109 protein-coding genes, 4 pseudogenes and 1 riboswitch (1 of these 114 running past the window's edge) are annotated in these 115,343 nt (G+C 41.3%); of the genes and pseudogenes, 73 read left to right on the forward strand and 40 right to left on the reverse strand.

All coding sequences use genetic code 11. The features are described from left to right. Nucleotides 1-56 precede the first annotated feature (56 nt). Nucleotides 57-1,739 carry a ribonuclease J1 gene (rnjA, locus tag O3605_RS04650; RefSeq protein WP_070586717.1) on the reverse strand — a complete coding sequence of 561 codons (1,683 nt, stop codon included), beginning with the start codon at nt 1,737-1,739 and terminating at the stop codon, nt 57-59. 3 nt (nt 1,740-1,742) lie between these two features. Next, on the reverse strand, nt 1,743-1,973 hold the full coding sequence (gene rpoY / locus O3605_RS04655; RefSeq protein WP_003008866.1) for a DNA-directed RNA polymerase subunit epsilon: 231 nt from the start codon (nt 1,971-1,973) through the stop codon (nt 1,743-1,745). A 292-nt stretch (nt 1,974-2,265) separates the two neighbouring features. Here rpoY and tsaB point away from each other — a divergent pair, with 292 nt between their 5' ends. The 9 genes from tsaB to O3605_RS04700 all read left to right on the forward strand — a co-directional run bounded on the left by tsaB (nt 2,266) and on the right by O3605_RS04700 (nt 8,508). Further along, entirely contained in the window at nt 2,266-2,949 is a 684-nt protein-coding gene (tsaB, locus tag O3605_RS04660) for a tRNA (adenosine(37)-N6)-threonylcarbamoyltransferase complex dimerization subunit type 1 TsaB (RefSeq protein WP_195529301.1), read from the forward strand. After that, on the forward strand, nt 2,946-3,383 hold the full coding sequence (rimI, locus tag O3605_RS04665; RefSeq protein WP_195529305.1) for a ribosomal protein S18-alanine N-acetyltransferase: 438 nt from the start codon (nt 2,946-2,948) through the stop codon (nt 3,381-3,383). Before tsaB ends, rimI begins: the two co-directional genes overlap by 4 nt. Continuing rightward, nucleotides 3,373-4,383 carry a tRNA (adenosine(37)-N6)-threonylcarbamoyltransferase complex transferase subunit TsaD gene (gene tsaD / locus O3605_RS04670; protein WP_045759937.1) on the forward strand — a complete coding sequence of 337 codons (1,011 nt, stop codon included), beginning with the start codon at nt 3,373-3,375 and terminating at the stop codon, nt 4,381-4,383. Before rimI ends, tsaD begins: the two co-directional genes overlap by 11 nt. A 138-nt stretch (nt 4,384-4,521) precedes the next feature. Beyond that, the gene (locus O3605_RS04675) at nt 4,522-5,487 is read left to right on the forward strand and encodes a hypothetical protein (RefSeq protein WP_371585333.1); all 966 of its coding nucleotides are present in this window, start codon (nt 4,522-4,524) and stop codon (nt 5,485-5,487) included. A 13-nt stretch (nt 5,488-5,500) separates the two neighbouring features. Next, entirely contained in the window at nt 5,501-6,067 is a 567-nt protein-coding gene (locus O3605_RS04680; RefSeq protein ID WP_371585334.1) for a hypothetical protein, read from the forward strand. Nucleotides 6,068-6,093: 26 nt separating this feature from the next. Further along, nucleotides 6,094-6,624 carry a DUF3592 domain-containing protein gene (locus O3605_RS04685; protein WP_371585335.1) on the forward strand — a complete coding sequence of 177 codons (531 nt, stop codon included), beginning with the start codon at nt 6,094-6,096 and terminating at the stop codon, nt 6,622-6,624. A 110-nt stretch (nt 6,625-6,734) separates the two neighbouring features. Beyond that, nucleotides 6,735-7,430 carry an AzlC family ABC transporter permease gene (locus O3605_RS04690; protein WP_003003018.1) on the forward strand — a complete coding sequence of 232 codons (696 nt, stop codon included), beginning with the start codon at nt 6,735-6,737 and terminating at the stop codon, nt 7,428-7,430. Then, complete coding sequence (locus O3605_RS04695) at nt 7,417-7,743, forward strand: branched-chain amino acid transport AzlD family protein (RefSeq protein WP_303470920.1); 327 nt, start codon at nt 7,417-7,419, stop codon at nt 7,741-7,743. The genes O3605_RS04690 and O3605_RS04695 overlap by 14 nt, the downstream gene beginning before the upstream one ends. 102 nt (nt 7,744-7,845) lie before the next feature. Continuing rightward, complete coding sequence (locus O3605_RS04700; RefSeq protein ID WP_303470917.1) at nt 7,846-8,508, forward strand: hypothetical protein; 663 nt, start codon at nt 7,846-7,848, stop codon at nt 8,506-8,508. Nucleotides 8,509-8,542: 34 nt separating this feature from the next. Here O3605_RS04700 and aao read toward each other — a convergent pair whose 3' ends face one another. The 5 genes from aao to larA all read right to left on the reverse strand — a co-directional run bounded on the left by aao (nt 8,543) and on the right by larA (nt 13,981). Then, nucleotides 8,543-9,715, reverse strand: a complete 1,173-nt coding sequence (aao, locus tag O3605_RS04705) for an aminoacetone oxidase (protein WP_371585336.1) — start codon at nt 9,713-9,715, stop codon at nt 8,543-8,545. A 138-nt stretch (nt 9,716-9,853) separates the two neighbouring features. Continuing rightward, nucleotides 9,854-10,567, reverse strand: coding sequence for a D/L-lactic acid transporter LarD (gene larD, locus O3605_RS04710; protein ID WP_049489294.1), 714 nt, complete (start codon nt 10,565-10,567; stop codon nt 9,854-9,856). A gap of 20 nt (nt 10,568-10,587) precedes the next feature. Continuing rightward, the gene (gene larC, locus O3605_RS04715) at nt 10,588-11,931 is read right to left on the reverse strand and encodes a nickel pincer cofactor biosynthesis protein LarC (protein ID WP_371585337.1); all 1,344 of its coding nucleotides are present in this window, start codon (nt 11,929-11,931) and stop codon (nt 10,588-10,590) included. After that, on the reverse strand, nt 11,931-12,698 hold the full coding sequence (gene larB, locus O3605_RS04720; protein ID WP_371585338.1) for a nickel pincer cofactor biosynthesis protein LarB: 768 nt from the start codon (nt 12,696-12,698) through the stop codon (nt 11,931-11,933). The genes larC and larB overlap by 1 nt, the downstream gene beginning before the upstream one ends. Nucleotides 12,699-12,706: 8 nt before the next feature. Further along, entirely contained in the window at nt 12,707-13,981 is a 1,275-nt protein-coding gene (gene larA / locus O3605_RS04725; protein ID WP_371585339.1) for a nickel-dependent lactate racemase, read from the reverse strand. Between the two features lie 160 nt (nt 13,982-14,141). On the opposite strand from larA, the gene O3605_RS04730 reads away from it, so the two are divergent. The 3 genes from O3605_RS04730 to O3605_RS04740 are packed head-to-tail and all read left to right on the forward strand — an operon-like array spanning nt 14,142 to nt 16,185. Then, nucleotides 14,142-14,807, forward strand: a complete 666-nt coding sequence (locus tag O3605_RS04730; protein ID WP_021153951.1) for a Crp/Fnr family transcriptional regulator — start codon at nt 14,142-14,144, stop codon at nt 14,805-14,807. A gap of 1 nt (nt 14,808) precedes the next feature. After that, nucleotides 14,809-15,657: an ATP-dependent sacrificial sulfur transferase LarE gene (gene larE / locus O3605_RS04735; RefSeq protein WP_023919180.1), complete on the forward strand. Its 849-nt coding sequence runs from the start codon at nt 14,809-14,811 to the stop codon at nt 15,655-15,657. 3 nt (nt 15,658-15,660) lie between these two features. Continuing rightward, entirely contained in the window at nt 15,661-16,185 is a 525-nt protein-coding gene (locus tag O3605_RS04740; protein ID WP_070507038.1) for a DUF924 family protein, read from the forward strand. 366 nt (nt 16,186-16,551) lie between these two features. Here the strand turns inward: O3605_RS04740 and O3605_RS04745 are convergent, their stop codons facing one another. Together O3605_RS04745 and O3605_RS04750 are read right to left on the reverse strand one after the other, a co-directional pair. Further along, complete coding sequence (locus O3605_RS04745; protein ID WP_371585340.1) at nt 16,552-18,312, reverse strand: DUF4365 domain-containing protein; 1,761 nt, start codon at nt 18,310-18,312, stop codon at nt 16,552-16,554. Nucleotides 18,313-18,650: 338 nt separating this feature from the next. Continuing rightward, nucleotides 18,651-19,514, reverse strand: a complete 864-nt coding sequence (locus O3605_RS04750; protein WP_254743080.1) for a helix-turn-helix domain-containing protein — start codon at nt 19,512-19,514, stop codon at nt 18,651-18,653. A gap of 186 nt (nt 19,515-19,700) precedes the next feature. On the opposite strand from O3605_RS04750, the gene O3605_RS04755 reads away from it, so the two are divergent. From O3605_RS04755 to O3605_RS04805, 10 genes and pseudogenes are all read left to right on the forward strand, one after another. Further along, a complete protein-coding gene (locus tag O3605_RS04755) occupies nt 19,701-19,871 on the forward strand; it encodes a PhrA family quorum-sensing system peptide (RefSeq protein ID WP_001227861.1) in 171 nt (56 codons plus the stop codon). Nucleotides 19,872-20,784: 913 nt separating this feature from the next. Next, nucleotides 20,785-21,327: a hypothetical protein gene (locus tag O3605_RS04760; protein WP_371585341.1), complete on the forward strand. Its 543-nt coding sequence runs from the start codon at nt 20,785-20,787 to the stop codon at nt 21,325-21,327. 24 nt (nt 21,328-21,351) lie between these two features. Then, on the forward strand, nt 21,352-21,582 hold the full coding sequence (locus tag O3605_RS04765; RefSeq protein ID WP_070594655.1) for a hypothetical protein: 231 nt from the start codon (nt 21,352-21,354) through the stop codon (nt 21,580-21,582). A 314-nt stretch (nt 21,583-21,896) separates the two neighbouring features. Next, complete coding sequence (locus O3605_RS04775; protein ID WP_037615877.1) at nt 21,897-22,256, forward strand: hypothetical protein; 360 nt, start codon at nt 21,897-21,899, stop codon at nt 22,254-22,256. Between the two features lie 91 nt (nt 22,257-22,347). Beyond that, the gene (locus O3605_RS04780) at nt 22,348-23,346 is read left to right on the forward strand and encodes an NAD-dependent epimerase/dehydratase family protein (protein WP_003005029.1); all 999 of its coding nucleotides are present in this window, start codon (nt 22,348-22,350) and stop codon (nt 23,344-23,346) included. 11 nt (nt 23,347-23,357) lie between these two features. Further along, on the forward strand, nt 23,358-24,548 hold the full coding sequence (locus O3605_RS04785; protein ID WP_371585342.1) for a DegT/DnrJ/EryC1/StrS family aminotransferase: 1,191 nt from the start codon (nt 23,358-23,360) through the stop codon (nt 24,546-24,548). Continuing rightward, nucleotides 24,541-25,005 (forward strand): NUDIX hydrolase, encoded by a 465-nt coding sequence (locus O3605_RS04790; protein ID WP_049514452.1) that lies wholly within the window; start codon nt 24,541-24,543, stop codon nt 25,003-25,005. The genes O3605_RS04785 and O3605_RS04790 overlap by 8 nt, the downstream gene beginning before the upstream one ends. After that, complete coding sequence (locus O3605_RS04795) at nt 25,002-25,643, forward strand: HAD family hydrolase (protein ID WP_003005641.1); 642 nt, start codon at nt 25,002-25,004, stop codon at nt 25,641-25,643. Before O3605_RS04790 ends, O3605_RS04795 begins: the two co-directional genes overlap by 4 nt. Before the next feature lie 76 nt (nt 25,644-25,719). Continuing rightward, a pseudogene (locus O3605_RS04800) lies at nt 25,720-26,576 on the forward strand (IS982 family transposase). A 47-nt stretch (nt 26,577-26,623) separates the two neighbouring features. Further along, nucleotides 26,624-27,289, forward strand: coding sequence for an HAD family hydrolase (locus O3605_RS04805; protein ID WP_003005418.1), 666 nt, complete (start codon nt 26,624-26,626; stop codon nt 27,287-27,289). 170 nt (nt 27,290-27,459) lie between these two features. On the opposite strand, the pseudogene O3605_RS04810 reads toward O3605_RS04805, so the two are convergent. From O3605_RS04810 to O3605_RS04845, 8 genes and pseudogenes are all read right to left on the reverse strand, one after another. Further along, nucleotides 27,460-28,003, reverse strand: a pseudogene (locus O3605_RS04810) (integrase core domain-containing protein); the annotation flags it as partial. A 249-nt stretch (nt 28,004-28,252) separates the two neighbouring features. Next, nucleotides 28,253-28,414, reverse strand: a pseudogene (locus O3605_RS04815) (helix-turn-helix transcriptional regulator); the annotation flags it as partial. A gap of 8 nt (nt 28,415-28,422) precedes the next feature. Beyond that, nucleotides 28,423-28,668 (reverse strand): annotated as a pseudogene (locus O3605_RS04820) (ImmA/IrrE family metallo-endopeptidase); the annotation flags it as partial. A 299-nt stretch (nt 28,669-28,967) separates the two neighbouring features. Further along, on the reverse strand, nt 28,968-29,507 hold the full coding sequence (locus O3605_RS04825; protein WP_371585343.1) for a hypothetical protein: 540 nt from the start codon (nt 29,505-29,507) through the stop codon (nt 28,968-28,970). A 316-nt stretch (nt 29,508-29,823) separates the two neighbouring features. Next, entirely contained in the window at nt 29,824-30,498 is a 675-nt protein-coding gene (locus O3605_RS04830) for a LexA family transcriptional regulator (RefSeq protein WP_371585345.1), read from the reverse strand. 1 nt (nt 30,499) lies between these two features. Next, nucleotides 30,500-31,366 carry an ImmA/IrrE family metallo-endopeptidase gene (locus tag O3605_RS04835; RefSeq protein WP_371585347.1) on the reverse strand — a complete coding sequence of 289 codons (867 nt, stop codon included), beginning with the start codon at nt 31,364-31,366 and terminating at the stop codon, nt 30,500-30,502. 85 nt (nt 31,367-31,451) lie between these two features. Beyond that, nucleotides 31,452-32,330, reverse strand: a complete 879-nt coding sequence (locus tag O3605_RS04840; RefSeq protein WP_061454871.1) for a hypothetical protein — start codon at nt 32,328-32,330, stop codon at nt 31,452-31,454. Continuing rightward, nucleotides 32,330-32,671, reverse strand: a complete 342-nt coding sequence (locus O3605_RS04845; RefSeq protein WP_061454872.1) for a helix-turn-helix domain-containing protein — start codon at nt 32,669-32,671, stop codon at nt 32,330-32,332. Before O3605_RS04845 ends, O3605_RS04840 begins: the two co-directional genes overlap by 1 nt. Nucleotides 32,672-33,550: 879 nt before the next feature. On the opposite strand from O3605_RS04845, the gene O3605_RS04850 reads away from it, so the two are divergent. From O3605_RS04850 to O3605_RS04925, 16 genes are all read left to right on the forward strand, one after another. After that, nucleotides 33,551-33,847, forward strand: coding sequence for a cytoplasmic protein (locus O3605_RS04850; protein ID WP_201088150.1), 297 nt, complete (start codon nt 33,551-33,553; stop codon nt 33,845-33,847). Nucleotides 33,848-33,868: 21 nt separating this feature from the next. After that, complete coding sequence (locus O3605_RS04855; RefSeq protein WP_014713934.1) at nt 33,869-34,330, forward strand: hypothetical protein; 462 nt, start codon at nt 33,869-33,871, stop codon at nt 34,328-34,330. A gap of 13 nt (nt 34,331-34,343) precedes the next feature. After that, complete coding sequence (locus tag O3605_RS04860) at nt 34,344-36,032, forward strand: FtsK/SpoIIIE domain-containing protein (RefSeq protein WP_371585350.1); 1,689 nt, start codon at nt 34,344-34,346, stop codon at nt 36,030-36,032. A 207-nt stretch (nt 36,033-36,239) separates the two neighbouring features. Further along, nucleotides 36,240-37,472, forward strand: a complete 1,233-nt coding sequence (locus O3605_RS04865; protein WP_247926140.1) for a replication initiation factor domain-containing protein — start codon at nt 36,240-36,242, stop codon at nt 37,470-37,472. A gap of 14 nt (nt 37,473-37,486) precedes the next feature. Next, nucleotides 37,487-37,720: a hypothetical protein gene (locus tag O3605_RS04870; RefSeq protein ID WP_045759896.1), complete on the forward strand. Its 234-nt coding sequence runs from the start codon at nt 37,487-37,489 to the stop codon at nt 37,718-37,720. Nucleotide 37,721: 1 nt separating this feature from the next. Beyond that, nucleotides 37,722-38,279, forward strand: coding sequence for a conjugal transfer protein (locus O3605_RS04875; RefSeq protein ID WP_223356732.1), 558 nt, complete (start codon nt 37,722-37,724; stop codon nt 38,277-38,279). A gap of 11 nt (nt 38,280-38,290) precedes the next feature. Further along, nucleotides 38,291-39,286, forward strand: coding sequence for a conjugal transfer protein (locus O3605_RS04880; protein WP_371585352.1), 996 nt, complete (start codon nt 38,291-38,293; stop codon nt 39,284-39,286). A 9-nt stretch (nt 39,287-39,295) separates the two neighbouring features. Continuing rightward, on the forward strand, nt 39,296-39,520 hold the full coding sequence (locus O3605_RS04885; protein ID WP_135782867.1) for a TcpD family membrane protein: 225 nt from the start codon (nt 39,296-39,298) through the stop codon (nt 39,518-39,520). 2 nt (nt 39,521-39,522) lie between these two features. Continuing rightward, on the forward strand, nt 39,523-39,933 hold the full coding sequence (locus tag O3605_RS04890; RefSeq protein WP_135782866.1) for a conjugal transfer protein: 411 nt from the start codon (nt 39,523-39,525) through the stop codon (nt 39,931-39,933). A gap of 13 nt (nt 39,934-39,946) precedes the next feature. Next, nucleotides 39,947-42,451, forward strand: coding sequence for an ATP-binding protein (locus O3605_RS04895; protein ID WP_371585355.1), 2,505 nt, complete (start codon nt 39,947-39,949; stop codon nt 42,449-42,451). Nucleotides 42,452-42,462: 11 nt separating this feature from the next. Then, the gene (locus tag O3605_RS04900; RefSeq protein ID WP_371585356.1) at nt 42,463-44,346 is read left to right on the forward strand and encodes a phage tail family protein; all 1,884 of its coding nucleotides are present in this window, start codon (nt 42,463-42,465) and stop codon (nt 44,344-44,346) included. Between the two features lies 1 nt (nt 44,347). Continuing rightward, a complete protein-coding gene (locus O3605_RS04905) occupies nt 44,348-44,572 on the forward strand; it encodes a hypothetical protein (protein WP_006595216.1) in 225 nt (74 codons plus the stop codon). A 16-nt stretch (nt 44,573-44,588) separates the two neighbouring features. Next, nucleotides 44,589-45,701 carry a CHAP domain-containing protein gene (locus O3605_RS04910; RefSeq protein WP_371585359.1) on the forward strand — a complete coding sequence of 371 codons (1,113 nt, stop codon included), beginning with the start codon at nt 44,589-44,591 and terminating at the stop codon, nt 45,699-45,701. Nucleotides 45,702-45,717: 16 nt separating this feature from the next. Beyond that, nucleotides 45,718-45,966, forward strand: coding sequence for a DUF3173 family protein (locus O3605_RS04915; protein WP_003005186.1), 249 nt, complete (start codon nt 45,718-45,720; stop codon nt 45,964-45,966). Nucleotide 45,967: 1 nt separating this feature from the next. Further along, entirely contained in the window at nt 45,968-47,119 is a 1,152-nt protein-coding gene (locus O3605_RS04920; RefSeq protein WP_371585361.1) for a site-specific integrase, read from the forward strand. A 78-nt stretch (nt 47,120-47,197) separates the two neighbouring features. Next, entirely contained in the window at nt 47,198-47,497 is a 300-nt protein-coding gene (locus tag O3605_RS04925) for a YbaB/EbfC family nucleoid-associated protein (protein WP_003005613.1), read from the forward strand. 267 nt (nt 47,498-47,764) lie between these two features. Here the strand turns inward: O3605_RS04925 and O3605_RS04930 are convergent, their stop codons facing one another. From O3605_RS04930 to O3605_RS04945, 4 genes are all read right to left on the reverse strand, one after another. Then, nucleotides 47,765-49,339: an ATP-binding cassette domain-containing protein gene (locus O3605_RS04930; protein WP_371585363.1), complete on the reverse strand. Its 1,575-nt coding sequence runs from the start codon at nt 49,337-49,339 to the stop codon at nt 47,765-47,767. Nucleotides 49,340-49,662: 323 nt separating this feature from the next. Next, complete coding sequence (locus tag O3605_RS04935) at nt 49,663-50,256, reverse strand: 3'-5' exonuclease (RefSeq protein ID WP_371585365.1); 594 nt, start codon at nt 50,254-50,256, stop codon at nt 49,663-49,665. 53 nt (nt 50,257-50,309) lie between these two features. Then, nucleotides 50,310-50,804: a DUF536 domain-containing protein gene (locus tag O3605_RS04940; RefSeq protein WP_003008835.1), complete on the reverse strand. Its 495-nt coding sequence runs from the start codon at nt 50,802-50,804 to the stop codon at nt 50,310-50,312. 104 nt (nt 50,805-50,908) lie between these two features. Continuing rightward, nucleotides 50,909-53,197, reverse strand: coding sequence for a Xaa-Pro dipeptidyl-peptidase (locus tag O3605_RS04945; RefSeq protein WP_371585366.1), 2,289 nt, complete (start codon nt 53,195-53,197; stop codon nt 50,909-50,911). A 211-nt stretch (nt 53,198-53,408) separates the two neighbouring features. Here O3605_RS04945 and O3605_RS04950 point away from each other — a divergent pair, with 211 nt between their 5' ends. From O3605_RS04950 to O3605_RS04985, 8 genes are all read left to right on the forward strand, one after another. Then, nucleotides 53,409-54,176: a CppA N-terminal domain-containing protein gene (locus tag O3605_RS04950; RefSeq protein ID WP_371585367.1), complete on the forward strand. Its 768-nt coding sequence runs from the start codon at nt 53,409-53,411 to the stop codon at nt 54,174-54,176. A gap of 10 nt (nt 54,177-54,186) precedes the next feature. Then, the gene (locus O3605_RS04955; RefSeq protein WP_371585369.1) at nt 54,187-55,128 is read left to right on the forward strand and encodes a serine hydrolase domain-containing protein; all 942 of its coding nucleotides are present in this window, start codon (nt 54,187-54,189) and stop codon (nt 55,126-55,128) included. A 148-nt stretch (nt 55,129-55,276) separates the two neighbouring features. After that, the gene (gene mvk, locus O3605_RS04960; protein WP_371585371.1) at nt 55,277-56,155 is read left to right on the forward strand and encodes a mevalonate kinase; all 879 of its coding nucleotides are present in this window, start codon (nt 55,277-55,279) and stop codon (nt 56,153-56,155) included. After that, nucleotides 56,137-57,087, forward strand: coding sequence for a diphosphomevalonate decarboxylase (mvaD, locus tag O3605_RS04965; protein WP_371585373.1), 951 nt, complete (start codon nt 56,137-56,139; stop codon nt 57,085-57,087). The genes mvk and mvaD overlap by 19 nt, the downstream gene beginning before the upstream one ends. Then, nucleotides 57,077-58,084: a phosphomevalonate kinase gene (locus tag O3605_RS04970; protein WP_371585375.1), complete on the forward strand. Its 1,008-nt coding sequence runs from the start codon at nt 57,077-57,079 to the stop codon at nt 58,082-58,084. Before mvaD ends, O3605_RS04970 begins: the two co-directional genes overlap by 11 nt. Then, the gene (gene fni / locus O3605_RS04975) at nt 58,081-59,085 is read left to right on the forward strand and encodes a type 2 isopentenyl-diphosphate Delta-isomerase (protein ID WP_371585377.1); all 1,005 of its coding nucleotides are present in this window, start codon (nt 58,081-58,083) and stop codon (nt 59,083-59,085) included. The genes O3605_RS04970 and fni overlap by 4 nt, the downstream gene beginning before the upstream one ends. 412 nt (nt 59,086-59,497) lie before the next feature. Continuing rightward, complete coding sequence (locus tag O3605_RS04980) at nt 59,498-61,159, forward strand: C69 family dipeptidase (RefSeq protein ID WP_014713914.1); 1,662 nt, start codon at nt 59,498-59,500, stop codon at nt 61,157-61,159. Then, nucleotides 61,152-61,979, forward strand: a complete 828-nt coding sequence (locus tag O3605_RS04985; RefSeq protein WP_371585378.1) for a PrsW family glutamic-type intramembrane protease — start codon at nt 61,152-61,154, stop codon at nt 61,977-61,979. Before O3605_RS04980 ends, O3605_RS04985 begins: the two co-directional genes overlap by 8 nt. Nucleotides 61,980-62,026: 47 nt before the next feature. Here O3605_RS04985 and O3605_RS04990 read toward each other — a convergent pair whose 3' ends face one another. From O3605_RS04990 to O3605_RS05005, 4 genes are all read right to left on the reverse strand, one after another. After that, nucleotides 62,027-63,289, reverse strand: a complete 1,263-nt coding sequence (locus tag O3605_RS04990; protein WP_070586835.1) for a hydroxymethylglutaryl-CoA reductase, degradative — start codon at nt 63,287-63,289, stop codon at nt 62,027-62,029. Next, nucleotides 63,289-64,461 (reverse strand): hydroxymethylglutaryl-CoA synthase, encoded by a 1,173-nt coding sequence (locus O3605_RS04995; RefSeq protein ID WP_070586837.1) that lies wholly within the window; start codon nt 64,459-64,461, stop codon nt 63,289-63,291. The genes O3605_RS04990 and O3605_RS04995 overlap by 1 nt, the downstream gene beginning before the upstream one ends. Before the next feature lie 186 nt (nt 64,462-64,647). Next, entirely contained in the window at nt 64,648-64,878 is a 231-nt protein-coding gene (locus O3605_RS05000) for a hypothetical protein (protein ID WP_037608420.1), read from the reverse strand. A gap of 236 nt (nt 64,879-65,114) precedes the next feature. Continuing rightward, nucleotides 65,115-65,735: a tetratricopeptide repeat protein gene (locus O3605_RS05005; RefSeq protein ID WP_021153887.1), complete on the reverse strand. Its 621-nt coding sequence runs from the start codon at nt 65,733-65,735 to the stop codon at nt 65,115-65,117. A gap of 710 nt (nt 65,736-66,445) precedes the next feature. Between O3605_RS05005 and O3605_RS05010 the strand changes: the two genes are divergently transcribed. After that, complete coding sequence (locus tag O3605_RS05010; RefSeq protein WP_371585381.1) at nt 66,446-67,702, forward strand: MFS transporter; 1,257 nt, start codon at nt 66,446-66,448, stop codon at nt 67,700-67,702. 82 nt (nt 67,703-67,784) lie between these two features. On the opposite strand, the gene O3605_RS05015 is transcribed toward O3605_RS05010, so the two are convergent. Next, on the reverse strand, nt 67,785-67,958 hold the full coding sequence (locus O3605_RS05015; protein WP_024053490.1) for a hypothetical protein: 174 nt from the start codon (nt 67,956-67,958) through the stop codon (nt 67,785-67,787). Between the two features lie 80 nt (nt 67,959-68,038). Between O3605_RS05015 and O3605_RS05020 the strand changes: the two genes are divergently transcribed. Continuing rightward, on the forward strand, nt 68,039-68,245 hold the full coding sequence (locus O3605_RS05020; protein WP_037608378.1) for a hypothetical protein: 207 nt from the start codon (nt 68,039-68,041) through the stop codon (nt 68,243-68,245). A 1,116-nt stretch (nt 68,246-69,361) separates the two neighbouring features. Here O3605_RS05020 and O3605_RS05025 read toward each other — a convergent pair. From O3605_RS05025 to pflB, 3 genes are all read right to left on the reverse strand, one after another. Continuing rightward, complete coding sequence (locus tag O3605_RS05025) at nt 69,362-69,829, reverse strand: threonine/serine exporter family protein (protein ID WP_003005049.1); 468 nt, start codon at nt 69,827-69,829, stop codon at nt 69,362-69,364. A 4-nt stretch (nt 69,830-69,833) separates the two neighbouring features. Next, nucleotides 69,834-70,592 carry a threonine/serine exporter family protein gene (locus tag O3605_RS05030; protein WP_023919150.1) on the reverse strand — a complete coding sequence of 253 codons (759 nt, stop codon included), beginning with the start codon at nt 70,590-70,592 and terminating at the stop codon, nt 69,834-69,836. Nucleotides 70,593-71,010: 418 nt separating this feature from the next. Then, a complete protein-coding gene (pflB, locus tag O3605_RS05035) occupies nt 71,011-73,326 on the reverse strand; it encodes a formate C-acetyltransferase (protein WP_003005386.1) in 2,316 nt (771 codons plus the stop codon). Nucleotides 73,327-73,586: 260 nt separating this feature from the next. Between pflB and dinB the strand changes: the two genes are divergently transcribed. Beyond that, nucleotides 73,587-74,693: a DNA polymerase IV gene (gene dinB, locus O3605_RS05040; RefSeq protein WP_049497160.1), complete on the forward strand. Its 1,107-nt coding sequence runs from the start codon at nt 73,587-73,589 to the stop codon at nt 74,691-74,693. Nucleotides 74,694-74,924: 231 nt separating this feature from the next. Here dinB and recD2 read toward each other — a convergent pair whose 3' ends face one another. From recD2 to rnhC, 3 genes are all read right to left on the reverse strand, one after another. Next, nucleotides 74,925-77,357: an SF1B family DNA helicase RecD2 gene (gene recD2 / locus O3605_RS05045; RefSeq protein ID WP_021153880.1), complete on the reverse strand. Its 2,433-nt coding sequence runs from the start codon at nt 77,355-77,357 to the stop codon at nt 74,925-74,927. Between the two features lie 67 nt (nt 77,358-77,424). Further along, complete coding sequence (gene lepB, locus O3605_RS05050; RefSeq protein ID WP_021153879.1) at nt 77,425-78,075, reverse strand: signal peptidase I; 651 nt, start codon at nt 78,073-78,075, stop codon at nt 77,425-77,427. 3 nt (nt 78,076-78,078) lie between these two features. Beyond that, nucleotides 78,079-78,978: a ribonuclease HIII gene (rnhC, locus tag O3605_RS05055; protein WP_021153878.1), complete on the reverse strand. Its 900-nt coding sequence runs from the start codon at nt 78,976-78,978 to the stop codon at nt 78,079-78,081. Between the two features lie 136 nt (nt 78,979-79,114). On the opposite strand from rnhC, the gene O3605_RS05060 reads away from it, so the two are divergent. The 5 genes from O3605_RS05060 (at nt 79,115) to O3605_RS05080 (ending at nt 85,619) form a co-directional block, all read left to right on the forward strand. Further along, nucleotides 79,115-79,405 carry a hypothetical protein gene (locus O3605_RS05060; RefSeq protein ID WP_003005477.1) on the forward strand — a complete coding sequence of 97 codons (291 nt, stop codon included), beginning with the start codon at nt 79,115-79,117 and terminating at the stop codon, nt 79,403-79,405. Nucleotides 79,406-79,415: 10 nt separating this feature from the next. Then, nucleotides 79,416-79,970: a CvpA family protein gene (locus O3605_RS05065; RefSeq protein WP_021153876.1), complete on the forward strand. Its 555-nt coding sequence runs from the start codon at nt 79,416-79,418 to the stop codon at nt 79,968-79,970. 73 nt (nt 79,971-80,043) lie between these two features. After that, nucleotides 80,044-82,383 carry an endonuclease MutS2 gene (locus O3605_RS05070; protein WP_049497164.1) on the forward strand — a complete coding sequence of 780 codons (2,340 nt, stop codon included), beginning with the start codon at nt 80,044-80,046 and terminating at the stop codon, nt 82,381-82,383. Nucleotides 82,384-82,542: 159 nt separating this feature from the next. After that, nucleotides 82,543-83,961 (forward strand): C69 family dipeptidase, encoded by a 1,419-nt coding sequence (locus O3605_RS05075; RefSeq protein WP_049497166.1) that lies wholly within the window; start codon nt 82,543-82,545, stop codon nt 83,959-83,961. A gap of 129 nt (nt 83,962-84,090) precedes the next feature. Beyond that, a riboswitch (glycine riboswitch) is annotated at nt 84,091-84,185 on the forward strand. Nucleotides 84,186-84,287: 102 nt separating this feature from the next. After that, a complete protein-coding gene (locus O3605_RS05080) occupies nt 84,288-85,619 on the forward strand; it encodes an alanine/glycine:cation symporter family protein (protein WP_049497167.1) in 1,332 nt (443 codons plus the stop codon). Between the two features lie 277 nt (nt 85,620-85,896). Here the strand turns inward: O3605_RS05080 and sstT are convergent, their stop codons facing one another. Next, nucleotides 85,897-87,114, reverse strand: coding sequence for a serine/threonine transporter SstT (gene sstT, locus O3605_RS05085; RefSeq protein ID WP_049497985.1), 1,218 nt, complete (start codon nt 87,112-87,114; stop codon nt 85,897-85,899). A 137-nt stretch (nt 87,115-87,251) separates the two neighbouring features. Between sstT and O3605_RS05090 the strand changes: the two genes are divergently transcribed. Then, nucleotides 87,252-88,100, forward strand: coding sequence for a mechanosensitive ion channel family protein (locus O3605_RS05090; protein ID WP_049497984.1), 849 nt, complete (start codon nt 87,252-87,254; stop codon nt 88,098-88,100). 438 nt (nt 88,101-88,538) lie between these two features. Here the strand turns inward: O3605_RS05090 and O3605_RS05095 are convergent, their stop codons facing one another. Further along, nucleotides 88,539-88,856 (reverse strand): hypothetical protein, encoded by a 318-nt coding sequence (locus tag O3605_RS05095; protein ID WP_371585386.1) that lies wholly within the window; start codon nt 88,854-88,856, stop codon nt 88,539-88,541. 281 nt (nt 88,857-89,137) lie between these two features. After that, nucleotides 89,138-90,484 (reverse strand): NADP-specific glutamate dehydrogenase, encoded by a 1,347-nt coding sequence (gene gdhA, locus O3605_RS05100; RefSeq protein WP_371585388.1) that lies wholly within the window; start codon nt 90,482-90,484, stop codon nt 89,138-89,140. 299 nt (nt 90,485-90,783) lie between these two features. On the opposite strand from gdhA, the gene O3605_RS05105 reads away from it, so the two are divergent. The 15 genes from O3605_RS05105 to O3605_RS05175 all read left to right on the forward strand — a co-directional run bounded on the left by O3605_RS05105 (nt 90,784) and on the right by O3605_RS05175 (nt 107,908). Continuing rightward, the gene (locus O3605_RS05105) at nt 90,784-91,719 is read left to right on the forward strand and encodes a dihydroorotate oxidase (RefSeq protein WP_247923638.1); all 936 of its coding nucleotides are present in this window, start codon (nt 90,784-90,786) and stop codon (nt 91,717-91,719) included. Between the two features lie 124 nt (nt 91,720-91,843). Continuing rightward, nucleotides 91,844-92,200, forward strand: a complete 357-nt coding sequence (locus O3605_RS05110; RefSeq protein WP_070506067.1) for a helicase BlpT — start codon at nt 91,844-91,846, stop codon at nt 92,198-92,200. A gap of 273 nt (nt 92,201-92,473) precedes the next feature. After that, nucleotides 92,474-93,409: a peptide-methionine (R)-S-oxide reductase MsrB gene (msrB, locus tag O3605_RS05115; protein ID WP_070506065.1), complete on the forward strand. Its 936-nt coding sequence runs from the start codon at nt 92,474-92,476 to the stop codon at nt 93,407-93,409. Nucleotides 93,410-93,916: 507 nt separating this feature from the next. Beyond that, nucleotides 93,917-95,260 (forward strand): CapA family protein, encoded by a 1,344-nt coding sequence (locus O3605_RS05120; RefSeq protein WP_371585391.1) that lies wholly within the window; start codon nt 93,917-93,919, stop codon nt 95,258-95,260. Nucleotides 95,261-95,263: 3 nt separating this feature from the next. Then, complete coding sequence (locus tag O3605_RS05125; protein ID WP_371585393.1) at nt 95,264-96,928, forward strand: MutS-related protein; 1,665 nt, start codon at nt 95,264-95,266, stop codon at nt 96,926-96,928. Between the two features lie 23 nt (nt 96,929-96,951). After that, nucleotides 96,952-97,668, forward strand: coding sequence for a DUF554 domain-containing protein (locus O3605_RS05130; RefSeq protein WP_371585395.1), 717 nt, complete (start codon nt 96,952-96,954; stop codon nt 97,666-97,668). A gap of 622 nt (nt 97,669-98,290) precedes the next feature. Continuing rightward, nucleotides 98,291-98,869, forward strand: coding sequence for an HD domain-containing protein (locus O3605_RS05135; RefSeq protein ID WP_371585436.1), 579 nt, complete (start codon nt 98,291-98,293; stop codon nt 98,867-98,869). Nucleotides 98,870-99,005: 136 nt separating this feature from the next. Next, the gene (locus O3605_RS05140; protein WP_371585397.1) at nt 99,006-99,854 is read left to right on the forward strand and encodes an HAD family hydrolase; all 849 of its coding nucleotides are present in this window, start codon (nt 99,006-99,008) and stop codon (nt 99,852-99,854) included. After that, on the forward strand, nt 99,855-100,487 hold the full coding sequence (locus O3605_RS05145) for an SGNH/GDSL hydrolase family protein (protein ID WP_371585399.1): 633 nt from the start codon (nt 99,855-99,857) through the stop codon (nt 100,485-100,487). A gap of 148 nt (nt 100,488-100,635) precedes the next feature. After that, nucleotides 100,636-101,031 (forward strand): CopY/TcrY family copper transport repressor, encoded by a 396-nt coding sequence (locus tag O3605_RS05150; protein ID WP_371585400.1) that lies wholly within the window; start codon nt 100,636-100,638, stop codon nt 101,029-101,031. Nucleotides 101,032-101,049: 18 nt separating this feature from the next. After that, a complete protein-coding gene (locus O3605_RS05155) occupies nt 101,050-101,421 on the forward strand; it encodes a cupredoxin domain-containing protein (RefSeq protein ID WP_371585402.1) in 372 nt (123 codons plus the stop codon). Between the two features lie 10 nt (nt 101,422-101,431). Beyond that, on the forward strand, nt 101,432-103,654 hold the full coding sequence (locus O3605_RS05160; protein ID WP_254734804.1) for a heavy metal translocating P-type ATPase: 2,223 nt from the start codon (nt 101,432-101,434) through the stop codon (nt 103,652-103,654). Between the two features lie 348 nt (nt 103,655-104,002). Then, nucleotides 104,003-105,778, forward strand: coding sequence for a pyruvate oxidase (gene spxB, locus O3605_RS05165; protein ID WP_371585404.1), 1,776 nt, complete (start codon nt 104,003-104,005; stop codon nt 105,776-105,778). Between the two features lie 154 nt (nt 105,779-105,932). Further along, nucleotides 105,933-106,280 (forward strand): VOC family protein, encoded by a 348-nt coding sequence (locus tag O3605_RS05170; RefSeq protein WP_371585406.1) that lies wholly within the window; start codon nt 105,933-105,935, stop codon nt 106,278-106,280. 188 nt (nt 106,281-106,468) lie between these two features. After that, nucleotides 106,469-107,908: a 6-phospho-beta-glucosidase gene (locus tag O3605_RS05175; protein ID WP_371585408.1), complete on the forward strand. Its 1,440-nt coding sequence runs from the start codon at nt 106,469-106,471 to the stop codon at nt 107,906-107,908. 114 nt (nt 107,909-108,022) lie between these two features. Here O3605_RS05175 and O3605_RS05180 read toward each other — a convergent pair whose 3' ends face one another. Then, nucleotides 108,023-108,556, reverse strand: a complete 534-nt coding sequence (locus O3605_RS05180; RefSeq protein WP_371585410.1) for a hypothetical protein — start codon at nt 108,554-108,556, stop codon at nt 108,023-108,025. Nucleotides 108,557-108,759: 203 nt separating this feature from the next. Here O3605_RS05180 and O3605_RS05185 point away from each other — a divergent pair, with 203 nt between their 5' ends. Both O3605_RS05185 and O3605_RS05190 read left to right on the forward strand, forming a co-directional pair. Further along, nucleotides 108,760-109,449, forward strand: a complete 690-nt coding sequence (locus tag O3605_RS05185) for a response regulator transcription factor (protein WP_371585412.1) — start codon at nt 108,760-108,762, stop codon at nt 109,447-109,449. Next, nucleotides 109,449-110,336, forward strand: a complete 888-nt coding sequence (locus O3605_RS05190) for a sensor histidine kinase (RefSeq protein WP_371585414.1) — start codon at nt 109,449-109,451, stop codon at nt 110,334-110,336. The genes O3605_RS05185 and O3605_RS05190 overlap by 1 nt, the downstream gene beginning before the upstream one ends. 20 nt (nt 110,337-110,356) lie before the next feature. Here the strand turns inward: O3605_RS05190 and O3605_RS05195 are convergent, their stop codons facing one another. The 4 genes from O3605_RS05195 to pabB form a co-directional block, all read right to left on the reverse strand. Further along, nucleotides 110,357-111,109 (reverse strand): ABC transporter permease, encoded by a 753-nt coding sequence (locus O3605_RS05195; RefSeq protein ID WP_021153840.1) that lies wholly within the window; start codon nt 111,107-111,109, stop codon nt 110,357-110,359. Nucleotides 111,110-111,163: 54 nt separating this feature from the next. After that, a complete protein-coding gene (locus O3605_RS05200; RefSeq protein WP_021153839.1) occupies nt 111,164-112,072 on the reverse strand; it encodes an ABC transporter ATP-binding protein in 909 nt (302 codons plus the stop codon). Nucleotides 112,073-112,357: 285 nt separating this feature from the next. Then, entirely contained in the window at nt 112,358-112,972 is a 615-nt protein-coding gene (locus O3605_RS05205) for an alpha/beta fold hydrolase (RefSeq protein WP_049495661.1), read from the reverse strand. Then, a complete protein-coding gene (gene pabB, locus O3605_RS05210) occupies nt 112,972-114,699 on the reverse strand; it encodes an aminodeoxychorismate synthase component I (protein ID WP_155198760.1) in 1,728 nt (575 codons plus the stop codon). Before pabB ends, O3605_RS05205 begins: the two co-directional genes overlap by 1 nt. Nucleotides 114,700-114,817: 118 nt before the next feature. On the opposite strand from pabB, the gene O3605_RS05215 reads away from it, so the two are divergent. Further along, nucleotides 114,818-115,343, forward strand: partial view of an acyltransferase family protein gene (locus O3605_RS05215; protein ID WP_239681859.1) — the 5' portion only. Its footprint extends 95 nt past the window's final position; the window shows 526 of its 621 coding nt (coding positions 1-526); the start codon lies at nt 114,818-114,820; its stop codon lies off the right edge, out of view.

Genomic DNA, 115,343 nt, shown 5'->3' on the forward strand with positions numbered 1-115,343 from the left:
ATCCTCAAAAGGTCACTATAAAACCAGTTGAAACAGTGGTTTCAACTGGTTGTTTTTTAATTTTCGTCATCTGGTGTGAGAATCATTGGGATAATGATAGGTTCACGTTCCGTGCTCTCGTATAAGAATGGGCGAAGGGCATTGACAATCGCACCATTGACGGTTTGGATATTGGCATCTTTGTTCTTCAAGGCGATACGAATAGCATTGAAGAGAATGCGTTGGCTTTCACGAATCAGATCTCCTGATTCACGCATGTAGATGAAACCACGGCTCAAGATGTCTGGTCCAGCCAGGATCATCTTCGATTTGAAGTCAACAGTCGCAACAGCAAGTACGACACCATCTTCGGAAAGGTCTCTCCGGTCACGAAGAACGGCAGCTCCGATTTCACCGATACGATTTCCATCGACATAGATATCTTGAGCATTGAAGCTTCCTGCGATCCGAGCAGAGTTGGCTGTAAGAGCGAGGACATCACCATTACTCATGATGAAGATATTGTCTTTTTCCACTCCACAATCACGCGCAAGTCCTGCGTGGATCTTCTGCATCCGGTATTCACCATGGACAGGCATGAAGTATTTTGGTTTGATCAAGCGGAGCATAAGTTTTTGTTCTTGTTGCCCCCCGTGTCCAGAAGTATGGATGTTGTTGATCTTCCCGTGAATGACCTCTACACCCGCTTCAGAAATCGTATTGATCAATTTATTCACACTGGTTGTATTTCCAGGAATCGGACTAGAAGAGAAGATCACGGTATCTCCTGGTTGGAGTTGCACTTGGCGGTGCGTTCCGTTGGCAATCCGAGAGAGGGCTGCCATTGGCTCTCCTTGGCTTCCTGTACACATGATCAGGATTTCATTGGCCGCATAGTCTTTGATCTCATTTGGCTCGATAATGGTTCCAGCAGGGACCTTGATATAGCCAAGCTCGATTCCATTGACGATGGCTTTTTCCATCGAGCGTCCAAAGACGACGATCTTACGACCTGTCTTGACAGCTGCCTCAGCTGCTTGTTGGAGACGGAAGATATTCGAAGCAAAGGAAGCAAAGATGATGCGCCCGTGGATCCCTTCGATGATCTTCATGATGGATTGGCCAACTACTTTTTCAGAGTTGGTAAAGGTTGGGACTTCTGCGTTGGTTGAGTCTGAAAGCAGGCAGAGAACGCCTTCTTCCCCAAGGGCCGCCATACGATGGAGGTCAGCTGGTTCCCCAACAGGTGTGAAGTCAAATTTGAAGTCTCCGGTACAGACAATCTTTCCTTGAGGGGTGTGAATCACAATCCCTAAAGGTTCTGGAATCGAGTGAGTCGTACGGAAGAAGGTTGCTTTAAGATTTTTAAATTGAAGCTCAGTGTTTTGGTTGATTTCGTAGAGTTTGGCATCGCGAAGAAGGCCATGCTCTTCTAATTTTCCACGGATCAAGGCAAGCGCCAAAGGCCCAGCATAGATAGGGACATTGGCTTGTTTCAAAAGGAAAGGAATCCCACCTATGTGGTCTTCGTGTCCGTGGGTAATGAGAACCGCTTTGACGCGATCGATATTGTCAACGATATAAGAGTAATCTGGGATGACATAGTCGATCCCAAGGAGGTCATCTTCTGGAAATTTGATCCCGGCATCGACAATGATGATTTCATCTTGGTATTCGATCCCGTAGGTATTTTTCCCGATCTCTCCAAGTCCACCAATGGCAAATACACCAACTTCTTCAGGTTTTAAGGTATAAGCCATGGATTAGTACTCCGTTAGTTCAAAAGCACCTGACTCTTTCTCATAAGCAAGGTGTTGCTCAGAAAGTGGTGTGATAAATTCAATGTTGAAATCTGTGTTTGCTTCAACCAATTGACGTGCTTGGATGCGTCCTTCGCGTTCATTTGGTGCATCAATATCGAGATAAAGTGCATGCGTGGTTTCACGACGAGGGTTGCGGTCTTTTGTTTCCTGATAAAAAACTTTGTAAATCATGAAGTAATTTTCCTTTCATTATTTCGGTCTATTTGTTAGCTACGGAGGAGTGCAATCACTAGAGTTTCCTACTCGCAACTAGTGGACCTGATTCGATGCAATTAATTATTATTATATCATAAATTCGCCTGTAAGTAAAAGATAGACTGGAAAAGTCAGAGAGGCAAAGACCTATAATAGAGAAGCTTTTAAGCGATTTTGGATATGAAAATCCTGCGCTCTGGAGGAGAGTTTCGCTGGGATTTGAAGGGAATTTGTAGTATAATATAATCCAGTTCAAGAGGAGTAGGAAATGAAATTATTAGCATTTGATACCTCGAGTAAGGCTCTTTCTGTAGCGATTTTAGAAGATGAGACTCTACTTGCAGAAACAACATTAACCATTAAAAAAAATCATAGTATCACCTTGATGCCGGTCATCGATTTTTTAATGCAACAAATCGATTTGACACCCAAGGACTTGGATCGCATCGTGGTGGCAGATGGTCCTGGGAGCTACACTGGACTGCGCATTGCGGTCGCAACGGCAAAGACCTTGGCTCATACCTTAGGAATTGAATTGGTCGGGGTTTCGAGCCTCTTAGCCCTAGTGCCAGATGATCTAGAAGGTTTGGTAGTGCCCGTCATGGATGCCCGTCGGAACAACGTTTATGCAGGTTTTTACCAAGATGATCAGCTGGTCGCACCAGAAGGGCATTTTCCATTTGAGGAAGTCCTAGAGCGTGCAGCGACAAGTGAGCAGGTCACCTTTGTCGGAGAAGTCACTGCCTTTAAGGAGCAGATTGCCTCTAGCCTACCAAGGGCTACTTACTATGAAACCTTGCCAGATGCAGTGAAAATCGGACGTCTCGGTTTCAAACAAGCGCCTGTTAGCCTCCATGATTTTGTCCCTCATTATCTCAAACGGGTCGAAGCGGAGGAAAATTGGCTCAAAAACCACACGGAAACAACGACCTCTTACATCAAGCGCCTATGATGAAAGGAACAATCAGGAAAGGGAGTAGCCAAGATGCGGCTGCTATTCTCGCTGTGCTGGAAGATGTCTATGAAGCTAGCCCCTGGAAGTTGGAGCAGATTGAAGCTGATTTAGAGCAGGAATCGATCTTCTATTTCCTAGCTGTGGATGAGGGGCAAGTCCTTGGTTTTGTCGCCATTCAAGTGACTCTCTATGAAGCAGAGGTCTTACAGATCGCGGTCAAGCGCGCCTTTCAAGGCCAAGGCCTAGCTCAGCAGTTACTCGCGCAGTTGCCGGACCAAAAAGAAATTTTCTTAGAAGTGCGCGTGTCCAATCAACCGGCCCAAGGCCTATACAAAAAAATGCATTTTGAAGAAATTGCACGGAGGAAAAACTACTATCACGATCCCATAGAGGATGCTGTGATCATGAAGAGGAACCCAAATGAAAGATAGATATATTTTGGCTTTTGAGACATCTTGTGATGAGACCAGTGTGGCTGTCTTGAAAAATGACGACCAACTCTTGTCCAATGTCATTGCCAGTCAAATCGAAAGTCACAAGCGTTTTGGTGGGGTGGTGCCTGAGGTAGCCTCTCGTCACCATGTGGAAGTCATCACCGCTTGTATTGAAGAAGCCCTGGAAGAAGCCGGTATCACAGAAGCAGATGTCACAGCTGTGGCTGTCACCTACGGTCCAGGCCTAGTTGGAGCTCTTTTAGTCGGCCTAGCTGCAGCCAAGGCCTTTGCCTGGGCGCATGGACTTCCTTTGATTCCTGTCAATCATATGGCAGGGCATTTGATGGCCGCTCAAAGCGTCGAGCCCTTAGAGTTTCCGCTTTTGGCCTTGCTGGTGAGTGGAGGACATACAGAACTAGTCTACGTCAGTGAAGCGGGTGATTATAAGATCGTCGGAGAGACCCGTGATGATGCTGTCGGAGAGGCTTATGACAAGGTTGGGCGCGTCATGGGCTTGACCTATCCAGCAGGACGTGAGATTGATCAGCTGGCCCACCAAGGGGCTGATATCTACGATTTCCCACGGGCCATGATCAAGGAAGACAATCTGGAATTCTCCTTTTCAGGGCTCAAATCGGCCTTTATCAATCTGCACCATAATGCGCAGCAAAAAGGAGAAAGTCTCTCCAATGCAGACTTGTCTGCAAGTTTTCAGGCAGCCGTACTTGACATTCTCATGGCCAAGACCAAGAAGGCTTTGGAGAAATATCCGGTCAAAACTCTAGTCGTCGCTGGTGGCGTCGCAGCCAACCAAGGCCTTCGTGAACGCTTGGCTTCTGAGATCACCGATGTCAAGGTCATCATTCCTCCTCTGCGCCTCTGTGGGGACAATGCAGGGATGATCGCCTATGCCAGCGTCAGTGAGTGGAACAAAGAAAACTTCGCAGGCTGGGATCTTAATGCCAAACCAAGCCTAGCCTTTGAAGGAATTGAATAAGAAAAAGGAGCCAATTGGATATGCGATTCCAATGGCTTTTTTGCTGAAATCTCACCAACTAGTAGCGGATTTGCGGTTGACAAGAAAATTCGGTATGATAGAGGGAATGAAACTGAGGTGGAAGAGAGGAACGAGCGCATGTTAAAGTTACCAAATCGAGTCAAAAAACTAATCTTTGGCATGATTGGCCTAGGCTTTGTGTTGAGTTTGTCTTATATGACTTATATCTCTATTTATATAAAACCATATACGTTTATTGATCTGAAAGAAAAAATTGTCGATTATGATTTTATTGAAAATGGGAAGGTTATCGTTACAAAATGGGATTATTCAAATAAACTTGATTATTATATGACAAAGAATAATGGGGGCGTTTTACGATCGTATCCAATTGTTGGGAAAACGAAAATTGTTAAAGAATACCACAAACTAAAGGATATTAATGATATGAAACATAATATTCCGGATGGGAAAGAGTATTGGGGTATTACTATATACAATATAAAAAATAAGAAATTAACTCCTAAGGATTATGATCTTTTTAAAATGACTCGTGAATACAACAAATCATATGTACCAGATAGAATTGACAATGTTATCTATATTAGTAATGGCAAAGAATTGTTGGATATATACTTAAAAATTCCTAAGGATCATTATAAGAAGGACATTATTAAATCTATTGATTTACAATCAGGAAAGGTAATTGATCAAGGTGATACAACTGAAAAAGAAGTTGTGAATGATTCAACCAACTATATTTCATTTTTACCTATTCATGAGCAGCTAACAATGGCTGATCGTAGAATCTCATTAGATAAAACCAAAAAATTTCCTGAACCCGATGCTGTAATGTTTGATAAGTACCCAAATACTAAAGATTTATTTTCCGAAAATCATTCTATGATAGGGATTTTGGTAGATAGACCTAGTGTGGATACGAACATTCCTATACTTCAACTTTTAGTGAATCAAAAAACGAATTTATTTAAAAATGTTACAATACCAGCAGAATATTCTATAGATGGCCAAGAACATGAGATTCATTCCTATGATGAGTTTAAACAATTCTACAATAAAATAGAAAACATACAAGGAAAGTGAAAAAGAGGTCATTATGCCAACAATGATTAATTTAGGAATATGGGAAAACAAGAATTACCATTTTGATTGGGAGGGAAAAGTCATACTAGAAGAGACATCTTCTCCTAACTACTGGTCTTATGTACTGCTCCCTATTACATTATTTATTATTAACAAAATTTCGGATGGATTAGCGGAGGCTGGAATATTTGACAATCAGTTGGTCCGACTTGGAACGATTCCGATTTTAGGTGTTATCTCCTACTTCCTTGCTGCTTGGATCATTCGATATTACCATGCAAGCCTGAAATTACAAACATCTAAGTTGGATGAGGATCAGTGCAAGAAGTTCATCAAGGCATTAAAGAGACGGAAGATGTACTTTACATTTCTGGTCAATCTTTTTAGGTTCCTAACTGTAGCCACGATTCTTTTGTTTGTCATCGGAAATGAAACCATTGCAGCACTCTTTTTGATGATTAGTTTTATAGTGATATTTGTGTTCAAATTTGATTACCAACTTCATAAATGGAATGATATGATAGAGACTATCTCCCAAGAAGTGGAAAATGGTGAGCAAGAAAGATTTGATAGCTTTTAATATTCTTAAAAATAGGAGGTAGAAAAATGCCATTATATATTATATTTCTTTTTGCAATAGGGGGTGGCTCTATCTATTTCCTAATTTCTAAGCGTTTTGCAAGAAGGAAAAATCTATCAACAGAACGGGTTGATGGTATTGTTGTTGGGTATGCATATGCAAAACAGGTGATTCCACCAATTGTAGAATATATTGTTGATGGAGTAGCATATAAGAGACAATTAGAATACCGTTGGACCGTGGTGAAGTCTGCCCCTTGGATGAGCCGTAAGGCGGTAGCTGATACACCGGATCTTTTGGGTGAAAATTTAGTGATTTCTAGAAATTCAATTGTCTCCAATACAAACGTTTTAGAAGAAGCCTTTCCCAAAGGATCCATCATGACTGTCTGGTATAATCCTCAAAATCCAAGAGAGTCCTATGTTGAACGTTTTTGTAATAAAGATAAACTGTATAAAAAGTTAGCTCTTCTCTTTCTCGTTCTCTACATCATTTTTATGATCGTTTTTGTGACACTTACTATTTTATCTATAATATACAATTGGAAGGCTAATTAAGATTTTAAAATATAAGTGCAGTAGGAATCGTTTGAGTCTTTCATTGGTCCTTTTTCAACCTTTTTTCTCGTGTTATAATAGAGGTCAATGATTCAGAAAGGAGTGAGAGAGTGGAAAAAGATTTTTGGCAGGGGGTGAGGGACGCGCTACCGACGGCTTTGGGCTATATCAGTATTGGCCTGGCTTGTGGTGTGGTGGCGTCTCCCTATCTTTCTCCTTTGGAGATGGCCTTGATGAGTGTATTGGTCTATGCTGGGGCGGCCCAGTTTGCGATGATCTCTCTGATTGCGGCTCATTCTTCGATATTGAATATGGCCTTGACGGTGTGTTTGATCAATCTCCGTAATATGTTGATGAGTCTGCATACGTCGTCTGACTTTAAGGATGCTAGTCTCGCTCATACTATCGGGATTGGAAGTCTCCTGACTGATGAGAGTTATGGGGTCTACTTGAGTGAGAAGTTAAAGACGGATACCATTACAGTTCCTTGGATGCATGGGAACAATCTAGTAGGCTATGTGGCCTGGATCAGTGCGACGGTTATCGGAACAGCTCTAGGATCTCTCCTACCTGATCCAAAGGCTTTTGGGCTTGATTTTGCTTTAGTGGCTATGTTTATTGGGATTTTTGCAGCCCAGTTTCAAGGAATGCAACTAACAGAAAAGACCAAGACCATGCTCATGGTGCTGTTAGCAGTAGCAGTGAGTTTCTTTCTCTTACTCTTTTTTGTTTCGCAACCTCTAGCAGTGTTAGCTGCGACCTTGATCGGCTGTTTTGTGGGGGTGGTCTGTGATGCGCGTGAATAGTTATATCTTCATGGCCATTCTGGCCTCAGCCCTCGTTACCTGGATTCCTCGGATCTTGCCCTTCCTCTTAGTCAAATATAAGGGACTGCCGGCTCCTGTGACCCGCTTTCTCAAATACCTGCCCATTTCCATTATCTTTGCCTTGGTTTTATCAAGTTTAGTAGATGGGAAAATTGGGAATCTCCCGCAGCTCCACTGGTTGGACTTAGTAGTGACCATTCCCAGTCTCTTTGTAGCCTTTCGTTACAAAAACCTTATGGGAACTGTTTTGTTTGGAATTGTCTTGATTGCCCTATTGCGATTGGTATTTTAAATGTAAAAATATGTTACAAAAAAGTTACAATTATTACAAAAAAACTTGATTTTTGTAATAATTGGAGTATAATGGGAGTCAGAAAGATAAAGAGGTGATCGTATGAAAAAATCAATCTTCCGTTGGAGTGCCGCTGTTCTGGTGGCTGCTTCACTTGGTCTAGCTCTCGGTGGTTGTGGTGCAAAGGATAAAAAAACAGCTTCCTCATCCGAAAAAGCATCTACCAGCAAGGTAGAGAAAAAAGCCAAAAGTAATAGCAAAAAGAGTGCGGCATCTTCCTCTCAGGCAAACGATACAGCTAGCTCTTCGACTCAAGCAAGTAGCGCGACAGCTGCAAAAGACTCTGGTAAGACAGAGAATGCGTCTACTACGACGCAAGCTCCTGTCCCTGCAGAATTGGTGGGAACTTGGGTAGGATCTAGTCCACAAGCGGATGCGATTAAAATGACAGTGGATGCCAATGGAGATGTGACAACAGTGGTTAGCTTCAAAAATGATAGCGAACCAACTCGGACAGCTACCTATACAGCAAGAGCAGTAAAAGCAACAGGCAATATCTACTATTGGGAGTCAGAAGGATTGGATGGAGCTGATGCCTTGCTTCCTGGGATCACAGGGCTAGGTGTAGCCAACTTCCGACTGGAGCCAGGTTTTGTCTTAGAAGAAGGACACTATACCCCGATTGTTTTCACAGCGCCTGTCAATACAGAATTTGACTACACCAAATACAATGATTTCCGTTTTTCATTAACCAAAGAACAATAAAAAGACGAACTCGATGGAAAATCGAGTTCGTTTTTTAGTAATGAGGGCTCCCTGCTACCCAACCGGTGCAGAGGGCGGATGTGATATTAAAACCGCCTGTATGGGCATTGATATCGAGGACTTCTCCTGCAAAGTGGAGCCCAGGAACGAGCTTACTTTCTAGGGTTTTAGGATTGATTTCTTTAAGGCTGACACCACCCTTGGTCACAAAGGACTTAGCTAGTGACATCTTCCCAGTGAAGGGGATAGGTAGCTCTTTGATCTTTTGAATGAGCTCTTCTGTTTGAAGAGGAGTGAGTTGCTTGGCTTTTTCAGGGAATCCTTGCGCCAAGAAATCAGCTAATCGTTCAGGAAGAAGGGCTTTGAGGCTATTTTTAATGGCCTTTTCTCGATGCTCTTCTAGAAAGTCTTTTAACTCTTGAGAAGAGCTTGTCGGAAGGAGGTCCAGAGATAAGATTTCCCCGCCTTTAACAAAGCTAGACATCCGAAGGGCTGCAGGACCAGAGAGACCGAAATGTGTAAAGAGAAGGTCGTGTGTGATGATGTGTTTACCGTAGCTGAGGGTCACATCTGTCAGAGAGATCCCTTGGAGGGCCTTGTGTGGAAAATCTGTCAAAAGAGGACTTTCTGCCGCTTCGAGATCTGTGATGGTGTGTTTAAAGTGGCGGGCAATTTCGTGTCCGTAGCCAGTAGAGCCGGTAGAAGGGTAGGATTTGCCTCCAGTTGTGACGATCAGCTTATCAGCTGTCCAAGTGTTTTCAGATGATTTGACGATGAAGACGTCTTCTGGCTTGGTGACAGAGACCACTTCACAGTTGGTGGCAATGCTAGCACCAAGCTCGAGGATCTTATTTTCTAAGGCTTGAATAATGGTGCGAGATTGATCACTAACAGGAAAGACCCGACCATGGTCTTCGACTTTTAGTTTGACGCCATTATCGGTGAAAAATTGGATGATATCATGATTATCAAATTGGGAAAACACACTGTAAAGAAAACGGCCATTTCCAGGGATACCGGCCATCAAATCGTCTAAGGTACCGTTGTTCGTGACATTACAGCGACCTCCTCCGGTACCTGCAAGTTTCTTACCTAGCTTTTTATTTTTTTCGATCAGTAGCGTAGGTTGGCCATAAGAGGCGCTGGCAATGGTCGCCATCATACCTGCTGGGCCACCACCGATGACAATGGTGTGAAAGTGAGTCATGTCGTTCTTCCTTCTCTTGTTTTTTTCATGATTTGCTCTGTCCATTATATCATTTTATGGATGGCTTCGGAAAATGAAGGAATCAAAAAAACAAGCACCTTTCGATGCTTGCTTTTGAATGATTCTTCGATCAACTCATTACATGATTCCAAGGAAGTAACGGATGAAGAAGAAGGCAAGGACAGCACCAACAAATGGAGCAGTACCTGGTACAAGAAGACCATATTGCCAGTCGTTGTTTACTTTATCTTTGATTGGCAAGATTTGGTAAGCGAAACGAGGTCCAAGGTCACGCGCTTGGTTCATCGCGAAACCTGTAGTACCACCAAGACCCATACCGATAGCCCAAACGATCAAACCAACAGTGAATGGAAGCATTGCTTCGTTGGCGTGTTCAGCAGCCATGATAGATGTCAAGAAGATAAATGTTGCGAACGCTTCGACGAAGTAGTTACGTGGAAGGTTACGGCAGTTAGGGTTAGTTGAGAAGATGTTACGGATAGCAACACCATCAATTTGACCTTCAGAAATCTTGAAGTGGTCTGCATACATAAAGTAAGCAATGACTGCACCAAGGAAGGCACCGATCATTTCAGCGATTGCAATTGGGAAGAATTGAGCGATTGTCAATTTACCAAGAAGGACTTTCAACAAAGCCATAGCAGGGTTCATTGAAACGCCGCCAAAGACAAACAAGCAGACAGTGATACCGAATGCCCATGTAGTGATCGCGAATAAGTGTCCAGTTCCAGCATATTTTGTTTTCTTCAAAACGTCGTCACAGTGTACGCCAACCCCGAAGATAATCATCAAAGCTGTACTCATAACTTCTGCAAGTAATTGATGTGTCATGTTAATTAATGTCTCCTAAATTAATAAATGTATTTTTGTAATTGGTGATAAACTTCTTGAATCGGCAACTGCATCTCCGTAGCAATACGCTGACAGTCTTCGTATTCAAGTGTTTTTTTAGTGGTAGATCCGTACTGGTTAATTTTTACCGTAACGGGTCCAAATTCCGTATCGATTTGTTCAAATCGACGTTGCATGACCTTTCGGTCGACTTGTTGGTATCGAAAACCAATGGTACTGGTTTCTTTGAACAAGAGGGCTGAAAAATCTTCTAACTGACTTCCTTGAATCAAGAGAATCAACTCAAAGCCAGGGCGATTCTTTTTCATAACGACGCTACGATAGTAGACATCTAAAGCTCCAGCGTCCAGGAAACGGTGGATAATATAACCGAGTTGCTCTGGTGTTTGATCATCGATCGTAGTGGTGATCTCAATAATTTGATCTTCCGTGCGATGAACAACAGTGGTGCTGTGAGCGGTGTCTTCTTTCAATAGCGAACCGCGTAAAGCATTGAATTTTCCAGTCTCTCTTTTACCAAATCCATAGCCCACACTTTCGATGGAAAGGTGAGAGGGGATTGGTTCAAAGATTGGGGACAATGCTTTAAGGAGGGCTAACCCTGTCGGAGTAATCAACTCCGTTTTAACTGTGAAGTCTTGAGTAATCGGAATAGTCGTTCCTTTTCTCAACTGCATCACAGCGGGAACCGGAACAGGCATTTCTCCATGGGCAACTGAAATAGTCCCACTTCCCTCAGTGAGAGGAGTAGAGTAAACCGTATCGATACCGAGCGATTCCACTAGGATGAAAAAGCTAACGATATCGACGATGGAGTCAATTGCACCAATTTCATGGAAATGAATCTGTTCGACAGGCATGTTATGCACAGCTGCTTCGGCCTTTGCGATATCAAGAAAGACTTCAAGACTTTTTTGTTTCACAAAAGGACTCAACTGTGAAGCGGCAATCAGATCGTGGATATCCGCATAACTGCGAGCATCCGCGTGGGAATGGTGATGATGGTGTTCATGATCGTGATGGTGTTCGTGATCATGATGGTGTTCATGATCGTGATGATGCTCGTGATCATGATGATGTTCATGATCGTGATGATGAGCATGATCGTGATCAAAATCACCTTCAATCCCCGTATCTTTCTCCCCGTGGTGAAGGTGAACATCGAAATCAGTTCCCCAAATTGCGCTTTTTGCGACGCGATGAACGTGGAGGTGGAAACCGTCCACTCCCAGTTTCTCGAGTTCTGTGTGAAGAAGCTCGACATCTGCCCCAAGGTCCACAAGAAGACCATTGAGCATATCGCCACTTATTCCAGAAAAAGGTTCTAAAAATAGACTGGTCATCAGTTTTCCTTTCGATTGTGGTTGAGTCGATTGATCATACATGCTGAATAAGCTGCACCAAATCCGTTATCAATGTTGACGACCGTTACGCCAGAAGCGCAAGAGGTCAACATACTCATCAAGGTTGTTAGCCCTTGAAGGTTGCTTCCGTATCCAATGCTGGTCGGAACGGCAATAACGGGGACATCCACAAGGCCTCCTACGACACTGACAAGAGCTCCTTCCATACCGGCAATCACGATGATCACACTGGCTTTTTGGATCTCTTCTAAGCGATTGAAGAGGCGATGGATGCCGGCGACTCCCACATCATAGATTCGGCGAACCGAATGGCCAAAGGTTTCTGCAGTGACTGCAGCTTCTTCTGCAACAGGAACATCACTTGTCCCTGCTGTGACGACCGCAATGTAGTGTTCAGGATCGGCTTCTTCCTTTTTAGAGTTGAGAACGAAGCAGCGAGCTTCTGGATAATAGTGGCCAGTCGGAAAGCGTTGAGAAAGAGCCTCTCCCTTTTGGAGAGAGACTCTTGTTGTGAGGATCGGCAATTCTTTCTGTGAAAGAAATTGCAGGATTCCTTCAATTTGCTCAACTGTCTTTCCTTCGCCGTATACGACCTCAGGGAAGCCGTTGCGACGTTGCCGGTCAGTATCAATTGCTGCATACCCTAGTTCTTTAACCCCGTTGATTTGCTCCAGCGCATCCTCTACAGAGAGATGGCCAGCTTGCAAGTCACGGAGTGTTTGTTCTAGATTTGGTTGAAAATCCATGGTAGATTCTATTCAACAACGACAGAAAGTCCGTCGCGGATAACTGTTACTTTCGCATCTTTTCCTTCACGAGCAAAGGCTTTTTCAAGCGCTTCGTCAAATGAAGTTGCAAGTTCCATGTGCATACCTGTGATCAAAGCAGGATCGACAAGGTCAGATACAAAGATAACATGGTGGTGTACCAAAATACGAGCCAAGATTTGAGAAGTCCATTGGTCTGGAACAGTTTCCAAACGAGGTGTATTGATAGCTTGTTCCAAGAAATCTTTTGGATCTTTGACGTCAGCAAGGTTACGATAGAATCCTTCTCCACCGTGACCATCCGCACATCCAGCAACCATGATGATGGTTCCGCCTTCTTTGTTTGAAGCTTCAGCAGCTGTCATCCCTTTAACGGCTTGGTAGATGTTTTGGTCAAGTGGGAAACCACCGTTTGTTGAAATAGTAATGTCGCTTTCGATCTTAGATACGTGTGCCAAGTCTGCAACAAATTCACAACCAACTTTGTGGGCTTCAACCATGTCCCCAGCGAAAGATCCGATGATGTGTTTTTCGCCGTCCAATACAACATTGACGATGAAGGCCAATTTTGCAGTACGAGCAGCGTAAAGCATATCTTCATGGATTGGATTGTGGTCAAGGTTACCAGTACGTGCTTTATCAGAGTTGATGAAGTCACCTGAGTGGTTCGCCATGATAGTCTTGTATGAAGCAATACCTGGAAGGACTGATTTACGTCCACCTGAGAATCCAGCAAAGAAGTGAGATTCGATGAATCCTTCTGCTAGCAACAAGTCAGCTTCAGCAGCAATCTTGTTGATGATACAATCCCCACCTGAAGGAAGTTGACCGATTTTAACCATGTCATCGTCGTTTGTTGAAATGTGCATAACGATTTCTTCATTGTCAACGATTTCTTGGCCGTATTTATTGATCAATTCTTCACGAGTTGAAGGACGGTGGAAACCAGTAGCAACCAAGATACGCACGCGTGCATCAGGGTTAACCGAGCGAATACGACGCAAAATGATTGGAGTGATGATGTGAGAAGGAACGGGACGAGTGTGGTCAGAACTGATCAACACGATGTCTTTTTTGCCTTTAGCAAGTTCTTCCAAAGTAGGGCTGCCGATAGGGTTGTCCATTGAACGTTCAACAGTTTCTTCTTCAGACAGTGGGTTATGGAAGTTTTCCGCCTTAGACTCTAACAATCCTGCAAAGTTTTCATCTGGAATCTTTGCAACAATCGATTTTTTGTCGTACGGTAATTTAATTTCTACCATTATTTGCGATCTCCTTTATTAATACTGATACTTATAGTATAATTCTTTTTAAAAAGAGGTGTGCACCAATTGATGTCAACAAATGTTAACTATACTAATTAAGAACAGGTGTATCATTAGTGTGACTTCAAGAAAGAGCAGATGGGGAGGAAAAACCGTCGTGAATTCAGAATTTTTAGTGAAATTTTTGGAAGAGAGGCGAACGCCGATCGTCAAGAAAAAATACCATAGTTACCTCTCCTATCGTGGGATCAAAGAGGATTACATCTACATCTTGAAAGAAGGTGTGGTCAAGACAAGTGTCATCATGCGTGATGGGCGTGAGTTTAACTTTTCCTATCTAAAAGCCATTGACATTGTCTCTTTGATTCGTGATGAGGTGTCCAACTATACAGACTCACCTTTCAATGTGCGAGTGGAGACAGAAGAAGCAAGTTTTTATCGTATTCCTCGGGTCAAGTTTTGGAATTTTGTCAAAGAGCATAAAGAGCTGCAGGACTATGTGAGGGACTATTATCGTAATAAACTGTCTGAAAGTATGGAGTCTCAGCAGTATATGATGATGAATGGTAAAAAAGGGGCGGTTTGTTTTCATTTGCAAAAACTAAGCAGTTTGTTTGGTGTGGAGCAAGAAGACGGCTTCTTGATTGATTTCAACATTACCAATGAAGATATTGCCGGTTTTTGTGGGATTTCGACGCGAAACAGTGTCAATCGCATTCTCAATGAATTAAAACGAGAAGGTGTTTTGGATATTCGACAGCAAAAGATCGTGATTTTGGATAATGAACGGATTGAAGAATTTATCGGAAGGGAGCTATTCTAAGATGGCAACAGAAGCACAAATCAGAAAAGAAAAAGAAGAAAAATTACAAGATATTTTACGAAAAATCGGAAAGGTAGCCGTTACCTATTCAGGTGGGATTGACAGCTCTTATCTCTTGAAGGTGGCCTTGGATACCTTGGGACCTGACAATGTTATTGCGGCCGTCGTGAACTCTGAGATGTTTTCAAATGAAGAATTCGATCTAGCGCTCGACTTGGCCGATCAGCTAGGAGCACCTGTGCTTGGACTGGAAATGAGAGAATTGAGTGATCCACGGATTGCTGCCAATACGCCCAATATTTGGTATTACACCAAACAATTGATGTACCAAACTATTAAGGATTCAGTTACAGAACTGGGCTTTAAGCAATTGGTAGACGGCAATATTATGGATGATATCGACGATTTTCGCCCTGGTATCAAGGCTCGGGACGAAGCGGGTGTCCGCAGTGTCTTGCAAGAAGCCGGCCTCTATAAGACAGAAATTCGTCAATTGGCCAAGGAAAGAGGGGTCTCCAATTGGAATAAGGTGCCATCTTGTAGCGTTGCCTCACGCTTCCCATACGGAGTGAAAATCACTTCAGAAAATGTACAACGGGTTTTTGAAGGGGAAGAGTTCCTTGTAGGACTTGGCTTTGAGCAAGTCCGTGTGCGTGTGCATGGAGACTTGGCGCGCATCGAAGTGGAAGAAGACCATCTGCTTAAAGCCATCCAACTGCATGACAAGATCAATGACTACATGAAAAAAATCGGATTTACCTATGTAGCCTTGGATTTGGCTGGATATAAGTACGGCCGGATGAATGATGCATTGGATGAAAAAACAAAAGAAAAAATTATGGCAGGTTAAGCAATGAAGGAAGTGATAAGGTTCTGGTTCGAAGAGTTGAAGCCAGAGGATTGGTTCAAAAAATCAGAAGCACTGGATCAAGAAATGCGGGAGCGCTTTGAGGAACTTTATTGGAAGGCCAGTCGTGGGGAATTGTTTCACTGGCGGGCTACGGCAGAAGGGCGTTTAGCAGAGATTTTGCTCTTGGACCAAATTCCTCGCAATATTTTTCGAGGGACTGCCCAAGCTTTTGCGACAGATTCCCTGGCCTTGGTCTTGGCCCAAGAAGGCTTAGAGCAAGCCTTGGATCTACCAGTTGTACAAAGAGGATTTTTCTACATGCCTTTTATGCATTCTGAGTCCTTAGTCATTCATGAAGAAGCCCTGCGCCTATTTGATCAACCGGGCTTAGAAAAGCGTTTGAAGTATGAGAAGATGCACATGGACATTCTTCAACAATTTGGGCGTTATCCACATCGGAATGCCATCTTAGGACGGCCTTCGACCAAGGAAGAAGAGGAGTATTTGAAAGGACATTCTGGCTTTTAAAGGAAGAAGAGGCCCACAGATTTCAAAACTCTTTTCTTTCTTCATGAAATTGCCTGAAACAGCAGGCATGATGTCAGAGTTCCCTCACCAAAGCTTTTCCAAGCGTTTAAAAAATGGTATAATGAACTGTAAATTTCAGAAGTTGGAAGGAATGTAATTGCTATGATGAATATGCAAGACTTGATTTAAGATTCTTTAAGTCTTGTTATACATAGAAATATTGATTTTAAAGTATTTAGTCTTCGATATAATTAACAATTTTTAGATGTATTACACTATATTGGACAGTAAATGGACAGTGACAGAGTGTTTGAAGGAGAGAAAAAGAGGCCTAAGTGCCTCTTTTTAAATAAGATGATTGTGTTATTACGAAAAGTTTAGAAGGCGATAAATCGGATATTCAATAAAGCGTTCCCTCTGATTTTTGGAAAACTCATTTTCAAATAAATAATTTGCTTGTTCTTTATATCCTAATATACAAGCTGTAGCGTATCGAATTTCAACTGAATTGTGATTCATTAAAGACAAAAGATAGCTATTATCTTCAGTTGTTAATGTGTTTAAACGTTTTTTAATTTGTAGTAAATTGAGTTTATTAAATTCAGAATTGTCCATATCTACAAGTTTTTTTGCAAATTCAAAACAAGATTGTAAAACATTTTGATCACATTTATTATCACTATAGTTTATCAGTTTTAATAATCCAAGATCTATATTTTCAATTGGAATTTTATTTGATGAATATGATGAAAGGTAATCAGAAATATCAAAATTGTCTATAAGCAATAGCTGTTTTAAATCAACAGCCTCATATTTTGAAAATTGGTGATTATTTTCGTCAACTAAAATCATATCATAATTACTGAAATTATATAATCGATAATCTGGTGTATCTGAATTTTCTGGTATTAATAATAATAATACATGTATATTTGCAAATGTAATGACTTGGATTGTATGATAATCATTACGATCTAATGTAATTAACTCTTCATTTATAATGCCCTTATACAATAAATCAACTATTCTAGAATCTTGTTGTGACCAATTCGTGAAATCGACGTCCTTAGAAATTTTAAGCTTATCCAGTATCTTTTCTAAACGGATATGTGCATCTAAATTATTCTTTAAAAAATTAAAATCAATTTTAGACAGATTCTTATCGCTAATTGCTAGTTTGTGATTATTTAAGATAATTCCTTTATTTTTTTGAATTTCTAAAATAAATTCCAACCCATCAATTCTTTTTGAAAGAATATTTGAAATGGAATAATTTAGAGTTAGGGATACATTTTCAGGTTTCTCTTGTACTTTAATTGAACAACCATTCCCAAAATCAATAGTATAATCATTCTTAGTCTTGTATTTAAAAATTGTTTGATATACTTTTTCGTTTCCCTGGATTTGAACGTGCATCTCATTTTCTTTAAATAATTGTAGATCAAATATGTCATCTAGTAGAGGCTCAGCTATTGTTGCTCCTTTGGGTTTGTAATAAAGATCTAGTTCACCAGATTTTGCATACTCAAGAATATCTAGATATTCTTTACCGATGAATTTGATTTGGAACTCTCCATCCAAATACTCAGAACTATTAAATAGGGATTCTTGGCTTCGTAATTCAACGTGGGCAAAACCTTTTTGATATTTCCGCTTTTGAATAAAATTTTGAAAGACTAGATTTAATTCTACTTCATTATCAGGTAGAGGTTTCATAGTAACGGAAATATTGATTGTATTTGTCTTTTTGTTATTTTTGCCATGTAGAATTTTCTTAATTACCTTTGGTGTTAATGAGGCATAAGTGACAGTTGGTGTTTCATCTTTTAAGTAAACCACAAAATAAAGTACGCCTCCTTCATTTAGATAGTGTTCTAAATTATTTCTTTTTATAGAGTATCCTTTATTTTTATTATAGTGATCGTCTTTACCTTTTACTTGAACTGGTATTCTCTCTACTAAGTCAATATTTTTTTTCACTGTATTTTTGTAAAAATAAATATGACCATCCCATATAGGCTCTCTATCACCTTCAGAAATTTCTCTATGAATATGTTTAGATTTTTTTAGTGCCAGTTTTAAATAGTCAATAGCGTCTTCTTCGATTTGTTTAGATGATTTAGACATAATTAACCTCTTAATAAGTTGTTCTATACTAAGTATTATATCAATTTATGTGATAATTTTTCTAAATTATCCTTGCTATCCTAATATCATTCCTAAGAAAATCAAAGATTTATGACTAAATGGATAGATGATTACGAATATAAGGTTAGGAGATTAGAGAATTTTATCAATATACTTGATAATACAAGAAATCAAAATGTTACCAAATTAGAACGGGAAACAAAATCAGTATAGTTATTTGAGATACCATGAAAAAATTATAAGGCTGATAGTATTAATATCACTATCAGCCTTACAGGTTATTTAACGTTTCAGAAAAACTATAATGTCAAGATTAACTATACAGTATCTAATTCCTTCAAATAATTTTCTATCTTCATCAACATTAAAGGATTGTTATAAATCTTACATAACTCTCTTGCTTCTATATAATAATTTTTGACTTGTTCTTTGTCTAGAAATTTGGCTCCAGCATTTCCTACAAGAATAAGTAGGGGAGCCAGTTGGTAGCTTGTCTGTCTTTGTTTACAGAGTTCAATCGTCTCAAGAGCTTCTTGGATAGCTTCGTTATATTTTTCCTTTGACACTAGGTAGTGAGCGTAGTTATAACGAACTCTGATGTAGCCAAATAAAAACTCTTGATGCTCAAAATTTTTTGTCTGATATAACTCCATTAAATGAGAGTAGTTTGCCTCATATTCTTGTTCACGACCCACTAAGGAATAGAAGTTAGATAGAGTATTCAATACCTTTAAATAAATCAGAGTATTTGAGGAGACTTTTAATAATATATTTTCCAATGAAGAAATAGCCTCACACTTACTGTCATATTGATAGAAGTCAATAATAGCTTTAATCCATTCAAGGTAAGTTCGGTCTTCTAGTGTTAGAAAAGTACTTCGTTCGATCTCTATTCTATAAATATATTCCAAATCTTCATAATTTCTGTCATCTAATAGTCGAGCAGATAATTGCTTGAAATTAGAGAGGTTAGATTTAATTTCAATTTGTTCATTAAAAAAATAATCTAATGGTACTTCAAGTCGTTGTGAGAGTTTGAACAAAAGGTCTGCGGAGGGAATGAAATGCCCTCTCTCAATTTTACTAATCTGGCTTTGTTCACAAATTCCTTCTGCAAGAGTTTGTTGGGAGAGTCCTAGCTCTTTTCTTTTTAATCTGAATTTCTCTGCGAGTGTATTCATTAAAGATAATAAACCTTCCTATTTGCTTAATTTCATTATAAAATTTTTAGTTCAAAATAGCAAGTTAAAGGAATAAATAATTCTTTATGGTAATAAAAAAAAAGTTCAAAGCGCAATAAAAATAATTGCATAAATAATATATATGTGTTAGAATAAAAATAAGGAAAAAGAAAGGGGTTTCATTGCATGAGAAAAAAACGTGGAATTAAAAAATTAGTTACATTTGCATTACTAGGTGTTTTTATGTTTAGTAATACAATTCCTTACCAACAGTTTATTCAGAAGAATAAACAATTGGAGATTCGAGTGCAATCACAAAAGGAGTCCAATGGTCTTGATGTTGGGAAGGCTGATTAGTTGATTAAATGATGAAAATACTAATTAACTATATGGTATTTCTGTTTTATCTAATTTTTAATTAGAAAGAAGTGATTCTAATGTACAAGGGTGTAATTTGTTAGAATTTCAAAAATTTAGAGCATTTTTGGCTTAGTAATATGTGTTGAAGGCTCAAAATCTATGGTAAAAAAGTAGCTTTGAAAACGTATTACCTCCAAAGATTTAGTTAAATAATGAATTAACATAAAAAGAAATTATTGAAGTTCTGGAAAGATGTTGTTTCAGTATTGAAATCATTGAGAAAAAGTGGGAAAAATTTGCGATTTTCACAGAGAAAGGAAGAAAAAGTATAGAAATAAGTCTTGAAAAACTGGATTTGAAGAATTATTTTGATTATATTGTTTCGGATGACAATTGCTATTGAAGATTCGTACTCAGGGATACAGGTATCAACTAGTGCTGGTATTGATACTATTGGATATTACGATTACCCATTGCCTTTATTTAATGCTAAGGCAAATTGGAAGGCTGGAAGTATGCAAGAAGTATTGAACGTAATTCAATCACAACATGAGTTTTAAAACGTCTAGACGTACTTAGAAAAATTAGAAATATACTTTTCGGGAATCTGTCCATAGATGAACAAAAGAAGCTTCAAAAAAATGTTTCTAATATTTATTTTAGGTCTATTCTTAATCCCATTACTTAGACCACATATAGTTGGTTGGCTAAAAACTATATGTGGTTAATAGTAATGATAACCTTATTTAACAAAAAGTTTTCCCTTTTATTTTTTAATAGCATTGTTTTGACAAATTGACTTCCACGTTTATTGGCGGTAGAAGTTAGTTTAAGAATATAGCACTTCGAGAAATTGCCTATTTTTATAGAAGCATATTATTAAGTAAAAAAACAAAAAGAAGGTGATATTATGAAATATCATAAAATAATTATTAAAGGTAGTTGTACCTTATTGTTAATTTTTTCTTCGTTCTCTCCCTTAAGTACTGTACTGTCTGAAGAACAGTCAGCTCCTCCGATTGAGATTTTGCAACAAGAAATCTCCAAATTAAGATTAGAAGAAGGTAAGCAATATACATTACAAGAATTATTAGACAGAACGTCTCTGTCAAACTATGAAAAAGAAACAATATCTAAGGAAATCATTACACAAGTACAAAAAGAAATTAATGAAGAACAGTCAAGATCTATGTTTCGAGCTCTCGTAACTAATGTTTATAGACATTTAAGTCCTTCGGAAGTTAAAGAATGTGCACGACAATTTCGAACAATTGGTAGTTTAGTAAAATTAATTCCAAGATATGGCTCTTTAATTGAAAAACTCTATATCGTAAACGCTGAATCATATGAATATGCTGCTGCAAGAGGTTGGGGAATTGATCTTTTGATAACCTTAGATCCTTATAATCCTACAAGTACAGGTATGACTTTTAGTTTTAGATATTCTCATTAGTTTAATTAAAGGGGGGACTGTGTTATGGTAACTAAGTATTACAAGTATATTCCTTGGTTGGTTTTAGGAGCTATTGGATCTTATGAGTCCGCAACTTATTTTGGACATAGTACATTTGATATACTGTATTTATCTATTGTTTTTATGATTGTTTACGTAGCTTTGTTCATTCTACACGAAAAATATCTGAAATATAAATATAAAGAAATATTTACAAAGATTATGAGCAATCCTGAAAAAGATCATCATCCCTAGTAAGATATAGCATAATAAAGCCCTAGCAACCAGATTGTACTGACCCCAAAAAGTTAGACAATTAATTTAAGCAAAGGATTTAGTTCTGTATTGCACAGGGCTGAGTCCTTTTCTATTATTTGTATAGAAGTGTATACATTTTTAATCTATAGTCGTAGAGATTTAGTAAAACTATAGCCAAATATAGATCTTTTTCTAAAATTTACTAATGTCTGTTATAATGGACATTATTTGAAATTTCCATTATAACAGACATTGATACAGTTTTGTAACATTATTTTGGTATAGTAATATTATAAAAGGAGGCGAGAAACATGAGAAAATTTGTTAGCATATTATTGTTGTCATTATCAATAATTACGCTAATTGCTTGCACTAAAAATAAGCAACAATCTCTGGATGGCGAATACTATTGGATATCAAGTGAAAGAAATGAATTGGCATTTACTATAAAAGGGAATAGAGGTTCAATAAAACACGGAGAAGCTGATAGTTTTACAATTGATCAAGAAAGTAACACCTTCCTTTTATCAGGAGAAGGTAGAAGTGATTCAACAGTAAAATATAAAGTTAAGGATGGCACCATTACAGTCGATATATCTGGAATAGAACATGAATATTACCAAAAAGGCAGTAAAGCATATAATAAAGCACTTCAACAATATAATAAGTAGAAATAGAGCGATGAAGTTTTGGTTTCTTATGATGTTGCTTTCGGAATGATTGTTATATTAACAAGACAATATGGAAAAAGGAGAATGATTCATGAGTAATATTTTGGTGACAGGCGGTTGTGGCTATATTGGTTCAAGATTAGTTGAAGAATTGCTAAATAATCAAGAAAATAAGGTTGTTGTTTTAGACAGCGGTATATTTGGTTTTGATTCACTATCTGAGTTTTTATATTCAGAACGTTTTAAATTAGTTAAGGGGGACATTCGAATCAAAGAGGACATTTTGAAATCCCTAAATCAAATTGATACAATTATTCATTTGGCAAGTCTAGTTGGAGAGCCTTCATGTGTTGTTGACAAAGATATCGCTTACGATATTAACGTTCGTGGAACAAGAAATCTAGTAGAATGTGCAGTCAAAAAGGGGGTGAAAAATTTTATTTTTGCCTCAAGCTGTAGTGTCTATGGTTTTGGTAAAGATAAGTTTGATGAACATAGTATTCCCAATCCTGTTGATTATTATGCAGAGCTAAAGCTACTTTCAGAGAAAGATTTATTAAATTATAAGGATAAGTTGAATATTATCATATTGCGATTTTGTACCGTTTTTGGTTTATCGAGGAGGATGCGATTTGACTTAGCTGTAAATGTAATGACTGCCTCTGCATTAAATAACGGAGTTATAAATGTTTACGGCGGTCAGCAAGAGAGACCATTTATTCATTGTGGAGATGTGGCCAGAGCTATCAATTTGCTTTTTGAAGAAAGATGTAAAAATAAATATACAGATAACGGTATAGAAGTATTTAATGTTGGTAATAATTCTGAAAATTATAATCTTACTGAAGTAGCTAGCATAATTTCAAAAGCTACTGGAAATACTAAAGTTAACTTAGATGGTTTAAAGGAAGATAATCGAAGCTATAGTGTTTCTTTTGATAAAATAGAGCAGTTGGGTTTTTCATCACAGAAGTCTATTGAAGTTGGAGTAGAAGAAATTGCAAATAGCATGAAATCAGGGTTAATTAATAATCCATTCTGCGATATATATAGCAACGTAAAAGTTGCTACTAAGGAATATTTGAATTAAGGAGTTAGAATATGAAACAATTAGCAATATTAGGTGGGAAACCAGCGTTTTCAAGTCAATTAAAATTTATAAAACCTATGTTTCCTACTTATTCAGAATCAAAATATGAGTCATACTTTAACGAAGTTTTTAAAACTGGGATGCTCTCAAAAGGGAGATTTTTAGAAAAGTATGAGTCTGAGGTGAGCAGTTATTTAGGAGCTCCCTATGTAACTGCTGTCTCTTCTGGGACTATAGGATTAATTTTAGCATTAGAAGCATTGGGAATAAAAAGTGGTGATGAAGTCCTTGTCCCTAGTTTTACATTTTGTGCAACTGTTCATGCAATTAAAAAGGTTGGAGCTATTCCTGTTTTTGTAGATTGCAACTCTGAAACATTTACAATCGAAACAAATAACATTGAAAAATATATCACTCCTAAAACAAAAGCAATTATTGCTGTGCACATATTCGGAGTTGGAGCAGAAGTATATGAATTAGAAAGGGTATCTAAAACCCATAATCTTAAACTTATCTATGATGCTGCTCACGCATTTGGTAGTACCATTGACAAAACACATTTGGGAAACTTTGGTGATATCTCAGTATATAGTACCTCTCCTACAAAAACTCTAGTTACAGGTGAAGGGGGAATTGTCGTAAGTAAAAATAAAGAAATTGATAGCAAAATTAGACTTTTAAGAGAATATGGAAATCCGGGAGATTATAATTGTACTGAGATTGGTGTTAATGCTAGACTTAGTGAGTTGGCAGCTATAACTGGTCTAATGTCATTGAGTATAATTGACAAAAATCTATCGGAGCGTAAAAAGATTGGCAATTATTATAGACAGTTATTATCTGAAATTGAAGGAGTATCGTTGCAAAAAATACCGGATAACCAAATTAGTACATATAAAGATTTATGCATAGTAGTGCATGCAAGGTCATTTGGGTTAGATAGAGATACAGTTGTTCAGAGTTTGAATAGAGAGGGTATTCCAACAAGAAATTATTTTTCTCCTCCTATACATAAAATGGATTGTTATTCTGAATACAATGATCTTGTTTTAGAAAATACTGAAAATATTTCCAAAAATATAATTTGTTTACCTATGCATCCATTTCTAACGTATGCAGATATCGAAATGATAGTTAATATTTTAAGAAACATTCATATCAATGCTGAAGAGATAAAGAAACGGGTGATACAAGATGCTTAACACACCAACAGAAAATTACGTGTCAACAATTCGAAAAAAGATAGGTAATGACTTACTTATTCTAGTAGGTTCAAATGTTATTATTGAAAATGAACTAGATCAAGTGTTGCTTCAAAAACGGTCTTCAGGAACATGGGGATTGCCAGGTGGATTATTGGAAGTAGGAGAGACACTTGAACAAACGGCAATTAGGGAAGTATTTGAGGAGACCGGATTAACAATTGAAGAATTGAAGTTAATTCATACTTTTTCAGGGCAGGATTATCATTTTGTTCTGCAAAACAAAGATGAAATCTATGTAGTTACCTCTCTATACAAAGCGATTAATTATACGGGAGAATTGAATGTAAGTTCAGAAGAAACGCTGGAGTTAAGTTATTTCAATTATAACTCCCTTCCTTATAACATTGAACAAGAATATCTTGATTATATAAACTATTATAGAGGACTAAGATGATTGACAAAAAAGAAATATTTATTTTTGATTTTGATAATACTATTATTGAATCACTCCCTCTTTGTTTTAGTTGCTTCAGGATAGTGTTTGAAAAATATAAAAATATCAAAATGAGTGATTCGGATATTGAATCATTATTTGGAGGTAGTGAGGAAGATATTATAAGGAGCCATGTAGAAGAAAAATATGCTGATGAAGCAGTCGAATTATTTTACATTCTTTATGAAAATTTACACGATCATTTTATTGTTCAAAATAAAGTATTTGAAAATATTACTTTGCTATTAAAAAAATTAAATTACAAAGGAAAAAGACTTGCTGTTTTTACTGGTAAGGGGCGAAAAAGTATACAAATAAGTATGAAGAAATTAGAATTAGAAAAATATTTTAATTACATTGTATCTGATGATGATGTTGCTAATTCTAAACCTGATAGTGAAGGAATTTTGAAGATACTTGACCATTATAATGCAACTCCCTCAGATGCGATATTCTTTGGTGATTCAGATGCAGATATTATCTCAGCCAAAAAAGCAAATGTACTAGCTGTTGGTGTCAATTGGTATAAAACAAGAAAATTTACTATTTCTCCTGATATAATATCTAAGAATCCATTAGATATTATATACTCCTGCTGATAGTTGATTTGACTTAACAAAAAAGCCCATTTGGTGTACACTGCAAGTGAAGAAAAATAGCAGGGAGGTAAACCAAATGGACATTTTCCATTATACACCGAATCGCCATCACCTTCAACTCAGTATGCCGCAGCTTCGTAAAGTCTGCCGTGACTTATATCAAAAAGTCGCTCCTGATGAGTTGATCCACCGCAAGAATGTAGAGCAATGCAAGGTTTCGAATGTTTCTGTTTTAACCTTGATGCAATTTCAGGCAGAAATTGGGATGAAGTCACAGCGAAAGTTTTATCAATTTATCCGAAATTTCTTCGGATTCAGGGATTGGAGAGAAGCCGCTTCTATCGCCGTGTTCATTATCTGATGCCCCTGCTTCAGCTGATTTGCCTCTATTTCAATCAGCTGGATTTTGATGAATTAGTCATTATCGACAGCTTTCCAGTCCTCTTGTGTCAGCCGGTTAGAAATCATCAGGCCAAGGTCTTGAATGAGGTGGCCAACATCGGCTACTGCGCTTCCAAAAACATGTGGTTCTATGGTTTTAAAATTCATCTGGCGGTGACAGAGTCGGGCTATATTTTGGATTACTTGGTTACGCCTGTCTCGGTCCATGATATTCAGGTGGCAGAAGAGTTGCTGGATGCCATCCCCTATACTCCTGTTTTAGCGGATTTGGACTACTTGGGTAAGGAACTGAAAAAACGATTGGAAGCCAAGGGAATAGACTTTTTGACGCCGATTTGTAAAAATATGAAAGGAGCAGCTGAGCACAACAATCCTGCTATCCTGACAATCCGAAGGACCATCGAAACTCGGATCTCTGTCCTAAATGCATTGTTTAACATTGAACATCCGCTTGCTCGCTCTTTAGCAGGTTTGCAATTAGAGATCGAACGGGCTATTTTGGTCTATAATTTAGGATTTTTTATCAACTAGCAACACGGGTATTATATATGATAGATTTTGATTGTAAAGGAGGATTTATGAATTTGAAAGGTATAATCTTCGATATGGATGGAGTTATAGTTGATACAGAGTACCAAGATTTTCTAATACAGAAAGATTTTATCAAACACCTTAATCCAAAATCTAGTTACGAAGATTCTGAGCTATTGGTATTAGTTGGTAAATCATATTTTAATCTTTATAGGCTTTTACAGCAATTTATTGGGAAACAATATGATATAAAAACTATAGAAAAAGAATATGCTTCTTTTAGTGATGAGAGATATGAAAAAATTGATTATTCTTTACTTTTTAGAAAAGAAATTCTAAAAATTATTGACTATGCATTGAAAAACGGAATCAAATTAGCTGTAGCATCATCATCAAAATATGAGCATATTAATGAAGTTTTAGAAAGGTGTGACATAAAAAAATATTTTGATGTCATCGTTAGCGGAGAGAATTTTGTAGAAAGTAAGCCAAATCCGTCTATCTATTTAACAACGCTACATAAGTTAGAATTGCAAGCAGAACAATGTATTGCAATTGAAGATTCATACTCTGGAATTGAATCTTCAACTAGCGCAGGAATTGCAACTATTGGTTATTATGATAGCCGATTACCATTTTTTAATGACAAAGCGCAATGGAAAGTTGAAAATATGAAAGAAGTTTTACAAATAATAGAATCACAGAGTCTTTGAGTTGAAAGGCGATGAGGTTCTTGAGGACGTTAGAAAGAAATAAACTTGTTTCATAACGAAATTTAAGGTAGAACTTATCAGGACTCTGCCTTTTTAGGCTCTTTTCTACCATTTGTCAAGTCTGTCAAGGCTTTAAGTAAAAAAATGAGATATGAAAAGGCAACACTTTTCTATACAAAATTTATAAAGTGTTTTTTTAAAGCGCTGATTCGCTTAGCGATTGGGGTTTGGTAGTTCAGACTGCTGTGAATGCGGTGATGATTCCACCAGTAAACGTAGTCCTTTGTTTTAAAGGTTAGTTCTTTCAGCGAATGGAAGGTTTCTTGGTTGACAAACTCGAGTTTGAAGGCACGGTAAGTACTTTCAGACACGGCGTTGTCATAGGGACAAGCTGCTTGACTTAGAGACCGAGCGATGCCGCATCTCATCAATCAGCTGGTTATCAAACTCCTTACCACGGTCAGAATGGAACAGCTTGACATTGGTAAGCGCGTAAGGAATGCTTTGATTGGCTTGTTTGACGAGCTCTGCAGTCTTGTGCCACCCAACTGACAGTCCAATAATTTCGCGGTTAAAGAGATCAATGATCAAACAAACATAAGCCCAACGATTTCCAACACGGACGTAGGTCAAATCTGTTACAATTGCTTCAAGTGGCTTTTCTTGGTCAAATTCTCGAGCCAATAGGTTTGGAATAGGTGCTTCATTTTTTTGAGCTAGTTCTTTATCAAAATAAACAGTATTATAATCCTGATCATTATAAACCGTTGAACCGATACCAGCAGACATTTTTTCGTAAACATGATATTCGTATAGTTTTGCTGATATTGAAACAACGTTCTTATAAGCTTCTTTTTGAACTAGGTTTCTGACATAATTAAGTGCATTATTCTTACCTTCATCTGATAAAGTATTATATAGTCGGACGATTTCGATCTCTGTAAAAAAACCTTTTGGTACATTTAGAATCTGCTCTAGTTGTTGCACTTTTTCTCTAGATGGTTGTTTTACTCCACGTTCCCATGCGGAATAGGCTTGATAGCTGACTCCCAACTGATCAGCAATATCTTTTTGAGTCTTTTTTAGCTCTTTTCTACGAGCTTTTAGTTTTTCTGGTTGATACATCGTTTTCCTCACATTAATAGTAACTTCAATTCAGCTTTTTGTTTTGCCTCTTTGTCTGTTAGCTTATTTTTATCCCAAACATAAGCTATAGATTTTCCTTTATCATAGATGAGCCATACTTTTAGATTGTCACAGCAAGTCTTAATTGTTTTCCAATTCTCTTGGTTTAAAAGTTCAGGATACTCTTGACTAGTCACAAAACTTTTTTTGATCACAGATCGCTCTATCTTATAGATTAGAGAAGCCTGATAGTTTTACAATTGATCAAGAAAGTAACACCTTCCTTTTATCAGGAGAAGGTAGAACTGATTCAACAGTAAAATATAAAGTTAAGGATGGCACCATTACAGTCGATATATCTGGAATAGAACATGAATATTACCAAAAAGGCAGTAAAGCATATAATAAAGCACTTCAACAATATAATAAGTAGAAATAGAGCGATGAAGTTTTGATTTCTTTCCCAATTTGGCTATAAGAAAACACCCTGAAAGATAGATAGGAAAATCTAACTTTTGGGGTGTTATCAATTTTAAGGGCGTTGAATATGTCTTTATTTTGTGAGTGAGACACGGAAATCATTGTATTTGCTGTAATCAAACTCTTCATTGAGACCTGTTACAAATACAATTGGTGTATAATGGCCCTCTTCTAAAATAAAACCGGCTTTTACCTTGGCATTGGCTCCCCCAAGTCCCGCAATACCAGGAAGGAGTGCCTCAAAAGCCCCTGGTTCATCCGTATCCCAGTAATAGATATTACCAGAAGCTTGAACAGCTTTTGCTCTAGTCGTTGCTGTACGAATTGGGTTCACATCTGCTTGATAAAAGTTTGCTGTCGTAGTGACCGTTCCGTCCGCAGCCACTGTCATTTGGACATCTTTCGCAATTTCAGTTGTACCTGTCCAAGTCCCTACCAGCTCTGCAGGAACCATTTGAGATGAATCTGTAGCTTTGTCACCACTTGTTGTATTAGACGCTGTGGTTGTTTGACTTGTTTGACTTGATTGTGTTGTTTCTTCTGAACTAGATTCAGTTTCTTTTGTATTTTTCTTTTTAGAAGACTGATTTGTTTTATTCTGACCAGATTTCATAGAAGTCTGTGTTTCTTTTATAGAAGAACTGTTCTCCTCTTTTTTAGAACCACAAGCTACTAGTAGAGTTGCAGAAGTTAAGCCTAAAAGTGCTAAACTTGTCTATTTTTTCATGATTATGATACCTCACCTAAATTTATATTAGCTATTATATTACAATGTTATAGAAAGTCAAGTGTTTTTGAAACATTTTTGTAACATTTGTAATTTATCTAAATGTTCAAGGAGTTGGTGCATAGGGTTACAAAGTAAAAGATTTCTATATTCTTTGTTACATAATCATCCGAAATAGAAAATCAACGTAAATAAAATGTTGTTAGAGTTTCATTGGTACAAAATTACCAACAATAATCCCCACAATTCTAGGGTCTTCATCATACGATAAAAAAATATCTTCGTATTTAGGATTGAGAGAAACTAACCTTAAACCATGCTCTTCACGGAAAACTCGTTTAATGTAGGTCTGGCTATTGCAGACTACGGCATAAACTGCTCCATCATAATCAAATCCTGTCTCACGAATGAGAGCCACAGAGCCATTTTGATATTTGGGCTCCATTGAGTCACCAGAAATCCATGAGGCGAAATCGTGGGCTAGTTCTTCATTAAAATAGACAGTATCATAGTTTTGATCGTTATAAACTGATGAACCGATACCAGCCGACAGGCTTTCATAGACACGATAAGGGACGGTAGGCATAGCAATAATATTAGATTGCTTATCTACTAAATCTTTAACATAGTTCATAGCCTTGGTCTGATTAGTAGGATTCAGTTGCTTATAAAGTGTAGCAATTTCTTCCTCATAGAAGAACTCTTCTATCACACCTAAAATCTCAGAAATCTTTTTCAAGTTGGCTTTGTTGGGGACTGCTCTGCCATTTTCCCAAGAGAAATAAGAAGAGCGGTTAATATCAAGAAGCCGTGCAATCTCGCTTTGTTTCATCCCCAACTCTTCACGTTTTTGTTTTAATTTTGTACCATTGAACATCTCATGCCCTTTCTAATAATAACTGTGTTTTGGCGTTACTAACAGCTTGTCTCTCTGTTAACCTATCCTTTTTCCAGGCAAAGTAAATAACTTTACCATAATCAAAAAGTTGACCACAAGAAATATCTGATTTTTCAGCTTCCAAAGTCTGTCTAAACTCTTTATCCTTCAATTCATAGATTTGTCGGTCTGACAGATAGCTGTCTCTGGTCAGCAAATGATAGATCTTAGCCAGCATATCTATCATGACTTGCTGGTACTCTGCGATAATAGAGGACTTCAACAAGCTAAACATATCCATAATTCTATCTAGTTGACCATTTTTATAGTCTTGAATTGCATGATTAACCTCATCTAACGAATGAGTAGTTTCGTGACTGAATAAGTCTCTCAAGCGATAGACCAAGGCTTCAGCTGAAACCTTCAAATCCTTCATCACTCGTGAGAAACTATCATGCCTATAAAATATCTTTGAGAGCAAAACAATGCTTGGCATAAGCACAAATGCAGAAAAAAGATTTGCTTCACTTTCAAAGATAGAGCAAGAATCATCTTTTAGCTCTGTAAAGAAAGAGCCAGTATGCTTTAGCAGAAAATGCCCTAACTCATGGCACTTTGTAAAGTTCTGTTTTACTTGTGGATTTTCCTTTTCATAGGAGAAAGAAACACCACTCTCATCAATTAAAGTCAACCCCTCAATCTTTCTACTGGAAAAATGATGCTCCATTACCTTGATATTGTGACTCTCAACAATATGGTTGAAAAATCCTTCAAAGTCATACCCCAAAAGAGAAGAGTCATTCTCCTTGATATACTTGTAAATATAACGATTTGCAACTTCCTTAATTTGGCTGTATCGTGTATCCATAATACCTCCTCGAAGTTTTGTTGTTTTATAAACTAACAATAATTATATAGAAAAAGTGGACGATTGTCCACTGAAAATTAAGTAACTATAAATTATACTGATTTTTAAGAGGGTAATAGATAATCAAGGATAAAATTTGTACATACAAAGCAATTATTGAAATTGTGATGTAGGAGTTCTGCTGTTTAAGTAGGACAGTAGAGTCCTCAGATAATTCGACTTCTTGTTCACTATTTAATTTAGCAACTGAGTTATCATTTGTATAAAAATCACTTTCTGATAACTTGTCATTACTTATCAACTTTAAGGAAGTTTCATTATTATAATATAGATCTGTCCCCTGTAACAGCTTTATAGTGGTGCCCTTTGTAATTTTATATTCTGAGTTATTCACTTGAAAATCAAATATTTGAAATAACTCATTTGTATCATCAGACTTATTTTCTTTAGGATAATCCGTGGTAAATAATGTATCTTTGGGAATAATAACCTTGTAGTTTGTATCTTTGTTTTTGGAATAAATTACAGCCATAGTATCTTTATTGATATAGTTTTGGCCAGTCAACTGGAATTTAGCAAAACAGTATATAAGTGACAAGATTACGATATTAAAACATAACATTACAAGCCACAATTTTTGGCCCCAATTTTTTTTAGTCAACCATTTTTTTACCAGTGTAGAAATGGACGCATTTAAATAAAAATAAAGAATAGAAACGCAGAATACTACTAAAAGCATTATTCCATCTTCTTTTGTAAAATTGAATTTTCTTGTTTTGGTAGCGAAATAATAAAGAATAATATAAAGAGAGACAAACGCAAGACTAGCAATACTATATTTTTTCATTCTTTTTTTGAATATTTCACTACTGTCAGCTGTATCTGTTAATGTTTTCACTGCACTTTCAATTAAAAATGTAAATAGAGCAATGAATACATATAAGATTCCATTATTAAAATCCATTATTTCTCCTCATCAAAAAGTTTCTTCCGCTCCTTCATAAACTGAAGCAGCTCTTGTTTAAAGACTTCTTTTTCTTCATTACTCATACCGTCTGATGTGGTTCTGAAGAGCAATTCTACTTCTGACAAATCAATATCATCATTGGTTTCATTTGATATCAATGTATTGACAGATACATTAAAGAGTTTGGCAATCTTCACGAGATTGTCATAACTTGGCCGTTTTTTTCCTTGTTCCCAATAAGCGTATCCTTGTTGCGAAATTTCGATAGCTTTTGCGACTTGGGCTTGGGTCATTTTAGCCTGTTTCCTCAAGGTCTTAAGGTGTTCCGCAAGATCCATTATCGTTCCCCTTAAAAAATATTTTTAAATTTTTTCAAAAAACCGTTGACATTTACAACTATCGGTTGTATAATATAACTAACAACTGATAGTTGTATGGCAATTGAAAATAATAACCTTATCTTCAAGGCTAAATCACGATCTTTGACAATTAAATAAAAAGTGCGTCTGACAACCAGAGGACTGACTATCAAACTACACTAAACTTCGTACCTTTATTGTAATTTATTTGATACCAAAAGTCAAGTCCGTTTTATGGTTGAAGTGAAGATAAAAACAGGATTCAATCCTGTGGGCTTCCACGCATTTCGGACTTTCGCACTTTTCCGAATAGTAAAGTGAACTGGCTTCGCCAAAGGGCGTAAGAGAATCCCTTGGGTATGATCATGACTACCTAAAGAGATTGGCTGGGAAAGCGATGGTAATTAACGCAAAGCACCTTGCTAAACGTTGCCACCGTGGAAAGAGGGATCTTTCCAACCAAATAACTTTTCTTTACTGCTGTCTATCTACTAAGATAGACCTACTCTCAAGCTACTAAGTTCTTTCCTTTTTTCACTTAGTAGCTTTTTTACTTATTACAATAAAGGAGAATGATATGACAAACTTTTTTCGCACTACAATGTAAACGACTCTATGATAATTACGAATTTACCTATGGCATGTTTAGTGAATCTGATAAACTTCAGGCTAAACTTTATGCTCAAGCTCAAATTGATTTAGACCATCTCGCAGATGATGCTCGTAGAAATGGCTATGCTCATGGGGATATTCAATTCTATAGTCGTATGTTTAAACGCAAACTTTTTACACACTATTACTCAAGAGTGAAGCAACTAGCTTAACTCTTTTTATTTTACACTCAGAAAGGAAAATCTTATGATCTCAGAAACACTTAAAATGAAACCAGAATTTATTGGCCCTGCTTACTATGAACGTTTAGGAAATGCTCCTAAATTTATTTTTGGAAAAGAAGGTAAATATCAACGCCACATTCTAAACAGCGCAGAGCACGGAGCCTTTCATGTCATTACACCAGCCTCTACAACAGTCTTTCCAGAAGATGCTCTAGTAGAAACTGTTAACCCAATCTTTTTCCCAGACACTGCTCTAAACGGCAATAATGTTGCACCTTATCTCAATGTCTTTGCGGAAAAATTGGTAATCAAAAAATAAGAAATAAAAGGAGAAAATCACATGGCTAAAATTGGATTAAACTACGGAGAAAAACTACAAATTGCTGACAAAACTTATCGTGTCATTACAGATGGGTTAGATGTACCAGCTGTCCTTGGAAAACTGACTTTCCGTGGCATTGAAGGCCCTGATATCATCTTTGAAGTGGATCGCTCGCAACGAAATCCTGATGGATCATTTGTTCAGGTCAATACTGGAGAAATTCGTGGAATTGTCGTAGGGATTCATTCTTCTGTCCAGCACGAAACACTCTTTTTCACCATCGCAGATATGTCTGAGTCTGAAATTGAAGATCTAGGTATTAAATACCGAGAAGAAGTTGAACTAGAAGATATTGTTATCACGCATACCCATGTCAATCGCAATGATATCTATAAGCTCTTTGCTTCTAAAATCAAGAAAAAAACTGGAGGCGCACCAACCAAAGAAAACAAACCAGTAGAAAATAAGAAGGAAAACTAGGAGGTGATGCACTATGAAACTCTTTACCTATCGAGGGAAAAGAGTTCACGCTTTTCATCGTAAACTAAAGGGAATCACATGGTTTATCTGGTGGTTTCCTTTTTTGTTGGCTATTAGTTACTATAGCTACTTACATCTAGAAGAATTAAAAGCTCATCCCTTACCTCAAGGATATTTTCTAGGAGCTGGACTTCTCTTTTCTTTAATCTTCTCTTGGTTTATTAATCGGATTTGTTACAGGAAGATGCTCTTTTTTCAAAAGCTAAACAGTCTTCGAATTCTTTCTCGCTTTTTGTTAGAGAATAACCTCTATCTCGTTAAAAAGGTTAGATGTGAAAATAAGATCATTGAAAAAATCACCTTACCTCAAGTGTATATCAAACAGTCTCGCTATAAGATTGAACTGAGTTTCATTCTAGAAGGTAATAAATTTCAAGATCGCTTTTTGAACCTTGGAGCTACTCTTGAAGTCATGTTTAATGGTGACTTTCGTAATAAAACCTTTGATAATCGCTTTATCAAGTATGAAATTGCTATTAATCGGATTGATAGTCGAATCACCATCGATGAAGTAAAAGTCAAGGGATCAAAACTCCAGCTCATGAAAGATGTATCTTGGGATTATATTGAAGAACCTCATCTTCTCATCGGTGGTGGAACTGGTGGAGGAAAAACCGTTGTTCTCATGACCATAATCTATGCACTAGCTAAAGTCGGCTTTGTCGATATCTGTGATCCAAAGAATTCTGACCTGGCTGGATTAAAGAAAATTCCAGTCTTTCATGGTCGGGTATATACTAGTAAGGAAGATATCATTAACTGTTTTAAAGAGAGTGTAGAGTTCATGGAAAAACGCTATGAACGGATGTCTACTTCGCCAAAATTCCAAGCTGGAAAGAACTTTACTCATTATGACATGAAACCAAAATTCATTCTAGTAGACGAGTGGGCAGCGCTTATGGCAAAGATCGATCGTGACTATAGCCAACAGTCAGAACTAATGGAATACCTCTCCCAGTTAGTTCTAGAAGGTCGTCAAGCTGGAGTCTTTATCATCTTTGCTATGCAACGGCCCGACGGTGAATTTATTAAAACTGCTCTTCGGGATAACTTTATGAAGCGTCTCTCCGTCGGTCATTTAGAATCAACAGGATATGACATGATGTTTGGAGATGCTAATAAAACCAAAGAGTTCAAAAAGCTAGATGAAATCAATGGAGTAAAGGTCAAAGGACGGGGCTATATCGCAAATAATGGCGAGCTGGCTGGTGAGTTTTTCTCTCCTTATGTTCCGCTTGATCAAGGTTTTTCCTTCTACGATGCCTACTCTAAAATTCCCATCATGGAGTTTGAAGGAGAAGAATTCTCAGTATTTGAAGAATATAAACCAACAGTTGAAACAATTGATCCTATAGAGGAAGAGGAGACTATAGAAAACGAACCAAACAAAAGACCACTCAAGGAATTTGCGGATGAACAAAATCTTAAAATGCCAACCTTACGCAAGATTATCTATCTCTTAACAGAACAAGGGATCATCTTTGAACGGACTGTATCCGCTATTCTAGTGGATCCTTTTCAAGAAAAACTTCTTCTTGAAATCCTCGCTCAATTTGAAGAGGGCGGACGCAGGTCTTATCCAAAAGCAGTTGAAGCGACGATTGTTCATCATGGGCTAGGACAAGGGCAAGGGCAAGCCTGACCGCAGGTCAGGCGCAGACCGTAGCCCGAAGTTTCTAGGCCATGATGAAACTTCAACCCCCGTTTTCTAATAGGGGGGTTACATTTGGCAAAAACGCCAAGTCCACCCCTCCTCATTCCTTATGGGAGTTGGGTTTTCAATTTTTATGAAGTGTGTCACTTTCGTCAAAAAAGTGTGTCACTTTGTTAGAAAGAGGTGTTGCGATGAATGGACAAAATTAGTCCTTTTCATATTAAGAATTTCAGAAAACAAACCGGACTTAGTCAAAAAGCATTTGCACAAGTTGTTGATCTCCCTACAAGAACCTATCGCTCTTATGAAACAGGCGAAAGAGGACTGACGATTGATAAGTTTAGAGAACTTAAAGAAAAACTTGGTTATTACCAAGAGTGCGATAAAAACAGTCTTCGGGCTCAAATCGACTATCTACGATTGACCTTTCCTAGATTGAAGGATTTAGATGCTTTCTGTGAAAACTTTCTTCACTGCCACCTAAGTGAATTTACAGACCAAGAAACCCGTATTATGAACTATACCCACTTGTGGCAACGAGGAAACATCTGGATTTTTGATTTCTTTGATAAGTCTGTGACCAATGACTACCAAACTTGTCTTCAACTATCTGGTCAAGGATGCCGTGAGCTGGAATTGCTTCTAGAAGACAAGGGGATCACTTGGCAGATCTTTCTTCAAAACATTCTTTATTCCTATGAAGACGTTCGGGTGAAGCGACTCGATATCGCTCTAGACGAACTATATAAGGGTTATGGTCACGAGGACGAACAAATTCAGATTCCCAAATTGATTGATAAACTCTATTCCAAAGAGATTGTTCTAGATACGATCAAGAAATGGAATATCACGGGTGGTGGATCTTTCACAGATAATGAAGACATGGAAGCGAATCACGGCTTGTCCATTTATTTTGGGAGCCGTCAAAGTCAACTCTACTTCAACTTTTATGAAAAGCGCTATGAAATTGCTCGAATGGAAAACATCTCCTTGGACGAATCCTTGGAGATTTTTGGTATCTGGAATCGCTATGAATTGCGATTTTCAGATCAGAAAGCTCAAGGCATTGTGGAGGAATATATCAACGGTGTAGATCTCGGAGAAATCGCACGAGGCATCATAAACAAAGAAATCCAAGTCTATGATGGAGTTACTCGCTTTGGAGCCTATAAACCTGATGAGAAATGGCAACAGCTCTTTGGAGGTGTCGAACCCTTAAAGCTCTCAACCAACCCACAGCCTTACAGTATTGAGAGAACGATTCGCTGGCTAACCTATCAAGTTGCGAACTCCCTTGCACTAGTCACTGAAGCAGACAAGATCCTCCAAACAGAATACATGAAAATGATTCAGAATAGCGGAGAGATCACTGATCGAGGAAAAGCCATGTTACGACTTCTCAAAGCCAATAAACACTATGAACACTAGAAAGGAAAAACTATATGGAATACAAAGTTCAAATCAATTCACTAGACAACTTTAAAGCCTGGTCTGGTGGACTAACCACCTTGAACACTGTCCGTGAACGTGGTGGAGTGGATACCCTAACCGTCATTTGTGAAGATATCTTCTCTGGTGATACACCAACTGAAGGACAAATCAATGACTGGCTCTGGTTTGATTCAGATTTTATCTACCAAGCTCTAGGCTACGATGATCTGCTTGAGGCTTCTTGAGATGCTGAAGAAGATCTATCAAGCAGATTTTCTGCTTCTTCCAGAACAAGAATTCTGGCATATGTATATCCTCTTACGAAAGGGCAAAGACTTCTACTACGAATGTGCTGGCAGGTGCACAGAAGATCTTCCGGATAGTAGGGGGTTCTATAACTATGAACATGCCTGTTTTACTTTAGATGGTCAAGTGTTGAGCGTAAATAAAAAAATGCGCCCCTCACTCATTGCTTATATTCAAAAGACCATCAAAGACAATCAAGAAACATTTAGAAAGGAAATTGAAATGGCCACTAAAACTATTTTTGAAAAGAAAGTCTCTCAAGTCACGAATGAACTGGGAGAATTACTGAAAAAGAAAGATCATAGAGAGGCTTGGACCAAGGCTGGAGAGTTAAATAGTCTCCTTAAAAAAGAAGAAGCCAAGGATCTAAAACCTGACCTGATCGAACAACTCCAAACTGAGCTACGAGGCTACTATTACATTAATGGCGAGATCGAAAAAGCCAATAAGCGCCTCTATGCAAAAGGCTCAAAGCTCATTGAACTAGCTGCTCTCTAAAAGGAGGATCTATGGATAAAGCTAAACGCTACTTGCTTCAAGCAAAAGAATACCTCTCACACTTTAAAAAGGTGGATAAAAAAGGAGGCCCACCAAAACTAAAAGTCACCAATAAAAAGACCGTCAATATCGCAGTCATAGGAGGAATTGCTTTCCTCCTTTTTGTTGGTCTTTTGGGATCTCTTCGTGCTATCACACTCTCAAATAAGGTAGGAACACTACAAGCTCAAGTGGAGGCCACTAAAAAACAAAGGGCACAACCAATGGAGTCTAGTAGAAAATACGACTATAAACTCCAGTACTACTTGAACGACTATGTCTACGCTTATTTCACCCTTCCACAAGAAGGAGATAAACAACAAGCTCAAGTGGACTATCTAAATAGCTTTTATAACTTCATTCCTGATGTGAAAGCCCAAGGTCAAGTTCGAAATCCTAGTGAACTTCTCTATTCTCAGTTAGTGACTGTAGAAGGGAAGGTTGCGACCTATAAGATCAAATACAAGGAAACTATCCGCCGAGATAATAACACGGAAGAAAAAGAAATCGTGACGGGTTTCAATATTCCATTTGATGAAAAAGATGGAAAATACTATATTTCTGGTCTTCCTTGGTTTTCAGCCATTGAATCCTCACAAGCTGGACACTTTAGCGAAGACGATCAGCTTCAACTAACCGCTAACGACCACTTTTCAGATGGTCAGCGTAAGAAGGTTGAAAAGTTCCTCAAGATCTTCTTTACCAACTATACTACTAACCAAGACAACCTCAATCTGATTGCTAAGGATGTGGATATTATAGCCAATACCACTTTCAAAACGATTGATTATACCTATCTAAAAAAAGATGGAAAAAATCTAATCGCTTATGTCCAGGCAACCTTTGAGGTCGGAGGAACCACCCACTCAGAAAACTTCACTTTTACCCTCTCAGAAAAAGAAAAGACCTACTATGTCACTAAACTAGAACACACCATTCCACTGAATTATGCAAATAATAAAGAATAGGAGAACTCTATGAATACAGACAATCTACGAACCTTCCTCCAGGGCGATGGAATTTGGATCCTGACAGCCATTGCTGTAACATTAGCTATAAAGGCTTGGCGAAATAGTTCCTGGCTCCAGCTTTTCTACGTCGTTGGTTTCTATGCCGTCATTGTTTCGATGGCTAAAGGACAAGAAATCCTAAAACCAGTCGGCTGGTTCCTGCGTCTTTTTGGAGTTGAAACAGGACTTTAATCATGAAAGAAGAAAGACTTTATGATTACAGTAAGGGCCTAAATGCACCTTATTGGATCCAAGAAATTAAGACAAAAAAGGGCACTCGATTATGGTACTTTGCGACACCTATGCAGTTGTCCTTTTTCATTGTCTTTATCATCGTTTTTGTGGCCATGTTACTCTTTGGAGGGTTTATCTTTGTGCCACTCGCAAAAATCACTCACTCAATTTCTCTCTTGCTCTATTGGTATCTTCCGTACAAATTGGCTAAATTTTATACTGAATACGAGCCTCACGGTAAAAAGATGCACGTCTTTATAGGAGATTACCTGATTTACTTCTGGGATTTTAAGCTAAACAAAAAAGCTATCTACCACGAAGATCGAATAGAGCCTGTAGAAGAAATTGTCTTTGAAAAAACAAATCTATAGAAAAGGAGGACCTATGAGTATTACTTTAACTTATCCTATTAGGGAAACACATGAAAATCTAGCTCTCAAAAAAGATCAAACAGTCGTTGCTTATTACCGTATTCCAAACACTCCTATCACGATTACGGATGATGAAAAAAAGGGCAAACACAAAATTACGGTTGCTCAAATGATGAAGAAGCTCCAGAAAAACAAGTTCTTTGAAATATCTCTGATTCCTAAAGACTATCTTCTAGAAGAGAAAATGCGAGACTTTTCAGACGCTCTAGCAGATGACAGTCGTGAACTAGGAGAAGAACTTCTTCTTTACACGGTGGATCGCCTAACAGATGAAATGGAGATTCCTTATCAGTTTGACTGGGTTGTGGGCGTGACCTTACGCAAACAAAATCATGGAGCTACCGTCAAAGACTTGGCCTATGAGAGCTTTAATGAGTTTACTGAAAAAATCGCAAAAGGTCTGGGCTATGAATATGAATTAAGTCCCACTTGGTATGAAGACTACAAAAGTGATGAATTCACCATTTTCCAAGCCTTCTCTGTCCTTCGGGCAAAACGGTTATCCAATGAAGAACTCTTTTATTACCAGCGAATGCAATACCTCCGCTATATCCCTCACTACAAGAAGGAGGTACTGGCCAATCGTGCTCAATTCAATATCACTGATACCTTGATCAAAGTCTTAAAAGGTGGCTTCCTCAAGCTAGAAAGCCCTTATGGATCCTCTTTTGTGACGATTCTTCCGGTTGGTAAATTTCCTGTTCAATTCAACGGTTTTCATCTTGGCGAATTTATCCAACGTTTGAACTTTCCCGTAGAGCTACGAATCAAGGCAGAATTTATTGATACTGGTAAAATCAAGGGGCGAATGGGACGCTCGAATACACGTTACAGAAACATCATGGAAGAGGCAGAAAATACTGATACTGTCCAACAAGACGAGATCATCATGGGCTCTATCTCCCTAAAGGACTTAATGAAGAAAGTCGGAAACAAGGAAGATATCATCGAATATGGAGCCTATCTGATTGTCTCTGCTTCTAGTGTGAACCAACTCCGTCAAAGACGGCAAGTGGTTTTGAACTACTTTGATGATATGGGCGTTGAAATCAGTGAGGCCTCTCAAGACGGACCTTATCTCTTTCAAGCCCTGCTCTATGGAGAAAACCTCCAAAAGAAAACTCGCACCTGGACACATATGGTCACAGCTCGTGGATTTTCAGAGCTCATGCCCTTCACCAATACCTCTTCTGGAAACCGTATCGGTTGGTATATCGGCCGAGTAGATAACTGGACAGGGCGTTGGGACAATATTGAGAAAGCTATTGATTCCTCAAGGAATATTGTACTCTACAATGCGACAGTGGGAAATAAGGAAGATATCGCTGGAAAGATTACCAAGAACCCGCATATCATCATTACGGGTGCAACAGGACAAGGAAAATCCTTTCTCGCCCAGATCATCTTTTTAAGTGTGGCTTTACAAAATGTTAAAACCCTTTATATCGACCCTAAACGTGAACTTAGAAATCACTACCAAGAAGTGATTAACTCGCCTGAATTCGCACGTCTCTATCCTGAACGCAAGAAACAGATTGAGAACTTTAACTTTGTGACACTGGATAGCTCACTACCATCAAACCATGGAGTCTTAGATCCTATTGTCGTTCTAGATAAAGAACAAGCTGTAGAGGTCGCAAAAAACATGCTTGAGTTTTTACTACAAGCCGTAGATGATGTTACGATGGATCAGAAAACAGCTATCACAGAAGCTATTAATGCGATTGTAGAAAAACGGGTCGCTGGTGAGAGAGTCGGCTTTAAACATGTCCTAAAAGTTCTGAGAGACTCTACTTCCTCTGAAATTGCTTCAGTTGGTCGTTATCTGACATCAATTGTGACGAACTCTATCTTGGAACTAGCCTTTTCAGATGGAACCACTCAAGGACTTAACTACGAGTCACGAGTGACCATCCTAGAGGTCAATAACCTCAAACTACCAAAAGACGATTCCACAAAAATTTCAGATCATGAACGCAACTCTATCGCTCTCATGTTTGCGCTGGGTGCCTTCTGTACCCACTTTGGAGAACGAAATGAAAATGAAGATACCATTGAGTTCTTTGATGAAGCATGGATTCTTATGAAGTCGGCAGAAGGAAAAGCCGTTATCAAAAATATGCGTCGGATTGGACGCTCCAAAAATAATACCTTGGCACTGATTACTCAATCTGTACATGATGCAGAAAATGACGATGATACAACAGGTTTTGGTACCATCTTTGCTTTTTATGAAAAGTCAGAACGAGAAGATATTCTAAAACATGTCAATCTAGAAGTCACTGAAAGCAATCTCGAATGGATTGACAATATGATCTCTGGCCAATGCCTGTACTATGACGTCTATGGCAATCTCAATATGATTTCCGTACACAACATCTTTGAAGATATTGATATGCTTCTAAAACCAATGAAAGCTACGGTATCATCAAGCCTTGAAAATAAATACGCTAGTTAGGAGGTGAATCCATGCAAGAAGCTTTTGACAAACTAAGGGGAGTCGATATCTTCTCTCTCAAGTCCTATATGGAGCCGACTGGGTTTGCCTCCTTTAATGGGGCTTGGGTTCTGATTAATGAGCTTTTCGTCAACTTCTTCTTTTTCATTCTAAACGCAGTGGTAGGCTTCTTTTCTTTGCTGATTCGAATTCTTGAAAAGATTGATCTCTACTCCAACTACAAGAACTATGTCTTTAATGGAGCGATGAATATTTGGAAAGGATTTATCGGTTCAAGTTCTGGCGGAGTCGCAAAACAATCACTCGTTTCAATGTTGCTTCTGATTCTAGCGTTTTATCTCTTTTATCAGTTTTTCTTTTCGAAAGGAGCTTTTTCAAGAACTCTCCTTCGTGTCTTTCTAGTTCTCATCCTTGGCTTTGGTTATTTTGGAACAATCGCTGGAACATCAGGTGGTCTATATCTACTTGATACTATCAACCATGTCTCTCAAGATGTCACCAAAAATATCACGAATATCAAGGTGGAGTATGGAAATAATAAATCCATTAAAATTGGCGATTCCATGGCAGATAGCTATATTGCAGAAACCTCTTATAAAGCTTATGTCTTTGTCAATACAGGGCAAGAAAACGGGAAATACAAGAATAGCCAAGATGGGAAACAAGAGACTTTTGACGATAGTAAGGTATTAGGAGCAGGCGATAAGAATGGAAACTTTAAAGCGGTTAAATCGAAAGATCGTAATAAATATCTGGATGAACTAGGAAATGGAGCCAATGATGATGGTGAAAAGAACCGTTGGGTTTCAGCTATGCCAGATTTCATCTTTACTCGTATGTTTTATGTCATCTTCAAAATCTGTGAAGCCTTCGTATTAGCGATACCGGTTATTTTGATCCAAATGTTAAACGTTATTGCTCAGACACTCGTCCTGATGATGATCCTGCTTTTTCCAATTGTGCTATTGATGTCCTTTGTACCAAGAATGCAGGATCTGATTTTTGGAGTCTTGAAAGTCATGTTTGGTGGACTTCTTTTTCCAGCTATCACGAGTCTATTAACTCTGTTAGTCTTCTACATTGAGAAAATGATTGAAAATATCGTCATTACTGGTTTTGATGGCATCCTTAAAACTCTTCCATCCTTGATCATCTTCGGCCTTGTCTTTAAACTACTCATTTCAGTTGTCTCAAAAGGACTTGTATACTTCCTTCTATGGAAATACAAAGCTGAGCTGATCCAATTCATTCTTGGATCTAAAGCACGAATGGTTGCGAATGATATTGGAAACAAAGTTGAAAAAGGGGTCACAAAGACTAGAGAAGTGGCTTCACAAGTACCATCTAGAAGCCTTTCATCTGCTCAACACCTTGGGAACTTTGCCCTAGCAGGTGCTGGTTTTGGAGCTGGGATGATGATGAATGCCAAGAGTCACTTCCAAAATGTTGGTTCTTTCTTTACCAATAAGGATTCAGAGCACCAACCCGATGAAGTACTCCCAACAGAAACGCTTGAGACGCCAACAAGTCCAGATACTCCTGAACCAAACATTCCGAAAACAAAGGCAATTCCTGAGAAGGTTAAACCAGTTGAAGGAAAAACACCAACTCCTTCAATGGAATCTCCAATCACAGTGGAGCCAACACCAAGTTCAAACGAGGAATTCCAAACTCTTAAAGAAGAATGGATTTCTCCATTTAAACAACTCCGCATTAATAGTATTGAACGCAAATTAGAGGAATATAAAGACCCTCAAGCTATGTACAAAGCTCAAGGATCGAATGCTTTCACTCGTGCTTATAGAAAGACTATGACACGAGACGATAAATTGAGAGCCAATATTGAACGAAGAGACCGATTAACAGAACGCTTAAAACAACTCAGAGGAGAATGATATGAATACCAAAATACGCTCAAGAACTTCTTTTCCAAGAGTTCTTGAAGAAACTCTTTATCAGGCCTACCAAGAAGGAAAACGCTCAGTCGATTTCCTTCTTTTATTTCCAGTCACAGAACAAGAGCGGGACCAAATCATCCTACAGGCCAAGTCCTATTCAGTCGTTTTAGATGCAAAATGGCGTTTTGGGACTGTTTTGTTCACTGCTTATATACGACATTAACTAGAAGGGAGATTCGATGAAAAAACTAAAATGGTTTCTATTAGCTGGTCTCATTCCTCTCTTTCTACCAGTCCTCATTATTATTATCCTTATGGGGGCTGTCGGAGGTGGCGGAACAAATGGCTCACCACAATCCCAAAATGGAGTGACTTATGCGGATCACTGGTCAGATGGAGATCCCTATACTCACAACTTACTTGTCCATCGCTTCGGTATCACAGCAGAGCAATTAGACGGCTTTTTAGATACGTTAGGAATCTCCTATGATAAAAACCGAATTAATGGGAAAAAGCTCCTCGAATGGGAAGCTAAATCTAATCTTGATGTCCGTGGAATCGTTGCGATCGCACTGAATGAAAGTTCCCTTGGAACTGCTGGAGTAGCCACTAATCCTGGAGCCAATATGTTTGGTTTTGGAGCTTATGACTCCAATCCAGAATATGCCAATAACTTTAATGATGAGATTGCTGTTGTCGGACTAACCCAGCAAACTATCATTGGGAATAAAAACCAAACCTTCAAAATTCAAGATGACAAAGCTAAAAAGTTTGCGAATGGAACACTCAATCCAGCAACTGATGGTGGAGTCTATTTTACAGATACCACCGGATCAGGAAAAAGACGTGCAGAAACCATGCAAAAACTGGATACCTTCATTGATGAACATGGAGGAACACCAAAAGCTCCAGAACAAACGACAGGTAAAACTAGAGATGGCGGAGGAGTAACTTCAAATGATATACCATTAGGTTACAGTCTGACAACTGCTATTGATACCACAGGATATATCACTAGTACCTATCCTTGGGGACAATGTACCTGGTATGTCTTCAACCGAGGAAAACAAGTCGGAGTCAACTTTGATCCATTTATGGGAAATGGTGGTCAATGGATGGATAAACCAGGATTCACAACAACTCATACACCGACTGAGCACTCTGCTCTATCATTTAGCCCTGGACAAGCTGGAGCTGATCCAATATACGGACATATCGCATTTGTGGAACAGGTCAAATCAGACGGTTCAATTCTCGTCTCAGAATGCAACGTTAAGGGATTAGGAATCATAAGTTACCGTACTTTTGATGCAGAAACTGCCAAACAATTTACATACGTTATAGGACATTAGAAAGGAATAGATATAGATGATTCAAGTTGTAGATAAAAATGATTTAATGGAATTGATTGGATATTCTGAAACACAAGCTAGTAAATTAATACGAAAGGCTAAAAGCCAGCTTGTACAAGAAGGATTTGAATGGTATAAGAATAAACGTATTGGACGTGTACCGATTATTACAGTTGAATCCATTCTTGGTTTTCAAATACAATTAAAAAATGATATAATTGAGGGGAACCTTCAAAGCGCTGTCATGACTGAAGGAGAAAAATAGCATGGCGGTAATAAAACAGGACGATGGACTGTGGCTAGTTGATATTAGTGATGGTAAAAGTTCCTTAACTGGCAAACGTATACGACACCGCAAATCTAATTTTTTAACGAAAAAAGAAGCAGAGGAATATGAGGCTTATTACCGTATCCATAAGTTAAATCAGATACAGAATACAAAAAAACTTACTATTTCCTCTCTTTATGTAATGTTAAAAGAAGAAGATGAGCTTCGTGGAAATAAAAGAGGTACAGTAGATACCCAGAACTCATACTATACCCAATATGTATCACGATTCTTTGAAAATGCTGATATGTCTTCAGTTACCATTCAAGATGTAAAAAAATATCGAGATTGGTTAATTGAACAGCCTAGTGTAAAAGGTGGGACCCTTACACCTACGCATATTAACCAACAAATGATTTTTGTTCATAAGTTGTTTGATATTGCTATTTCGAAAGGATTTAGACAAGATAATCCATGTGATGCTATTCGGAAGCTTCCAGAAAAGCATAAAGAAATGTCTTATTATACTCCTGAACAATTCAAGAAGTTTGAATCTTATTTTGAAGAAAGTGAGTATCCTTTTAAACTTCTGTATCGTGTACTCATGTTTACGGGAATTCGTATGGGGGAGGCACTTGCCTTAACTTGGAGAGATGTTTTTCTTGACGAGGGATATATTAAAATCCGTAAGTCAGCCTATTATCGCAATGGGAAAACACATATTGGATCTGTAAAGACAACTCAATCAAATAGAGAAATTTACATCCATAAAGCTTTTGTGGATGAGTTGAAAACCTGGAAGTCTGTACAAAGTCAGAGACTATCTAAGCTAACTGATTCAACAGATGATTTGCAGATTTTCCAATTTTCAGGGGAACCTATGACTGCTCCGAATGTCTCTAACTTTAGAGCGGCATTCAAGAAAAGATTGCCAGAAGATTTCAAATTGATCCGAAACCATGATTTTAGGCATTCGCATGTAGCCTTTTTGATAAATCAGGGATTGAGGAGAGGAGAAGGAAAGGATTATATCTTTTTCACACTGATGAAACGACTAGGACATAGTTCTATCAATACAACAATAAATATCTACTCACATTTGTTCCCATCACAACAAAAAGAGGTCGCTAACGCATTTGACGATTTTTAGAAAAATGGGCAGAAGTGGGCAGTGAAAATTAAGCAATAGGGTCTAAACCCTTGATACGAAAGGAATCTAGAAAACATTATGATGAATATGCAAAATATGATGAAGCAAGCTCAAAAATTGCAAAAGCAAATGGAGCAAAGCCAAGCAGAATTAGCTGCAACTCAATTTGTAGGGAAATCTGCTCAGGACTTGGTTGTTGCAACCCTGACAGGCGATAAGAAGGTCGTTTCCATCGATTTCAACGCCGCAGTGGTTGACCCAGAAGATACAGAAACGCTTTCTGATATGACGGTGCAAGCCATCAATGCCGCCATTGAAGAAATTGATGCGGCAACTAAGAAAAAACTCGGTGCGTTCGCAGGGAAATTGCCATTTTAAGCAAAGTAAGTTTCATCAACTCAAAAGAGGCTCAGTTTTGAGCCTCTTTCAGATTGAAGACAAAGTCATATTAAAAACTTTCCTTAGGTGAGTACGGACGTCAGCGAACTTCTTCGAAGTTCCAAGACTAATTATTGAGCCTAAGGTCTCAATAATTCCGAGTGCCTGAAACGTTATTGTTTCAGGCACTTTTCTCACGGCGGAAAGTTTTAGTATTTTCTTTCTTTGAAACACTAACGATATATTTTTAGGTTTATGTCAGCAATTTTATTCTTTTCTTAGTTCAATGACTTGATCGTATCGACTTTCATCATCAATATGGTGAGCGATTTCTAACACCATCATCGGTAGTGAGAAAATCAAGTCTCGAACCATTTGACTATTTTCTACGTCAAGAGCTGCAGTTACCTCATCTGCTAATAAAATATCCTTTTTACGAAGTAGGAAGCGGGCTAGTTCAATCCGGACACGTTGTCCGCCTGAAATATTTTCTCCATTATTAGTGATTACAAAATCAAGTCCATCAGTTAGTTCATGGTCGAGTTTGACCTGTCTTAAAACAGTCTCTAATTCTTGATCTGAAAACTCTTGTCCCAAACTAAGATTGTAGCGAACAGTATCATTAAAGAGGAAAGGATGCTGGCTGATAATGCCTACCTGACGAACAAAGTGACTTGTTTTAACTCCATCCCTTGTACGACAAGTAATCGTTCCGGCATCCGGCTTTTCTTCTCCTGTGATCATTCGAAAGAGGGTTGATTTCCCACAGCCACTTGGCCCTTTGATGAGGACTTTTTCCCCTTGTCGAATGGCTAGATTAAGATCGCGAATAATCTCTCGACCATTATAAGATTTACTTAAATGAGAAATTTCTAGTTCTTCTACTTGAGAGATCGAATGATTGTCCGATTCACTATCATCTGCTCGATTTAAAATTCCGAAAATCTTTTCTGCCGTTGTTTTGGCTCCTTGTACTTCAACCACATCATACATGATATTTTGGATAGGCCCTACCAGTTGACCAGCAGCAATATACATAGCAACCAGGCTAGCCACTGAAACATGATGACCCTGCATAGCAAGGAAGAACCCTAATACCAAGGGGAGTACTTGGCTCAGAAAGACCATAAAACCATTACAAAAGAAAACAATATTATGGGTAAAAACAAACTTTTGAATGGCTCGTTGATAACGAAGGTTGATATTCCAGACGCGCTGAGAGTTTTCAGGCAAGGCTTGATTCATCCGCAAGGTTTGAGCCCCTCGAATACTATCAGAGATTTGGTTATGAACGGCTGTTCTTCCCTGAGACATTTCATCCCCTGAATTCTTTAGCTTATTATTCATCAAGAATTGTGGAATGGGACGTAAGATTGTGAAGAAAACAAAGATAGAACCCAATAAAACATTTTGGGCAATGATATAGATTGCCGTAATCAGTGCCCCAAATCCCCAACATGAAATAGACATATAGCGTTCAAAAAAGTTATCTCCTAGAAATTCCATATCCTGTGTTAGCATGGTAATCTTTTCATCTTCACTATATTCCCTGTCTTCCATTAACTTCTGAAAAAGTGCCGTTCGGATATTCATGTGAATTTCACGTCGAAAGACATTATTTGCATGATTACAAAATAACATTAGACTATACAAAGCGAAATAGACAGAAAAACCAAAGAGAGCAAATTTCCAAATAGAGGAATAGGTAAGGTTATTTTGATCTATCGATAATGCTTTGGCGACAACCAAAGGTTGCCCTAATGCGAGACCCCCATTTGCCAGTGCTCCAATAATGGTTAGGTATTTTGTTTTTTTATCAAGATATTTAAAGATATTAATCATAAATCTCTCCTAGAAAATAGAACCCTATGATTGAGAAATATCAGATGTAATCATTAAATCTTATTACATATTATTCTTTGTGATATATTTTACATGCTCATTATACATCTAAGAATAAGTCTGGTCAATGAATATTCAAAAAATTAGAAATGATTAAATCTTTAATAACTAATATTTTAAGATAAGCCTTTGAAAATGCTCTATTTGTCTGTCGGATGAAAATTTACTTTAGTCAATCTTTACAGAAATGAAATAAAAAGAACCCCCAAAGAAAGATATGAAAACATCTAACTCTAGGAGTACTGCTCAGTTTTGAGCTTTTTTTATTCATCAAAAAATCCGGATAAGTCCAAGCCTCCTAAGGGGTTGGTGGAGAAGTTCTCTTGTTCTTCAAGGAGGGTGCGGCCTTGATCAAATTCGAGGAATTGTTCGTAGACAAGAGCTGTCATGCGGGCGTCTTCTAAGCTATCGTGTGATTTTCCTGCTACCCCCAAAAATTCTGCAACGGTGTGGAGTTGGAGATTTTTAATGCCGTGGAGGTCAGATGGACGACGTTCGAAAGCCTCGTCAAAGACATCGACAGCGTACTGGTCTTCTAGATCCAAGCCATTTTCAAGTAGGATGGGTAGGTCGCTCTTTTTGGCATTGTATCCGATCAAGGGCCGGTCTCCTACAAAGGCCTTGAATTCACTGAGGACCTGCTCGAGTTGAGGGGCATTTTGGATCTTGTCCTGGGTAATGCCAGTCAAGCCGTTAATAAAGCTTTTTAGGGGCTTATCGGTGTAGACGTAGGAGTCGTAGTGATCGACTTCTTTACCGTCCGTAAAACGCACGGCAGACACCTGGATAATCTGATAGGCCCCTTCGTATTGGTTAAATTCGAGATCGAAGGCGATATAATCTTCTAATGCTTTCATGGGAAATCTCCTGTGGTAGAAAAGAAAAGGGACTGGTAGGATCCAGCCCCGGATTATCGACGGAAAACGCGTGCCCAGAAACCTTTGCTTTCTTGCTCTTGAACTTTTTCGTTGGCTTGTTCGAGTTCAAGTTTCAAGGTATCGCGGTCGTTCATTGCTTGTAAAGTCAATTGTTGTTGTTGGTCCAATTGCTTGTCTTTTTCAGCAATTTGAACGTCTTTCACGCGCAACTGTTCATCTTTCTTAGCGAGTTGCTCGTCTTTGGCTTTGAGTTGCTCGTAGAGACGGACGATTTCAGCATTTTTTTCATCTACCAAAATTTCCATCAATTCGCGTTGCTTCACATCATCGCTGACTGGCTCATCTTCAAAAATAGTTTTTTTGTAGATTTCTTCGAGCTTGATCAAGCCACTACGGGTTACAACGGTAACCCCTTTTTCGTTTTTTTGGGTATCTTCTGGAGCCAGCGCCTTGACACGGTTATTGACCGCCTGGCGGCTGACTCCTAAAATTTCAGCAATTTCGCTGACAGTTTTTTCAATCGCCATAACTTCCTCTAATATCTTTTTCTATGAAATACTCTATTAGATAGTAACATAAGTAGGCTAAGCTGTCAAATGAAGCAAAGAAAGGATAAGCCTTGATACCACGATTAGTGGGCCTCTGTCATTTCAGGAAGATGGAGGCTTGATTGTGCTAAGTCAATGGTGAGTTGGTAATCGGTTTGATCACGCACAGTGATTTCAAAGTCCGTCGTGTAAAGGACCAAGCGAAGAGTTGCCCCTTTTTCGAGCTTGTAGATGGTTGGTTGGAGATCAAAGTCAAATTCCATCCACTCGCCTGGTGTTACGGCCTCAACCTCTAAGAGGTCATGCCGATTTTGGAGGTTGAGATAACCTTTCGAAATCACTCGTTGGCCCGCCTCCTTGAATGGCAACTCGGTCAAGTTGTCTAGCATGTGGTAGCGACCGTTATCCAGCGTACGGACCGATAAGACTGCAGGATAGGGTTGGAGGTATTTCTTGCTTCCAAGCTCTAAGAGTTGGGCTGAGAGAAGGCCTTTATTGGTGCTGGAGCGAAGTCGTAGGTGAAGGCGAGCTTTCCCGTTGAGGTGCAGGTCTTCTTCGATTGGAAGATCGATCGTCACCTGTTGGGCCTTGTCTTGGTAAAGATCGCTTAAGAAGGTCGGATAAGCCTTGCCATAGCGCTCGTAATCTTCCGTTGCATAGCGGTTTTGGATGACTTTTTCACCATCTCCGAGTAGGAAGGTCCGCTGACTTGTTTGATTGCCAAAATCATCCAAGGAAGTCCAACTTTGTTCTCCTGTATTGTCCTGCCAAATGACTGTTGGCAACTCATAGCTTGAAGCATAGCCCAGCAATTTTTTAGAGAGAAGGGCGTTCATGCTTTCGCGGAAGTCAATGGATTGCCAGTTGTTGAGGTAGACATGGGCACCATTGTGGTAGAAGAGGTGTTTCTTGATGCTTGCTGGAAGGGCTTGGAACATGTTAAAGACGTGAAGCGGCTTAACGTTCCAGTCTTGGGAACCATGGGTAAAGACCACCTCTGCCTTGACCTGATTTGCGTTTAAGAGATAATTCCGATCGTGCCAGAATTGGTTGTAGTCTCCAGAAGCTCGGTCCAGCTCTTTTTTCACGATGTCTAGATCGGCTTGGTGGGCCGCATTGTGGTGTAAATAATCCCCACCTAAAAGGTTGCGTGAATAGGTCAATTCTGCAAGGGAATCAAAGTCTTCGCCTGGATAGCCACCAGGACTTGTGACGAGACCATTTTCGCGGTAGTAGTTGTACCAAGAAGAGATCCCTGCTTCTGCAATGATGACTTCTAGGCCGTCCACACCTGTGGTCGCAAGACCGTTAGACATTGTTCCAAGGTAGGAGATCCCGGTGGTTGCGACCTTTCCATTAGACCAATCAGCTTTGACTTGACGTTTGCGTGTATGATCTGTAAAGGCCCGGCAACGGCCATTGAGCCAGTCGATAACGTTCTTGTAGGCTTCGATTTGTTGGTAATTTCCATTGGTCATCAAGCCTTGCGAATCTTTTGTTCCCACTCCAGATACGTAGAGATTAGCGTATCCGCGTGGAAGCAGGTAGTCGTTGAGGGTATAGCTAGAGTTGATATGGGTTAGGAGCTCTTCGGCTTCCTCCACCTCTTCAGCTTGACCGACAGGTTCGACTACTGTTAATTGAGGTTCTACTAGCTGAATGGTATGAGGTTCTTTGACCTCGAGGTCGACATTCATATTGTAGAGGGCCTTGTCGCTGGCCTTGTCGTTAGTCCCTTGGTGGTAAGGGCTAGCGGTCATTACAGCTGGAATCTTGCCTTCATAGCGAGGACGGATGATGCTGACCTTGACCAAGTCTGGCAGACCATCCTGGTCGGTATCGACCCGACTTTCGACATAAACGACCTCACGGATAGCATCATGGCTCGTAAAGGTTGCGAGACTCTTGCCATTAAAATAGTGATACTGGTTGGTCTCAGGAATCAAACCATCGCTGACCAACTGATCGATCAAGGTATTGCCTCGTTTGGTGCGAGTGTTCAGGAGTTGGTAGAGGTTTTCTAGGAGAGAGCCATATGTGATGGGAAAAGCCGTCTCCTTGCAAAAGGCTTCACTATCATCAAAGTCCACAAAAAAGCTAAAGCCTAGTAATTGAAAGGCAACTGTATAAAAAACATCTGCTGTTAAGGGTTTTTCAGAGTTGAAAAAGGCTAGCAAATCGATTTCTTTATCTGCCACAAGAGTCGATAAGGCATAGTCTGTGTCCTTATATTGGAAAGAAACTTGGCGGACAAAGGCTTCCAACATTTTTTTCGGATCGCTTTCTTCTTGGAAGCTAAAGCCCAAAAGAGCCAACTCTTCCTTCATCGTGTCATTAGCTGTAGGAATATAGCTAAATTGATTAAATTTCATGGTGGATTCTCCTATCTTGTTCACATCTCGAATTGAGTGAGCAGTCGCATCAGCGCTGTCATCGTTCCAATTTCTATTATACTGAATCAAAAAGGGATTGTCTAAAGAAAATAGGGAAAGCGTTTGTCGATAGAGTTTTTCATAAATCTGCGCAAAATTTCTTGTAAAAAGCCAGAAAATCTTTTACAATAAAAAGTGCTTGGAGGAAAGTATGACAGCAAATCAGATCGTAAGAGTGATCCCAGTCTTGAAAGTGAATAACCGAAATGTCAATCAACGCTTTTATGAAGAGACATTGGGAATGAAAGTATTAGTGGAAGAAGGAGCTCTCCTATCTTTAGGAGATGCCTCAAAAGTAGAAAAAATCGTCTTAGAAGAGTCACCGAGTATGCGTTCGCGTAAGGTCGAAGGTCCAAAGAAATTGGGTCGCATCGTGGTGAAAGTGGCACAAGCTCAAGAAATTGATTATTTGTTGGCCCGCCAGCCAGAAACAACTGCCCTTTACCAAGGAGCTAATGGTCGCGCCTTTGAAGTTGTGTCTCCTCAAGGAGATACCATTTTCGTGCATGCTGAAGAAAATCTTGAAAGCCTAGAACCTTTGGAGAAAGCGCCTCTTGTAGAAGCTCCCGAAGATTTCAAAGGTTTGACGAACTTTGATGTGGACTTTCTTGAGGTCAACGTGGCTGATCTTGCTGAGTCTGAGAAGTTCTATAGCAACTTGCCAGCTCTTGCCCGCTTTATCCATTTACAAGAAGCCCAAGGAGAAGATCTCCAGGTGGAGAACAAGGTGACTTGGGATTTGAGCATGATCAAGGTCGAATTGGCATCTTTTGATGTGGAAGACTTGAAAGAACGCTTGGGAGAAGCTGTCGATTTTGTGCACCGTAAGGGAACTTTCTTGATTTCCAAGGATCCAAGTCAGATCGAACTCTGGTTTGAAGCCAATCAAGATCAGGTCCATATTTCTTATGAAGAATAAGAATGGAGTGATGAGCGTGAATACAATCATCGAAAAAATTACCGAACAAATCCAAGAAGGCATCTATCCAGGTGCCTCTCTTGCGCTTTACCGCGATGGTCAGTGGAGTGAGCACTATCTGGGACTAGCGGATCCTGAAAAAGGAGAGCCAGTAGTAGCTGACCTGGTCTATGATTTGGCTAGTGTCAGTAAGGTCGTCGGAGTCGCTACCATTTGTGCTTTTTTGTATGCGAAAGGGGAGCTTGCGCTTGATCACCCCTTTAAAGAGCTTTACCCACGTTTTGCTCATGAAAAGACGACCATCCGGGAACTCTTGACCCATACTTCTGGGCTGGATCCTTTTATCCCCAACCGGGATCAATTGGATGCGAGACAGTTGAAAACAGCTCTTGAAAATTTGCAGTTAAAAGAAGACAAGAGTTTTCATTACACCGATGTCAATTTTCTTCTGCTGGGCTTTTGGTTAGAAGACAGGTTTCACCAGCCCTTGGATCGTTTATTTGAAGAGCTGATCTTTACACCTTGGAAGATGACAGAGACACGGTTTGGACCGGTCGAAAAGGCGGTGCCAACGGTCCGTGGCCTTGCTTCTGGAAGTGTTCATGATCCCAAAGCGAGAGTATTGGGCTGTCATGCGGGAAGTGCTGGTCTTTTTTCAACTGTTGCTGATCTAGAGCGCTTCTTAGAGCATTATCTGAAGGATGATTTTGCGCGTGACTTGTCTCAGAATTTTGCGCGTGAAGAGGGCAAGACCCGCGCTCTCGGATGGAATCTAGAGGGGGACTGGTTGGATCATACGGGCTATACAGGAACCTTCATCATGTATAATCGCAAGAGGCAGGAAGCTGTGATCTTTTTGTCCAACCGGACCTATGAGAAGGACGAACGGACCCAATGGATCTTGGATCGCAATTCTTTGATGGACCTGATCAAACAAGAATGTGAAAAATAGAAATGGAAGGCTAGGATGATGGATCCTAGCCTTTTGCTATCTGTCAGATAGAACTCAACTCCGTCTTAGGTTGGATTTCCTTCAAAAGCATCGCTTTTTTGGCTGATTTATATTAAAATAGTAATGACCTTAATAGAGCGAGATGAATATGAACAAAGAGATAGGCGTCGGAAGGGCGCATAGTAAAATTATCTTAATTGGAGAGCATGCGGTGGTCTATGGTTATCCGGCTATTGCCTTGCCACTCCATCATATCGAAGTGATCTGCCAGATCGTCCCGGCAGATCGTCCATGGATTTTGTTTGAAGATGACACCTTGTCCATGGCAGTTTTTGCGTCTCTTGAGCACCTCGGGATTAAAGAGGCCCGGATTCGCTGTCGCATTCAGTCCATGGTACCGGAAAAACGGGGGATGGGATCGTCTGCAGCAGTGAGTATCGCAGCTATTCGTGCCGTTTTTGACTATTATCAAGAGGAGCTGGATGATGAGACCTTAGAAATCCTGGTCAACCGAGCAGAAACCATTGCCCATATGAATCCAAGTGGGCTCGATGCCAAGACTTGTTTGAGCGATCAAGCCATTAAATTCATCCGGAATGTAGGCTTTTACCCGCTGGAGCTGGGAATAAAAGCGAGCTTGGTGATTGCAGATACAGGGATTCATGGCAATACCCGTGAGGCGATCCAAAAGGTGGAAGCCAAAGGGCAGGAAGTTTTGTCCCATTTCCATGAGATTGGTCAGTTGACCCAGCAGGTGGAAGAGGCTCTAAAAATGAATGATCTAATGAGCCTAGGAAAGGCTCTGACTACTTGTCATGACCACTTGAGAGCCGTCGGTGTCAGCTGTGTTGAAGCAGACCATTTGGTCGCTGTTGCCCTTGAAAACGGGGCCTTAGGCGCTAAAATGAGCGGGGGTGGTCTTGGAGGCTGTGTGATTGCCCTCGTCAAGGATTCTCGTGAAGCAGCAACCATTGCCCATGCATTAGAAAAAGAAGGAGCGCACCATACATGGATCGAAAACCTGTAAAGGCTAAGTCCTATGCCAATATCGCGATTATCAAATACTGGGGAAAAGAAGATGCCAAACAGATGGTCCCTTCGACCAGTTCGATTTCGTTGACCTTAGAGAATATGTATACAGAGACGAGTCTCTCTCCCTTACCAGCAGATGCGACTGCGCATGAATTTTACATCGATGGGGAATTCCAAAATCCAGCTGAGCAAGCCAAAATTGGAGCTGTGATTGATGGCTTGAAGCCAGCAGATGAAGTAGGATTTGTTCGGGTGGATACCAGCAACAACATGCCAACCGCAGCAGGCTTGTCCTCTAGCTCGAGCGGGCTCTCTGCTCTCGTTAAGGCTTGCAATCGGTATTATGATTTGGGCTTGAGCCAGGAGGAATTAGCTCAAAAAGCCAAGTTTGCTTCGGGCTCTTCTTCACGGTCTTTCTTTGGACCCTTAGCAGCCTGGGACAAAGAAAGTGGAGAAATTTATAAGGTCCAAACAGACCTGAAACTCGCGATGATCATGCTGGTCCTCAATGACAAGCAAAAGCCCGTTTCCAGCCGGGAAGGGATGAAACGCTGCATGGAGACCTCGACTAATTTCAAAGAATGGATCGAAGAGTCTCGACAAGATTACAAGGATATGCTGGACTATCTAGCTGCCAATAATTTTGAACAGGTCGGTCAGCTGACAGAGCGCAATGCCCTTGCTATGCATGCGACGACTAGAACAGCCACTCCAGCCTTTAGCTACTTGACAGAAGAGAGCCACAAGGCTATGGACTTTGTCCGTGAGCTTCGCGCTGTAGGCCATGCTTGTTACTTTACCATGGATGCAGGGCCAAATGTTAAGGTTCTCTGTTTAGAAGAAGACTTGGATCAGCTGGTGCCTTTATTTGACGCCCGCTATCGGACCATCGTATCTAAGACAAAGGACCCTCAAGATGAAGACTAAGTATCAGGTACAGACTGGAGGCAAGCTCTATTTAGCTGGAGAATACGCGGTGCTAACACCTGGTTATGGAGCTGTGATTCAGTTTATCCCTATTTATCTGTCAGCTACCATCCAAGAATCTAGAAGCTATCAGCTAGCCTCAGATCTCTTTGGTTACCAGGTGGATTTGACCCCAAATAAGGACTACGCCTTGATTCAAGAGACCATTCAGCTCATGGAAGAGTGGCTGAAAGATCAGGGGATATCCCCTAAACCGTTTGATCTTCACCTAAGAGGGACGTTAGGCGAAGAGGGGAAAAAGTATGGGATTGGTTCCAGCGGAAGTGTGGTCTTGCTCGTGATCAAGGCCATGGCTGCTCTGTATGAACTAGACCTACATCCGGACCTGCTCTTTCGACTAGCAGCAATCGTCTTGGTGCAAAGAGGGGACAATGGTTCCATGGGCGATTTAGCTTGTATCGCCTTCGAGGACTTGATTTATTACCAATCCTTTGATCGGGCTTGGTTGCATGAAGTCTTGACTTCTCTGCCTCTTTCACAAGTTTTAGACCTGGATTGGGACTACCAGATCTGCTCGATCCAGCCAGCCATCTCTTATGATTTTCTGGTTGGTTGGACCAAGGAACCAGCGATTTCAAGTGATTTGATCCGCCAGGTCAAGGGAGCGATCAAGGAAGATTTTCTTCAGGAGAGTCAGAGTGCAGTGAAGAATCTTGAAAAAGGCCTCCGTGAAGGGAACCAAAAGGAAATCGAGACCAGTATCAAACGTGCGGATAAGAATCTAAAGTCTTTGAACCCTTTGATCTATACCCCAGCTCTAAAAGTTCTGCAAGAAGCGACAGAGGGACTTTCTGCCTGTGCCAAATCTAGTGGTGCCGGAGGAGGCGACTGTGGAATCGCCCTTAGTTTTGACCCAGTTGAGACTCAGACCTTGATAGAGCGCTGGAAGGAAAAGAATATTGAAGTCATTTACCAAGAAAGGATGGGAGATTCGTGAGCGAAAATCGAAAAGACCAGCATATTCGCTATGCCTTAGAGCAAAGCTCCTGCTATAATAGCTTTGATGAAATCGAGCTGATTCACCGATCCCTCCCCCTTGTGGATCTAGCGGAGATTGATCTAACAACCCATTTCGCAGGGCGTGATTGGGAGGTCCCTTTTTATATCAATGCCATGACAGGCGGGAGTAAACGGGCCAAAGAGATCAATCAAAAGTTGGCAGCAGTAGCCGAAGCCTGTGGGATTCTCTTTGTTACTGGCTCTTACAGTGCAGGGCTGAAGGATCCGAACGATCAATCGTATGCGGTCAAAAAAGACCATCCTCATCTTCTTTTAGCAGCCAACATTGGCATCGATAAAGAGCCAGATCTGGGCTTGCGAACAGTGGAAGAGCTACAACCTCTCTTTCTTCAAGTCCATGTGAATCTGATGCAAGAGTTGCTCATGCCCGAAGGGGAGCGGATTTTCCACACTTGGAAAGACCATCTAAAGAACTATGGGCAGGGCTTTCCTGTACCTGTAGTCCTGAAGGAAGTTGGCTTTGGTATGGATCCCAAAACAGTTCAGGCAGCGTTAGAAGCTGGGATCAAAACCGTCGATATTTCTGGTCGTGGTGGCACTAGTTTTGCCTATATTGAGAATCGTCGTGGTGGCAATCGTGCTTATCTGGATGATTGGGGACAATCAACTGCGCAGTGTCTCTTACAGTTACAGGATCAGATGGATCAGGTTGAGATCCTCGCAAGCGGGGGCATCCGTCATCCCCTTGATATGGTCAAGGCCTTAGTCCTTGGAGCGCGTGGCGTAGGACTATCCCGCGTTTTTCTTGAGATGGTAGAGACTAAGAGCGTTGAAGAAGTGATCGCCCTTGTCCAAGGATGGAAAGAAGATCTCAGATTGCTCCTTTGTGCGCTCGGTTGTCAGAACCTGAAAGAGCTCCGTGAAGTCGACTATCTCCTCTATGGAAAGTTGTGGCAAGCTCAGCAACAGAAAAAATGAAGAAAAATCATTTTAGAAACTTTCCTTAGGTGAGTACGGACGTCAGCGAACTTCTACGAAGTTCCATGACTTAGTTTTGAACCTAAGGTTTCAAAACTCCCGAGTGCCTGAAACAAAAACGTTTCAGGCACTTTTCTCACGGCGGAAAGTTTTCGTATATTATGATTCATTTTGAAAATCAGAACTCTTTTATAGTTCTTTGAAGAATCACTTAACTTATTTTACTTAAAAATTAGTTCCTATTCGTTTAGGATTGACAAAATAAGCCAATTTTTTCTTTTTTTTGAAAAAGTGTTCTCCTCAAAAATTCTGATAGTTTACGAATCGTTTACGGTTGCTGGAATCGCTTGCAAAATAGGCTTGTAAAAGAGTATACTAAATAAGGAAAAACATTTTTAAAAAGGAGTTTAGGATGAAGAAGCACTATTTTCGATCAGCTGTAGCAGCCTTGCTTCCGCTTTTGTTGATTGCTCAACCTGTTGAGGCTTGTACAGGGTTCATCATTGGGAAGAAACTGACGGCCGATGGCTCGACCTTGGTAGGGCGTACCGAAGATTTAGAGCCCAACCATAATAAAAATTTTGTGGTCAGAGAGCGTGTCTACAATAAAAAAGGAGCCATCTTTGAGGATGCTGCCAATGGTTTTCAATATCCCTTGCCAGAGATTAGCTATAAGTATACAGCGGTTCCAGATGTCACCCCTGATCAGGGAATTTTTGACGAAGCAGGATTCAACGAATATGGGGTTTCCATTTCAGCCACTGTATCTGCTTCAGCAAATGACAAGATCCAAAAAGTGGATCCCTATGTCAAGGATGGCCTCGCAGAATCGGGCTTGACCAGTATTGTTCTCCCTAGTGTGAAAACCGCAAGAGAAGGGGTTGAACTCATTGCTAAAATCGTCGAAGAAAAAGGCGCTGCAGAAGGAAATATTGTGACCATTGCCGATAAAGAAGGCGTCTGGTATATGGAAATCCTATCTGGCCATCAATATGCGGCCATTCTCTTTCCAGAAGATCGCTTTGCAGTCTTTCCAAATACTTTCTTCTTAGGTCATGTTGATTTATCGGATACAGAGCGTACGATTGCCTCAAAAGATCTTGAAAAAGTCGCCAAGGACGCAAATAGCTATAAGGAAGTGGATGGAAAATTCCATGTTTCTCAATCCTATAATCCGCCTTTGCAAGAAGCGGATCGCTCTCGGGTTTGGTCGGGGATCAAATCTCTAGACCCAAGCTCTCCTGTTAAATATGACGATGCGTCCTTTGACCTTCTTCATACAACCGATCGGAAATTAACTCTCCGCGATGCCATGAATCTCCAACGCAATCGTTTGGAAGGAACCAAATACAAACCACAGGATCAAATGGAGCTGGATGGAAAAGGCATCCCGAAAAAAGGAGAGTTTGATGCTGTTTATAAATACCCCATCTCCAATCCAAATGTCATGGAGGCCCATATTTTCCAACTGAAAGACGAGGTCCCAGCAAGTGCGGGTGGAGGCACCATGTGGCTGTCGATGGGTAGTCCGCGGAATGCTCCTTACCTACCGTACTATGGCAATATTCTCAACACCTATCAAGCCTACCAAGAATTAGGGGATCATTACAATGACCGCTCCTGGTATTGGACCATTTCAAGAATCAATGACCTTGTAGCCAAGTATCCTGATTTATTCGAAGATGGGGCGATTCGTACTGAAATGGAACGATTGGAATCTCAGTGGATGGTTGAACAAGATCTGAGTGATCAGGAACAAATTGCCCTTGCTTCTCAGCCTGAAGAAGCGAGTAAGAAGGCAACAGAGGAAGGAATAGCGAGAGCTGAGAAAACCTTCGAACGCTTGCAAGAAATTAGAAAAGAAGCAGAACAAAAGGTAGCAGATGAACACGGAAAAAGTGCTCTGCAAGATCTAGATGACGAAGAAGATGCTGCTTATGAAGAGAAAATTGATCTCGTTGATTTTGACTATGATTACATTTTAGCAGCAGGCTTGTTCGGAGCAACCCTTCTAGCGATTGTGATCTACCTCATTCGCTCAAAGAAACAAAAGGGAGGAAAACAAGATGACTAAAATTCAAAGAGCCTCGATCTATCTCTTTCTACTATTTGCAGGAATTGGCTTGGAGTTTGAACTCGGTCATCTTTCTCAACAAGAATTTAGCCAGTCTGCAGGCAGAGACTTGGTCTTGAACTTGTCTGTTTTAGCTGCTATTATTATCCCACTCTATCTCTTTTCAAAACGATTGGCCAAGCAGTTGACTGTCCCAACATATCTCTTATGGATTGCCATGTTTGGAGGAGCCTTCGTAGCAGGCTGGTTGAGCTTTTCAGGCAATAGCTTGATTGATATTATAAATAGCCATGTGATCAAGGATGCCACTGTCTTTAACAAGTGGACCGATGCTTTGACGGCCCCATTTTCAGAGGAATTCTTTAAGGCTCTGGTTGCCTTTTGGGTTGTCTTGATGGTTGGCAAGAAAGATCTAAAAGCGATTCTAATTGCAGGCTTGGGCTCTGGCTTTGGTTTTCAAATCATTGAGGATTTAGGATACGTTGCCCGCCAAACCAAAACCAGCCAATTAGCCGCGGTTACTGAGGCTATTAACCGGATCTCTGGTGGATTAGCTTCACACGCCCTCTATACGGCTGTTGTATCCGTTGGTGTCTTCCTCTTGTTGTCTCAAGTAACCCAGCAAAAGGAAAAACTCTTTGGGCTCTGGTGTGTTGTCTCGACAGTAGCCAATCACTTCTTATGGAACTCTCCGTTTTATGAAACAGACCATCGGATTAATCTTCTCGTCGGACTGCTCTTTGCCGTCCAAGTAGGGACCTTTATCGAAGTGGTGCTCTATACCAAGAAACATCCCGAGTTGCCATTTTTAAAACAATAAGAAAAATTTTTCAAAAACAAAAGAACTAAGACGTGGGTCTTAGTTCTTTATTTTCTCAATTCTTGTAAGAGTGTTTGTGCCTTCTCTAAGTTAAAGGGTTTGTTTTCAAGGAGTTGGCTGACCAATCGGGGAACTTCCTCTTCCTTAGCACCTGCTAGAAGGGCTAGGGAGCGTGCTTGGAGTTTCATATGTCCTGCTTGGATTCCTGTGGTGACAAGGGCTTTGAGGGCTGCGAAATTCTGCGCCAAACCGAGCGAAGCGATGATACCTGCTAATTCAATAGCAGAAGGTTCTCCTAGCAAACGGTGGCTGACTTGAACCGTTGGGTTGAGGCCGATAGAGCCCCCTTTTGTCGCAACTGGCATTGGCAGGGTGATCTCCCCATAGAGTTTTTTCTCTTCTGGCTGACTTGTCCAGTGGCTCAAGCCCTTGTATGAACCACTTTGTGCAGCATAGGCATGGGCTCCTGCTTCGATGGCCCGCCAGTCATTGCCTGTCGCAAGGACCAGGGCATCGATCCCGTTAAAAATTCCCTTGTTATGTGTGGCTGCACGGTAAGGATCCGCTTGAGCCAGTTGGCTAGCTAGCTCCATCCGGTGGGCAATCTCAATGGCTTCCTCAGGATTTCGACTCAGTGCTTTAAAATCGATCGCACACCGTGCACTCACCAAAGAGCGAGTGGCCAAGTTGGATAAAATTGCCATCAAGGCCTGACCACCAGAGAGTTCCTGGATGCGATCAGTCAGAGCTTCCAGCATCGTGTTGAGCATATTGGCTCCCATGGCTTCTTTAGGATCGACAGCCAAGTAGACAATAAGAAAGTCTCCCTTGTTTTCGACCCAAAGATCTCTCGCTCCACCTCCACGCTTAACGATAGAAGGATAGGCTTCATTAGCCAGCTGAAGAAGGCTTTCCCTGTCATCTAGGATGCGTTTGCTCGCAATTTCCCAATCCTTAACATCCGTCAGAGCAATCTCACCGATCATTTGGCGCTGGTGCACCTGGGTGGTGAAACCGCCCGAACGTTGGATGAGCTTGGCTGCAAAGCTGGCAGCCGCGACCACGGATGGTTCTTCTGTGACCATGGGAAGGACATAGTCACGACCATTGATCAGGAAATAAGGAGCGAGGCTAAAAGGCAAGTCAAAAGTCGACAAGACATTTTCCGTCAGTTGATCTGCAATAGAAAGGGGGAGTCCCTTTTGTTCTTTTAAGATCTGTGCTTCATCCCAAGTTAAGAGGCCTTCCTTCAGTAAGGCCTCTATGCGTTCTGTGGGAGAAAGTTTTGCAAAACCTGGTAATCGTGCCATTATTTTTCTACTTTCTGGTAAGTGCGTTGGTGTTCCTTGATCTCTGTCAAAGCAAAAGTTTGATGAGTAGCAGGCTCAAACACTTGATTGCCACTAGGATCTAGATCTACTTCCTCATAAAAGAGTCGTTCGTAGTCAGCAACACTAAGAACCGTCCGTTGGTCCAGTTTTTCCATGCGTTTGTGATCTAAGAGTTGCTCAAAACCAGGAACGAGATTGGCACTAAAGATCTCAGAAACCGCTCCACTTCCATAGCTAAAGAGGGCGATTCGGTCTCCAGCTTTGAGTTGGGGGTCATTTTCCAGTAGTGACAGCAAGCCTAGGAAAAGAGATCCAGTGTAGATATTTCCCACGCGTTGGCTGTATAGAATCGATTGATCAAAGTTGTATTGTAATTGATCTTTTTTCTCTTCTGACACTGACTTATCCAGGATTTTTTTCAAGCCCTTGAGAGCTAATTTCGGATAAGGCAAGTGGAAGCAGACGGCCGCAAAGTCTGTCAAGGCAAGGCCAGTCCGTTTCTGGTATTCCGCCCAGGTTGTTTTTAGAGAATCTAGATATTGTTGCGTTGAATAAATCCCATTCACGAAGGGAGTTGTCGCGTAATTTGGACGCCAAAAATCCATGACATCGCGTGTTTGGGCAACATTATCATCGTTAAAAGATAGAATACGAGGATTTTGGCTGATTAGCATGGCAACCGCTCCAGCCCCCTGTGTTGGTTCACCAGGAGTCCCAATTCCGTATTTAGCAATGTCACTGGCAATGACCAAAACCTTACTCTGTGGGAATTTTTCAACATGGAGTTTAGCATAATCCAAAGCAGCAGTTGCAGCATAGCAAGCTTCTTTCATCTCAAAAGAGCGAGCGAAAGGCTGGATGTCTAGTAAGCCATGGACAAACACAGCAGCGGCCTTACTCTGGTCGATTCCAGATTCTGTCGCAAGAATCACCATGTCGATCGCTTCTTTATCTTCGTCTGTTAAAATATCATCTGCTGCAGTAGCAGCCAATGTGACGATGTCTTCTGTGATCGGTGCAACACTTTGTTCTTTTAAGAGAAGACCCTTGCTCAGTTTTTCGGGATCAGTATCACGAGCAGCAGCCAAATCTTCTAAACGCAAGACATAAGGGCTCGTCGCAAAACCAATCTTATCAATCCCAATTGTCATTCTTAACCTCTTTTTTATTTGATATCTACTAGTATATTTCGTTACTATTTTACCATATTTAAGGGTAAAACTCCTTTGAAAAAGCTAGATCAGCAAGGAAATCATTCTCGGGACCGATTTTGCAATGTTTCAAAGAAAAATAGAGAATCTATAAGAAAAAGCCATCCTTAGATGGCTTTTCAACTCTTATCCTTGCTTATTTTTTTTAGGATTACTCATGATTCGTATGAAGAGTTCTTTGCATTTGTCTCTTAGAACTTTTTCGTAGAAGACGATTAAAGCGATGTACACAATCGTAAAGTTCAAGGTCAGATAGAACAAGTCAAATGAATTGCGGGCATAATCAGTTGCTAATAGATAGGAGGAGAGGGTTCCTAGGATCATCCAAGGAAGATACTTGATATACTTGCTTATCATCATACAGCACCTCGCATACTTTAAAGGATTTGTTTTTTCACTTTAATTGTAGTCCTTTTAAGTAAAAATGCAAGCGATTACACTTAGAGAAATTGAAAAACGAATATTATTTTGCATTAGTTTGAATGGAGAAAAACTATTTTAAGATAAGTGAAGCGATTACTTTAGTAACAAAAAAATTTTTTGAGCTAATCATTGTCAATTATGTACTTTATTTAAGCAAACTAATGACAAAATCATCGATTAATCAATTCCTCAATTTCCTTTACCCCTTCAAACTCTCCAACACTTTCGAAAAGTTCTATAGCTCGTTTGAAATGTCTATTGGATAATTCCGTATCTTCCAAGGCTAAATAGATTTCACCTAACCCTCTATAGCTACAAGCTTGAGAAATCACATCATCAGTCTCTAAAGATTGTTCCAGTGACAGATTCATGAATGTAAGAGCTTCATTAAGATTGTTTAATTTCAATCTCAAATAGCCTTGTTCGTAGTTATTCACAGCTTTCTTTAGATTATCATTGGGGAAATGCTCTTCAATTATCTCCTCTTCATTTTCAATGAGTTTTAAAGCCTTATGAAAATTCCCCTGCTCTCTGTAGATCATTGCTAATTGATGTAATCCAATGTGTTCATGTTCTTTATCTTCATTTTGTTGAGCTAATAAAATGTATTTCTCAAAGATATGGGTACACGAGGCATAGTCTTTTTCTGCCAATAATAAATACCCCATCAGATTTAAAAGGCTAAAATCTGTACAGGTATCAATGGAAAAATCTTGTTCAACCAACTTTTTAGCTTCTGATGTTTTTCCCTCCAGAAACAAGTCCCAAGCCACATCAATTTTAGAAACCATCTATTTTCCCCCTTACCTATAAACAACCTTCATAAAATAAAATCACTCAATAAGAATATGCTAAATCCTATCTTTATAAATTTAATCCACTATGCTAAAGTATAGCAAAAAGCCCAAATAACTACTATTTGGGCAAAATGTTACTTAGTTTCTTTTTAAACGAGCAATGAGTAACTTAATAAGATAAGCTAGAACTACAAGTGCTACTACGCGTGATAATAGATAGAAAATAGAATAAACAAAATAGATTTGCATATCTGACACCTCCCAAATAAAAGAGATTAACCATCTTGTCCTCAATATTATTGTACTCCCGTTCAAAAGCGGTGTCAAGAGTTGTGACAAATAGTATCAACATCTAGAATGAAGTTAAAGCCTATAAAAAGCAAAATAAATCAATCTGTTCCATTTTGAAATCCTTTAACGATTGTAAAATATATCCTATTTTAGAAGAGGTACGTATGAAGTTATCAATTTAGATAATGTCAAAGCAAGAGAGAAATATAATTAGTAAACATAAATACAATATTTTTTACATTTTTTATTATACTTTTATTAGTATAATTGGTAAAATCTTAATTAACAAAAATTATGTTTTATCTACTATCCCAATTACCTTACAACACAGGTTGATTGAATAGGATTAGATAACCGAAGTAATGTTGAAACGAATGGAGGGGGCTAATATTAAGAATTTAATAAGTGATCAAATGTCTAATAGACAAATTATCAAAGACTTTATTAGTAGTTTGATTAGTTCTTTAAGTGGAAAAGCTTTTAATTTTGCTTTAGGATTAATGTTACTGGACCAAACAAAATCGGCAATGAGTTTTGGAATCAATATGATCATCTATCCTTTAGTTAGTTTGATTTTCTTGCTTCCAATCGGTAATTTAGTAGACAGATACCGTCATAAAAAGATCTTAATTTATAATTTTATCTTTAGGCTTATAATCTTTCTTCTGTTTTATGCTTTTTATTTTTTAACGAATACATCTACTATCTTATATTTAGTAATTCCGTTTGTCATACTTCACTCTGTCACAGTTAACATCAATGATACTTGTTATTCAGCCTCTATCCACGAGTTAGTAAATGATACAAAAATTCAACGATTAAGCTCTGTTACACAAACCGCCATTGCTATCGCAACCATGCTTTCCCCAGCTATTGGAGTCATTCTTTATAATTGGTTAGGCTTCTCAGGCTTTATTCTTATAGAAATCATTGCAAATATCCTTTCTTTAGGTGTCTTACTTACCATGAAATTCTTCTATGAACACGAAGAGCAAGAAGCTAAGATTAAACAGAATGAAAAGCATCAACACGGGGTCAAAGAAATTATCCAATTCTTAAAAGAAAATCAGATTGTAAAATATATTATTCTCGTTAGTGTTGTACTGAATTTTTTCTATACTTCCATTAGCATTGGAGTGCCATTTGTAGTCAAAGAGCAACTCTTATTAGATAATGCAACAGTAGGTATCCTAGAAACAATGTCTGCAGTTGGAATGTTATTAGCCAGTGTGTCTATGTCACTATTGCCAGACAAAAAAGAAAATAATACACTTCTCTCTAAAAGAATTCGCATTCCACTTTTTCTTCTAACCATCGCAATCGTTGGTTTGGGTATTACATTTGCAATTACTAACACCCAAGTGATTATTTCTTCCGTTGGCGGTTTATTTATGGGAATTATCGCATTCACTCTTGTTATTCTAAATATTGTCGTCATGACCTATCTTCAAAGTAGTATTGAAACAAATTATTTAGGAAGAGTAATGAGTACTTTGTTCACACTAAATACGTCTATCATGCCGATCGGTACCATTGTATTTACTTATCTATTTCAAAAAGAAATAAACGGAGGTCTAATATTCGTATTTGGAGGAGTTTCTCTCCTGATCTATACGATGATAATGTTACCTCGAATCTATAGAATACTCAAAAAAGAACACATTTATTGATATTGAAACAAAAGCAGTATTAAAACGTAAAACGAAAAAGACAAGGATAAAACACCTTGTCTTTTTTTAAATTCTATTACTATTACTGCCTAAAAACATCAGGTAAATTACTATTAATTACCCTGAGGCCATCGTTTATATATTGACCCAAAACGTCAAATCCGTTATAAATTCCGTTATAAATAAAGAGTCCTAAAATTATAGATGAAATAATAATACTTGCACAAATAAAATATGTACGATTTTTTTCATTCATAAGGTCAATCCTCCTTTTTATTTGTATTCGCTTACATTTTATCGTATACTACTAATGTAGTAAAGGAAGAAGGTGTTCTTATGCTAAAAAAATATTTTTCAAAATATAAATGGACTGATTTATTTTGGATTCTATTTGTGATTTTGACATGCATCTATATAGGAAACCGTGATTTGCTTCCTCTTAATCATCAAGAATTTTCTCTTCGTGGTAGTTTCTGGGGATTTGTACTTGCATTATATCACTTACTATTCATTGATAAATTTGTTATCTCTAATCGGAAGTGAAACGATACTAGGTAAAAACTCAATTTCAGGAGAAAATAAAGTAAATCTCCCCACAATAAAACGCATAGTATCAAGGTTTTTCAAAACCTAATATTATGCGTTTTTTGATCCTAAAGACTTTTCCCTATTCTTGTTTATTTTGATGTATAGTCCAGATAAATACAATTCAAATTAGATTACGTCTATCTATTTATTTTATCTTTTATTTGCTTTAATTCCTTTATCTCTTTTAGAATACTAAAAATATAGAAACTAAATAGAACTACACATAAAAAAGATAAAACAAAGAAACCAAACGGAAGTTTTCTTCCCATACCAGCTACTATTCCAAGGGATAAAATACCGGTAGCCATTATGGAAATTATGACGATAAACCACAAGTAAATCATGTAAAACTTATAAAGATAGCAAAAGGACTTATTTTTTTGTTTAGGCTTATCCTTCCATTTTAAATAAAAGAAATAAGGTGTATTAATAATTAAAATAAATAAAAATCTCATCTCTAGCACAACTTTTTACTTTCTATTTTGGATTTCCCACAAGATCTCCCAACTTCCAAATACCAAGCCAAAAAGAAATTGTTAGCATGATAAAGAATGCAAGGAACATATTATCGACTAGATTTTTACTCATCAAGCATAGTTCTCTAGCTATGTAAGGAGACACGGGGAACAAAATGCACTGTATTATAGTAATTATTTTTTTCATGATTCATTAATAATACTGTCACATATGATACAGTATACTCCTTTCTAGGAAGATTTCTTTTTATCCCTATATTTATTATAGGCCTACAGCAATTTAGATTCAATTTTTAATATGTGAAAGTAGTTTCAGAATAATTTACAAAAAAAAATAAAGTACACTTTTTAAAGAATGTACTTTATGCATCTAATTCAGTTAAATCAATGGTTTAGCTTTAGTTTAGTCAATTGTACATAAACTTTTAGTTTTCTTCAAAAAATAAAAATGAGTTCCAATTGTTAAAATGAATCAAGAAAATACAAAAACTTTCCGCCGTGAGAAAAGTGCTAGAAACACGATTGTTTCTAGCACTCGGGAGTTTTGGACCTAAGGAAAGTTTTTAAGAAGACTTTGTCACCAACATGACAAATGCTAGTTGGCATTGGTCATTTTTCTTTTTTGATGGCGTTGGTAAGAATGGTAGAGTTTCAAGACAACGGAGCCGCTAGCCATCCCGATGGAGATCACCAAGGCCAGAATAACCACCAGGGTCACGCTGGTCACTGCTTGGCGATATTGGCCACTGACAAAGAAGGAAGTAGTCCGATAGGAAATATATCCAGGAACCAAGGGTGCGAGAATGGACAACATAAAGACCACAACAGGCGTCTTGAGAATGATACTTAAAATCTGACTGATACAGGAGCCGACAATGGCTGCAATAAAGGTTGCAACGATGACATTGGTAGGCCCTTTCAGGATATAGTAAAGTAGCCAGATGCCCATACCGAGGATTCCTCCAGGAATCAACATGGAGCGTTGCACATTTAGGACGATTAAAAAGGTGATGATGGCAATCAAACTGGCCACCGCTTGGATTAAAAATTCAGTTAGGTTCATGATTTTATTTCATAAGGACGAGGGCAACGGTTGTACCGGCACCAAGTGCAAGAGTAATGAGGAGAGTCTCAAAGAGTTTGCTCATCCCAGAGTTGAGGTGGTAATTCATCAGATCTCGGACGGCATTGGTCATGGCGATTCCAGGAACGAAGGGCATGACACAGCCTGCGATAATGAGATCGGTATTGGAAGGAAAACCACTATAGCGCGTCCAGATATGGGCCAAAAAACCAAAGACAAAGGCGGCCGCAAAGGCAGTGGCAAAAGGAATGCGAACGTATTTCTCAACGACAAGAGAAAAAGCAAAGGCAAAGACAGTCGCAATACCCGCTCCAATCGCATCATAGAAATTTCCTCCAAACATGATGGAGAAGAAAGGCGCACTGAGAGTTGCTGCAATGGTCAACTGGAGATTGGTATAAGGAACTCGCTTCATTTTCAACTCGCTCAGGGCTTGGTAGGCTTGCTCGAGATCGATCTCTCCAGAGACGAGTTGACGAGAGATCTGATTGACATCACAGACCTTTTCGATATTGTAATTGGTCCGCAAGATCCGTTTCATGCGCGTGACATTGGCATTCTCGATTGAAAAGAAAATAGCGACTGGCATCGCTAAAACATTGCAATCGACGATTCCCTGTGAATGGGCGATCCGGATCATGGTATCTTCGACCCGGTGAATCTCAGAACCGCTCTCTATCAGGAGGGTTCCAGCTAACATCAGGACGTCGATCACTTGGTTGATCTGTTTTGACTCTTCCATAATTTCCTTCTTACTAAATAATCTGTTTCTATTATAGCAAAAAAGGACGAGAGACAGAACTAAAATTTGACAATTCTAGTTTGTTTCTTATCCTTTCTGAATTCGTTTAGAATAGCTATTGTTTAGGCTTATCATTCGTTAACTCGGGTGGTGGTGCTGCACGGTGCTATCCTGGACGAGAAGGGTTGCTAAAAAGATCAGTGCAATCAGGATAAAGAGCCAAATAATAGCGAAAATAAATGTTAAAAACATAGGATCACCCCTTCTATCTTATTTACAGCTCTACTATAACACTTGGAGAAAGCGCTGTCAAACTCTATATAGTAGGCTCTTAAACTCTTTCAAAATTCAGAATACTCTTGCGATGGGGATGAAAAAACCAGCCGTTTCCGACTGGTTTTTAAGACCTATTTGAATCTTAGTTCAAGGCATCATCCATTGAAAGAACTTCGTGGAAGACACGTTGTGTCAATTCAGTTTTTTGTTCTGGAGTGAGGTATTTAGTGTTTACACAGTATCCAGAGATACGAACGATAACGTCTTCACCTGACATGATCTTTTCGTAAACATCGTTCAAGTCCATAACGTTCAAGTTACAGTGTTGTCCACCGTTTTCGAAGTATCCATCAAGGATGGTTACCAAGTTATCCACTTGTTCATCACGAGTCTTACCAAGAGCACGTGGAGATACTTGAGTTGTCAATGAGATACCATCAGCTGCATAACCAAAGTCAAGGCTAGCAAGTGAGTTCAAGTTTTGCAACCATCCACCTTTAGCTTTGTTAGATGGGTTAGCCCCTGGTGAGAAGAATTCCAATTTAGACAAGTTCACAGAACCATCTTCGTTGAGGTATACCCCTTTGTGGACTGGTGAGTTACCAGTTTGTTTAGAGTAAGCAACGTTAGAAGTGATAGTCAAAAGTGAAACTGTAGCTTCTGCGTTCTTGTAAAGTTTGTGGCTGCGAAGACGAGTAGTGTAAGCTTCGATCAACCATTCTGCCAATTCGTTAGAACGTGGGTCATCTTCACCCCAACGTGGGTATTCACCGATTGTTTCGTAATCGTAGATGTAACCATCTTCGTCACGGATTGGTTTAACAGTAGCGTATTTGATTGCTGACAAAGTATCAACAGTGTTAGCGAATCCACAGATACCGAATCCCATGTTAGCGCGTTGGTGAGTTGGCAAGAAGGCCATTTGAACAGCTTCGTAGTTGTACTTATCAGTCATGTAGTGGATGATGTTCAAAGCATCTACGTAAGTGTCTGTCAACCAGTCAAGAGATTTTTCGAAGTTTGCTTTAACAGATTCGAATTCAAGAACTTCGTCACGGATTGGATCGATGTCAAATACTTTATAGTCTTTATGAACATCGTCGTAACCACCGTTCAAACCAGTAAGAAGAGCTTTAAGAACGTTAACACGAGCACCGAAGTATTGGATGTTGTGGCGTTGTTCTTCGTTTTCTGGGTCAAGTGGAGATACACAACATGAGATACAGCTCATTTCACCGTATCCGTCTTTCGCCATTGTTGTTACACCTTCGTATTGGATAGAAGAGTGTTTATGGCTCATGTGCATACAGTAGCGACGGAAGTTGTATGGCAATTTGTCAGTCCAAAGAACTGTCAAGTTTGGTTCTGGAGAGTTACCGATGTTGTCCAAAGTGTTCAAGAAACGGTAGTCCATCTTAGTAACACGGTGACGACCGTCGTTACCCATACCAGCCATTGATGTTGTGATGAAGGTTGGGTCACCTGAGTACAATTCGTCGTAAGCTTTTGTACGAGCAAATTTAACAGTACGCAATTTCATAACGAAATCATCAACGAATTCTTGGATTTCTGATTCAGTGTAAGTACCACGAGCCAAGTCACGTTCAGCGTAGATATCCAAAACGATTGGCACACGTCCAAGAGAAGTAGCAGCACCGTTGATCACACGGCAGACAGCCATGAAGGCGATGTTTGTCCATTGGATCGCTTCTTTTGTATCGAAGGCAGGACGACGTACGTCTACACCATAAAGGTCACCCAATTTAACAACTTCTTGAAGTGCTTGGTATTGAAGGTTTACTTCTTCACGAAGACGGATTGATTCTTCATCGATTTCAGTAATAGAGTTCCAGTCGTTTGCTTTTTCAGCCATCAAGTAGTCAGCACCGTAAAGAGCCAAACGAGCATAAACCCCGATGATACGTCCACGAGAGTAAGCGTCTGGAAGACCAGTTACAGTGTGAGCGTGACGAGCGCGACGGATGTTAGAAGTGTAAGCACGGAAGATACCGTCGTTTACAGTTGTAACGTATTTTGTGAAGATTTCATGAACTGCTGGATCTGGTTCGTATCCATTTTCTTTCAAAGTAGTTTCCGCCATACGGATACCACCACGAGGCATGAAGTTCAATTTGAACAACTCATCATTTTGGATACCGAAGATGACTTCGTTTTCTTTGTCGATATATCCAGCTGCGATATCAGCGATAGATGTTGGACGGTTATCGTATGGGAAACGAGTTTCTTCGTAATGAGCTTTTGTTTCTTCAACAATCTTCTTGATGTGAAGAGAACGTTCAGTTGGACCAGCTAGGAAGCTTTCATCTCCATCATAAGGTGTGTAGTTAGCTTGAACGAAGCGAGAAACGCTTGCTTTTTCTTTCCAATCTTCACCTTTGAAGCCTTCCCAGGCTTTGTCAAAAATATCTTGTGCTTCAACGACTGTTTTAACAACCATTTTTATTTTCCTCTATTGTCTTTCTAGCAACTATATCTGTTGCATTTACAATAGTAGTATACCATACAGAAACCGGTTACACAAAGACAAATTGCGAAAAACAACAGATTCTTTTGTAATACAGTTTCAAATCCTCTGCGATACTGTACTATATTTTTGAAAACAAACACAGTTTTTCAACAATTTTCATGTTTTCTGGAGAGCCGATTTTTGCAATTCTGAAATTTTCTTCCTATAATAGAAAGAAAGGAGGGTGAAAAATGCTGATATTTCCATTAGTGAATGATACCAGTCGCAAGATTATTCATATTGATATGGATGCATTTTTTGCTGCCGTCGAAGAAAGAGACAACCCTAATTTGAAGGGCAAGCCTGTCGTGATTGGCCAGGACCCTCGTCAGTCAGGAGGGAGAGGTGTTGTCTCGACTTGTAACTATGAAGCAAGGAAATATGGCATTCATTCAGCTATGAGCTCTAAAGAAGCACTAGAGCTTTGTCCTCAAGCCATTTTTATCTCTGGAAATTATGAGAAATACCGAGAAGTGGGTGAGCAGGTCCGTGAGATTTTCAAGCGTTATACAGATCTAATCGAGCCGATGAGTATTGATGAAGCCTATCTAGATGTGACGGAAAATAAAATCCAGAGCAAATCAGCTGTCAAAATCGCCCGCTTGATTCAGCATGCTATCTGGGAAGAGCTGCATCTCACAGCTTCAGCGGGTGTTTCTTATAATAAGTTTTTGGCCAAGATGGCAAGTGACTACCAAAAACCCCGTGGCCTAACGGTGGTTTTACCGGAGGACGCTGAGGATTTCCTGAGCCAAATGGACATTGCCAAATTTCACGGGGTAGGAAAGAAGACAGTAGAGCGACTACATGAGATGGGTGTCTATACTGGCGCGGATCTTTTAGCCATCCCGGAGATGACTTTGATTGATCGGTTTGGGCGATTTGGCTATGATCTCTTTCGAAAGGCGCGAGGGATTCACAATGGCCCTGTCAAAAGTCATCGCATCCGCAAGTCGATCGGAAAAGAGCGGACCTACCGCAAGCTCCTTTATGCAGAAGATGATATTTTAGAAGAAATTGCCAATCTGTCCAGTAAGGTGGCCCAATCGCTGGAAAAACACGGCAAGCAAGGAAAGACCTTGGTCTTAAAAGTGCGCTATGGAGACTTCACCACCCTGACCAAGCGAATGACACTGACGGAGCCAACACGAGAGGCTGAGCGGATCAATCGTTCCGCTCGCCATATTTTTCAAGAAATTGAATCGACAAATACTGGAATCCGCCTCTTGGGTGTCACCATGACCAATTTCGTCGATCATACCGAGTTGCCTTTGGTGGAAGAAAAAGAAAACGACTAGTTTGTTCACTAGTCGCCTAAGATTGATGACAAAGTCATCTTAGAAACTTTCCTTAGGTGAGTACGGACGTCAGCGAACTTCTACGAAGTTCCATGACTTAGTTTTGAACCTAAAGTTTCAAAACTCCCGAGTGCTAGAAACCATAGTGTTTCTAGCACTTTTCTCACGGCGGAAAGTTTCAGCTGTATTTGAATGAGCCTTAAAAAATATATTATTTTAATTTTTGGGGTATCAATTAGGTTGTTTGACATCAAAAAAGGCTGCAATTTCTTCTTCAGTCAGTCCGATCATAGGAGAGATGGTGTGGAGATTGTCTTCAGTCAGTCGATAGACAGTCGGTTTATCAGGATCAGCCTTCCTTTCAACAGTCCCTTTCGTGCTTCGTGCGGATTCGACTGTAGCAGAAGCGGTGGCAACGGATGAAGAAGAGGATTTGGTCGCCTCGCCTCCGTCCAGGTCCTTGAAGCGCTCCACCAAGTAGGTCTTGCGCGCAGTACCGGTATTTTTAGTAGCGTAATCAAAGGCGCTGTATTCTCCTAAGAGGATCAGTTTGCTCTTAGAGCGCGTGATGGCAGTATAGATCAAATTGCGCTGCAACATCCGGTGGCTTTGATTGGTAATGGGTAAAATCACTACCTGAAACTCGCTTCCTTGCGATTTGTGAATACTCATCGCATAGGCTAAGCGAATCTTGTACCATTCATTGCGCGGGTAGACGATTTCATTGCCATCAAATTGGATGGTCAATTCATCTTGCTTGGATTCCGTATATTTTCCCGGGAGAAGATCGGTAATGTAGCCAATATCTCCGTTAAAGACATTGCTTTCTGCATCATTGACCAGATGGATGACCTTATCCCCATCGCGGTATTGGCAGTCTGGCGTGTCAAAAACGACCTGATCTTTGACAGCTGGATTGAGAAGGTCTTGCATGAGCGTATTGATATTGTCAATGCCGGCCTGGCCCTTGTACATGGGGGCCAAGACTTGGATATCTCGAGCAGGGATCTGACTACGAAGGGCAGCAGAAGTGATTTGTTCGATCATCTTAGGGATGTGTTCGCTTCCTGCTTCGAAATAAGAGCGGTCGGCTTTTCGTTCTGTGAAATCTTGAGGAAGCTTGCCTTGGCGAATGTCTCCGGCTAGTGAGACAATGGTCGAGTCCTCACTCTGACGGAAAATATGCTCCAGTTTGGTCTGAGGGATGCTTGGGATCTGCAAGAGATCAGCCAAGACCTGACCAGGGCTGACAGATGGTAATTGGTCGGCATCTCCCACAATCAAGAGTTTGGTATCTGTTGCAATATTGCTGAGTAATTGATTAGCCAGCCAGGTATCGACCATAGAAAACTCGTCCACAATGATAAAGTCTGCGTCTAAATAGTCCTCTAAGTGGCTGGTGTCATCATCTCCTGTCATCCCCAAATGGCGGTGAATGGTGGCGCTCGGAAGTCCTGTCAGCTCATTCATGCGTCTAGCTGCCCGTCCTGTTGGGGCAGCCAAGAGGATCGGGAGGTCTTGTTTCTTGCGAAGATCCAACTGGTGGAGTTGGGCATAGACGCTGATCATCCCATTGATAACAGTTGTCTTTCCTGTCCCAGGACCCCCTGTGAGGATAAAGACCTTGTTTTGGATAGCTTGGTGAATCGCCTCTTTTTGAATCGCATCGTAGCGAATCCCCAAATCTTTTTCAACCTCCTCAATCGCCTGGTTGATTTTCTCAGGGTCAAATGAAGTCGACTTTCCTTTTTCCAACAATCGACCGATATGACTGCGAATTCCTTCCTCCGCAAAGAAGAGGCTGTTGTCAAAGATCTTGGTGTCCACGTTTTGGACCTTGTCTTCCTCGATGAGGCGTCCTAATTCTTGGGCGACAGTAGAAGGATCCAATTCTACTGGCCGAGCTGATTCTAAAAGGTCAATGGTATAGCGCAGGAGGTCCTTGGCTTCGATATAGGTATTTCCAGTCTCGATAGAGTAGCTAAAAAGGCTGTGGATCAGACCCGCGCGGAATCGCTCAGGGGCATCACTTGCAATCCCCAATTCTTCGGCTAGTTGGTCCGCGATTTTAAAGCCCATGCCTTGGATATCTTCCACCAATCGATAGGGCTGTTGCTCCACGATCTGGAGGGTTTCTTCTTTATAAAAATCTTGGATCTGAAAGGCCAATTTATTGGGAATGCCATAGTTGGCTAGTTGGGCGAGAATGCGCTCCGTTCCGTAATTCTGACGGAGTTTTTCTACAAAAGCCAGGCGGTTTTTCTTGGAGAGACCTGTGATTTCTTCTAATTTTTCAGGGGCTTCCAGAATTTTGTCAATGGTATCGTCCCCATAGAGGTCCACGATTTTTTGGGCTGTTTTGAGACCAATTCCCTTAAAGTGATCGCTGGAAAAATATTTCACCAAGCCCTTGCTAGATGGTTTGGCACGTTCATAGCGACTGATTTTGAGTTGCTCTCCGTATTTAGGATGATGGACCAACTCCCCCCAGAAGGTGTAGTCTTCGCCTTCCATGATATCTGCCATGGTGCCCGTCACAATAATCTCAAAATCATCAAAGTCTTCGGCATCGGTATCGCTAATGTCGAGCAAGAGGATTCGAAAAAAACTGCTAGGATTTTCAAAAATAATACGCTCAATAGTACCAGAAAAATAATATTCCATCATTTCTTTCCTTTTTATAAAGCGAGGCTGGGACATACTTGTCTCAGCCTCAGTCTGTTAATCTATACTAATAAGTTTTGAAAGGGTAGATAGGCCATAGTCTAAAGACGGCTTGCCCTTTGATTTGTTCTTTCTTGAAAGCTCCGACCTGACGGCTATCTTTTGAAACGATCCGGTCATCTCCAAGTAGGAGGTATTCATCGTCGAGCAACTTCAAGGTAAATTTAGGATTGCCATCCTTGTCTACAGTAAAAGCTTGAGCTGTATTGGCCAATTGGCGGAAGAGTTCTCCGTTTTCTTCGAACCCTTTTCCAGTGTAGGTCGATTGCAATTTATCTTTTTTGAAACGAGCGATGTAGTCCTTCAAATAAGGCTCATTGGTCTTTTTCCCATTGATGTAAAGGGTATCGTTGTCGTACTGAATGGTATCTCCAGGAAGACCGATGACCCGCTTGACGATGTCCTTGGTTTTACCGTCATCGTCTTTTTCACTAGCAACGACAATGTCGAAACGATCAATCGAGAGGTGGTTGACCACAAGGAGGTACTCGCTATCAGCCAAGGTCGGATCCATCGAATGGCCATCCACCTTGACAGGAGCCCAGAGGTAAATGCGAGAGGCGATGATGAGACCAACGATGATGCTGAAGAGGCCCCATTCTTTAAGGAATCTCACCACTGGTGAGCTAGATGTATGTTTTGAACTTCTTTTTGACATAACTTATCTTTCTAGTAATTTCTTTGCTTTTTCTGTGTTTTTAAAATGGAGTTTGGCACAATAATCCAGAGCCTTCATCCCGTAGGTCTGAAGCAATTTAGCAGCGACTTGGTCTGACTTCTCCCCTGCTCCACTAGGAAGATTAAAGCCCAGTTCCTTGCCCAGATCTTCCAGATTTTGAAGGAAGAGATTGCGGGCGATGATGGAACTAACCGCAACAGCTAAATACTTACCTTCTGCTTTTTCTTCCAACTCAATGTCTTGGGAGACCTGATTTTTTTCAGCTTTCACGTATTTTTGGTAGTTTTTAGCCGTCGTAAAGGCATCAATCACGATTCGCTCTGCTTGGACTCCTTTATTCAATAGAAGATAGATAGCCTGATTGTGCAGGGCCACTTTGACCGAAACAGCATTGTAGCCAGAAGCAATGACTTCATTGTACTTCTTTGGAGACAATAAGAGTGCTTGGTGCTGGATGTTTTCCTCAAGGAGAGGAGCCAATTGCTGAATTTTTCGATCATCCAAGGTCTTTGAATCCCCAACACCAAGCTTTTTAAGCCAGTCGTGCTGGTCAGGTGTGACAAAGGATGCAACGACGGTGAGTCCACCAAAATAAGAGCCGTTTCCGACCTCATCGGTTCCGATCATGGCTAGATCTTGTCCTGCAGATGAAGTAGTAGAACCTTTAGGGTTCCCAGCATCTTGCCCGAAAAAGGTCAGGTAAGGAGTAAGGTCATTGCCCTGAAGCAAGACTTTTCCAGACTTGTAGATCGAAACGGTCGCTCCCTCTAGTCGAAAGAAATAATCCATATGAGGATTCTTGCTTTGAGAGAGAGAACGGCGATAGGTATGGACAAAATCAAGGATTTGCTCCTGTGTTGGAGTGAGTGTCATACTTTCCATAACCACTATTGTACCACAAATTCAGGGAGAGAGGGAGCAAAAAGAAAGAAAGAATCCACTGGAAAATCCCTGTGAAGAGGGGCTTTGCTACTGACAAAGCTAGCCATTTTTGGTATAATACCGTGAGGTGATTTTTATGGCGAGCTTAAATAGATATAAATTTACATTTGGAAACAAAGCGCTCACTTTAACAACCAACCATGATAATTTGTTTATGGAAGAAGTCGAACGTGTTGCGAAAGAAAAATACCAAGCAATTAAGGAACAAATGCCAGAGGCAGATGATGAAACCATCGCGATCTTATTGGCAGTAAACAGTTTGTCCATGCAGCTGAATCGCGAGATTGAGTTTGATGACAAAGAAAAAGAATTAGATGATTTTCGTCGCAAGGCTTTAGACGACTTAAAGGATAAATCATCCAAATAAGAGGAGATACATGTTAACTTTCTTAATCTTATTGATTTTGGCATGGAGCTTTTATATTGGCTATGCAAGAGGGATTATCCTCCAGTCCTATTACTTTCTAGTGACCTTAGTGGCCCTCTTGATTGCAGGTGGTAGCTACAAGGGACTGGCCAAGGTGTTGTCTCTATGGGTGCCTTTTTCGAGTCCCACCCAGCAATCGGTGAATTATTTTTATGCCAACCGCTACCTATTTCAATTAGATGACATCTTTTATGCAGGTTTAGCATATGTATTGATTTTTGCGATGATCTATCTGATTGGTCGTGTGATTGGGATCTTTATGCACTTGGTACCTCAGCCAGAAAAACTGGAGGATCGCAAGTATCAAATTGGAGCGGGCGTGATCGCCGTCGTGATAACTCTCTTGGTCATCCAGATGGGCTTGACTGTCCTCTCAACGGTTCCCATGGCTTCCATCCAAAATAGACTCAATGCAAGTGGATTGATCCGCTTTATCATCCTTCATACCCCGATCAGTTCCAGTCTGTTCCACAACTTGTGGGTGACTGCGATTATCGGAGCTTAAGGAGCAAAAATGAAGAAAGGAGTGAGACAAGTCCGATTCAAGGAAGGACGCTCACTTTTTTTGTAGGAGAAACATGAATAAAAAAATCTTAGATATTCTGGAGTTTGACAAGGTCAAGCAACTCTTTGAACCCTATCTACAGACAGAACAAGGGGAGATGGAGCTAGCAGCCCTTACTCCAACTGATAAAAAAGAAAGCATCGAAACGGCCTTTATGGAGCTAGAAGATATGGAGCAGATCCTCTTGGAAGAGCCTCGCTTTGCCGTATCGACCATTCAAGATGTCCGTCCAGTCGCCAAACGTTTGGAGATGGAGGCATCCCTCAATATCGATGAATTACTAGCGCTAAAAGCTGTCCTTCGGGTGACACATGAGCTCAAGGATTTCTACGACAACTTGGAAAATGTCCGTCTGGAAAGGCTCAATCGCCTCTTTGACAACTTGGTGGATCTTCCTCGCCTACAAGGTGGGCTTCAAGCTATCAACGAAGGTGGCTTTGTCGAGTCTTTTGCCAGTGAAAAATTGGCCAAAATCCGTCGTCGAATCCAGGAAAATGAACACCAGGTCAGAGAGATTCTCCAAGACCTGCTGAAAAGCAAGGCCGATATGTTGGCGGATGCTGTGATTGCTAGTCGGAATGGTCGCAATGTTCTACCAGTAAAAAACACCTATCGTAACCGGATTGCAGGGGTGGTCCACGATATCTCAGCCAGCGGGAATACCGTTTATATCGAGCCTCGAGCAGTCGTCAATCTTAATGAAGAAATTGCCAACCATCGAGCCGATGAACGCTATGAAATTATTCAGATTCTGGAGGAATTGTCTGACACCTTGCGCCCTCATGCAGCAGAGATTGCAAATAACGCTTGGATTATCGGTCACTTGGACTTGATCAAGGCCAAGTATCGGTTTATGCGCGATTGTAAGGCAGTGGTACCAGAGGTTAGCAGCAATCGCTCTATTCAGCTCTTGCAACTACGTCATCCTTTGATTGAAAATGCTGTCGCGAATGATCTGCATTTTACCGAGGACTTGACAGAAATCGTGATTACCGGTCCCAATACAGGGGGGAAAACCATCATGCTCAAAACGCTGGGACTAGCGCAAATTATGGCCCAGTCTGGTCTTCCCATCCTAGCGGATCCAGGTAGTCGTGTGGGCATCTTCTCACAGGTCTTTGCAGATATTGGAGATGAACAATCGATCGAGCAGAGCTTGTCGACCTTCTCCAGTCATATGACCAATATCGTATCTATCTTGAATCAAGTGGATACCGCCTCCTTGATCCTTCTGGATGAGTTAGGAGCTGGAACCGATCCTCAAGAGGGGGCTGGCCTTGCTATTGCTATCCTAGAAGACCTGCGTTTACGCGGGATTAAGACCATGGCGACAACCCACTATCCAGAGCTCAAGGCCTACGGAATTGAGACTGCAGGAGTGCAAAATGCCAGTATGGAATTTGACACAGCGAGTCTGCGTCCGACCTATCGCTTCATGCAAGGAGTTCCTGGCCGCTCCAATGCCTTTGAAATTGCCCGCCGTTTGGGCTTGTCTGAGACTATTATCCAGGATGCCATGAAGATGACCAATACGGATAATGATGTCAATCAAATTATTGAAAAATTGGAGGCGCAGACCTTAGAAAGTCGCAAGCGCTTGGATACCATTCAAGAGGTCGAGCAAGAAAATCTTAAATTCAATCGCGCTCTTCGAAAGCTCTATAACGAATTGACCAGAGAGAGAGAAACAGAGCTCAATAAGGCAAGAGAAGAGGCCAAGGAAATTGTGGACATGGCCCTCTCAGAGAGTGACCGTATCCTTCAAGGGCTTCACGCCAAATCCCAGTTGAAACCACATGAGATCATTGAGGCCAAGGCTCAGTTGAAAAAACTCGCTCCTGAAACCGTCGACCTTTCTAAAAATAAAGTCTTGAAAAAAGCCAAAAAGGCGCGTGCTCCTAAGGTAGGTGATGAAATCTTGGTTATCAGCTATGGCCAACGTGGAACCCTGGTCAAACAACTCAAAGATGGCCGCTGGGAGGCGCAAGTCGGCTTGATCAAGATGACCTTGGAAGAAAAAGAATTCAACCTCATCAAGGCTGAAAAAGAAGCAGCTCAACCTAAGAAACGCCAGGTGAATGTCGTCAAACGTTCAAACACGAGTGGGCCGAGAGCGCGTCTAGACCTCCGTGGAAAACGCTATGAAGAGGCCATGCAAGAGCTAGATGGCTTTATCGATCAGGCTCTGCTCAACAACATGGCCCAAGTCGATATCATCCACGGGATCGGAACGGGAGTTATCCGTGAAGGGGTAACCAAGTACCTCCGCCGCAACAAACATGTCAAAAGTTTTGAATATGCCCCCCAAAATGCAGGCGGAAGTGGCGCAACCATTGTTACGTTTAAAGGATAATTGAAACCTAGCTGTTTATCAGCTAGGTTTTTTAAAATTTTATAAAATGAAAATATTTGAAAGTTGTTGAAAAGGATTCGCTTTTAAATCTGATTTTCAGTAGGTCCTCCCTTTTAAAAGTGCTATAATAGAGGCAATGAATGATTTGGGAGGATACGCATGCGTAAACGTGAAAGTGCAGATTCGTGTACAACGATTCTAGTCGGAAAAAATGCTAGCTATGATGGGTCGACCATTGTAGCACGAACAGAGGATTCTCAAAATGGCGTTTTTACGCCCAAGAAATTGATCGTGGTCAAACCGGAAGATCAACCACGTCATTATAAGTCTGTTTTATCAACTTTTGAAATCGACTTGCCAGATAATCCAGTTCGCTATACAGCGGTTCCAGATGCCATTCCTAAAGACGGGATCTGGGGAGAAGCTGGGATCAATGTCTATAATGTAGCTATGAGTGAGACAGAGACCATTACGACCAATAGCCGTGTGCTAGGGGCAGATCCTCTTGTAGAGAGTGGCATCGGTGAGGAAGATATGCTGACCTTGGTCTTGCCTTATGTTAAGACCGCCCGCGAAGGGGTCTTGCGTCTCGGAAAGATCTTGGAAGAGTACGGAACTTATGAGTCTAACGGGATCGCCATTTCAGATGTGAATGAAATCTGGTGGTTGGAGACCATCGGAGGTCACCACTGGATGGCGCGCCGTGTACCTGATGATGCCTATGTGACCAACCCGAACCAACTGGGAAGTGATTATTTTGAATTTGGCAATCCCGATGAGTTTCTCTGTGACCCGGATCTTGAACGTTTTGTCACAGAGCACCATTTGATTCTGGATCAAGAAGGGAAAGGTTTTAATCCACGCTATGCCTTTGGTAGCCAAAAAGACAAGGACCGTCACTACAATACACCGCGGGCTTGGGCCATCCAGCGTTTCCTCAATCCTGAAATCGAGCAGGATCCACGGAGTTTTGAGATTCCTTGGTGTCAAAAACCTTATCGCAAGGTGACGATTGAAGATGTCAAATATGTCTTGAGCAACCACTACCAAGACACTATCTACGATCCTTATGGTCCTGAAGGAGATCACGTGAGTCAGCGGACCTTCCGGACGATCGGGATCAACCGGACCAGCCAGACAGCGATTCTGCAATTGCGCCCCAATAAACCACAAGAAACGACAGGCATCCAATGGATTTCTTATGGCTCCATGCCTTACAATACAGCTGTTCCTTTCTTTACCCAAGTGGATACAACGCCAGACTACTTTGCCAATACGACGGCTAAGGTAACAACGGATTCCTTCTACTGGGCCAACCGGATTATTGCAGGACTAGCAGATCCTCACTATGCTCACCATGTTGGTGATTTGGACGATTACCAAGAAACGACAATGGCCTGGGGACATGCGCGCATCAATAAAGTCGATCGTGCACTTACAGCAGGTGACACTGTTGATTTTGAGGCGGAAAACCAAGCTATGAGTGATCAAATCCAGGAAGCAACAGATCAACTCTTGGACAAGATTTTGCTCGATGCTAGCAACCTCATGACCAATCACTTCTCCTTGAGTGATTAAAAACCGCATATTTTCAGGCAGTTTACAAGATGTTTTCAGAAACGATTGACAAACTTTTGAAAATCGATTAAAATAGAGAAAATTACATACGACCGAATGAAGTTTGCAGGAGCGTGAGTGACTGTGAATGGACGGAACTCTGGAGAGACCAGAAATGGCACCGAAGGGGCAAGGTAGAGGATGCATCTACTCAAACTCTCAGGTAAAAGGACAGAGCGAAAGATAGGGGAAGTCCCCTATTTTAAGCAGGACCAGAGTACATGTTTGACATGTGCTCTTTCTTTTTCTCTTTTCTGTCGAGCGGTCGATGAAAAAGGAGACAGAAAATGGATCATGTATTGCAGTTTTTTCAACAACTCGATAATCTAGTGTGGGGCGCCCCGCTGTTGGTGCTCTTGGTAGGAACAGGGATCTACCTGACCCTTCGCTTGGGTTTGCTTCAGATACGCTACCTTCCAAAAGCTTTTCGCTTGATCTTTACAGAAGATGAGGGACACGGGGATATCTCGAGTTTCGGAGCCCTTGCGACAGCCCTAGCAGCTACTGTAGGGACGGGGAATATTGTAGGGGTGGCTACAGCGATTCAGACAGGTGGCCCAGGTGCCCTCTTTTGGATGTGGATGGTAGCCTTCTTTGGAATGGCGACCAAGTATGCAGAAGGGCTCTTAGCCATTCGTTATCGGACCAAGGATGACAATGGTCATATCTCAGGTGGTCCGATGTACTACATTCTTCACGGGATGGGAGAGAAGTGGCGACCACTGGCTATTTTCTTTGCGGTTGCAGGAGTGTTGGTAGCCCTCTTTGGGATCGGAACCATGACCCAGGTTAATTCCATTACGGGATCCCTTCAAGCAAGTTTTGGAACAGCTCCAGAAGTGGCTAGTGTAGTAATTGCTCTGGTGGTTTCGACCATCATCTTTGGAGGGATTCACTGGATTTCCAAAGTCTCTGAAAAAGTGGTTCCTTTTATGGCTGCTGCCTATATCTTTGCGACTGTCACGATCATTGCCTTGCATCTGGACCAATTGCTCCCAGCCTTAAAAGCAGTCTTTTCGGGTGCTTTTACAGGGACTGCAGCCACGGGAGGTTTTGCAGGAGCAACGGTTAAAATGGCTATCCAAAAAGGGGTGGCGCGTGGAGTTTTCTCCAATGAATCTGGTCTCGGCTCTGCACCCATTGCAGCAGCCGCAGCGAAGACCAATGAGCCCGTCGAGCAAGGGTTGATCTCCATGACGGGAACCTTTATTGATACCATTATCATCTGTAGTTTGACAGGACTTTCGCTCTTAGTTTCAGGTGAGTGGATGGCGAAGGGCAGCACGAGTACCCTGACTCAGGATACGTTTACAGGCGTCTTTGGCCCAGTCGGAGGTATCATTCTGACCCTATGTTTGGTGCTGTTTGCGACTACGACTATTCTTGGATGGTCTTATTACGGAGAGCGGTGTTTTGAATTCCTATTTGGTGTTAAATATATCAACCTCTATCGGACCTTCTTTGTCTTTATGGTTGGACTAGGAGGCTTCCTTAAGCTGGATCTGGTCTGGGTGATTGCGGATATTGTTAATGGGCTGATGGCTTTGCCCAACCTGATCGCCCTTTTAGCTCTCTCCCCTGTCATCATCAAAGAAAGCAAACAATACTTTAAGAAATAAGAAAACCCAGATCGCGAGGTCTGGGTTCAGATTGAGAAAAATCATTTTAGAAACTTTCCTTAGGTGAGTACGGACGTCAGCGAACTTCGAAGAAGTTCCATGACTAATTATTGAGCCTAGGGTCTCAATAATTCCGAGTGCCTGAAACACAATTGTTTCAGGCACTTTTCTCACGGCGGAAAGTTTCGGTATGTTCATGATTCATTTTAAAAGTTAGAATTCATTTTTATTTCTTGGTAGAATCATTTAACTTACTTTATTTTTCATATCAGAGCTATTAATAGCGTTTTTCTTTTGGCCAGCTACTCATTTCGGCGATGGCAGTGAAGAGCACATCTGTTGAAGAGTTGAGGGCTGTTTCGCAAGAGTCTTGGATGACCCCGATGATAAAGCCGACGCTGACTACTTGCATGGCCAAATCATTGGTGATGCCAAAGAGGCTACAAGCAACAGGGATGAGAAGGAGAGATCCTCCCGCAACTCCAGATGCTCCACAAGCAGAGATAGCCGCTACCACGCTCAGGATGAGCGCCGTACCAAAGTCAACTTGAATGTGCAAGGTATTGGCAGCAGCGAGCGTCAAAATATTGATTGTCACGGCTGCACCTGCCATGTTTACAGTTGAACCAAGTGGAATGGAGACAGAATAGGTGTCCGGGTTCAGGCCCAACTCTTCACAGAGACGCATATTGACAGGGATGTTGGCTGCAGAACTTCGAGTGAAGAAGGCTGTTACCCCACTGACACGGAGGCATTTAAAAACAAGGGGATAAGGATTCTTTCGGATCATGAAAAAGACGATCAATGGATTGATGACCAGGGCTACAAATGCCATGGTACCAACCAAAACAAGTAAGAGAATCCCGTAGTTACTAAGGGCACTGAGTCCTTGGCCAGCGATGGTCGTAAAGACCAAGCCTAAGATCCCAAATGGAGCTAGGTTGATAATCCACTCGACAATTTTTGAAGTGATGTCTGCCAGAGTTTGGAGGAGGTCTTTACTATGTTCACTCGCCTCTCTCATGGCGATCCCAAAGACAGTTGCCCAAGAAAGGATTCCAATGTAGTTGGCTTGCTGCAAGGCATTGACCGGGTTGTCGACGATCTTGAGCAAGAGGTTACTGATCACTTCGCCAATCCCGTTTGGAGAGGATCCTTCAGCAGCCTTTCCAGTTAGGGTAATGGTGATCGGGAAAATGTAATTGACCAAAACAGCGACGAAGGCAGCTGCAAAGGTTCCTAGGAGATAGAGGGCGATGACCTTTTTCATATTGGTCTCTGTCCCCTTTTGGTGTTGGGAGAGAGCGTTTGCAACGAGTGCAAAGACCAGAAGGGGTGCGATTGCACGGAGTCCCCCAACAAAGAACTCTCCTAAGAGTCCAATGCCAGTTGCTTTCGGAAAGAGAAGTGCTAGGATAACACCAAGTACAATACCGATTGCGATCCTTTTCATAAGGTTGGTTTTATTCCAAGTGGTAATCAATCGATGAATCATGTGAGACCTCCTTAAAAAATAATTAAGGAATATTATACGATAGTTAGGGGGGAAAAGCAATGAAATTTTTAAAAAATAGCCTTATTTCCGAATATTTGATATAATCATACTATTCTTTGTTAGAAAGGCCCGAATAAATGAGTCAAGCTTTCCAACGTTATTTCAGTAAAATAGACTGGACAAATATTTTTGATGATCTGATATCAAAATGTATCTCTCTGATTTTTGTCTTCCTCTTATTTTTTATCGCTAAAAAGGTCATCCATAGCCTGGTCAAGCGGATATTAACCCCTTCCTTTAAGTATACGGTGCAGGATGAAGCCCGTAAAAATACGATTCTCCGCTTGGTTGAGAGCCTCTTAAACTATTGTTTGTATTTCATCTTGATCTACTGGATTTTGTCGATTCTAGGTCTTCCGGTCTCTAGTCTTTTGGCTGGTGCTGGGATTGCTGGGGTGGCGATTGGGATGGGAGCCCAGGGCTTTCTTTCCGATTTGGTCAATGGTTTCTTTATCCTTTTAGAACGCCAGCTGGATGTGGGTGACAATGTTCGTCTCACGAATGGGTCTATTAATATTGCTGGGATTGTCAGCAGTGTCGGTATTCGAACGACCCAGGTGCGGGACTTTGATGGGACTCTCCACTTTGTTCCGAATCGCAACATCACTGTCGTCAGCAATCTCTCACGTGGCGATATGCGCGTGCTGATCGATATTCCACTAGATGCAAATACCGATCTCGACAAGATCTATCAGGTGATTGCTCAGGTCAATCAGTCTGAACAAGACAAACACCCAGAAGTGTTGACAGATCCTACGATTTTAGGCCCACAGATCGAAAAAAATGGTCGTTATTCCTTCCGCATCGCGATGACTGCGCAAAATGGAACCCAGACGACTGTTTATCATACCTACTATAAACTCTACCATGATGCCTTGATGGAAGCAGGGATTAGCCTACCGACAGGAAAGAACGGGATCATGTAATAAGAAAAGCTCAGAAATTAGAATGTAGATAAGATCCTCTTAGAAACTTTCCTTAGGTGAGAACGGACGTCAGCGAACTTCGATGAAGTTCCATGACTTAGTTTTGAGCCTGAGGTCTCAAAACTCCCGAGTGCCTGAAACGATATTGTTTCAGGCACTTTTCTCACAGCGGAAAGTTTAAGTAGACGATTGAATCATTCTATCGAATAAAATTTATTTATGAACCAATTTTTTATATTTTTTAACACAAAAAAGAGGCTGGGACAAAAGTCCTAGTCTCTCAATTATTTTTGTATTGTCGAGCAAGACGCAGTGGTTGAGTGGGCTATACTACGCTGATTTCATCAGCTTTTACAGCCCTACTCAACTGTGCGGAGGTGGGACGACGAAATCGAATTCTAACGAATTACCGATTTCTGTCCCACTCTCTTTTTTGGTCTATTTTAAGTGGCAGTATTTGAAGTCCAGCTTTTTAATCTGGTCCCAATTTTTTCGAGCTTCTGGTGGCAAGACGATGAGTTGCTTGCGCAGCATAGTCGTGATTTCGAGATTTAAGGATTCGATGGGGAGGGCAATGGCTACTGAACTTTTTGCCCTTTGGATCTTGTCCATGCAATATTCAATATGATGGCAAGCTGCGCCGGTCTGTGATTGACGGCTAGCTGCGATTTCTTGTCGCATATTGGAGAGTAATTGGACCAATTCAGACTTAAGGAATTCAATGGTAGTTGACTTGTCTTGAGCAAAATGAAACATAAGCGCACCTCCTTTTGCTATAGTTTAATACTAATTTATTAAAAATGCAAGGGGGTAAAGTAAAAAAAATAAAATTTTTTTAGAAAAAGATACAGAAAAAGAGATGGCTCAAATCTTTCACCACTAATGACGGTTAAGATTCCTTTCTTTAAAAATGACCTTCTTCCCTTGAGACCAATTGTCCTTAAAGAGATCAGTAGCTACAAAAAACTCCTGAAACACACTGGTTTCAGGAGTTGAGAGGCTTTGACCCGAAGGTCTCAAAGAAAAATATCGATTGATTATACAAGACCTTGTGCAATCATCGCGTTTGCGACATTTTCAAAGGCAGCGATGTTGGCACCTGCAAGGTAATCTTTACCAAGTCCGTAAGTTTCTGCAGTTGTTTTAGCAGTGTTGAAGATGTTGGTCATGATGTCTTTCAAACGTCCGTCCACTTCTTCGCGTGTCCATGAAAGACGTTGGCTGTTTTGGCTCATTTCAAGAGCAGATACAGCAACCCCACCAGCATTGGCTGCTTTAGCAGGTCCGTAAAGGATACCATTTTCTTTGTATACGTTGATGGCATCGATGTTACTTGGCATGTTTGCTCCTTCAGAGACAACTTTCACACCTTGAGCGACCAAACGTTTAGCAGCATCGCCGTCGATTTCATTTTGAGTTGCACATGGAAGAGCGATGTCATAGTTACCAGCGTAAGTCCATACAGAACCTTCGTAGTATGTAGCAGTTGGTTTTTCAGCAGCGTATTCAGTCAAACGTGCACGACGTTTTTCTTTCACGTCTGTAAGAAGGTCGAAGTCAATACCGTTCTCGTCGATCACGTAACCGTTTGAATCAGATACAGAGATAACAGTTGCACCAAGTTCAGTTGCTTTTTGAAGAGCGTATTGGGCAACGTTACCAGAACCTGAGATCACGACTTTCTTACCAGCAAAGCTGTCACCGTTGGCTTTGAGCATTTCTTCAGTATAGTAAACCAAACCATAACCAGTTGCTTCTGGACGGATCAAGCTACCACCAAAACCGAGAGGTTTACCAGTCAAGACACCAGCATCGAATTGGCGAAGGCGTTTGTATTGACCGTAAAGGTATCCGATTTCACGTCCACCAACCCCGATATCACCAGCTGGGACATCAAGAGAAGGACCGATGTACTTTTGCAATTCAGTCATGAAGCTTTGGCAGAAACGCATCACTTCAGCGTCAGTTTTTCCTTTAGGGTCGAAGTCAGATCCACCTTTACCACCACCGATAGGAAGACCAGTCAAGACGTTTTTGAAGATTTGTTCGAATCCGAGGAATTTCAAGATCCCTTGGTTAACAGTTGGATGGAAACGAAGACCACCTTTGTAAGGACCTACAGCAGAGTTGAATTGAACACGGTAACCACGGTTTACTTGGATGTTTCCTTCACGGTCAACCCAAGGAACACGGAAAGAAATTACGCGTTCAGGTTCTGTAATACGAGCCAAGATGTTTTCTTCGATGTATTCAGGATGTTTTTCAAAAACAGGTTCCAAAGTGCTGAGGAACTCTTCAACAGCTTGAAGGAATTCAGCTTCGTGGCCGTTGCGAGCTTTTACAGTTTCGAAAGTGCTTTGGATATATTCTTTAGCAGTTGTCATGTTAATTCTCCTTTTTGAATGAAACGAAAACCAGCAAACCCGCTAGGGGAGTGGCTTTGAGACAGTTGACAAACAATGTCATGTTTTTTTACATGGATCATTATAGCAGACTTTTTTTGGCTTGTAAAGAAAAAAGTTGAATTTTCTGAAAATTTTATCACGACTAGGAAAGTCCGAATGTTTGGAAGAATTTTTAGCTTTGTTTGTCCGGAAGCTTCCAAGTGATGGTATAATGAAAGAAGAAAATAGAAAGCATCCCGAACGATTCTGTTGGTGGTGTTTCAAAAAAGGAGTACAAGATGGTAACGACAAAGACGCAAATTGCTGGTTTTGAATTTGACAACTGCTTGATGAATGCGGCAGGTGTAGCCTGTATGACCACTGAGGAATTGGAAGAAGTGAAGAACTCAGCTGCGGGAACCTTTGTGACCAAGACAGCGACCTTAGAATTCCGTGCTGGTAATCCAGAACCACGCTACCAAGATGTGCCGCTTGGTTCGATCAATTCGATGGGGCTGCCTAACCAAGGGTTGGACTATTATTTGAATTACTTATTGGAGTTGCAAGAAACGGATCCTGACCGGACCTTCTTCTTATCTCTCGTCGGCATGTCTCCTGAAGAAACTCATACCATCTTGAAAAAGGTGCAAGACAGCGACTTTAAAGGCTTGACAGAGTTGAACCTATCTTGTCCCAATGTCCCTGGGAAACCTCAGATCGCCTATGATTTTGATACGACAGATCGGATCTTGTCTGAGGTCTTTGCCTATTTCACAAAACCTCTAGGGATCAAGTTGCCACCTTATTTTGATATCGTTCATTTTGATCAAGCAGCAGCGATCTTTAACAAATACCCGCTCAAGTTTGTCAATTGCGTCAATTCGATCGGAAATGGCCTCTACATTGAGGATGAATCCGTGGTGATTCGTCCTAAGAACGGCTTTGGTGGGATTGGTGGAGAATACATCAAACCAACGGCTCTCGCCAATGTCCATGCTTTTTACCAACGTCTGAATCCAGAAATTCAGATTGTGGGGACTGGGGGCGTCTTGACTGGTCGCGATGCCTTTGAACATATCCTTTGTGGGGCTAGTATGGTGCAAATCGGAACGACGCTGCATAAAGAAGGAGTAGGAGCGTTTGAACGCATCACTGCGGAGCTCAAAGCCATCATGGAAGAAAAAGGCTACCAAAGTCTAGAAGACTTCCGTGGGAAATTGCACTACATTGACTAATCTTTCGAAAAGAACTTCCTCAAGTGGAAACTTGGGGAAGTTTTTTATGGTTTCTTGTCAAGAGAGAACATTCTGTTCCTAGTTTTAGGAATTTTCCATTTTTATAGAGAGAAAAAGGTGTACAATGGAGGTGAAAAGGAAGGTGATTTCTATGGAAGAAAGGGATGTGATTCAAGAGGCAAGAACGACGATCACCCTTCTTCAAACAGCCTTTTCTAAGGGATTCACCCCCAGTTTAGATGCCCTTCGATTTCGAGAAAATCTAGATCAGATGTTGAAAGGTTTACGAAAGGATAGGCGGGTAGACAATCGTCTGTTGATTGAGTTAGAAAAGTTTTATCAGACCGCCAGTCTATTGATTGGTCTGGGTGGGCTAGCTTTGAACGAAGAGGCCTTTCAAGCTTGGCGAGCTTATGATCACTGGCATTACGAGGTTGTGAAGCCTCAGTTACAGGTCTATGGACCGACGGTGGTGTTGTAGTTGATGTGCCTTGAGTTTGTCTACAGATATTCAGAGGAGGTGTTGGTCATGGTAGTCCTTCATGTTTTTCTACATCAGTTAACCCTATCGTTTTGGAACTTCTATTACTCGCTCTTTTTCTTATTTGAAAAATAAGAAGGATTGAATCCATTTTACATACAGTAGAAGGGATTTTTGATGCAGAATCCTTGAAAATCTGAGGCTCTTGGATTATGATGGAGCTAATAGATGTCAAGCGTTCCTTGTGGGGAATGCAGGAAGCGAGGAAGAAAGATGGCAGAGATTTATCTAGCAGGTGGCTGTTTTTGGGGCTTAGAGGAGTATTTTTCACGGATCCCCGGTGTAGAACAGACGACGGTGGGCTATGCCAATGGCCAGGTAGAGACGACCAATTACCAACTGATCAAGGAAACGGATCATGCAGAGACTGTACAAGTTATCTACGATCCAGACAAGATCACTCTACGAGCGATTCTGCTCTACTATTTCCGGGTGATCGATCCCTTGTCCGTTAACAAACAGGGAAATGATCGAGGCCGCCAATATCGGACGGGTGTTTATTATACAGACGAAGCAGACCGTGAAGTGATCGCCCAAGTGTTTGCGGAAGAAGAGAAGCAATTGGGCCACAAAATCGCGGTTGAGTTGGAACCCTTGCGCCACTATATCTTGGCTGAAGACTACCACCAAGACTACCTCAAGAAGAATCCTGGAGGCTATTGCCATATCGATGTGACGGATGCTGAGCAGCCCTTGATTGATCCAGCAGCTTATCAGAAGCCAGATCAAGAAATCCTAAAGGCGAAACTGACAGCAGAGCAGTACCAAGTCACTCAAGAAAGCGCGACGGAACGTCCTTTCCACAATGCCTATGATCAGACCTTTGAAGAGGGGATCTATGTGGATATTACGACTGGGGAACCTCTCTTTTTTGCCAAGGATAAGTTTGCGTCTGGCTGTGGATGGCCAAGTTTCTCCCGTCCCATTGCCAAAGATGTTGTCCACTATTACCAAGATCATAGTCACGGAATGGAACGGATCGAAGTTCGTTCCCGCTCAGGCAATGCCCATTTAGGCCATGTCTTCACCGATGGACCAAAAGACCAGGGTGGCCTTCGCTATTGTATCAATTCGGCCTCGTTGCGCTTTATTCCAAAAGAGAGAATGGAGCAAGAAGGCTATGGTTATTTGTTAAAAGCTTTGATATAATAGAAAAAGCATCTTAGAAACTTTCCTTAGGTGAGTACGGACGTCAGCGAACTTCATAGAAGTTCCATGACTAAATTAAGATACAAAGGGCGTCCGCGGATACAGTCAAAATAGGAAGTTTGACGCAGAATCTTTTGATTCTAGGAAAACTTATCTTTTTGACACAATCCGCAGCCTGTGTTCAATTCGTTTTGAACCCCTTCGCTTTTCAATTTTTAGGCTCAGGCTAAAACAGTTCCCCGAACTGTTTTACTTTCAAAACTCCCGTGTGCCTGAAACAATTATGTTTTAGGCACTTTTCTCACAGCGGAAAGTTTCAGTAGATGCTTGCATCAGTTGAAAATCGTGATGATGTTTTCTGCTTTGAAGAAACCATTCTTTTAATATCAAATCATTTAGAAGTTCTGTTTTGCAGAACTTTTTTTCTCCTCTGGAAATTTGTGATACAATGAAGAGAAAGTATTTCAATGACAGCTCAATCTGTTGAGGTAGGAAGAAGAGGTAGGAATGTTAGAGAAGTGGGAGAATGTGAAAGGGACCATCAAAACGATGGGAAAAGAGCTATCAGTGGCCTTTGATTGTGCTTTTGATCGTCTCTTTTCAAGGATTGAGCTGACGAATGAACAGTTTGTCTATGTGCTCTTGTCAGTCGTTTTTATCGTGGCTAATGCCATCTTATGGGTGCAAAAGTTCCAAGGCTTTCCGATCACCGCAACCGAACGGCCAGAAGTTGTGTACAAGGCCAAAACACCGGCTGATCAGATTCCTCATACAGCTCGAATCATGGCGAATGGAGATCAGCTCTATCATGATCTGGTCTATATGAGTGCACAAAAAGAAGACGGAAGCTATGATTTTCATGAAAATTATGAGTATGTCAAACCCTGGCTACAAAAAGCAGATCTGGCCTTGGGTGATTTTGAGGGAACCATTAACCTAAATTACTATTTGTCAGGTTATCCTCTCTTTAATGCGCCGAGCGAAGTTGTACCAGCCATCAAGGATGCTGGTTATGATGTCATGGATTTGGGACACAACCATATCTTGGATTCAGGCCTTGATGGGGTCTATTCGACAGCCAAGGCCTTTGAAGATGCAGGCATCACACCTGTCGGTGTCTACACGAATAAAAAGAGAGGGCAGGCTCCCTTGGTGATCAAGGAAGTGAATGGCATCAAGATTGCTATTCTAGCCTACGCTTATGGGTTTAATGGGATGGAAACGACCCTTACTCCAGAGGAGCAAGCAGATGTCTTGTCTGATCTGGATGAAGAGCGGATGAAGGCGGAGATCCAAAAGGCGGAGCAAGAGGCCGATATCACCATTGTCATGCCCCAAATGGGAATTGAGTACCAATTGGAGCCGACAGAAGAGCAAAAAGAGCTCTATCATAAGATGGTTTCTTGGGGAGCTGATATCGTCTTTGGTGGGCATCCCCATGTTGTGGAGCCTGCTGAAGTGGTCAATAAAGATGGTCAAAACAAGCTCATCATCTACTCGATGGGGAATTTCCTGTCCAATCAGCGTCTGGAAACGATGGGAGATGTGGAGACTGCCCAATGGACAGAGCGAGGGGTCTTGATGGATGTGACCATCGAAAAGGTTGGTCGCAAGACAAAGATCAAGACAGCTACTGCTCATCCAACCTGGGTCAGTCGGACTCCGAAGGGTACCTATTCTCCTGAAGGATATGACTTGTACAAGTACCAGACCTATATTTTGGAAGATTTTATCCAGGGTGGCAAATACCGCGACAAGCTGGATGAGGAGACCAAGGAGAGAGTGGACACGGCTTACCGAGAAATGAAGGAACATGTTCACTTGGACTGGCCTCAGAGTGGAAAGGAATAAAGCATGGAAGGAAATGTGAACTGGATCCCACTTGGGATCCTAGGATTGATCGTGGTGATTTGGGCAACCAAATTTCTTACGGCTATCCGCCTCAAGCAAAAGCTGAAGAAGGCTTGGGATGGAGCGCCTTTCTTTCGCAAGAAAGATACAGAAGAAAGTTTGATAGACAGTCTAGCTTATCCGGCTAAGGGACAGACGATCGATAGTCAAGTGGATGATCAGACCTGGCATGATTTGGCTTTGGATGCGGTCTTTGATCAGCTCAATTATACCCAATCGAGCCTTGGAGCAGAGGCTCTCTATCAAAAAATGCGCCTGCTGGAATTCCAGCCTCAGGATCAGCTTCATGACTTAGAAGCCTTCTTTGAAGAGCATCCAGATTTGCGCCTCAAGGTCCAGGTCATTTTCAACCAACTGGGCAAGAAGAACCACAATATGGCGCGTAGCATTGTCGCAAATCCTGGCAAGCATTATGCAGGTTTGCCCCTCTATCTAGCCTTGGCCTGTCTTCCAATCCTCTGTCTCTTTGCCATTCCCTTTGAGCCAGTTGGGGCGATTACCCTCTTGGTGATCAGTGTGATCTTTAATATCGTCTTTTCAAGTTTGCGCAATTGGTCCAATAAAAACCGTCTGGACAATGTTAGCTATCTGGTCCGCATCTTTGCTTCGGCAGAACGCTTGAGCCATCTAGTTTTACCACAACAAGAAGAACTCAAGCAAGCGGTCAAAGCTTTTAAGAAAACGCGGATCCTTGCCAGTGTCTTGCAGAGTCCAACGGGGACTTCTGAGATGGAAATTGTTCTCCTCTACCTCAATGACCTCTTTTTACTCCCGCAGATCGCTCAGGTTTATATTTACAATCAGGTGAAGGCTTATCAAAAAGAGGCCCAGAAACTTCTGGATCTGCTAGGGGAGATGGAAGTCGCTATAAGTCTCTTGCGCCATAAGCGGGATCTAGAAGTGGTCTGTCAGCCAGTTTTTACAGAGACGGGTGGGATTGAAGGTGAGACGCTCTATCATCCCTTGCTGTCCAATCCGATTGCAAATGATGTGCATTTTCAAAAAAATATGGTCATCAGTGGGGACAATGCGTCTGGGAAATCGACCTATTTGAAGACCGTCGCTATCAATGCTATTCTGGCTCAAGGGCTGGGCTTTGCCTATGGAGAAAGCTTGTCCCTGCCTTACGGTCATGTCCTAACGGCTATGGATGTAAGCGATGATATTGAAGTTGGAGATAGCTACTTTATCATGGAGAGCAAAGCTATTTTGCGTATGATTCAGCATCTGAAAAAGCCTGGTTTTCACTACTTCTTTATTGACGAGCTCTTTAAGGGGACCAATACCATCGAGCGGATCGGATCAGGCCTTGGAATTGTCCGCTGGTTGGCTGCCCAAAACTGTCTCTACATGATTTCCAGCCATGATATTGAGCTGGTCGCAGCCTCCGGTGAAGTCAATGATAATTACCATTTTGACAGTCGCTATGTGGATGGCAAGATCGTCTTTGACTACCAGATCAAGCCAGGGTCAGCGGTGACCAAAAATGCGGTCAATACTCTAGAAAGCTTGCATTATCCAGAGGAGATTACGCAAACAGCCAAGGACTTGATTGACCAGTATGAAGAGACGGGACACTGGTCTTTGAAAGAAATTGAAAAAGAATGAAAAACGAACGAAGGAGTTTGTAAATGATCGGTTTAGGGACCTTATACAATGCCTTAGGGGTCGTATTTGGTGGGCTTTTAGGACTGCTCATCGGTCAACGTTTGTCAGAAGATTTTCATGAGACCCTTCTGAAAGTGACAGGAGTTGCTGTATTTGTTTTGGGCATTGCGGGGACCTTGGAAAAGATGCTGGTGGTGCATGGAAGTCATGTAGAAAGTCACGGCAGTATGATGTTGATTCTGAGTCTAGTGATCGGGACCGTTATCGGGGAACTCTTGAAGATTGAGGAGGGCTTTGAGCGACTGGGAACCTGGCTGAAGGAAAAGACGGGTAACCAAGGCGATACCGGTTTTGTTGATGCCTTTATGACCACGGCCTTGACCATTTGTATCGGGGCTATGGCGGTGGTCGGAGCCGTCCAGGATGGCCTGACAGGCGACACCTCGACCTTGTTGGCCAAGGCTATTCTCGATATGGTTATCGTTCTGGTCTTGACCGTTTCAAAAGGAAAGGGCGCGATCTTTGCGGTGGTTCCCCTCGTGATCCTTCAAGGTTTGATCACGCTGTTGGCCCATTTGATCGCACCGATCATGACTCCACAAGCCCTTTCGAATCTGTCCCTAGTTGGCTCCAGCCTCATTCTCTGTGTAGGGATTAACCTCATTTGGGGTAAACGGATCAAGGTCGCTAATCTCCTACCGGCAGTGCTGATTGCCATTATTTGGGCCTTTGTTGGGTGAAAAATAGAAGCTAAGCAGTAGCTTCAGATTTAAGACAAAGTCAACTTAAAAACTTTCCTTAGGTGAGTACGGACGTCAGCGAACTTCTACGAAGTTCCATGACTAAATTAAGATACAGAGGGCGTCTGCGGATAAAGTCAAAATAGGAAGTTTGACGCAGAATCTTTCGATTCTAGGAGAACTTATCTTTTTGACACAATCCGCAGCCCTTGTTCAATTTGTATTGAGCCCCTTCGCTCTTTAATTTCTGGGCTCAGGCTAAAACAGTTTCCCAAACTGTTTTACTCTCAATAATTCCGAGTGCCTGAAACGTATTGTTTCAAGCACTTTTCTCACAGCGGAAAGTTTTTGTATTTTCTTGATTCATTCTAAAAATAGGAACTCATTTTTACTTACTTTTAGAATCGATTAACTTATTTTACTTTAAAATAGTTTGTCTCATTCTAAAGTTAACCGGTAAAGACTGGTTAGCTTTTTTGCTTGTCCTTGTGCTCTTGTTAGAAAAATGGCGGTGCTCCAAAAAGGAGGGACATTATCTTTTTGCAAATACGGGAATTCATTTATGGAAAACAGGATTTCTGGTATGATAGTCGTAATTTCGAATAGGGAGGTTGGAGTCGCCATGAGTGATTTGAATCAGACAGTTGCATTTATTAAAGAAATCGAGAAATTAAAGTCAGTAACAAGGTTTAATAGAACCCTTGATGGACGGTTTGAAAATAGTGCCGAGCATTCCTGGCAGGGTGCGATCGCTGCGATGGTTCTTCAGGATTATTATCCTGAAAAATTGAATATGGAAAAGGTCATGTTTCTGTTACTGATCCATGATTTAGGTGAGATTTATGCTGGAGATACTTGGGTGTTTGATGATGAAAAAAAGCTTCATGCTCATGATAGAGAGCTAGAATCTATAGAAAAAACAATGAGCCTCCTTCCAGAAGCAACATATTTGAATATGAAAAAATCGTGGTTGGAGTTTGAAAAAGGGCAGAGTCCTGAGGCAAGATATGCAAGAGTGATTGACGCATTGGTACCACTGATCAATCACTTGGAAGTGTCAGAAGTCAATTATAATCCTGATCATATCCGTTCAGAGATGGTATTAGAAAAGAAAAATTTTATAAAAAGTGAGTCCAAAGAGTTGTGGAAACTGACAGAAGAGTTGGTTCAGGAAAGTGTAGAAAAGGGCTTGTATTTATAAGATCCTTTGGCCATCAGTAACAACCTTCAGCCCAAGAGGAAGCCACCTGTTTTCACGGGTGGTTTTGACTTGCTTGATCTGTGGTATAATGGAACCAGATAATTTACACCCTTTGAAAGGGAAAAGGTTAGATTGTATGATTAAGTTGATTGCAACAGATATGGATGGAACCTTATTAGATGAGCGAGGAGAGGTGGATCTTCCGCGTCTGGAAAGGATCTTGGACCACTTGGATCAAAAAGGGATTCGCTTTGTCATTGCGACGGGAAATGAAATCCATCGCATGTGCCAGCTCTTGGGTCCTTTGGTCAAGCGGGTGACCCTGGTCGTAGCCAATGGAGCTCGGATTTTTGAGGATGATCAGATGATTCTTGGGAAATTCTGGGATCGAGAGCTAGTAGAGGCGGTTCTTGCTTATTTTAAGGGGCGGGAAATCTCAGACCAGCTGGTTGTGTCAGCTGTCAATGGTGGCTTTGTCAAGGAAGGAACGGTCTTTACAGAGGTTGAGAAATTCATGCAGCCGGAAGTGATTGAAGACTTGTACAAGCGGATGAAGTTTGTTCCGGAATTGACAGCAGATCTATTTGATCAGGTGCTTAAAATGAGCTTGGTGGTTGGCTTGGATCGTCTCGATCAAGTGAGCCAAGAAGTCCAGCGGGCTTTTGGAGATCAGCTCATGGCGGTTTCGAGCGGTTTTGGCAGCATGGATCTCTTACAAGCAGGCATTCACAAGGCTTGGGGTCTGGCTCAATTAATGGAGATGTGGCAGCTTGATGCCAGCCAGGTCATGGCCTTTGGGGATAGCGGAAACGACATCGAAATGCTTGAAATGGCAGGTCACTCCTATGCGGTGGCCAATGCAGAAGCAGGAGTCAAGGCTGTTGCCAAACACCTAGCACCGAGCCATCAGGAAGGTGGTGTCTACCAGGTGATCGAAGAGTATCTAGGATTGACCCCCTGGGAACAAGTGAAAGGAAAGAAGTAGATGGCGGTACAACTGTTAGAAGACTGGCTCTTAAAGGAGCAGGAGAAAATCGTAACAACTTATCGGGAACTCAATCAAGCCCCTCTGAAGGAGCCTGGTTTGATCTTTATTGGAGACTCCATCGTAGAGTATTTTCCCATTCATGAACTATTACAAAGTCCCAAGCACATGGTCAATCGAGGAGTGCGAGGCTATAAGACGGATCTCCTTCGGAAGCATCTAGACGCCCATGTCTTTGGAACGGTGGTGGATCAGATCTTTCTCTTGATCGGGACCAATGATATCGGAAAAGAAATTCCTCAAAAGGAAACCTTGGACAATGTAGAAGCGGTCTTACAAGCAATTATGCGGGACTTTCCGCTTACCCACATCAACCTGATCTCGGTTCTACCGGTCAGTCAAGAAGAGCGCTACAAACAAAAGGTCTATGTGCGGACCAATGAAAAAATTCAAGCCCTTAACCAGGCCTATCACGAATTGGCCCAAGCCTACCACCAGGTCAGCTATGTCGATGTGTACTCGTCTTTATTGGATGAAGTGGGGCAGTTAGCAGAAGCCTATACGACAGATGGCCTTCATTTAAGTGTGGCTGGTTACCGCATTCTAGCCCAAGCTCTGCAGGAGACGTTATAGAGAAAAGAATAGGGAGCGAAAAAAGCCCAATCAGACAAATCTTCAAAGGAAGATTTGTTTTTTTTAAAACTTTTGGTTGACAAATGTAAATCTTAGGTGTAAAATAGCATCATAAGATTTACAAATGTAGATTTAGAAAGGAGAAGCCATGCAAATTTCCAATGCGGAATGGCGCATCATGAAGATTATCTGGATGGAAGGCAAGCAGACCAGCACGGATTTGATCGGCGTCTTGTCCGAGCGCTTTGACTGGTCGAATTCGACCATCAAGACCCTCTTGACGCGCTTGGTGGAGAAAGGCTGTCTGACCAGAGAAAAATCTGGCAAAGCCTTTGTCTACTCGGCTTTGTTGAAGCAGGACCAAAGTTTAGACTTGGTGGTTGAGGATGTGAAAGACAAGGTTTGCTCAAAAAGAATTGTCCAGGTGCTTGAAAACTTGATTCAGGAGAGTGACTTTACGCTTGCAGATCTTAATCAGCTGCAGCAGGTCCTGGAAGAAAAGAAAGCAGAGGCTGTCGAAACAGTCCCTTGCAATTGTATGTAATAGAAAGAAGGAAATTCCATGTTTGGATTGTTAATTAGTATTGTTTGTTTACTTGGGGTTGCTTTTATTGCTTGGTGGTTCTTTGCAGAGCATGAAAAGGTAAGCGGCCACGCTCGTCAGAAATCAGGTTATCAAGAAATTGAAGTCGAAGTTATGGGGGGCTATTCGCCTGAAACCATTGTCCTGAAAAAGAATGTTCCAGCCCGGATCATCTTTAATCGCAAGGATCCCTCTTCATGTCTTGACCAAGTGATCTTTCCAGATTTTGGCGTTCATGAAGATTTGCCTTTAGGTGAAAAACATGTCATTGAAATTACGCCAGAAAAAGCGGGCGAATATGGGTATTCATGTGGAATGAACATGATGCATGGTCACATGATTGTGGAATAAAGGAGTAGGTATGGTAGAAAAACAAAAAGCAGTTGTGGAAAACGGAGTGCAAAAGATCCGTATTACAGCAGAAAAAGGCTATAGTCCAAAGGAATTTCAACTTCAAAAAGGGATCCCTGCTGAAATCACCTTCCATCGGGTCAATCCTTCCGGCTGTTACAAGGAAATTTTGTTTGAAGATCAGGGGATTTTAGAGCCTTTGGAAGTCGGTGTGGATAAGGTCATATCTTTTACCCCGACAGAAACAGGGGACTTCGAGTTTTCATGTGGAATGAAGATGCAAAAGGGTTCCTACACGGTTGTGGAAAAACGCCGTCGTGTCTTAGGTTTACTGGGTCGCTTTTGGATTACTAGTATCTTTACCCTTCCCTTATTGATCTTGATGATCGGGATGATGGCAGGATTTGTATCCCATCCAGTCAGTCGCTGGGGGACTTTTCTAGCGACAACGCCGATTATGCTAGTGGCAGGAGTTCCTTTTATCAAGAGTGCCTGGGCCTCATTTAAGAAGCACCATTCCAATATGGATACCTTGGTAGCTCTTGGAACCCTGGTAGCCTATGTCTATAGTGTATTTGCCCTTTTTACTGGTCAGCCAGTATACTTTGAGGCTGCGGGTTTTATCATCTTCTTTATCCTCTTAGGGCAAATCTTTGAGGAACGGATGCGTAACAATGCCTCCGAGGCTGTGGAAAAGTTGTTGGATTTGCAGGCAAAAACGGCTCAAGTTCTCCGTGATGGGAACTATGTCGAGGTGGCGGCAGAAGATATCCAAATTGATGACTTGATTCGGGTCCGTCCTGGGGAAAAGATTGCGGTTGATGGGACGATTGTAGAAGGAAGTACGACCATTGATGAGTCGATGGTGACAGGTGAAAGCTTGCCTGTGGAAAAATCAGTTGGTGATGCAGTGATCGGCTCCACTATCAACAGCAATGGGACCATTCTCTTTAAGGCTGAAAAAGTCGGTAGTGAGACCCTCTTATCTCAAATTGTGGACTTTGTCAAAATGGCCCAATCCAGTCGTGCTCCTATTCAAGATTTAACGGATAAGATTTCAGGTATCTTTGTTCCAGTGGTGACGATTTTGGCCATTGCGACTTTCTGGGTTTGGTCCGTGCTTCTGGGCGCGTCGCTTCAAGAGGCCATGCTCTATGCAGTCTCTGTCCTCATTATTGCCTGTCCTTGTGCCCTTGGTTTGGCGACGCCGACTGCCCTGATGGTCGGAACCGGCCGTAGTGCCAAGATGGGGGTTCTGATTAAAAATGGAACCGTTCTTCAAGAAGTGCAAAAGATTCAAACCGTTGTGTTTGATAAGACAGGGACTATTACCATTGGCCAACCACTTGTAACCGATGTTGTAGGAGATGAAGCGCGTGTCTTGACACTGGCTGCTAGTCTTGAAACTTTTTCAGAACATCCCCTAGCGCAAGCGGTCTTATCACGAGCAGAAGAAAAAGGTTTGGTGCTAACCCCTGTGGAAAACTTCCAAGCGATCGAAGGAAAAGGGGTCCAAGGTCAGATCGACCAGCAGTTGGTGACCTTGGGAAATGGCAAACTTCATGACGGGACAGCGATGGATCCGGAGCTTGAAAAACGGATGGTAGAGTTGCAAGAGCAGGCCAAAACAGTGATCAGTTTGTCTGTGGATGGGCAAGTGATTGGCTTGATTGCCATTCAAGATGCTCCGAAGGCCAGCTCAAAAGAAGCGATCAAAAAGCTCAAAGAACGGGGCTTGAAAACGGTCATGTTAACAGGGGATAATGAACGGGTGGCCCAAGCTATTGCTAAGCAAGTGGGCATTGATACCGTGATCGCTGATGTGCTCCCTCAAGAAAAAGCCAGCGCCATCCAAAAACTGCAAGAAAGCAGTAAGGTAGCCTTTGTGGGAGATGGGATCAATGATGCTCCAGCTCTTTCGATCGCCGATGTCGGAATTGCTATGGGATCTGGAACGGATATTGCGATCGAGTCCGGTGGCATCGTGCTCACGCAAAATGATTTGCTTGGAGTTGTGCGCGCCTTTGACATGAGTCAAAAGACCTTCCGTCGCATCTTACTCAATCTCTTCTGGGCCTCTATCTACAATATCCTTGGGATTCCAATTGCTGCTGGAGTCTTTGTAGGACTGGGATTGACCCTCAATCCAGAACTAGCAGGTCTTGCTATGGCCCTTAGTTCTGTGTCTGTTTTGACTAGCTCTCTGCTCCTCAATGTCGCAAAGATTGATTAATGAAAATAAGAAGTGGTACAGAATTCTGTATCACTCTTTTTCTCTTTTTCCTAGAACGACAAGGAAAAGGGATAGGTATAAAACTATAGTAAAATACCCTATTGTAGGATAGTTTGTGAAAATTTCTCAAAAAGAGCATCTGTTATGGAATAGGGATTGAGCATCTCTGAGCAGATCCTTATACATGTGAATCTCTTTGTGATAAATTAATACTGTAATCGTTTTGTAAATCGTTTTCATGAGAAAAGTCAGAAAAAACTCATTTTCAAGGCGAGATGATCGCAAAGATGAAGTAGAAGCGCTATGCTGCATTTTAAGGGATCAAAATAGAATTAAAGGAGAGTTAGAATGACTCAAGGAAAAATTACTGCATCTGCAGCAATGCTTAATGTATTGAAAACATGGGGCGTAGACACGATCTACGGGATCCCATCAGGAACACTTAGCTCATTGATGGACGCTTTGGCTGAGGACAAAGATATCCGTTTCTTGCAAGTTCGCCACGAAGAAACAGGTGCTCTTGCAGCGGTTATGCAAGCTAAATTTGGCGGATCTATCGGTGTTGCAGTTGGTTCAGGTGGACCTGGTGCAACTCACTTGATCAACGGTGTTTACGATGCAGCTATGGATAACACTCCATTCCTTGCTATCCTTGGATCACGTCCAGTTAACGAATTGAACATGGATGCCTTCCAAGAATTGAACCAAAACCCAATGTACAACGGTATCGCTGTTTACAACAAACGTGTAGCTTACGCAGAGCAATTGCCAAAAGTGATTGACGAAGCTTGCCGTGCTGCCGTTTCTAAAAAAGGTCCAGCTGTCGTTGAAATTCCAGTAAACTTTGGTTTCCAAGAAATCGACGAAAACTCATACTACGGATCAGGTTCATACGAGCGTTCATTCATCGCTCCTGCTTTGAACGAAGTTGAAATCGACAAAGCTGTTGAAATTTTGAACAACGCTGAACGTCCAGTTATCTATGCTGGTTACGGTGGTGTTAAAGCTGGTGAAGTGATTACTGAATTGTCACGTAAAATCAAAGCACCAATCATCACAACTGGTAAAAACTTCGAAGCTTTCGAATGGAACTATGAAGGTTTGACAGGTTCTGCTTACCGTGTTGGTTGGAAACCAGCCAACGAAGTGGTCTTTGAAGCAGACACAGTTCTTTTCCTTGGTTCAAACTTCCCATTTGCTGAAGTTTACGAAGCATTCAAGAACACTGAAAAATTCATCCAAGTCGATATTGACCCTTACAAACTTGGTAAACGTCACGCCCTTGACGCTTCAATCCTTGGTGACGCAGGTCAAGCAGCACAAGCTATCCTCGACAAAGTGAACCCAGTTGAATCTACTCCATGGTGGCGTGCAAACGTGAAGAACAACCAAAACTGGCGTGATTACATGAACAAACTCGAAGGTAAAACTGAGGGTGAATTGCAATTGTATCAAGTTTACAATGCAATCAACAAACATGCTGATCAAGACGCTATCTACTCAATCGACGTAGGTGACACTACTCAAACATCTACTCGTCACCTTCACATGACACCTAAGAACATGTGGCGTACATCTCCACTCTTTGCGACAATGGGTATTGCCCTTCCTGGTGGTATCGCTGCTAAGAAAGACAATCCAGATCGCCAAGTATGGAACATCATGGGTGACGGTGCATTCAACATGTGCTACCCAGACGTTATCACAAACGTTCAATACGACCTTCCAGTTATCAACGTTGTCTTCTCAAATGGTAAATATGCCTTCATCAAGGACAAATACGAAGACACAAACAAACATTTGTTTGGTTGTGACTTCCCTAACGCTGATTATGCTAAAATTGCAGAGGCACAAGGTGCTGTTGGATTTACAGTTGACCGTATCGAAGACATCGACGCAGTCGTTGCTGAAGCTGTTAAATTGAACAAAGAAGGTAAGACAGTTGTCATCGATGCTCGCATCACTCCACATCGTCCACTTCCAGTAGAAGTTCTTGAGTTGGATCCAAAACTTTACTCAGAAGAAGCAATCAAAGCCTTCAAGGAAAAATACGAAGCAGAAGAACTCGTACCATTCCGCCTCTTCTTGGAAGAAGAAGGGTTGCAATCACGCGCAATCAAATAATCCTGCTCGTCGAAAATCAAATGTAAACTGCGTTATCTTCACCTTGCCGTACTCCAGTACTGCCTGCGGTTCGATGCCTTGTTTATTCTTTGATTTTCTTAGAGCAGAACTTAAAAAGATCGGAGCAATCCGGTCTTTTTGTGGAGGACAGTAAATGAATTTAAATCAATTGGATATTATTGTTTCAAATGTTCCCCAAGTCTGTGCCGACTTGGAGCGTATTTTTGATAAAAAAGCCGATTATGTTGACGACAGTTTTGCTCAGTTTACGATTGGCAGTCACTGTCTCATGTTGTCTCAAAATCATTTGGTTCCTTTGGAAAACTTTCAGTCAGGAATCATTCTTCATGTCGAGGTTGAAGATGTAGACCAGAACTACAAACGATTGAAAGAGCTTGGTATCCAGGTTTTAAACGGTCCAGTTGTAACCGATTGGGGAACTGAAAGCCTGCTAGTTAAAGGCCCTTCCGGACTAGTGCTTGATTTTTATCGTATGAAGTAGGTAATTCTATTATCAAAAAATTTAAACGTTCTTGGAGTGGAACATAAAAAGATCGGAGTTATCCGGTCTTTTTATGTTCCCAAGTGTAGGAGTTACCTTAGAATAGGTTCAGTTTTTCATAGGATCTTGTAGGATTTTTGGGAAAGAGAAGGGTATAATAGAACTATCAAATCAAGTGAGGTAGAGAGATGACCGACAAACTTCAATTTCCAGATGGTTTCCTTTGGGGTGGGGCGACGGCTGCTAACCAGTGTGAGGGAGCTTATAATGAAGACGGCCGTGGCTTGGCTAATGTGGATGTGGTGCCGATTGGGCCTGATCGGCACGCCATTATTACGGGTCAGAAAAAGATGTTCGACTTTGAAGAAGGCTATTTTTATCCAGCTAAAGATGGCATTGATATGTACCATCGCTACAAGGAAGACATTGCGCTCTTTGGGGAAATGGGCTTTAAAACCTATCGTTTGTCCATTGCCTGGTCTCGGATCTTCCCTAAAGGAGATGAACTAGAGCCGAATGAAGCAGGTCTACAGTTCTATGAAGACCTCTTTAAGGAGTGCCACAAGTATGGCATTGAGCCCTTGGTGACCATTACCCACTTTGACTGTCCCATGCATTTGATTACTGAGTATGGAGGTTGGCGCAGTCGTAAGATGTTGGAATGTTATGAACGTCTCTGCCGGACCCTCTTCACTCGCTACAAGGGCTTGGTCAAATACTGGCTAACCTTTAATGAGATCAATATGATCCTCCATGCGCCTTTTATGGGAGCGGGTCTCTGCTTTGAAGAAGGGGAGAATGAGGAGCAAGTCAAATACCAGGCAGCTCACCATGAGTTGGTCGCTTCAGCCATTGCTACCAAGCTAGCCCATGAGATTGATCCTAACAATAAGGTCGGCTGTATGCTGGCGGCTGGGCAAAACTATCCGCATACCTGTGCTCCACGAGATGTCTGGGCTGGTCTAGAAGAAGACCGCAAGAACTATTTCTTCATCGATGTGCAGGCGCGTGGGGAATACCCTAACTATGCCAAGAAAGAGTGGGAGCGTCAGGGAATCACGGTCGAGATGACCGAGCAGGACCTTCAATTGTTGAAAGACCATACAGTGGACTTTATTTCCTTCTCCTACTATGCCAGTCGGGTCGCTTCGGGCGATCCAGCTGAAAGGGAGAAGACAGCGGGCAATATCTTTGCCTCTCTGAAGAACCCCTATCTAGAAAGCTCGGAATGGGGTTGGCAGATTGACCCTCTTGGTCTCCGCATTACCCTCAACACCATCTGGGATCGCTATCAAAAGCCTCTATTTATCGTAGAAAATGGACTAGGCGCCGTTGATACCCCGAATGAAGCCGGTGAGATTGAGGATGACTACCGGATTGATTACCTGGCTGCTCACATCAAGGCCATGCGGGAGGCCATCAACGAAGATGGCGTTATCCTCTGGGGTTATACGACTTGGGGCTGTATTGACCTGGTCTCTGCTGGGACAGGAGAAATGAAGAAGCGCTACGGTTTTATCTATGTCGACCGGGACAACGAAGGCAAGGGAAGCTTGGAGCGCTCACGTAAGAAATCCTTCTATTGGTACAAAGAAGTCATTGCGACAAATGGGGCTTCTGTTGAATAAAAGTTTTCGGTACCTGCTGGCCGACTTTCTCCTATAAACGAAAAAGCATAGAATCCCAACCACAAGCTGGGGTCCTAAGCTTTTTGTATGTAGTTTAGCCAAGTACTTACGGATTTACTGGTCGTAATCTAAGACATTGTTCTCGATGACAAACTTAGATTCAGCGGAAATGTCGGCTGCTCCTAGTTGCAATTGTGAACTTCCGTCTGGATCTAGGATATGCCACTGGCCGTCCTTATGGGCAAAGATGGCCTCAAATGTGACGTTATGATTCTTGTCTCGAATGGGCAGAACAAATGCTTGATCTGTATTCTCTAAGAGAATCTCTTCTTTTTTTTCAAAGTTATAGATATAAAATTGCCCAGTTCTTTGTCCCAAACCATGGAGTTCATCGACTTTTTGCCAATTCTCAAACTTATTCCGAACAAGGGATTCATTATAAATCTTGTTGAAGGTTTCGTTCCGTTTCTTCGTTTCTTCCTCGTCTAGTGTTTTCTGAAACTCTGCAACCTTTTTAGTCGTTTGGATGGTTTGTTTGTTTTGCTCCCTGATTTGCTGGCGGTGGATGACTCGCATCATTCTTGCAGCAACGCCCAGGATGACAAGGATGGATACAAGACTGATTTTAGTTTTAGCATTATTTTTCATAGATGAGTCTCCCTATTGTGTCATTGGTCCTATTATACCCTTAGAAAGAAAGGATCGTCAAGTTCATCTTGTGATGACCTAACATGCAGATCTACCTGGGGACAATAGAATTTTATCAGATTTTCATTGACGAAGGTCCCTTTATTTGATAGGCTAGGGGAATAGAACTGATTTCGCAAGAAAAGAAAAAAGGAGCGAGGCAAGTGGCACGGATTTTATTAATCGAGGATAATAATGATATCCAAGAAATTTTATACAGTCTCTTAAGTGAAGATCATGAGGTCCTTCAAGCTTTTTCAGGTACAGAAGGGCTGCGGCTCTTCCAGCAAGAAGCCATTGATTTGCTCCTTCTGGATATCATGCTTCCAGGGAAAAATGGGGACCAGGTCCTTGAGGAGATCCGTTTGCAGAGTCAGACACCGGTTATCATGATGACCGCTCTGGGAGATAAACACCTCATTAGCCAGTATCTCCTTGCAGGTGCCAATGATTATATTGTCAAGCCCTTTAATCTGGACGAAGTGGCGGCTCGGGTGACGGTGCAGTTGAGAAATCAACCGACGGTAGCACAGGAAGCTCAATCGTCGCAAAAGCTATCCTTTAAGAATTTGGTCTTAAATCCAGAAACCTTTGAATTGGAGTCCGGAGAACAGACGCTTCGCTTGGGCAAAAAAGAATTTCAAATTTTTGAGACCTTGCTGGCGCATCCAAAGAAGATTTTTACCAAAGAAGAATTGTATGAGGCGGTCTGGGAAGAAGTTTATCTGCCTGGAGACAATACCCTCAATGCTCAATTAAGCAATCTTCGAAAGAAAATTGCCCAGCTTGATCCAGATGAGGACTATATTGAAACGGTCTGGGGCTTGGGTGTTCGCTTGAAAGGAGAAAAGTAATGTGGGGATTGGTTCTAATTCTAGTCGTCCTTGTCCTTTTCTTGGGCTTGGGCTATGCTCGCTTGCTTTCTGCTTTAAAGGATTTGCAGGAACAGATTCAACAGAAGCTCCAAAATGGGAGTGGGGTACGGCTGACCTCTCAGGTCTCAAAAAAAGAATTGGTCGCCTTGACCAAGCAGGTCAGTGATCTCTTTGACCAGATCGAGCGGACCAATCGGATTGCCTTTCAAGAGAAAAAGACCTTGGATATGGCCATCAGTAATATTGCTCATGATATTCGGACGCCTTTGACCATTGCATCGGGCTATACCCAACAAATCATCAAAGGAGGGACGCAGGAAGAAGAAAAGCTGAAGAAAATTGCTTCCAATCTTCAAGTCGTCTCAAAACGTTTGGAATCTCTCTTGGAATACAGACGCTTGATGGAGGGAGCTATTCAGCCTCGGATTTCAGACGTCGATCTCAGCCAAGTCCTGACCCAGCAGTTGTTCCAGTATTATGACAGCCTGTCTGAGGCGGGGATTGCCTTAGAGGTAGAGCTAGAAGAGCATCTTCATTATGCTACGGATCCAGAGCTCTGGGAGCGCCTCTTGCAAAATATGCTCAGCAATGTCCTCAAGCATGGGAAGGATCAGGCCCGCTTGACCTTGATGTCGGATGAGGACACGATTCGGGTCGAGCTGCGCAATATTGTGCAACAACCGATCCAGCACTTAGACCAGTTGGCTAGTCGCTTCTACTCAGAAAATCTGTCGGATACAGAAGAGTCTTCTGGCTTGGGTCTCTACATTATTCAAAATTTTGTAGAGATCTTAGGAGGCGACTTGCAACTGGCAACAGAGGCAGATTGGTTTGTTTTGACCATTACACTAAGAAAAAAGGCTTGAGCATCGCTCAAGCCTTTTTGTTATAAATCTTTGTGTTTGAAAGTAGCGAGTCCTAGGAAGCCGAAAACAAGGATGAATCCAAGGGCAATCGAGAGAGTGTTGTTCGTTGCTGTCGTACTTTGGACCATGGAATATTGGAATTCCAAGTTTAGATAGTGGAGAATGTCAATATCTTTAAAGAAAAGCGCAGGAAGGCTTAAGAGGATATTTCCAATGAAGTAGCCGACGAAGGCCAAGGTGATGGATTGGCTAGCGTAAAGGAGGAAGGAAATGATACTGACCCAAGCCAAGGTGGAAAGGAACTGAATCAGCACGGTCAGTCCAAAATGAGCAAGGAAGTGCTCTGGCATGGTTCCAAGTCCATTGTAGAGGGTCGCGATCAAGAAGACGAGACCATAAGAAACAAGAAATTGGAAGAGGGCAATGGTCAGGACAACAGCGCTTTTAGCAAAGTAGTAGCTGGTGCGCGAAACGCCATAGGCCAGACTATTCTTGTATAAGTTTTGCGTTAAGTCTGTTCCCAGAACCAAGGTGATGACAATAATGGTAAAGAGGATAGTCACACTGATGCTGGAAGAGTAGTTGGTCAAGGCTTTAAAGCCCGTCCAAACTTCAGTCGCTTGGGGTAATTTGGATTCCGTATTGACGCCGACGTGGCCGGTAGCTCCAAAGATGACTCCAGACAGGATGTTGAGTACGAGAATGGCTTCTGTGATCCAAAAACCTTTGGAGCGAAAAAGTCTGTAAAAATCAGCTTGAATAGTATGCAACATGATAAATCTCCTAAATGAAATAAGTGGGATAAGTAATACAAGACGGTGGTTTGACTAGTCTACCAAGTCCGTAAAGAATTTTTCCAGATCTTGGCGGGCATAGTAGATTTCGTCCACGTCAATATCCGCTTGCACGAGGGCTTTGACAATGACCTTAATATCGTGAGTCTGTCCGAAGATATGGATTTCGCCATCTTTATCGATGACCTTGATACGGTGATGGAGTTGATCCTGGATCAGTTGACTGGCAAGGGCTAGCTGGCTAGTCTTGAGGATGATGTAATCTTCTCCTTGTTCTTCGAATTCAGCCTTGCTAATTTCTTTGATCAGGCGTCCTTGGTCGACAATGCCAAAGCGATTGGCAACCAGATAGAGTTCGGAGAGGATGTGGCTGGAAATGAGGATGGTCATTCCAAGTTCATCGTTGAGGCGCTTGATCATCTGACGGAATTCCTTGATTCCGACTGGATCGAGACCATTGATGGGTTCGTCCAAAATGAGGAAGTCGGGTTTGGCAATGAGCGCAATCGCAATTCCCAACCGTTGTTTCATCCCGAGTGAAAAATCACGGAATTTCTTCTTACCCGTATTATTCAGGCCGACATAGTTCAAGGTTTCTTTGATGACCTGGTCGGGATTTGGGATATGGCGAGCCTTGCAATAGTAGACCAGATTTTGATAAGCGGTCATATGCTTGTGGGCCACAGGACTCTCAATGACGGAACCAACCCGTTTTAGGGCTTGCGTCCACTGGGAGCGATTTGTAGAAGAAAAGAGAGAGACGCTTCCGTCAGTTTCTTGAATCAGCTGGGTGATGACCTTGATGAGGGTGGTTTTCCCAGTCCCGTTTTTACCGATCAGGCCGTAGACGTCGCCTTTGCGAATGGTGAGATTCACATCATTTAAGGCGTATTGATGACCGAACTTTTTACTCAAATGGGAAATTTCTAATACTTTTTCCATGGTTTTCTCCTTCGTCCAAATGACTAGTTATTTTCTTTACACTCTTAGTATACAGCTTGCTTTTCAAATAACTATCAAGCAATTCTCAAATATTTCTAAAAAAAGAGAGTGGGACAGAAATCGGTAATTCGTTAGAATTCGATTTCGTCGTCCCACCTCCGCACAGTTGAGTAGGGCTGTAAAAGCTGATGAAATCAGCGTAGTAGAGCCCACTCAACCACTGCGTCTTGCTCGACAATCCAAAAATAATTGAGAGGCTAGGACTTTTGTCCCAGCCTCTTCATTTTAAAACCCAGCAACAAACTCTTTGATGGCTTGCGCGAGTTCATAGGGTTTCTCGGTATTGAGTAGATGGCCTCCGTTTGCGATTTCTTGATAGCGACCTTTTGGCAGGAGCTTGGCCAATTTTTTAGAAGAAGATTGATTGGCCCAATCTTTGCTACCACAAATCACCAAGCTGGGGAGAGGGCAAGCTTTAGCGGTATCGGTTAAATTGAGCCCTTTTAATTCGGTCAAGATTTGAAGCATCTGTTGTTTATTGGCATCTTGTTTTTCAAAAACATGCTTGGGAAGTAGACGAAAGAGAAGAATCTGGAGCCGATAGAGGGGATTGGTGTTGAGTTTGTATTGTGTTCCTGCAAGGACCAAGCCCTTGAGTTGCGGGAAGTCTTGTCTTGAGAGATCAAGAGCGAGCACGCCACCTAGTGAGAGTCCTACCAGAATAAAGGGTTCGCTTTCTTGCTGGAGGCGCTCCATCAACCTTTTTTTGACTTCCTGATAGCTTTCTTTTTGATGGGAGAAAATATCAAAAGTTTTGGAGTGCAAGGGTGAAAGTGCAAATTGGACTCCTTGCCAAGAGAGGACATCTTGCCCTAGTCCATGTAAAAAAATAAGTTTCATCAGGAATCCTTTCTTTGAAAATCGAGTTCGTAGAGACCACGAAGAGCATTGCAGGCATAGATACGATCGGCGTCTGTCAAATCGTTCAACGTCAAGAGTTTTTCTTCCACCTGCTGGGTCTCAAGAAGATGGCGCCGATAAATGCCATCGAGTAAGGGGAGATGAGCTGGTGGGGTATAGAGTTGTCCCTCTATTTCCAGCACCAGATTGCCAATCGTCGTCTCCAGTAAGGTTCCATCTGGCAGATGGAAAATTTGCTCGTGATCTGACTGGTTGAGATGGTCTCTCTGACTCGTTTTGAAATAAGTAAATGGCGTCGCTAAATCAAGCTTCTGCTCGGTCAGTTGGGCCTGTAGATAGCTAGCTGGCAAGTCTGTCAGCTCCGTGATTACTAGGTGAAAGGTCCCGTTTTTTTGCAAGGCGATCCGACAACGATAGTCAAGGTTGGATTCCAAATGAGCAAGCTCTTCTTGAAGTTCTTTCAGAAGTTTGGGTTCATCATAAGGATAGGCAAAGTAGCGACTAGCCTCTCTCAAACGGGTTAGGTGTTGGTCTAAGAAAGTCAACTCTCCTTGGTGAATGTGGCCGGTCGTCAGGAGCTCAAAGCGAGGCTCTTGACGGTAAAGGACAGCTGATTTTTGCTTGGTTTCCTGGTATTCACTTTCCCACTTACTGTCCCAAGTGATGCCTCCTCCCACGCCATAGATGGCTTGATTTCCTTGCATTTGAAGGGTCCGGATGGCTACATTAAAAATCCGTTTCCCTTTTGGAAGAAGGATGCCGATCGTTCCACAGTAGACACCTCGAGGAGCCTTCTCCGTCTTTTGGATGATTTCCATAGTGGAGATCTTCGGTGCTCCTGTAATCGAGCCACAAGGAAAGAGAGCTCGGAAGGTTTGGACCAGGTCGACCTCAGCTCGTAAGCGACTTTCAATGGTCGAGGTCATCTGCCAAACAGTGGAGTATTGCTCGACTTGGCAAAGACGGGTCACCTGCTCACTTCCAATCTCCGAAATCCGGTTCATGTCATTGCGGAGGAGGTCGACGATCATCATGTTTTCTGCTCGATTTTTCGGATCGGCTTCTAACCAAGCAGCCTCTTGCAGATCCTCTTGGTTGGTGAGACCACGGTGCGTCGTTCCCTTCATCGGGCGCGTGGTCAGTAGCCGGTCGTCTTGCTCAAAAAAGAGCTCAGGACTGATAGAGAGGATGGAGACATCATCGTGCTGGATGAAGGCATTGTAATGGGCCTTTTGCTCAACCACTAAGCGGTTGTAGATGGCCAAAGGGTCTGCTTTTAGCTCTTGAGAAAGCTGGACAGTGTAGTTGACCTGGTAGGTATCTCCCTGGCGGATATGGTGATGGATGGTCTCGATAGCTTCTTTATAAGCAGGTGCCTCTACCTCTTCCTTCCAATTAGCTGGAAGATCCACTGCCCCATAGTGCTCTGGGAAAGGAAGGGTTTCGACCTCCTCGTGGATCGTAAAATAGAGGAGATACTCTCCCATAAGAGGTGCTGGATGGACAGCAAACTTCTTCTCAAAAGCAGGAGCAGCCTCATAGCTGATATAGCCAACAGCATAAAAGCCTTTCTCTTGGTAGGCTTCGACTTCTCTAAGAAGAGCCTCTACCTGGTCGAGGTTTCTAGTTTTTAATTCCTTTATGGGCTTGGTGAAAAGGTGGCGCAATCCAAGCTCTTTAAAATCAATAATCGTTTGTTTATGCATGCTTTGAGTATATCAAAAATAGAGGAAAAAAGGTAGATAAGGATGTAAGATTCCTTGCTTGGCCTTCCCTTTCATGCTAAAATAACCATAGAAACTGCTTTGGGCAAGGAGTAGGACCATGCAAAAGAATCCCCTCTATAACACCTCTAGTATCAGCTTTTTTCAATACCTCTTTGCGATTGCAGTGATATTGGTGCATAGTGGTCGCTTGACCTCTTATGAGCCACTGCATTTTGGTCTCAAGAGCATGCTTGGCCGGCTAGCGGTGCCATATTTTATCGTCTGTGCCAGCTTTTTCCTCAAGCAATCACTAGGGAATTCTCAGAAAATAAAGGCCTATCTGGTCAAAATCGTAAAAACCTATTTGTTTTGGAGTTTTGTTTACCTTCCTTATGCCTGGCTCTTTTTCTCTAGTCTCCATCTTCCTATCTATCTTTTTCCAGCAGGTGTTCTCATTGCACTGATCTATCTGGGAATGTGCTACCAACTCTGGTATATTCCGGCCTTTCTACTGGGCTTGTTTTTGGTCAATCAATTGGTCAAACGTCTAAGCATGGTTTGGACGGGGTTGATCACCTTGCTCCTATACTGCTGGGGCTTGATCGAGACCTATTCGGCTTATCTGGACACCACGAGTCTTCTTA

This window comes from Streptococcus sp. 27098_8_99, assembly GCF_041431935.1.
Classification (GTDB): domain Bacteria; phylum Bacillota; class Bacilli; order Lactobacillales; family Streptococcaceae; genus Streptococcus; species Streptococcus parasanguinis_D.

Excerpts from the sequence above, each read along its gene's own strand:
- larE (WP_023919180.1), top strand. The coding sequence starts at position 14,809 with ATGGCAACAGAAGCACAAATCAGAAAAGAAAAAGAAGAAAAATTACAA.
- O3605_RS05080 (WP_049497167.1), top strand. The coding sequence starts at position 84,288 with ATGGATCATGTATTGCAGTTTTTTCAACAACTCGATAATCTAGTGTGG.
- O3605_RS05005 (WP_021153887.1), bottom strand. The coding sequence starts at position 65,735 with ATGGTTTCTAAAATTGATGTGGCTTGGGACTTGTTTCTGGAGGGAAAA.
- O3605_RS04915 (WP_003005186.1), top strand. The coding sequence starts at position 45,718 with ATGATTCAAGTTGTAGATAAAAATGATTTAATGGAATTGATTGGATAT.
- O3605_RS04925 (WP_003005613.1), top strand. The coding sequence starts at position 47,198 with ATGATGAATATGCAAAATATGATGAAGCAAGCTCAAAAATTGCAAAAG.
- O3605_RS04880 (WP_371585352.1), top strand. The coding sequence starts at position 38,291 with ATGGATAAAGCTAAACGCTACTTGCTTCAAGCAAAAGAATACCTCTCA.
- O3605_RS05010 (WP_371585381.1), top strand. The coding sequence starts at position 66,446 with ATGTCTAATAGACAAATTATCAAAGACTTTATTAGTAGTTTGATTAGT.
- O3605_RS04745 (WP_371585340.1), bottom strand. The coding sequence starts at position 18,312 with ATGTCTAAATCATCTAAACAAATCGAAGAAGACGCTATTGACTATTTA.
- O3605_RS04845 (WP_061454872.1), bottom strand. The coding sequence starts at position 32,671 with ATGGATCTTGCGGAACACCTTAAGACCTTGAGGAAACAGGCTAAAATG.
- rnhC (WP_021153878.1), bottom strand. The coding sequence starts at position 78,978 with ATGGAAAGTATGACACTCACTCCAACACAGGAGCAAATCCTTGATTTT.
- O3605_RS04740 (WP_070507038.1), top strand. The coding sequence starts at position 15,661 with ATGAAGGAAGTGATAAGGTTCTGGTTCGAAGAGTTGAAGCCAGAGGAT.
- O3605_RS04685 (WP_371585335.1), top strand. The coding sequence starts at position 6,094 with ATGCCATTATATATTATATTTCTTTTTGCAATAGGGGGTGGCTCTATC.
- dinB (WP_049497160.1), top strand. The coding sequence starts at position 73,587 with ATGCTGATATTTCCATTAGTGAATGATACCAGTCGCAAGATTATTCAT.
- O3605_RS04855 (WP_014713934.1), top strand. The coding sequence starts at position 33,869 with ATGGCTAAAATTGGATTAAACTACGGAGAAAAACTACAAATTGCTGAC.
- O3605_RS04875 (WP_223356732.1), top strand. The coding sequence starts at position 37,722 with ATGCTGAAGAAGATCTATCAAGCAGATTTTCTGCTTCTTCCAGAACAA.
- O3605_RS04900 (WP_371585356.1), top strand. The coding sequence starts at position 42,463 with ATGCAAGAAGCTTTTGACAAACTAAGGGGAGTCGATATCTTCTCTCTC.
- pflB (WP_003005386.1), bottom strand. The coding sequence starts at position 73,326 with ATGGTTGTTAAAACAGTCGTTGAAGCACAAGATATTTTTGACAAAGCC.
- mvk (WP_371585371.1), top strand. The coding sequence starts at position 55,277 with ATGAACAAAGAGATAGGCGTCGGAAGGGCGCATAGTAAAATTATCTTA.
- O3605_RS04950 (WP_371585367.1), top strand. The coding sequence starts at position 53,409 with ATGACAGCAAATCAGATCGTAAGAGTGATCCCAGTCTTGAAAGTGAAT.
- O3605_RS04910 (WP_371585359.1), top strand. The coding sequence starts at position 44,589 with ATGAAAAAACTAAAATGGTTTCTATTAGCTGGTCTCATTCCTCTCTTT.
- O3605_RS04955 (WP_371585369.1), top strand. The coding sequence starts at position 54,187 with ATGAGCGTGAATACAATCATCGAAAAAATTACCGAACAAATCCAAGAA.
- O3605_RS04865 (WP_247926140.1), top strand. The coding sequence starts at position 36,240 with ATGGACAAAATTAGTCCTTTTCATATTAAGAATTTCAGAAAACAAACC.
- O3605_RS04945 (WP_371585366.1), bottom strand. The coding sequence starts at position 53,197 with ATGAAATTTAATCAATTTAGCTATATTCCTACAGCTAATGACACGATG.
- O3605_RS04970 (WP_371585375.1), top strand. The coding sequence starts at position 57,077 with ATGAAGACTAAGTATCAGGTACAGACTGGAGGCAAGCTCTATTTAGCT.
- O3605_RS05015 (WP_024053490.1), bottom strand. The coding sequence starts at position 67,958 with ATGAATGAAAAAAATCGTACATATTTTATTTGTGCAAGTATTATTATT.
- O3605_RS05105 (WP_247923638.1), top strand. The coding sequence starts at position 90,784 with ATGGTAACGACAAAGACGCAAATTGCTGGTTTTGAATTTGACAACTGC.
- O3605_RS05065 (WP_021153876.1), top strand. The coding sequence starts at position 79,416 with ATGTTAACTTTCTTAATCTTATTGATTTTGGCATGGAGCTTTTATATT.
- O3605_RS04790 (WP_049514452.1), top strand. The coding sequence starts at position 24,541 with ATGCTTAACACACCAACAGAAAATTACGTGTCAACAATTCGAAAAAAG.
- O3605_RS04920 (WP_371585361.1), top strand. The coding sequence starts at position 45,968 with ATGGCGGTAATAAAACAGGACGATGGACTGTGGCTAGTTGATATTAGT.
- lepB (WP_021153879.1), bottom strand. The coding sequence starts at position 78,075 with ATGTCAAAAAGAAGTTCAAAACATACATCTAGCTCACCAGTGGTGAGA.
- O3605_RS04780 (WP_003005029.1), top strand. The coding sequence starts at position 22,348 with ATGAGTAATATTTTGGTGACAGGCGGTTGTGGCTATATTGGTTCAAGA.
- O3605_RS04695 (WP_303470920.1), top strand. The coding sequence starts at position 7,417 with ATGCGCGTGAATAGTTATATCTTCATGGCCATTCTGGCCTCAGCCCTC.
- msrB (WP_070506065.1), top strand. The coding sequence starts at position 92,474 with ATGGCAGAGATTTATCTAGCAGGTGGCTGTTTTTGGGGCTTAGAGGAG.
- O3605_RS04885 (WP_135782867.1), top strand. The coding sequence starts at position 39,296 with ATGAATACAGACAATCTACGAACCTTCCTCCAGGGCGATGGAATTTGG.
- O3605_RS04675 (WP_371585333.1), top strand. The coding sequence starts at position 4,522 with ATGTTAAAGTTACCAAATCGAGTCAAAAAACTAATCTTTGGCATGATT.
- O3605_RS05160 (WP_254734804.1), top strand. The coding sequence starts at position 101,432 with ATGGTAGAAAAACAAAAAGCAGTTGTGGAAAACGGAGTGCAAAAGATC.
- O3605_RS05150 (WP_371585400.1), top strand. The coding sequence starts at position 100,636 with ATGCAAATTTCCAATGCGGAATGGCGCATCATGAAGATTATCTGGATG.
- O3605_RS04775 (WP_037615877.1), top strand. The coding sequence starts at position 21,897 with ATGAGAAAATTTGTTAGCATATTATTGTTGTCATTATCAATAATTACG.
- larD (WP_049489294.1), bottom strand. The coding sequence starts at position 10,567 with ATGACACATCAATTACTTGCAGAAGTTATGAGTACAGCTTTGATGATT.
- O3605_RS04980 (WP_014713914.1), top strand. The coding sequence starts at position 59,498 with ATGAAGAAGCACTATTTTCGATCAGCTGTAGCAGCCTTGCTTCCGCTT.
- tsaB (WP_195529301.1), top strand. The coding sequence starts at position 2,266 with ATGAAATTATTAGCATTTGATACCTCGAGTAAGGCTCTTTCTGTAGCG.
- O3605_RS05200 (WP_021153839.1), bottom strand. The coding sequence starts at position 112,072 with ATGGAAAAAGTATTAGAAATTTCCCATTTGAGTAAAAAGTTCGGTCAT.
- O3605_RS04785 (WP_371585342.1), top strand. The coding sequence starts at position 23,358 with ATGAAACAATTAGCAATATTAGGTGGGAAACCAGCGTTTTCAAGTCAA.
- O3605_RS05030 (WP_023919150.1), bottom strand. The coding sequence starts at position 70,592 with ATGGAAGAGTCAAAACAGATCAACCAAGTGATCGACGTCCTGATGTTA.
- O3605_RS04805 (WP_003005418.1), top strand. The coding sequence starts at position 26,624 with ATGAATTTGAAAGGTATAATCTTCGATATGGATGGAGTTATAGTTGAT.
- O3605_RS04995 (WP_070586837.1), bottom strand. The coding sequence starts at position 64,461 with ATGACAATTGGGATTGATAAGATTGGTTTTGCGACGAGCCCTTATGTC.
- recD2 (WP_021153880.1), bottom strand. The coding sequence starts at position 77,357 with ATGGAATATTATTTTTCTGGTACTATTGAGCGTATTATTTTTGAAAAT.
- O3605_RS05090 (WP_049497984.1), top strand. The coding sequence starts at position 87,252 with ATGAGTCAAGCTTTCCAACGTTATTTCAGTAAAATAGACTGGACAAAT.
- O3605_RS05000 (WP_037608420.1), bottom strand. The coding sequence starts at position 64,878 with ATGATAAGCAAGTATATCAAGTATCTTCCTTGGATGATCCTAGGAACC.
- rimI (WP_195529305.1), top strand. The coding sequence starts at position 2,946 with ATGATGAAAGGAACAATCAGGAAAGGGAGTAGCCAAGATGCGGCTGCT.
- larC (WP_371585337.1), bottom strand. The coding sequence starts at position 11,931 with ATGACCAGTCTATTTTTAGAACCTTTTTCTGGAATAAGTGGCGATATG.
- O3605_RS05125 (WP_371585393.1), top strand. The coding sequence starts at position 95,264 with ATGGAAGGAAATGTGAACTGGATCCCACTTGGGATCCTAGGATTGATC.
- tsaD (WP_045759937.1), top strand. The coding sequence starts at position 3,373 with ATGAAAGATAGATATATTTTGGCTTTTGAGACATCTTGTGATGAGACC.
- O3605_RS04840 (WP_061454871.1), bottom strand. The coding sequence starts at position 32,330 with ATGGATTTTAATAATGGAATCTTATATGTATTCATTGCTCTATTTACA.
- O3605_RS04990 (WP_070586835.1), bottom strand. The coding sequence starts at position 63,289 with ATGGCACGATTACCAGGTTTTGCAAAACTTTCTCCCACAGAACGCATA.
- O3605_RS05130 (WP_371585395.1), top strand. The coding sequence starts at position 96,952 with ATGATCGGTTTAGGGACCTTATACAATGCCTTAGGGGTCGTATTTGGT.
- O3605_RS05020 (WP_037608378.1), top strand. The coding sequence starts at position 68,039 with ATGCTAAAAAAATATTTTTCAAAATATAAATGGACTGATTTATTTTGG.
- O3605_RS04765 (WP_070594655.1), top strand. The coding sequence starts at position 21,352 with ATGGTAACTAAGTATTACAAGTATATTCCTTGGTTGGTTTTAGGAGCT.
- O3605_RS04825 (WP_371585343.1), bottom strand. The coding sequence starts at position 29,507 with ATGAAATCTGGTCAGAATAAAACAAATCAGTCTTCTAAAAAGAAAAAT.
- rnjA (WP_070586717.1), bottom strand. The coding sequence starts at position 1,739 with ATGGCTTATACCTTAAAACCTGAAGAAGTTGGTGTATTTGCCATTGGT.
- O3605_RS04905 (WP_006595216.1), top strand. The coding sequence starts at position 44,348 with ATGAATACCAAAATACGCTCAAGAACTTCTTTTCCAAGAGTTCTTGAA.
- spxB (WP_371585404.1), top strand. The coding sequence starts at position 104,003 with ATGACTCAAGGAAAAATTACTGCATCTGCAGCAATGCTTAATGTATTG.
- O3605_RS05095 (WP_371585386.1), bottom strand. The coding sequence starts at position 88,856 with ATGTTTCATTTTGCTCAAGACAAGTCAACTACCATTGAATTCCTTAAG.
- O3605_RS05170 (WP_371585406.1), top strand. The coding sequence starts at position 105,933 with ATGAATTTAAATCAATTGGATATTATTGTTTCAAATGTTCCCCAAGTC.
- O3605_RS05195 (WP_021153840.1), bottom strand. The coding sequence starts at position 111,109 with ATGTTGCATACTATTCAAGCTGATTTTTACAGACTTTTTCGCTCCAAA.
- O3605_RS05155 (WP_371585402.1), top strand. The coding sequence starts at position 101,050 with ATGTTTGGATTGTTAATTAGTATTGTTTGTTTACTTGGGGTTGCTTTT.
- O3605_RS04760 (WP_371585341.1), top strand. The coding sequence starts at position 20,785 with ATGAAATATCATAAAATAATTATTAAAGGTAGTTGTACCTTATTGTTA.
- O3605_RS05070 (WP_049497164.1), top strand. The coding sequence starts at position 80,044 with ATGAATAAAAAAATCTTAGATATTCTGGAGTTTGACAAGGTCAAGCAA.
- O3605_RS04700 (WP_303470917.1), top strand. The coding sequence starts at position 7,846 with ATGAAAAAATCAATCTTCCGTTGGAGTGCCGCTGTTCTGGTGGCTGCT.
- mvaD (WP_371585373.1), top strand. The coding sequence starts at position 56,137 with ATGGATCGAAAACCTGTAAAGGCTAAGTCCTATGCCAATATCGCGATT.
- O3605_RS04850 (WP_201088150.1), top strand. The coding sequence starts at position 33,551 with ATGATCTCAGAAACACTTAAAATGAAACCAGAATTTATTGGCCCTGCT.
- larA (WP_371585339.1), bottom strand. The coding sequence starts at position 13,981 with ATGGTAGAAATTAAATTACCGTACGACAAAAAATCGATTGTTGCAAAG.
- O3605_RS05190 (WP_371585414.1), top strand. The coding sequence starts at position 109,449 with ATGTGGGGATTGGTTCTAATTCTAGTCGTCCTTGTCCTTTTCTTGGGC.
- O3605_RS04985 (WP_371585378.1), top strand. The coding sequence starts at position 61,152 with ATGACTAAAATTCAAAGAGCCTCGATCTATCTCTTTCTACTATTTGCA.
- O3605_RS04870 (WP_045759896.1), top strand. The coding sequence starts at position 37,487 with ATGGAATACAAAGTTCAAATCAATTCACTAGACAACTTTAAAGCCTGG.
- O3605_RS05180 (WP_371585410.1), bottom strand. The coding sequence starts at position 108,556 with ATGAAAAATAATGCTAAAACTAAAATCAGTCTTGTATCCATCCTTGTC.
- O3605_RS04895 (WP_371585355.1), top strand. The coding sequence starts at position 39,947 with ATGAGTATTACTTTAACTTATCCTATTAGGGAAACACATGAAAATCTA.
- O3605_RS04830 (WP_371585345.1), bottom strand. The coding sequence starts at position 30,498 with ATGTTCAATGGTACAAAATTAAAACAAAAACGTGAAGAGTTGGGGATG.
- O3605_RS04940 (WP_003008835.1), bottom strand. The coding sequence starts at position 50,804 with ATGGCGATTGAAAAAACTGTCAGCGAAATTGCTGAAATTTTAGGAGTC.
- O3605_RS05120 (WP_371585391.1), top strand. The coding sequence starts at position 93,917 with ATGTTAGAGAAGTGGGAGAATGTGAAAGGGACCATCAAAACGATGGGA.
- rpoY (WP_003008866.1), bottom strand. The coding sequence starts at position 1,973 with ATGATTTACAAAGTTTTTTATCAGGAAACAAAAGACCGCAACCCTCGT.
- aao (WP_371585336.1), bottom strand. The coding sequence starts at position 9,715 with ATGACTCACTTTCACACCATTGTCATCGGTGGTGGCCCAGCAGGTATG.
- O3605_RS05060 (WP_003005477.1), top strand. The coding sequence starts at position 79,115 with ATGGCGAGCTTAAATAGATATAAATTTACATTTGGAAACAAAGCGCTC.
- O3605_RS04935 (WP_371585365.1), bottom strand. The coding sequence starts at position 50,256 with ATGAAAGCATTAGAAGATTATATCGCCTTCGATCTCGAATTTAACCAA.
- O3605_RS04860 (WP_371585350.1), top strand. The coding sequence starts at position 34,344 with ATGAAACTCTTTACCTATCGAGGGAAAAGAGTTCACGCTTTTCATCGT.
- O3605_RS05075 (WP_049497166.1), top strand. The coding sequence starts at position 82,543 with ATGCGTAAACGTGAAAGTGCAGATTCGTGTACAACGATTCTAGTCGGA.
- O3605_RS05140 (WP_371585397.1), top strand. The coding sequence starts at position 99,006 with ATGATTAAGTTGATTGCAACAGATATGGATGGAACCTTATTAGATGAG.
- sstT (WP_049497985.1), bottom strand. The coding sequence starts at position 87,114 with ATGATTCATCGATTGATTACCACTTGGAATAAAACCAACCTTATGAAA.
- O3605_RS05025 (WP_003005049.1), bottom strand. The coding sequence starts at position 69,829 with ATGAACCTAACTGAATTTTTAATCCAAGCGGTGGCCAGTTTGATTGCC.
- O3605_RS05110 (WP_070506067.1), top strand. The coding sequence starts at position 91,844 with ATGGAGGTGAAAAGGAAGGTGATTTCTATGGAAGAAAGGGATGTGATT.
- larB (WP_371585338.1), bottom strand. The coding sequence starts at position 12,698 with ATGGATTTTCAACCAAATCTAGAACAAACACTCCGTGACTTGCAAGCT.
- O3605_RS04890 (WP_135782866.1), top strand. The coding sequence starts at position 39,523 with ATGAAAGAAGAAAGACTTTATGATTACAGTAAGGGCCTAAATGCACCT.
- O3605_RS04795 (WP_003005641.1), top strand. The coding sequence starts at position 25,002 with ATGATTGACAAAAAAGAAATATTTATTTTTGATTTTGATAATACTATT.
- O3605_RS05135 (WP_371585436.1), top strand. The coding sequence starts at position 98,291 with ATGAGTGATTTGAATCAGACAGTTGCATTTATTAAAGAAATCGAGAAA.
- gdhA (WP_371585388.1), bottom strand. The coding sequence starts at position 90,484 with ATGACAACTGCTAAAGAATATATCCAAAGCACTTTCGAAACTGTAAAA.
- O3605_RS04680 (WP_371585334.1), top strand. The coding sequence starts at position 5,501 with ATGCCAACAATGATTAATTTAGGAATATGGGAAAACAAGAATTACCAT.
- O3605_RS04755 (WP_001227861.1), top strand. The coding sequence starts at position 19,701 with ATGAGAAAAAAACGTGGAATTAAAAAATTAGTTACATTTGCATTACTA.
- O3605_RS04750 (WP_254743080.1), bottom strand. The coding sequence starts at position 19,514 with ATGAATACACTCGCAGAGAAATTCAGATTAAAAAGAAAAGAGCTAGGA.
- O3605_RS04930 (WP_371585363.1), bottom strand. The coding sequence starts at position 49,339 with ATGATTAATATCTTTAAATATCTTGATAAAAAAACAAAATACCTAACC.
- O3605_RS05205 (WP_049495661.1), bottom strand. The coding sequence starts at position 112,972 with ATGAAACTTATTTTTTTACATGGACTAGGGCAAGATGTCCTCTCTTGG.
- pabB (WP_155198760.1), bottom strand. The coding sequence starts at position 114,699 with ATGCATAAACAAACGATTATTGATTTTAAAGAGCTTGGATTGCGCCAC.
- O3605_RS05145 (WP_371585399.1), top strand. The coding sequence starts at position 99,855 with ATGGCGGTACAACTGTTAGAAGACTGGCTCTTAAAGGAGCAGGAGAAA.
- O3605_RS05175 (WP_371585408.1), top strand. The coding sequence starts at position 106,469 with ATGACCGACAAACTTCAATTTCCAGATGGTTTCCTTTGGGGTGGGGCG.
- O3605_RS04835 (WP_371585347.1), bottom strand. The coding sequence starts at position 31,366 with ATGGATACACGATACAGCCAAATTAAGGAAGTTGCAAATCGTTATATT.